Here is a 115,343-nt window from a genome sequence, read left to right as displayed (position 1 = left end):
TGGCGACCCAGTCCGGCGCGTCCTCGGGGTCGCAGGCCCAGGCGACGTACCCGTCGGGGCGTACGAGCATGGCCGCGTACCCGGGGTGGGTGGTGCACCGGCCCGCGTGGACGTCGATCCGGTCGGCCCAGGGGGCGGCCGCCGCGGCGGGCTCGGCGGGGTCGGGGTCCGCGGGGTCGGTCAGGTCGAGCAGGACCGGGCGGCCGCCGTGCATGAGGTCGGCCAGCCGGCGTGTTCCCTGCCCGGTCTCCAGCCGCAGGCTCGGCGCGAACTGCCCGATGAGCGGGTCCGGTTCGGCCCCGCCCATGTCGTAGCGCACATCGGCGGCGGACATCTTCTCCGAGAGATACCGGCTCACCTGCTCGAAGCCGATCAGGTCGGTGAACAGCTCGCGCAGCGGGTCGATCCGGGGATCGGGGGAGAGGAGCGCGACCTGGGCGCGGGTGTGCGTCAGCACCGTGGCGGCCACCGGGTAGCGCTCGGAGTGGTAGGTGTCGAGCAGTTCCCGTGGCGCCCAGCCGTGCAGTTGCCCGGCGAGTTTCCAGCCGAGGTTCACCGCGTCCTGGAGGCCGATGTTGAGGCCCTGCCCGCCGACGGGGTAGTGGATATGGGCGGCGTCACCGGCCAGGAAGATCCGTCCCGAGCGGTACCGGTCGGCGAGCCGGGCCGCGTCGGAGTAGCGCTGCGCGGTCCTCAGGTCGCTCATCGGGACCTTGCGCCCGAGCACGCCGGCCAGCCGTTCCCGCAGTTCGCCGAGCGTCACCGGCGCCGCGCGGTCGGGGTCCGGGCCGCCGAAGTCGATGACGACGACCCGGCTGTGCCCGCCCTCGGGGTGCGGGGAGATCACCGTGCAGCCGTGCCGGGTGCGATGCCAGCCGGTCGGCACGTCCGTCAGGTCGTCGAGACGCACCTCGGCGGCGAGGGTGGACAGCGTGGCGCCGGTGCCCGTGAAGGCGATCGATGCCTGTCGGCGCACCAGGCTCCGCGCTCCGTCGCAGCCGACCAGGTAGCGGGCCCGCAGCAGTGCGGGCGCCGGGCCGCCGTCGGTCCGTACGGTCACCCCGTCGGCGTCCTGGTCCACGCCGGTGATCTCACTGCCCCGGTGCACGGTGACGCCCAGTTCGGCGGCGCGCTCGCCGAGCAGGCGCGTGGTGACGTACTGGGGCACGAAGACGACGGGCGGTATCTCGGGATCCGGGTCGGGGACGGTGGGCCGCAGCCCGGTGATCCCCGCGAAGTGCCCCTTGGGCAGCGGCCGTTTGCGATGGCTGTCGCTTCCCCCGCCGTTGAGTTCCCGCTCGGCCTCCCGGAACCGCGGCAGCAGCCCCCGGCGGTCCAGTACGGGGATCGTGCGGCCGTGCAGCGCCTGGGCCCGGTTGTCGTCCGCCGGTCCGGGCAGCCGCTCGACCACCACGGCGTCGACGCCCTGCAACCGCAGCTCGCAGGCGAGCATCAGCCCGACCGGTCCGGCGCCCGCCACCACCACGTCCGTGTCCACGTCGTCCTCCTCGCCGCTGGGGCCCGTCCTCCGATCCCGGCAGACTCTCGGACTCTGGCCGCCGGGGCCGCCAGCGTGCGGGGACGGGTTCAACGTCGACTGGACTCCGGCTCAAGGGCGGCTGCTCAGGCTGAGCACATGAGACTGGACATAGGTGTGTCGTTGCCGACCGCGGGAGAGGACATCCCGGACGTGGCCGAGGCCGCCCGCGCGGCCGAGCGGGCTGGATTCGACTCGGTGTGGGTGGGCGACCACCTGACCGACGGCAGACCCATCCTGGAGAGCACCGTCGCACTGGCCGCCGCGGCCGCGGTGACCGGCCGGGTACGGCTCGGCTTCGGCGTGCTGCAACTCGCGCTGCGCCCGCAGGCATGGGCCGCCAAACAGATCGGTTCGCTGCAGTACCTGTCCGGGGGCCGGCTGGTCCTCGGCGTCGGCGTGGGCGGTGACGCGCCGTTGGAGTGGGCGGCGGCCGGAGTACCGATGGCGGAACGGGGGACCAGGACCGACCGGGCGCTGGCCGCGCTCCCGGAGCTGCTGGCCGGCCGGGGAGAGCCCCGGCTCGGCCCCGCGGTTCAGATGCCACCCGTCTGGATCGGCGGTGGCTCCGAGGCCGCGTTGCGGCGGGCCGCCCGGCACGGCGACGGCTGGCTGGCCGCGGCGACCCCGCCTCGGGAGGTGGCCGCCGCCGCCGGACGGCTCAAGGAGTACGCGGAGCGGTACGAGCGGCCCGTGCCCCGGACCGGTTGCGTCGTGATCGTGGCCGCCGGGGGCTCCGTCGACGCTCTCGCCGGATTTCTGGGCGCACGACTCGGCCTGGATCCCGAGCGGGCCGCCGAGACGGCGGTGGCGGGCGAGCCGTCCGAACTCGCCGGGCGGCTCGCCCGCTATCTCGACGCCGGGGTCGAGCAGTTGGTGCTGATCCCGTTCGGGGCCGACTGGCGGGCGCAGTGCGAACCGCTCGCCGAGGCCCGCGCGGTGCTCCTCAGCTGACCCTGGGGTCGGCGGCGAGGGACGGTTCCTGCGCGGCCGGAGCCGGTACGGGGGCCGGGGAGGAATCCCCGGCGCTCTTCCGGTAGCGCTGTTCACGGATGACGAGCGCCACCAGACCGGCCGCCAGGGAGACCACACCCGCGACGACGAACACCACGTTGGTGGCGTCGATGAACACGCCGACGGCCGCGCGGTACTGATCCGCGGGCAGCGTCGACAGCGCGCTGGTGTCCAGGTTGCCGTTCACGTTCGCAGCGCCCGCCGCACTGCCGAGGTGGGCGTCGAGGTAGCGCGCCACGATCGTGCTGTAGAGGGCGAAACCGGCCGTGGCACCGAGCTGCTGGCAGAAGCGCAGTGAGCTGGTGGCGACACCCAGGTCCTCCTTGTCCACCGAGCTCTGCATGTACTGCAGCCCCAGGCCGAGGGACTGCCCCATGCCGATGCCGAGGACGAAGCAGCCCGCGCCGATCAGCCAGTAGCTGGTGTCGGGACCGAGCCGGCCGAACAGGACGAGTACGACGGCCTGGAACACACCGGCGGCGACGAGCAGGTACTTGAACTTGCCGAACAGCGTGACGATGCCCTTGGCCACCGGGATCGAGGCCAGGATGCCGACCGCCATGCACACGATCAGCAGACCGGAGCGGCCGGTGCTCAGTCCGCGCCCGACCTGCAGATAGCCGCTGACGTACAGCAGGCCGCCCGCCACGCCGACACCCGCGATGAGCGACATCGGCACCATGGCCCGGAAGACCGAGTTGCGCATCAGTGCCAGCGACACCAGCGGTTCGGGAGCGGTGACCTGACGCCACACGAAGGCCACCACCAGCAGTCCCGCGCCGACGGCCAGCGAGACGATCGTGCCGGACCCCCAGGCGTACCTGGCGCCGCCCCACTCCGCCACGAGCAGCGCGCAGGCTCCGAAGCCGCCGAGCAGGGCGGCGCCCAGGAAGTCGACCTTCCGCCGGACGGGGTTGGTCGGCATCTTCAGCGCGAAGACGATGACGAGGAAGGCCGCGACCAGGATGGGCAGGTTGAGCAGGAAGACCCAGCGCCAGTTCAGGCTGTCGGAGATGAGGCCGCCGAGCGTCGGGCCGAGGGCCAGGCCGAGGCCGAACATCACCGAGGCGCCGATGCCGACCGCGTTGGACGGTTTGATGGGTCCCTCCGCGTCCTCCTCCTGATCACCGAAGAGGATGCCGGTGACCACGAGTGTGATCGCGGTGAGTCCGCCGGCGCCCAGCCCCTGGACGGTACGGAAGATGATCAGCTCGGTCATGTTCTGGGCCAGCCCGCAGAGCAGTGAGCCGAGAGTGAAGACGCCGAGTCCGAAGACCATCAGCGGCTTGGTCCCGTACTCGTCGGCGAGCTTGCCGTACAGCGGTACGACGATGCAGTCCGCCAGGGCGTAGCACGAGGTCAGCCAGGGGAGCTTGCTGATCCCGTGCACCGGGTCGAGGTCGTTCACCATCTTCCACGCGACGGCGGAAACGATGTTGATGTCGAGGATGGCCAGCAGCAGGACGGTGATGCACGAGGCGGCCACCATCTTGACCTTGGCCGTGGACATGAGCAGGACCGGGCCGTCGTACACGGGTGCGTACATGCCCTTCGTGGTGTCAGTCATGAAGCTTACGCTAGGGGTATTTTTACACCGAGACAAGTTTTACCGCCGTCGTAACTGTGCCCTGGATGAAAACACTTGTTAGGATCCGGTCATGACGGATCAGCTGGGACTTCGGGAGCGCAAGAAGCTCAGGACGGCGGAGCACATCGCGAGCACGGCGCTCGCGCTGTTCCTGGAGAGCGGCTTCGACCAGGTTTCGGTCGCCGATGTCGCGGTCGCCGCCGAGGTGTCCAAGAAGACCGTCTTCAACTACTTCCCGGCCAAGGAGGACCTCGTCCTCTTCCCGATCCGCGACCACAAGGGCGAGCCCGCCCGGGTCGTCCGGACCCGGCAGCCGGGGGAGTCGCCCGTGGCCGCCCTGCGCCGGCACTTCCTCGCCGGTCTCGAGACGCGCGATCCCATCACCGGCCTCGCCGACTACGACGAGTTCCTGGCCTACCAGGGCATGGTGATGTCCACACCCAGCCTGAAGCTGCGTCTGTTGGAGCAGTGGACGGACAGCGAGGCGGTCCTCGCCGAGGCGCTCGCCGAGGCCCTCGGCGAGCCCGCGCACACCATCGTGCCGAGCGCCCTGGCCAGCCAGATCATCTCGGTGCAGCGCACCCTGATCGTCCGCAACGTGCAACGCATGCTGGCCGGCGACACCCCCACCGCCGTCCACCCCCAGTGCGCGGCCGAGGCCGAACGCGCCTTCGGCCTGCTGGAGAAGACCCTGCGGTGACACGGGCGGGGCGGGGCCGGAGCGGCCGGGCCACCGGACCGACCACCGTTGCGGGCCGAGCCCGCGGACCCGCGGCCGCGTAGGCGCGTGGACCGGTGAACCGTGACCCGGTGACCCGCGGACCCGCGAGCGTGGGCCCGCGATGGGGCCCGGGCCCGGCGTCGCTCCATCGGAGCTCACGCCGCCCTCGAGCCCGTACCGGTATCAACGGACTGGTCAGTCCCGTGGCGTGACGGAGAGAAGGGCGACCGGCGTCCGCGGTCCCCGCATCGCGGCCGACCCCGGAGCCCGGCTCTCCTCCTCGCTCCGGGTGCTCCGCCCTCCCGGCGTGCGCTCTCCTCCGGCTCGCCGCGGACCGTTCCCGGCCGCGCCGACGGCCGCCCACGCCCGGGCCTCAGGGACCGGAGCCCTTCGCTCTTCGCCACCACCGTCAGGGAGTCAGCCTTGCCCACCGGAATCGTCGGTCTCGGCGCCTTCACCCCGCCGCATGTCATCGACAACGCGCAGATCACCACGTGGACCGGAGCCACCGAAGAGTGGATAGCCGAGCGTACGGGCATCCACAACCGGCGGTACGCCGCGCCCGGAGTGACCACCTCGGAGCTCGCGGCCCAGGCGGTCCAGAACCTGTTCGCGGTCTCGCCCCGCACCCTCGACGAGGTGGGGCTCACCGTTCTGGCCACCTCCACCCCGGACCAGCCGCAGCCCTCCACCGCCGTGCGCATGCACAACCTGCTGCGTGTACGGACCACCACACCGGCCTTCGACGTCAACGCCGTCTGCGCGGGCTTCGTCTACGCGCTCAGCGTCGCCGACGCGATGCTCGCGCGCGACGCGGGCAGCGGTACGGCGCTCGTCGTCGGCGTGGACATGTACTCGACGATCATGGACCGGTCCGACCGCAGGACCGTCGCCCTCTTCGGCGACGGGGCCGGAGCCGTCCTGCTCGGCCAGGTGCCGGACGGCTACGGCATCCATGCGACCAGCCTGATCGCCGACGGCGACAGCCAGGAACTCGTCGAGGTCGTGGCGGGCGGCACGCGGGAGCCCGCCGACGACGCCGCGCGGGCGGCGGGCCGCCACTACTTCCGGATGCAGGGCCGGCCGGTGCGTGACTACGCCCTGCACAGCATCCCGAAGGCCATCGACGACGTGCTCGGCGAGCGCGGGTACACCGCCGACGACATCGACCGCTTCATCGTCCACCAGGGCAACAGCCGACTGGTCGAGGCGGTTGCCGGGCAGTTGGGCGTCGACATGGACCGTGTACCGCTCAGCGCGCCGTACTTCGGCAACACCGGCGCGGCGGCCCTCCCGCTGACCCTGTGCCACGCCCATCGCGAGCGCCCGCTGGAGCGCGGTGAACGGATCGTCTTCGCCGCGGTGGGCGGAGGCATGACCGCGGGGGCCGTCCTCCTCACCTGGTACTGACCCCGCTACCGACACCCCTGGTACCGCACCTGGTACCGGCCCCCGGCAACCGCCCACGGCACGGCTGCGGGGCACGGTCCCGGAAGACCACCGGACCTCGAGTCCTTGTGAGTCTCCGGGAACCGTGCCCCGCAGCCGTGCCGTGGACGACCCGGTCCGTCCGGTCCCTCTAGTCCTTGTGCGCGATCGCGATCGTGTCGTTGCCGCGCGCCAGGCGCTCCGCGCGGTCGAAGCGGAAGCCGGCCTTCTCCGCCCACGCGCGGAACTCGGCCACCGTGTACTCCGAGCCGCCCTCGCTCAGCAGCGCCACGTTCAGACTGCCGATCAGGCTGCGCAGGTCCGGGGCCTCCTCGTCGAGCATCTGGTCGTAGACGACGAGGGCGCCGCCGGAGGGGAGCGCGCGGAACGCCCGGTTCACCAACTCCTGGCACTGCTCGGCCGACCAGTCGTGCAGCACGTGCCCGAAGAGGATGACGTCCGCCGAGGGCAGCTCGTCGGTGAAGAAGTCCCCGGGGTGGAACGTCACCCCGTCCGTCGTGCCTCGCTCGGCCATCAACTCGTCGAACAGCGGCTCCGCCTGGGCCAGGTCCATGACGTGACCGCCCAAGTGGGGGTGGGCCAGGACCAGTTCCGCCGCCACATTGCCGCGCGCCCCACCCGCGTCGACGAACGAGCGGTACGGCGACCAGTCGACCCGCGCGGCCAACTGCGGTGCCACGACGGCGTTGTTGGCGTCCATGTGGCTGAAGAACGCGCGCGCCGCCACCGGGTCGGAGTAGAGCCGCTCCATGGCGTCGAGCCCCAGCTTCGCCTTGGGCCGGCCGTCGCGCAGCGCCTCCGTGAGCCGGCCCCAGGTGTGGTAGTGCCGCTGGGCCGCGGCCTTCACCCGCCCGCCGAGGAACAGCGGGCCCCCGGGCACGAGCACCTCCTGGGCCACGGCGCTGTTGGCGTACCCGGGGCCCTCTCGGACGAGCAGCCCGAGCGCGACGAGCGCACCCAGGAAGTCCTCCACCAGCCGGGGGTGGAGCTCGCGCCGCGCACAGATCTCCGCGGTGCTCAGCGGCCCCCCGGCGAGCAACTGGAAGACCCCGACCTCCACCGCACTGTGCAGAACCCTCGACTCCGCGTAGCCGGTGTTCAACCGGGTGATCGCCGTGACGTCGGTCACCATGGCCGTTCCTTTCATCGCCGGACACCTGTCGTCGCGCAGCCTGGCCCACTCCGGTTGAGCTGTTTTGGAGCGCCGCTGAAGGGAGCCGGAGGCGCGACGGCGGAGGGTGGATGGGGAGTCGAAGCGGCTTCGAGTCCGCCGCGCGAGGCTCGCTCCACCGATCCGGTACGAGACGGCTGACACGGACGAGACGGGAGTCGACGGTGGAGATCAAGAGCGAGGTGTACGTGCGCTCTGTCGGCAGCTATCTGCCGCCGCGAGCGAGCACCCAACAGGCCGTCGACGAGGGCCTGTACGAGGCGGACGACCTGAAACTCATGGGGCTGACCGGCACGTTGGTCGCAGGGGACACCTCCCCGGCGCACATGGCGACGGCAGCCGCGGCGACCGCGCTGGAACGGGCCGGACTCGGTTCGGCGGAACTGGACTCCCTGATCCACTCCAGCGTCTTCCAGCCGGGCCCCGACGGCTGGTCACTGCCCGGCTACACGCTGCGTGAGCTCGGCGGCGGCAAGGCAGGTGTGATCGAACTGCGCACCGGCTGCTCGGGCATGCTCAGCGCGATGGAACTGGCCGTCGGCCAACTGACGGGTGCCCAGGGCCATACCTCGGTCCTGCTGACCGCGGCCGATCACATGGGGCCCTGGCTGGAGCGCTGGCCGTCCGACGTGTACCTGCCCGGCGACGCGGGCAGCGCGATGGTCCTCGGCACGGCGGGTGGTTTCGCCAGGATCCGTGCCGTCAACTCGGGGACCGTGCCGCGGTTGGAGCAGATGAACCGCGGTGACGAGCCCCTGCATCCGCCGGCCCCGCGCGGCCTCGTCGACCTGCGCGCCCGGCATGCCTCGGTCACCCGGCACATGGAGGAGCGGGAGGCGGCCCATCTGATGGCCGCGCTCAACACCGAACTCGCCGAGCGGTCGATCGCCGAGGCCGGTATCAAGACCGCGGACATCTCGCGGGTCGTCTACCACAACATGGCCGGATTCATCGTCGAGTTCTTCCTCTCCCAGGTCGGTCTGCCGATGGAGCGGTCGTCCTGGGAGTTCGGCCGGACGGTGGGGCACCTCGGCTGCAGCGACCAGGCCGTGGCACTGGAACACCTGCTCCTCAACGGGGACCTGACCCCCGGCGACCATGTGATGCTGTGCGGCGCGTCGGCCGGGTTCGCGACGGTCTGCGTGGTGCTGGAGATCCTGGACGTGCCGTCCTGGCCCGCCCCGGCGCCCGTCCCCGCCGCAGTCGTCGGATGACCGTCGCGAGGGGTTTCGCCGTCCCGGCCCGGGCCCGCACCTGGGCCCCGGACACGGACACGGACACGGACACGGACCGGGACCTGGCGGCCTGGCTCCGCGCACAGCGGAACGCCCATGACTTCCGGGTCCGCCGGATCGAGTTCGGCGACCTGACCGGCTGGCACTTCGAGGAGGACGGAGGGGACCTGGCCCACGAGAGCGGCCGGTTCTTCCGGGTGGAGGGCCTGCGGGTGACGACCGACCATCCGGTGCACGGCTCCTGGGCACAGCCCATCATCAACCAGCCCGAGATCGGCCTGCTCGGCATCGTCGTGAAGACCTTCGACGGGGTGCCGCACTGTCTCCTCCAGGCGAAGATGGAACCGGGCAACGTCAACACCGTCCAGCTCTCGCCGACCGTGCAGGCCACCCGCAGCAACTACACACGGGTGCACGGCGGGCGGCACACCCCGTACCTGGAGTACTTCACCGGCCCGCGGCGCGGCCGGGTACTGGCCGACTCCATCCAGTCCGAGCAGGGCTCGTGGTTCCTGTGCAAGGGGAACCGAAACGTGGTGGTCGAGGTGACCGAGGACGTCCCGGTCCTGGAGAACTTCCGCTGGGTGACCGTCGGCCAACTGCACGGCCTCCTCCGGCAGGACAACACGGTGAACATGGACACCCGTACCGTCCTGTCCTGCATCCCCTTCGAGCCCTCCGCCGACGGCCGTCCCACGGAGGCCGAGGACGATTCCGGGTACCGCCGGGCACTGGTGCGTTCGCTGACACGCGCACAACGGTCGCTCCACGGGCTGGACGAGATCCTCGGCTGGCTCACCGAAACCAGGGCCAGACAGCTGTTCGTACGTCGTCACACTCCCCTGGGCTCGGTCGGCCGCTGGCACCGGTCCGCGGACCGGATCGCCCATGACGAGGGCAGGTACTTCGAGGTCGTCGCCGTGGACGTGACCGCGGCCAACCGCGAGGTGTCCCACTGGACCCAGCCGATGTTCGCCCCGGTGGGCCGGGGCCGGTCCGCCTTCGTGGTGCGTCCCGTCAAAGGTGTCCTCCATGTGCTCATGCACGCCAGGCTGTCGGCCGGATACCGCGAGGCGGTGGAACTCGCCCCGACCGTGCAGTGCGCGCCCGGCAACCTCGCGGGCCTGCCGGACACGGCGCGGCCGCGCTTCCTGGACCTCGTGTGCGACGCCGACCCACGGCGGGTCGCCTACGACGTCGTGCAGTCGGAGGAGGGCGGCCGCTTCCACCACGCCGAGACCCGCCACCAGATCATCGACGCCGGCGAGGACTTCCCGCTCGACGTACCGGAGGAGTACCGGTGGATGACCGTACGGCAGCTGACGGAACTGCTGCGGCACAGCAACTACCTGAACATCGAGGCCCGCAGCCTGCTCGCGGCCCTGCACACCACCTGGTGACCGGACCGTCGGCCCGGCCCCTGCGGATCGGGGTCCTCGGCTGCGCCGACATCGCCAGACGTCGCATGCTTCCCTCGCTGGCGCACCAGCCGCTCGTGCGACTGACCGCCGTCGCCGGCCGCGACGCCGGCCGGGCGGAGCGGCTCGCCGCGGAGTTCGGCTGTGCGGCCGTCACCGGCTACGAGGCGCTGCTGGCCCGGGACGACATCGACGCGGTCTATCTGCCCTTGCCGCCCCACCTGCACGTCGAGTGGTCCGTACGGGCACTGGAGGCGGGCAAACACGTGCTGTGCGAGAAGCCGTTCGCCCCCGACGCGGCGCGGGCCCTGGCCGCCGTGCGGGTCGCGCGGGAGCGCCGGCTGCTGCTGATGGAGAGCTTCATGTTCCTCCATCACGGGCAGCACGCGGCGGTCCGGCGACTGGTCGCCTCCGGAGCCATCGGCGAACCACGGGTGTTCACCGCCGAGTTCGGTGTGCCTCGGCTCCCGTCCGGCGGATCGGTCGGCACACTTCCCGAGGTGAGCACCTACCCCGTACGGGCCGCGCGGCTGTTCCTGGGAGACGAACTCGCCGTCCTGGGCGCCCAGGAGAGCCGGACGCACGGGACGGCGCTCTTGAGCTCCCCGAGCGGCGTCACGGCCCAGCTCGGCTACGGGACGGATCACGCCTACCGCAACCACTACGCGCTCTGGGGGAGCGAGGGCCGCGTCTCCCTGCACCGGGCCTACAGCACACCCGACGACCACGTGCCCGTGGTCCGCCTCGAACGGCGCGGCGACGACGAACGGCTGACTCTCCCGACGGACCGTCAGTTCACCAACGTGGCAGGGGCGTTCGCGCGGGCGGTCATCGACGGGGAGGACTTCGAGCCGTACGCCGCCGCGATCCTGCGGCAGGCCGAACTCCTCGACCGGATCAGCGCCCGCGCGGCCGCGTCATCCCCGCTCGATCAGCCGGACGACGTCGGCCGGGCTGGCTAGCGCGGCCATCTCGTCCTTCAGACCGCGAGCGGTCCTGGCGTACGAGGAGTCGTCGCGGATGGTCGAGCAGGCCGCGGTCACCGTCTCCACCGAGGCCTCCGTCCAGGGCACCTGGATCCCGGCGCCGACCGCGTGCACCAGCCTGGCCGAGTCCCACACCTCGGCGATGACCGGCACGCTCACCTGCGGTACGCCCTCGGCGAGGCAGGTCAGGGTGGTGCCGTGCCCGCCGTGGTGGACCACGACGTCACAGGCGGGCAGGATCGCCGACAGCGGGAACTGGCCGGCGGCTAGCACCCCTTCCGGCAGCGGGTCCAGGGTGGCGGCCAGTCGGTCGGAGACCGCGACCACGACCTCGAAGCCGAGCTTCGGCAGTTCATGGCTCAGTGCCTGCAGCAGGGTGAGACCGCCGGGGATCGTGTTCTTGTTGGGCAGCGGCACCCGGGTACCGAACGTCAGACACAGCCGCGGCCGCTTGCGCTCCTCGAAGACCCAGGACGGCACCTGATCGGTACGGCCGTTGTAGGGCACGTACCGCATCTTCGTCGTACCCGGCCGCTGCCGGGGCCGCATGCTCGGCGGGCAGACGTCGAGCGACAGCAGGGGAGCGGGGAATTCGGTGAGACCGAGCGCGTCGAGCTCCGGGGCCAGCTCCTCGACACCGGCGCTTCTGATCAGCTCGGGCGAGGCGAGCCTGATGCCCTGCTCGATCCATGGAATGCCGCGCTCGGCGGCCACCATCGGCCCGGTGAGGCTGTACGTCTCGGTGAGGACCAGGTCCGGCTTCCACCGGTCGGCGAGCGCCAGCGCGTTCTCCCGCATCCGCAGCACCAGACGGCCGTAGCCCCGGCCGATGTGCCGCAGCAGCGGCTCCTCCTCGCGCGGCATCGTCGTCCGGTTGCCGTCCCGGTCGAAGGAGAGCACCTCCGGCATCTCCACGGCCGGGCAGGTGGGCGCAAAGGGAAGTCCCGCGCCGGTCACGGTCGGTCCCATGTTCTCGGAGGCGGCCACCAGCACGTCGTGGCCGGCGGCGCGCAGCGCCCATGACAGAGGTACGAGGGGCATGACGAAGCCCTCGGAGCAACCCGCTATGACCAGGATCTTCATGCCGGTCATCCAAGTCCGACCGGCTCGACGGAGGGTCGAGCCACGGTCCATGGTCCCCCGCACACAGCCAGGAGCTCGCCGGCCGGCATGTCGGACCACGCGCTCACCCGGACACCGAGCGGTACTGGACCTTGCGTCGAGCAGACACGCGGACGCTCGGTGCCATCAGTCGGATCCGGATGGAGCATGCGATGGACTACCGAAAACTCGGCACCGGCGGACTCGAGGTCTCGGCGGTCGGCCTCGGCTGCCTGGCCATGACGGGCGCCTACGGACCGGCCGACGACGCCGAGTGCGCCGCGCTCATCCAGCAGGGGCTGCGGCTGGGACTGACCTTCATCGACACCGCCGACTTCTACGGCGACGGCAGGAACGAGGAACTGGTCGGCCGGGCGATCGCGGGCCACCGGGACCGGGTCGCCCTCGCGACGCGCGGCGGACTGCGCGCGGAGAGCCCCGGCGGACCGCCGAAGGTCCTCGACGGCCGCCCGGAGTACCTCCGCACGGCGTGCGAGGCCTCGCTGCGCCGGCTCGGCGTCGATCACATCGACCTCTACTACCTGGGCCGTGTCGACCCGAAGGTGCCGGTGGAGGACAGCGTGGGCGCCCTCGCCGGGCTGGTGGCAGAGGGCAAGATCCGGCACATAGGCCTGTCCGAGGCGTCCGCGGACGAGATCCGCAGAGGACACGCCACCCATCCCGTGACCGCGTTGCAGAGCGAGTTCTCGCTGTGGGAGCGGCACGTGGAGGAGGAGATCCTGCCGACCACCCGTGAACTGGGCATCGGCTTCGTCGCGCACACCCCGCTCGGCAAGGGTTTCCTCACCCGCACGCTGGCCGAGCCCGGTCAGCTCCGGCCGGGCGACATCCGGCTCAACCATCCGCGCTTCCAGGGCGAGAGCTTCCGGTGCAACGCGGAGCTGGCCGCGGAACTGGACGTGGCGGTCGCCGACACCGGACTCAGCGCATCCAGGCTCGCCCTGGCCTGGCTGCTCGCCCAGGGCGACGACGTCGTCCCCATCCCCGGGACCCGCAGCGGTGACCACCTGGCGGCCAACCTGAGCGCGGCGGGCATCCGTCCGTCCGCGGAACTCGTCGAGCGGCTCAGCGGGCTGGTGCCGCCGGAGCGGGTGACGGGTCCTCGTGTCGCGCTGCGCCGCTGATCCCCGGTGTGTGGCGGTACGGCCCGTTTGTCCCGGCGACGAGGAGCACTTGACCATGGCGGACGAGACCCGTGGACGGGCGGCCGAGCTCCATGCGATCCGCGCGGAAGCGCTTCGCGGACCCAGCGAGACGGCGACCGCGGCGCAGCACGCCAAGGGCAAGCTGACCGCTCGCGAACGCATCGAACTCCTCCTGGACGAGGGCAGTTTCCAGGAGGTGGAGCAGCTGCGCCGCCACCGGGCGACCGGGTTCGGCCTGGAGGCGAGGAAGCCGTACACGGACGGTGTGATCACCGGCTGGGGCACGGTGGAGGGCCGTACGGTCTTCGTGTACGCGCACGACTTCCGGATCTTCGGCGGCGCGCTGGGCGAGGCCCACGCCACGAAGATCCACAAGATCATGGACATGGCCATCGCGGCCGGTGCGCCGCTGGTGTCCCTCAACGACGGCGCGGGCGCCCGAATCCAGGAGGGTGTCTCGGCCCTCGCCGGCTATGGCGGCATCTTCCAGCGCAACACCCGCGCCTCGGGTGTCATCCCGCAGATCTCCGTGATGCTCGGCCCGTGCGCGGGCGGTGCGGCCTACAGCCCGGCCCTGACGGACTTCGTGTTCATGGTCCGCGAGACCTCGCAGATGTTCATCACGGGCCCGGACGTCGTCAAGGCGGTCACCGGCGAGGAGATCACCCAGAACGGCCTGGGCGGCGCCGACGTGCACGCCGAGACCTCCGGGGTGGCGCACTTCGCGTACGACGACGAGGAGACGTGCATCGCGGAGGTCCGCTACCTCCTGTCGATGCTCCCGCAGAACAACCGCGAGACCCCGATGCGGGTGGAGCCCACCGATCTGGCCGACCGGCGCAACGAGACGCTCCTCGACCTGGTCCCGGCGGACGGCAACCGTCCGTACGACATGGCCAAGGTCATCGAGGAGCTCGTCGACGACGGCCACTGCCTGGAGATCCACGAGCGCTGGGCCCGCAACATCATCTGCGCCCTGGCCCGGCTCGACGGCCAGGTGGTGGGCATCGTCGCCAACCAGCCGCAGAGCCTGGCCGGGGTGCTGGACATCGAAGCCAGTGAGAAGGCCGCTCGTTTCGTCCAGTTGTGCGATGCGTTCAGTATTCCGATCGTGACGCTGTTGGATGTGCCCGGATTCCTCCCGGGCGTGGACCAGGAGCACGGCGGCATCATCCGGCACGGCGCGAAGCTGCTCTACGCCTACTGCAACGCGACCGTGCCGCGGATCTCACTGATCCTGCGCAAGGCCTACGGCGGCGCGTACATCGTCATGGACAGCCGGTCCATCGGCGCGGACCTCACCTACGCGTGGCCCACCAACGAGATCGCCGTGATGGGCGCCGAGGGCGCCGCCAACGTCATCTTCCGACGCCGGATCGCCGAGGCGGCCGATCCGGAGGCGATGCGTGCCCGGATGGTCAAGGAGTACAAGGCGGAGCTGATGCACCCCTACTACGCGGCCGAGCGCGGCCTGGTCGACGACGTCATCGACCCCGCCGAGACCCGCGAGGTCCTCATCCGCTCCCTCGCCATGCTGCACACCAAACACGCCGACCTGCCGTCCCGCAAACACGGCAACCCCCCTCAGTGACGGAGACTCCCATGAGCACCCTCGGCCTACGGATCGAGAAGGGCGTGGCCACCCCCGAGGACCTGGCCGCTCTCACGGTCCTGTTCCTGACCCGCGCACGGGCCACCGCCGGAGCACCCCGTGCTCCGGGCACCACCGTCTGGCGCCCGCACGGCTTCCGCGCTCCCCACTCCTGGCAGGGCTGACGCATGGCCACGATGAAGGCACTCGTACTGTCCGGCGGAGCCGGTACCCGGCTGCGGCCGATCACGCACACCTCGGCCAAGCAACTGGTGCCGGTGGCGAACAAACCGGTCCTCTTCTACGGGCTGGAGGCGATCGCCGAGGCCGGCATCATCGACGTGGGGATCGTGGTGGGGGAGACCGGCGAGGAGATCCGTGAGGCGGTCGGCGACGGCTCCCGGTTCGGCCTCAAGGTCACCTACATCCGGCAGCACGCCCCACTGGGCCTGGCGCACGCGGTGATCGTCGCCCGGGAGTTCCTGGGAGACGACGACTTCGTGATGTACCTGGGCGACAACTTCATCGTCGGTGGCATCGCGTCCCTCGTCGAGGAGTTCCGTGCCGAGCGCCCCGAGGCGCGGATCCTGCTCACCAAGGTCCCCAACCCGTCGTCGTTCGGTGTCGCGGAACTCGACACCGAGGGTCGGGTGGTGGCCCTGGAGGAGAAGCCGCCGCGGCCCAAGAGCGATCTGGCCCTGGTCGGAGTGTTCCTGTTCACCCCGGCCATCCACGAGGCGGTGCGCGCCGTCACGCCCTCCCGACGCGGCGAACTCGAGATCACCGACGCCCTGCAGCGGATGATCGACCGGCGGGGCGACGTGCGCTCCACCATCATCTCCGGCTACTGGAAGGACACCGGAAACGTCACCGACATGCTGGAGGTCAACCGCTCCGTGCTGGAGTACGTGGAGACGGCGATGGACGGCACGGTGGACGAGGAGAGCGAGATCATCGGCAGGGTACGGATCGAGGCCGGGGCCCGCGTACGCCGCTCACGGATCGTCGGTCCCGCGATCGTCGGTGCCGACACGGTGATCACGGACGCGTACGTGGGACCGTTCACGGCGGTGGGCGAGGGCTGTCGGATCGAGGACAGCGAGATCGAGTACTCGATCGTCCTGGCCGACGCCTCGCTCACCGGGGTGCGCCGAGTGGAGGCATCCCTCATCGGCCGCCACGTCACGGTCACCCCCGCCCCCCGCAAGCCCGCCGCGCACCGCCTGGTGCTCGGCGATCACAGCAAGGTGCAGATCTCCGCATGACCACCAAGATCCTGGTGACGGGCGGAGCCGGCTTCATCGGCTCCCACTACGTACGCACACTGCTGGGCCCCCGAGGCCCCGGTGACGTGGCGATCACGGTACTGGACGGGCTCACCTACGCCGCCAGTCCGGCCAACCTCGACCAGGTCCGCGGGCATCCCGGTTTCTCCTTCGTGCACGGGGACATAGGTGACGCCGGCCTGGTGGGTGCCCTGACGGCCGAGCACCATCAGGTCGTGCACTTCGCCGCCGAGACACATGTGGACCGTTCCATCGACGGCGGCGCCCGTTTCGTACGGACCAATGTGACCGGCACCCACACGCTGGTCGACGCCGCGCACCGCGCCGGCATCGAGACCTTCGTGCACATCTCCACCGACGAGGTCTACGGCTCGATCGACAGCGGTTCCTGGCCGGAGACCCATCCGCTGGCGCCCAGCTCACCGTATTCGGCGTCCAAGGCGGCCGCCGACCTGATCGCGCTCTCCTACCACCGCACCCACGGCCTGGACGTACGCGTGACGCGTTGCTCCAACAACTACGGTCGCCACCACTTCCCCGAGAAGCTGATCCCGCTGTTCATCACCCACCTGCTGGACGGCCGGAAGGTACCGCTCTACGGCGACGGGCACCACGTGCGCGACTGGCTGCACACGGACGACCACGTCAGCGCCATCGAGCTGGTCCGCTCCAAGGGACGTGCGGGCGAGGTCTACAACATCGGCGGCGGCACCGAACTGTCGAACAAGGAGCTCACCGGTCTGTTGCTGGCGGCCTGTGGGGCCGACTGGGACAGCGTCGTCCATGTCACCGACCGCAAGGGCCATGACGACCGCTACTCCGTGGACTGCACCAAGATCGGTGCGGAACTCGGCTACGTCCCCGAGGTGGACTTCGCCACCGGACTCGCCGACACCGTCCGCTGGTACAGCGACAACCGTGCGTGGTGGGAGCCCCTCAAGGCCAGGGCGGCCCTGTGACCGTTGCCCGACCGGCTCGGCGCGGGGCGAGCCCCGCGCCGAGCCGGGAGTGTGTCTGCCCGGATCCGAGGGGATCCCAGCAGGTCACGGAAGCCGCTCCGGGGCGGTCACCGGGTCAGGGAGACCGGCTCCGGGGCGAACGGTGAGAAGAGGCTCCTCGCCCCGTCGCCGGTGAGTAACTGCCGTTGCAGGCTCTGGTACGGGGCGGACGGCTCCAGACCGAGTTCGTCGAGCAGGATCCGGCGGAGGTCCTGGTACGCCTCCAGCGCCTCTCCGCGCCGGTCGGCCCGTGCCAGGGCCTTGATCAGCTCGCCGTGGAACCACTCGTTGAGCGGATGCATGGACACCAGCTCACGCAGTTCCGGGATGAAGCTGGAATCGCGGCCGAGTTTGCTCTCGGCGAGGATGCGCAGCTTCACGGCCTCGATCCGCAGCTCCTCCAGATACACGATGTGCGCCTCGATGAGCCGCCCGGCCCTGCTGATGTCGGCCAGCGGGGCACCACGCCACAGCTTGAGCGCCCCGGCCAGCACCTGGGAGGCCTCCTCGTACCGTTCCAGGTTCACCAAGTGGTGTCCCCGCCTGGTGTCCCGCTCGAAGACATGGAGGTCGAGGTGGTCGTCCTGGAGGAGCCGGATCCCGTATCCGGGGGGCTGAGTCAGGATCATCCGGTCGCCGCCCGCGGCGTCACCGAGTAACTGGCTGAAGTTCTTGCGGAGTTGGTAGATGTACGTCTGCAGGGTGGTGACGGCGCTGCGCGGCGGTTCGTCGCCCCAGAGCTCGTCGATCAGGGAGGCACGGTCGACGACCCGGTCCGCTCTGAACAGCAGCAGAGCCAGCGTCCAGCGCACCTTCTGTGCCGTGGGTGTACAGGTTCGGCCCTCGTGTATGACTTCCAGTGGCCCAAGGATGTTGAACATCATGGCGAAGCCCCCATGTCCTCTTTGGCGTGGCTCGGTGCTGCCGCGCGCGCCTGGGTTCGGTTGTGTGAGGCCGTGCGACGTTGCGGTGGTACGAGGCCGTGCGTGCTGCGGGTCGGCCCAGGACCGGGCGATCTCGGCATGGGCCGGCTCTCACCGCATCACTGCGACGGGGCGCGGCGCCTGAGCGGTCGCGCGCCCGGCCCGCTCCGGAGGAGGATCCCGAGTCCCGTCGGCTGTGATGGGGACGGCCGGCGGCGTGCGTCGGACGGGCCGTCAGGTCCGACCGTGCGCACCGGATCACCCGGAACGGGGCTGACCGGTTCGAGCGTTGTCCATGTGGGGGGATTGCCGTGCGACGGCGATGAGCGAGCCGGAGGCGGCGGCATGCGCCGCATTGGCCTCCGGACCTTTGCGGGCAGCGCTCCTAGGTACCGGAGCGGGCCGTTCGAGGACAGGGACGGGCTGGTCCGTGGGGCGACGGCGGAACGTGCTCGGCGGAGGCGGCGCGGCCGGACCGCAGGGCCTCCCACCTCGGCGTCAGGCCCTGCGGCGCGACGTTCACGGTCGGCGATACACGCAATCTTGAGTAGCCCACTCTGAGTTCGACCCCCGAATTTGGTGAATGTGGCTGGATGTAACTCTCTCGGCGAAACCTTGAATTCAGAATCAAGTCCGTCTCAAGAGTTGGTCAAGTACCCGCCCGGGTTGGTCAAGCGCCGGCCCGTTCCGGCGGCCCGAAAATTCTGGAACATAAGATTCACCTTGGCGTTCGGTAAGGCGCTGAGATTGGCACTGCTTCGGTGGCGATTTCGGGCGAGGTGGATTATTCCGGTGCGCAGGCGAACGCGCCTGATGTTAAGTCGGCGCGTGCCTGCCGTGTTCGCCGGACATTGGCCTCCCTGAGGGGTCCGTGCGGAGCCGGCGTACGGGCCGGTGGGCCACCTGGTGTCCGGCGCCGTCGTGCTCTGCCGCACCCGGGACGTCCCACCCGCGGGCCCCGCCGCGACGGCCGGTGGACGGCGGCTCGAACTGCTCTCGAACGACGCGCCCCATTGTCGTCCCGACCCGGCCTTCAGGTCACTGCAAGCCATGAGCCGGGAAGCGTCAGCAGAGGGAGATACGGTGGCGGGGTTACACGAGGGGCGCCGGGTCGTCATTACCGGAATTGGCGTGGTGGCACCGGGCGGAATCGGAAAGAAGCAGTACTGGGAGCTGCTGACGGCAGGCCGGACGGCCACACGTACCATCTCGATGTTCGATGCGACCCCTTTCCGGTCACGGGTGGCCGCGGAATGCGACTTCGATCCGATTTCGGCAGGTCTCAGCCGCCGACAGATTCGGCAATGGGATCGCACGACGCAATTCGCCGTGGTGGCCGCTGATGAGGCACTCGAAGACAGCGGAATCATCGGCCAGTCCGATCCCTGTCGGACGGGAGTCATGGTCGGAACGGCCTGCGGCAGCACCATGAGCCTCGACAGCGAATACGCACTCGTCAGCGACGAGGGAAAAAAATGGCTCGTCGAAGAATTCCATGGCTCCCCCTATCTCTACGACTATTTCGTGCCCTCCTCCATGGCGACCGAACTCGCATGGGCCGCCGAGGCGGAGGGGCCCGTGGGCGTGGTGTCCACCGGCTGCACCTCCGGCATCGACGTCGTGGGACACGCCGTCGACCTGATCCGCGACGGCTCGGCCGACGTCATGATCGCGGGTGCCTCCGACGCGGCGATCTCCCCGATCACCGTGGCCTGCTTCGACGCCATCAAGGCCACCACCGCACGCAACGACAGCCCGGAGACCGCCTCCCGCCCCTTCGACCGCACCCGTAACGGCTTCGTGCTCGGCGAGGGCTCCGCGATCTTCGTACTGGAGGAGCTCGGCCATGCCCGCCGCCGCGACGCGCACATCTACGCCGAGGTCTCCGGCCACGCCTCGCGCTGCAACGCGTACTCCATGACCGGACTGCGCGACGACGGACTGGAGATGGCGGACGCCATCACCGCCGCGCTGGACGAGGCCCGCTTCGACCCGGCCGGCATCGACTACGTCAACGCCCATGGTTCGTCGACCAAGCAGAACGACCGGCACGAGACCGCCGCCTTCAAGCGCAGCCTGGGCGAGCACGCCTACCGCACCCCGGTCAGCTCGATCAAGTCGATGATCGGACACTCACTCGGGGCCATCTGCGCCCTGGAGGTGGCGGCCTGCGCCCTCACCATCGAGCACTCGGTGATCCCGCCCACGGCGAACCTCCACGAGCCGGACCCCGAGTGCGACCTGGACTACGTGCCGCTGATCGCCCGCGAGAGCAGGGTCGACACGGTGCTCAGCGTCGCGAGCGGCTTCGGCGGCTTCCAGAGCGCCGTCGTGCTGAACAAGCCGGAGCGGAGGGCGGTATGAGCCGCGCGGCCGATACGCGGGTCCGCACCGTGATCACAGGGATCGGCGTCGTGGCACCCAACGGCTTCGGCACCGAGGACTACTGGGCCGCCGTGCTGCGCGGCGAGAGCGGCATCCGCCGGATCTCCCGCTTCGACCCCTCCGGCTACTCCGCCAGGATCGCCGGCGAGATACCGGAGTACGACCCGGCCACACGCCTACCCGGACGGCTGCTGCCGCAGACGGACCGGATGACCCGCCTCGCGCTGGTCGCCGCGGAGGAGGCATTCGCGGACGCGGGCGTGAACCCCAGGGACCTGCCGCCGCTCACCTGCGGCGTGGTGACCGCGGCCTCCGCCGGCGGCTTCGAGTTCGGGCAGAAGGAACTGGAGGCACTGTGGAGCAAGGGCGGCCAGTACGTCAGCGCCTACCAGTCGTTCGCCTGGTTCTACCCGGTGAACACCGGACAGATCTCGATCCGGCACGGGCTGCGCGGACCGGGCAGTGCGATCGTCGCCGAGCAGGCGGGCGGTCTCGACGCGGTGGCCAAGGCCCGGCGTCATCTGCGGTCCGGCACCTCGCTGATGATCACCGGAGGCGTCGACGGCTCTCTGTCGCCCTGGAGCTGGCTGTGCATCCTGCGTTCCGGACGGATCAGCACCTGCGACGACCCACGCGAGGCGTTCCTCCCCTTCGACCGCCGCGCCGCGGGTTCCGTCGTGGGAGAGGGCGGCGCCCTGCTGGTCATGGAGAGGGCCGCCGACGCACACAGGCGCGGCGCCGAGCGCGGCTACGGAGAGGTGATCGGATACGCCGCCACCTTCGATCCCCGGCCGGGATCCGGCCGTCCGCCCGGGCTGCGCCGGGCCGTCGAACTGGCCCTCGCCGACGCACGGCTGGCACCGGCCGACATCGGAGTGGTCTTCGCCGACGCGGGCGGTGTTCCGGAGCTCGACAGGCTGGAGGCCGAGACGATCGCCGCGGTCTTCGGGCCCTGTGCCGTCCCGGTCAGCGTGCCCAAGGCGACCACGGGCCGACTGCTCGCCGGGGGAGCTCCGCTGGACCTGGCGACGGCTCTGCTGTCGTTGCGCGACGGCGTGCTGCCGCCCGCCGTCCATGTGGAATCCCCCGCCTACGAGGATCTGATCGACCTCGTCCGCGACACCCCCCGGGAACGGGAGGTGACCACCGCGCTGATCCTCGCGCGCGGACAGGGCGGATTCAACTCCGCCCTGGTCGTACGCAAGACCGTGTGACCGGGCTCTCCGACGAGAGCCGATTCCCCACCTCGAGAGGAACTGATGGAGATGGCCGCGTTCACCGTCCAGGACCTGGTCCGGCTGCTGCGGGAGTGCGCCGGGGAGGACGAGTCCGTCGATCTGGAGGGCGACATCCTCGACCTGACCTTTGAAGACCTCGGCTACGACTCGCTCGCCCTGTTCAACACGGTGAGCCGTGTCGAGCGCGACTACTCGGTCCAGCTGCCGGACGAGATCGTCGCAGAGACCAGGACGCCACGGCAGTTGACGGACCGGATCAACGCCGGACTCGCTGAGCGGGTGTGACGGCGGGGCGGCCCTCGCACCACCCGAGGCGCCGCACGCCGGACGCACCTCTCCGGCACGACCGGCACCCCCGCATCCCCGGAACTCCCCGGTGCCCGGCCGGGCACCGGGGAGTTCCGGGCCGGGCTCGGTATCCCTGAGGAAGTCGGCAACCGACAGGAGAATCAACCGCGATGTGTGGCATAGCAGGATGGGTCGACTTCGAGCGGGACCTCACCCGGGAATCGGCCACGGCATGGGCGATGACCCGGACCATGTCGTGCCGCGGCCCCGACGCGGAGGGACTGTGGAGCGACCGGCACGCGGCCCTCGGCCATCGCAGGCTGGCCGTGATCGACCTGGCCGGCAGCGCCCAACCGATGACGGCGCAGGACGGTGAAGGGGAAACCCTCGTGTGCCTCACCTTCTGCGGCGAGATCTACAACTACCGTGAACTTCGCGAGGAGTTGAGCGCTCTCGGCCACCACTTCCGCACCGCCGGCGACACCGAAGTGGTCCTGCGGGCTTACCTCCAGTGGAACGAAGGCATCGCCGAGCGGCTCAACGGGATGTTCGCCTTCGCCGTCTGGGACACCAGGAGCGAGGAACTGCTGCTCGTCCGCGACCGCATGGGCGTCAAGCCGCTCTTCTACATGCCCACGGAACACGGCGTGCTCTTCGGATCGGAGCCCAAGGCGATCCTGGCCAACCCCCTGGCACCCCGCACGGTGGGAGCGGACGGTCTCTGCGAGATCCTGGACATGGTGAAGACCCCCGAGGCCGCCGTCTTCTCGGGGATGTACGAGGTCCGTCCGGGGCAGGTGGTGCGGGTCGGCCGGCGTGGGCTCGCCAAGCGGACGTACTGGAAGCTGGAGGCCCGGGAGCACACGGACGACCTGGACACCACCATTGCCACGGTCCGGGAGCTGCTGGAGGACATCGTCACCCGGCAGATGATTTCCGACGTACCGCTGTGCGTCCTGCTCTCCGGCGGCCTCGACTCCTCCACCGTGACCGCGCTCGCCGCACGCTCCCGGGCGGCCAGGGGCGCGGACGCCGTCCGGTCCTTCTCCGTGGACTTCGCCCAGGCCGACGAGCGGTTCCTGCCCGATGCCGTACGAGGCATGCGGGACGCGCCGTTCGTCCGGGACGTGGTCGCGCATGTCGGCTCCGAACACACCGAGGTGGTCCTCGACAGCGACCAGCTGACGGACCCCGTGCTGCGGGCCGCCGTGCTGCGCGCCGTCGACCAGCCGCCCGCGTTCTGGGGCGACATGTGGCCCTCCCTCTATCTCCTCTTCCAGGCCGTCAAGAGGCACTCCACCGTCGCGCTCTCGGGCGAGGCGGCCGACGAACTCTTCGGCGGATACCGCTGGTTCCGCAACCCGGGAGCGGTGCACGCGGACACCTTCCCCTGGCTGACCTCGGGCTCCGCACGCTACTTCGGCGGCCTCGCGCTCCTGGACAAGGGCTTCCTGGAGAAGCTCGACATCCCCGGCTACCGCCAGGACCGCTACCACGAGGCCCTCGGGGAGCTGCCGGTACTGCCCGGCGAGTCCCCGGACGACCGGCTGATGCGCAAGGTCGGCTATCTCAACCTCACCCGCTTCGTCGGAACCCTGCTCGACCGCAAGGACCGCATGAGCATGGCGGTCGGCCTGGAGGTCAGGGTGCCGTTCTGCGACCACCGTCTGGTCGAGTACGTCTTCAACACCCCTTGGGCCATGAAGTCGTTCGACGGCAGGGAGAAGAGCCTGCTCCGGGCCGCGTCCGCCGATCTGCTCCCGGCGTCCGTGACCGAGCGGGTGAAGAGCCCGTACCCCGCCACCCAGGACCCCGCCTATGAACGGGCGTTGCGGACGCGGCTCGCGGAGGTCGTCTCGAACACCGACTCACCCGTGCTGCCCCTCCTCGATCCGGCCCGCGTACGCAGGATCATGGACCGGCCGATGGGAGACGTGAGCCGGCCGTACGACCGAGGCAGCCTGGAGATGGCGCTGTGGCTGGACGCCTGGCTGACCGAGTACGACGTCAGCCTCGACCTCTGACCCCTAGGCCGGCCCCGCGTTCGTCGGCGGATACGGCGGCCGCACCGGAACCGCCGCCGACCGGGCCGGCAACGGCGGCAGCGCCGTCTCATGCAGCCAGGCCCGGAACAGGTCGTCCAAGGGCTCGGCCGCATACCGGGCCACGTGCGTGATGAAGGCCGCCGTGGTGACCGTGCCGCCCCGGTGCACCGAGGCCCACCCGCGCAGCATCCGGAAGAACGCGTCGTCCCCCAGCGCACACCGCACCGCGTGCAGCAGCAGCCCGCCGCGCTCGTAGAGCCGGTCGTCGAACATCAGCTTGCGGCCCGGGTCGGACAGCCTCAGGTCCTGTGGCAGCGCGGACAGCTTGCGGTGCGCGAGCCCCGCGAGCGCCTGGGCGTCGCGCCCGCCGGACCGCTCCGACCACAGCCACTCCGCGTACTTCGCGAACCCCTCGTTCAGCCAGATGTGCCGCCAGTCGGCGATGCTCACACTGTTGCCGAACCACTGGTGGGCCAGCTCGTGGGCCACCAGCCGCTCCGAACTCCGCGCCCCGTCCACGTGGTTGGCGCCGAACAGGGACAACCCCTGCGCCTCCACCGGGACATCCAGCTCCTCCTCGGTGACGACCACCGCGTACTCGCCGAACGGGTACGGGCCGAAGAGCTCCTCGAACAGCTGCATCATCGAAGGCTGCCGCGCGAAGTCCCGGGAGAACTCGGTGAGCAGATGCGCCGGAATGTGCCCGGCCTGCGGGACACCGCCGAGACCCGGATCGCCGAGCAGCACGGTCTGGTACTTCCCGACGGACAGCCCGACCAGATAACTGGACGTGGGCGCCGACTGCTCGTACACCCACGTCGTCGTGGACGCCTTGGTCGTACGGGTCAGCAGCCGGCCGCCCGCCACCACCGAGTACGCCGACGGCGTGGTGATCGAGATCTGGTACGAGGCCTTGTCGGCCGGGCGGTCGTTGCACGGGTACCAGGACGGCGCCCCGACCGGCTGGCTGGCCACCAGCGCCCCGTCCTCCAGCTCCTCCCAGCCGAGCCCGCCCCACGGGCTGCGCACCGGCTTGGGGTTGCCCGACCAGTGGACCTCCACGGTGAACGCGGCACCGGCCCGGATCGGCTTCGCCGGGCGGATCCGCAGCCTGCCGCCGCGGTGCGTGTAGTGGCTCGTCCGCCCGTCGACCCTGACCCGGCCGATCCTGAAGTCGGCCAGGTTCAGCTGGAATTCGGCGACCGGCGACCGGCCCGCTATGGCGTTCAGGCGGGCGGTGCCGGACAGCCGGTTGGGTCCCGGACGGTAGTCCAGGGCGAGTTCGTACCGATGCACCCGGTAACGGGGATCACCGTTCGCCGGGAAGTACGGATCCGCTCCCACTGTCTGCTGAACCACTGAAGTGTCTGCTCCCTGCGCTGTGCTCGTACGGCGTGCCGGTGTTCCCTCCCCGGGCGCCGTACGGGCCGCGCCTAGGGACGCCATGCCTCGATCGGGTTGCCCAGCCAACGGGTGTCGTCGGGAACGGATTCCGCCGCCATGACGAGGGACGCGGGTCCCAGTGTGCTGCGCGCCCCGACGGTGCTGCCGGGCAGAACGATTCCGCCCGGGCCCAGGGTGGCGCCCTCACGGAGGACCACAGTATCCGTCCGCAAGATCCGGTCGTGGAAGAGGTGGGTCTGCAGCACACAGCCACGGTTCACCGTCGCCGCGTCCTCCAGGGTCACCAGATCCGTCTCGGGCAGCCAGTAGCTCTCCACCCAGACGCCCTTGCCGATGTGGGCGCCGAGGCCGCGGAGCCACAGGTTCATGACGGGTGTACCCGGCACCGACCCGGCCAACCACGGCACGGCGACGACCTCGACGAAGGTGTCGGCCAGCTCGTTGCGCCACACGAAACCGCTCCACAGCGGGTGCTCACCGGTCTTGTGCCGCCCGACGAGCAGCCACTTGGCGATCACGGACAGCAGCCCGGCGGCGGCCCCGGCGCCCAGCAGCACGATCCCGGCGAGCGCCCAGGCCCAGGCCCCGAGCGCGCTCAGCGCGGCGATCGTCAGCACGGCCAGCGCGGCCGAGCAGAACACGGGCACGATCCGGCACAGCTCGACCAGACCGCGCGCCCACAGCAGCCGCGCGGGCGGGTCGTACGTACGGCTCTGGTCGCCGCCCTGCGTCGAGCGGGGCAGCTTGACCGGCGGCAGCCCCAGGTAGGAGCTGCCCTTCTTGGCCTTCTTCGGCGTCGCGGACAGCACCCCGACCAGACCGCCGTCCGGCACGGAACGGCCCGGCGCGGTCATCCCGGAGTTCCCGAGGAAGGCGCGGCGCCCGATCTCCGCCCGCCCGATCCGCATCCAGCCGCCCCCGAGCTCGTACGGCGCTGTCAGGGTGTCGTCGGCCAGGAACGCGCCCTCGCCGACCGTCGTCAGGCTCGGCAGCGCGAGCACCGTCGACACCTCCGCGCCCCGCCCGATCCGCATGCCGAGCAGCCGCAGCCACACCGGCGTGGCCAGCCCGGCGTACAGCGGGAACAGCGTGTCGCGGGAGCGGTCCATCAGCTGCGTGACCGTCCAGGCCTGCCAGCCGATCCTGCTGTGCGTCGGATGCGTACCGGGCCGCAGCCCGAGACTGAGCAGCCGCACGTTGACCAGCAGAATCAGCGCGTACGTGAGACCGAAGGCGAGCGTCGCCGGCACCAGCGCGACCGCGGCACCCCGCAGCGCCTCGCCGAGCCCGGCGCCGGGAGAGACGAAGACGCTCGCGACGAGCAGCGCGGCCAGGCCCGCGACCAGCGGCAACGCCGACAGCGCGAACCCCGTCGCGCCGTACATCACGCGCCAGTACGTGCCCTTCTGCGGGCGCTCCTTGGGCCAGTCCCGCTTGGCCTTGCCGAGCTTGGCCGCGGGAGCTCCGGCCCACCGCTGACTGGTGGGGATGTGTCCGGACACGGCCGAACCGGGGGCCACCTCGGAACGCTTGCCCACCCGGGCGCCCGGGAAGAGGATGCTGCGGGTGCCGACCACGGCGTGCGCGCCGACCTTGACCGGGCCGATCTCCAGCCGGTCGCCGTCCAGCCAGTGCCCCGACAGGTCCACCTCGGACTCCACGGCGGCACCCCGGCCGAGCTTGAGCATGCCGGTCACCGGCGGCAGCGAGTGCAGATCCACGTCGGACCCGACCTTGGCGCCCAGCGCACGGGCGTACCGCTCAAGCCACGACCCCGTCAGCGCGGTCGCCCCGCTGAACTCGGCCAGCCGCTCGGCCGTCCACAGCCGCAGATGCACGCTCCCGCCCCGCGGATACCGTCCGGGCTTCAGACCGCGCAGCAGCAGCCGCGCACCACCGGCCGCGATCGCGAGCCGCCCCGGCGGACTGAAGAGCAGCCCGGCCCCCGCCGCGACGACCCACCACGAGGCGGTCGGCACCCACGGATACGGACCGAACCAGTGCAGTACGTTGCCCAGCGCGGCCAGCGCCACGGTCCAGCGCAGCCCGAGCAGGGTGAACAGCGGGACGAGCACCAGCAGTTGAACGACCTTGGCCCGCAGGGGCACCGGCGCGATCTCGCGGGCGGACCCGTCGCCCTGCGCGGACTTCTCCAGATGCCGGGCCAGCTTGCGCAGCACGGGCTGCTGGTAGATGTCGACCACGGCCGCGCTCGGGTAGCGCGTACGCAGCCGGGTGGTGAGCTGGGCGGCGGCGAGACTGCTGCCGCCGATCGCAAAGAAGTCGTCCCGCGCCGAACCGACGGGGATGCCGAGCACCTCGCTCCACTGCTCGGCGAGCCACGCCTCGGTGCCGTACAGCTGCTCGGTGGGACCGCCGGTCTCCAGGCCCTCCAGGGGCCAGGGGAGGGCGTTGCGGTCGACCTTGCCCGAGGTCCGGGTCGGCAGGTCGGCGACCGGCGCGATCAGTGGGACGAGGGCGGCGGGCAGCTCGGCGCGCAGCTTCTCGACGGCCGTCGCGTGGTCCCAGCCGTCCTGGGTGACCACATAACCGACGAGCAGCTGGTTGCCGCTGCGGGCGGTCCGCACGGCCGCCGCGGCGCCCGCGACACCGGGCAGGCCCTGGAGCGCGGTGTCCACCTCGCCCAGCTCGATCCGACGGCCGCCGAGCTTGATCTGCTCGTCGGCCCGCCCGAGGAAGATCAGCCCCTCGGGCTCTGCCTTGACCAGGTCACCGCTGCGATAGGCGCGCTCCCAGCCGAGCGACTCCAGCGGGGCGTACTTCTCGGCGTCCTTCTCGGGGTCGAGATAGCGGGCCAGGCCCACTCCGCCGATCACGAGCTGACCGCTGGCGCCCATGGGCACCGGCTCGCCGGACTCGTCGACGACGGCCAGCTCCCAGCCGTTGAGCGGCAGCCCGATACGGATGGGCTCCTCGCCGGTCATCAGGGAGGCGCAGGCGACGACGGTGGCCTCGGTCGGCCCGTAGGTGTTCCAGACCTCGCGGCCCTCGGTGACCAGCCGCTGCACCAGCTCGGGCGGGCAGGCCTCGCCGCCGAAGATCAGCAGCCGGACCTCGTCGAGAGCCTCCGGCTCCCAGAGGGAGGCCAGCGTCGGCACGGTGGAGACGACGGTGATCTCCTGCTCGACCAGCCAGGACCCCAGATCGGCGCCGCTGCGCACCTGGGAGCGCGGCACGGGCACCAGACAGGCCCCGTACCGCCAGGCAAGCCACATCTCCTCGCAGGACGCGTCGAACGCGACGGAGAGGCCCGCCATGACCCTGTCACCCGGGCCGATCGGGTCGTCGGTCAGGAACAGCTCGGCCTCGGCGTCCACGAAGGCGGCGGCGCTGCGGTGACTGACGGCCACGCCCTTGGGCTTCCCGGTCGAACCGGAGGTGAAGATGATCCAGGCGTCGTGCTCGACACCGGGCCGCGCGGCCGGCGCCTCGCCGCGCCCGTTGACGGTCAGCTCGTGCCCGGCGCCGACGACGGCCCGCACCCCGGCCTCGCCGAAGACCAGCTCGGCCCGCTCGTCCGGGTCCTCGGCGTCCACCGGCACATAGGCGGCGCCCGCCGCGAGGACGGCCAGGATCGCCACGTACAGCTCGTTGGTCCCCGACGGGACCCGGACACCCACGCGGTCCCCGAGACCCACCCCGGCGGCGCTCAGCCGCCGCCTCAGGGCCTCGACCTCTATCGCCAGGGCGCGGTAGCTGAGGCAGCGGTGACCGTCGTCCAGCGCGGGCTCGTCGGGGTGGGCCCGTACGGACGCGTCGAGGATGTCGACGAGGGTGCGGGGCGAGGCGGCGGAAGCGGCGGTGAAGCGGGCCGGGTCGCCGAACTCCGCGCGCACCTCTTCGTCGAACAGCGCGAGTGCGGGTCCTTGCTCGAGGGCTGCCATCGGGTCCTCACGTGTGGTCCCCGGGACGTCCGGGGGAGCCGGCGGGCCCGCAGGTATGCCTGGGGATATTCCGGTCAGCTCCAAACAAGCGTGTAATTTTAGTACGACGCTAGCCCCGGACCTGCGGCTCAGCCATGTGAAGAGGCCCCAGGAGGGGTTGGAGAGCGCTTGCCCCAACGCTCTGACGTGGGGGTATGTCATCCTGACGAGATCTGCCCCACACATGGCCGTAACACCGTCCAGCCAGGGGACGTAGACGACGAGTGAGGGCCGCGACCAGTTGGTCGCGGCCCTCACTCATCTGATGTGTCCGAGGGGGGACTTGAACCCCCACGCCCGATAAAGGGCACTAGCACCTCAAGCTAGCGCGTCTGCCATTCCGCCACCCGGACAAGGTGTCTGTCACGCGGGTTTCCCTCGCGGCGACGGAGGAAACATTACCAGGCTTTCGAGGGCCCCCGATCACGGGCCGGCGGGCGTGAACGACGTGTGACGGGCCTGGTCCGCCCTTGGGGTGGGCAGGGTCGGAGAGGGAGGATGGAGAGACCGCCGACGGGAACACCGCCGGCAGGCAGCGTGGGAGGAAGCAGCGTGAGTGAGCCGGACACGACCAGGAACGTCACGGGTGAGGACGAGGTCGTCGACCTCTGCCGCGAGCTGATCCAGATCGACACCAGCAACTACGGCGACCACTCGGGCCCGGGTGAGCGCAAGGCCGCCGAGTACGTCGCGGAGAAGCTCGCCGAGGTGGGACTCGAACCGCAGATCTTCGAGTCGCACCAGGGCCGCGCCTCCACGGTGGTCAGGATCGAGGGCGAGGACCGTTCGCGGCCCGGCCTGCTCATCCACGGCCACACCGACGTCGTACCGGCCAACGCGGTGGACTGGACGCACCACCCGTTCTCCGGCGAGATCGCCGACGGCTGTGTCTGGGGCCGCGGCGCGGTCGACATGAAGGACATGGACGCGATGACCCTCGCGGTCGTACGCGACCGGGTGCGCAGCGGCCGCAAGCCGCCCCGGGATCTCGTGCTGGCCTTCCTGGCGGACGAGGAGGCGGGCGGCAAGTTCGGCGCCAAGCACCTCGTCACCAAGCACCCCGACCTCTTCGAGGGTGTGACCGAGGCGATCGGCGAGGTGGGTGGGTTCTCCTTCACGGTCAACGAGAAGCTGCGGCTGTATCTCGTCGAGACCGCCCAGAAGGGCATGCACTGGATGAAGCTGACCGTGGACGGCACCGCCGGACACGGTTCGATGATCCACAAGGACAACGCGATCACCGAGCTGTCGGAGGCCGTCGGACGGCTCGGCCGGCACAAGTTCCCGGTGCGGGTGACGAAGACACTGCGCCACTTCCTCGACGAACTCGGCGACGCGCTGGGCACCGAGCTCGACCCGGAGAACATGGACGCGACGCTCGCCAAGCTCGGCGGCATCGCCAAGCTCATCGGCGCCTCGCTCCAGAACACCGCCAACCCGACCCAGCTGGGCGCCGGTTACAAGGTGAACGTGATCCCGGGCCAGGCGACCGCGCACGTCGACGCCCGCTATCTGCCGGGCTACGAGGAGGAGTTCCTCGCCGACCTGGACCGGATCCTCGGACCGAACGTGAAGCGCGAGGACGTGCACGCCGACAAGGCGCTGGAGACCACCTTCGACGGGGCGCTCGTGGACGCCATGCAGACCGCGCTGTCAGCCGAGGACCCGATCGCCCGGGCCGTCCCGTACATGCTCTCCGCGGGCACCGACGCCAAGTCCTTCGACGACCTCGGCATCCGCTGCTTCGGCTTCGCCCCGCTGAAGCTGCCGCCGGAGCTGGACTTCGCCGGCATGTTCCACGGTGTCGACGAGCGGGTCCCGGTCGACGCCCTCAAGTTCGGGGTGCGGGTGCTCGACCGCTTCATCGAGGCGTCCTGAACCACCGCTTTCGCGAAGCGTCCTGAATTAACCCGCTGAAACGACACTCCAATAATCGCCAGCGCGTACGGAGTCGACTGAGAAGGGTGAATGCGCTCATAGGCTCGTAGCCCTATTACTCCTTCCTCGTTACTGGTGATGTGATCCGCGGCTGGGATCACATTTGCCTACAAGGAGGAATAATGATCAAGAAGATCGTCGCCGCTGCGGCTGCCACGGGTGGCCTGGTTCTCGCTGGTGCGGGTATGGCGGCTGCGGACGCCGGTGCTCAGGGTGCTGCCGTGCACTCTCCCGGTGTGCTCTCGGGCAACGTCATCCAGGCGCCCATCCACGTGCCGGTGAACGTCTGCGGCAACACGGTCTCCGTGATCGGGCTGCTGAACCCTGCCTTCGGCAACACCTGCACCAACGTCTGACGTTGTGCCCACCTCATGAGGGCCTGCACCCCATGAAGGCCTGAAAACCCATGAGGGTCTGAGTCCGCGGCCCCGGAGCGCACGCCATGCGCTCCGGGGCCGCCGACATTCCGTGTTCAGCATTCCGAATTCCGCGCCCGCGCATCCCGGCGCGTGCGCGTTCCTGAAGCCGCACGGCTCACAAGGATCACAAGGCAGGGAAAAGCTATGCGACAGGTCACCCGCAAAGGCCTGATGACGGTGGCGGCCGCGACCGGCGTCCTCGCCGCCACCGGCGGTTACGCGCAGGCGGACTCGGGGGCGCACGGCAGCGCCTCGGACTCCGCGGGCGTACTCTCGGGCAACTCGGTGCAGGCGCCGGTGCACGCGCCGGTCAACGTCTGCGGCAACACCGTGAACGTGGTCGGGGTGCTCAACCCGGCGGTGGGCAACAAGTGCGCCAACAAGGGCGGCGGCTCCGGTCGCCACCACTCCGGCGGCGGATCGCACGCGGGGGGCGGATCACACGCCGGGGGGCACACGAACAACTCGCCCGGCGTGGGCTCGGGCAACCACGTCCAGGTTCCGGTGGACGTGCCGGTCAACGTCTGCGGCAACAGCGTCTCGGTCGGCGGTGTCGGCAACGCGGCCACGGGCAACGACTGCTCGAACACCGGCGGCGGGCACGGATCGACGCCTCCCGGGCACGGCGAGCCCAACCCTCCGGGCAAGCCTGGTCAGCCGGGTGACCCCGGGGACCCGGGCCAGCCGGGCAAGCCGGGGGAGCCCGGCAATCCGGGACAGCCAGGGGACCCGGGCAACCCTGGTGACCCGGGTCAGCCCGGTGGACCCGGCGGCCACGGTGGACCGGGCCGCTCCGGTGGCGTGGATCTCGGCGCCTCGAACCCGAACCACCCGGGCGCCCAGGCCGTCTCGCAGCCCAAGGGTTCCGAGCAGTTGGCGCAGACCGGCAGCGAGCTGCCGCTCGGCCTCGCGCTGCCGCTCGGCGCGGGCGCGCTGCTCACGGGCGCCGTGCTCTACCGCAAGGCACGCGCCTCCGCGTGAAACGACGCCATGACGCGACAAGCGGTGTCATGGCACCGGACAAACAGTGCCATGGCGTCAGAAAAACAGTGTCATGGCACCACAAAGCCCCCAGGGGCAGGCGGACACGCCCCCGCGGGGTCGACGGAGCGGGCCCCGCACGTGCGGGGCCCGCACGTGCGGGGCCCGCTCCGTTTCAGCCGTCCCTCGTCACCACGTGGCACGCACCTGGCGAATGATCCGCCGGCGCAACCGCACTCTGCGGCTGCCGTCCGGGTGGAGGCTGAGGCGGTCCAACTCCCAGTGTCCGTACTCGGCATGGTCCGTCAGCAGTCGTGTCGTTTCCTTGCGGGAGACCCCGCGCGGCACGTACACGTCGACAAATTCGTATTCCGGCATCGCATCTATTGTGCGTGCGGAGGCCGTGTACGGATAGCGTCTGCACTATGTCTGATGCTGCGCAGCCCACCGCTGCCGAGGTACGCGCCGCCGCCGAGGCGGTCAAGGCCGCGCTCGACCGTCACCTGGCGGCGGTCGAGCGCAGGACGGGTGAGGACGACCCGGCCGTCTACGAGGCGTTCAACGAGCTGGCCGCGGCCGCCGAGGAGTACGACGAGCTCCTCTACGACCGCTATGACGAGGTCACTCCCTTCGAGATCCCCGGCACGGAGGACGCGCTGCCGTACACCGGGCCGGAGGAGCCCAACGCGCTGAGCGTGCTGATCCGCCGGGACTACACGGTGGTGGAGCCGCAGCGGCTGCTGGCGCAGGCGCAGCGGGTGGAGGCCGTCGAGGAGTCCGGGGCCGCGGCGGCGGGCTTCGACGCCGCTTCGGGGACCGTGCACGGTGCTCTGGGCGTCCTCTTCGGCGAGTTCGAGCCCGACGAGATCGCCTCCCGGCACAAGGAGTTCGGTCTGGAGGAGGGCGACTCCACGCTGTGGGTCACCGCCGCGGACGAACCCGCCGAGGCCGGCGAGTGGCTGGAGGCGCCGTTCGACCACGCCGATCCGCATCAGGTGTTGTGCCGCTTCGACGTCAGCGCAGTCTTCGACGAGGAGGCCGGGGACCTCGACGACGACATCGAGGACGCCGTCGAGCCGGAGCTCGACGAGGACGAGGAACTGGAGCCGCTGGACGCGGATCGCTGAGGCTCCCGCCGGTTCATACCGGTACGAACGGGTTTGTACGGTGGCGGTCGTCGGGCGTGGAGCCCGGTGACCGCCACCGGTGTGTCAGGGGCCCGAAGGCCCGGATCAGGGCCTTCGGGTCTTCGGGGCGGTCGTTCGTCAGCCGGTCGCCGGAACCTGGGCCCTGAGCAGGGCCGGCAGCCGGGTCGTACGCGGCTTCGCGGTGACCTCGGCCACCGCGCGCGGCAGTGCCTGATCCACCCCGTGGACCACGGAGAGGTGCTGTTCGGCGCGGCCGAAGGCGGTGTAGATCCAGGGCCGGGTGAGCGCCTGGGCGGCGTCCCCGGGCAGGACCACGACCGCGGCGGGCCAGCGGGCGCCGACCGCCTGGTGCGCGGTGAGCGCCCAGCCGTGCCGCACGGTCTGCTCCACCCGCTCCTTCGGCACGACGACGGGGGCGCCCGCGCACTCCAGGTGCAGCCCGTCGGCGTCGGCCTTCACCACGTGACCCGGGACCGTGCGGCCCGGCGCGGGGGAGTACGCGATCCGGTCACCCGGGTCGAAGCCGCCGAAGCGGCCCGGGCCGGGGTTGAGCCGCTCCTTCAGCGCGGTGTTGAGCGCGCGGGTGCCCGCCGCGCCGCCGTGGCCCGGGGTGATCACCTGGGTCTGCTCGGCCGGGATCCCGATGGCCCGCGGCACCGAGTCCGCGAGCAGCTGCACGGTCCGGTGGACCGCCTCTCCGGCGTCGCGCACCGGGACGATCACGACCTCCTTGCCGGGGGCCGCCACCTGGTTCAGCTCGCCGATGCCGATGCCCGAGACCAGCTCGCCGACGGGGCCGGGGTCGGGGGTCCGCGAGGCGACCTGCGGGCACGCGCGCGCGGCGAGCAGATCCGCGAAGACCCGGCCGGGGCCCGCCGACCACAGCACCCCGGGATCCCCGCTCAGCACGAGCCGGGCCCCGTCGGGCAGTGACTCCGCGAGCATCGCCGCGCTCTCCACGTCGAGCTGTGGCGCGTCGAGCACGATCAGGAGGTCGGTCCGCAGCAGGCCGTCCGTGTCCCGTCCCGGGCCCTCGGCCCCTGAGAGCAGTCCGGCGACGGTGGTCACGGCCTCGTGCGGTTCGCCGCCGGGCGTCCCGGCCCTGCCGTCGTGCGGCTCGTCCGGTGCGGTCGCGCCCCGCGCTCCCTCCGCGGTGGCGAGCAGCGCGGCGAAGCGGCGGCGGCCGTCCGGGGTGTGGGCGGCCGTGCACACCCGCAGGCCGAGGGACCGGGCGGCCGCGGCCAGCGCCGCCGGTTCCGCGCGGGACGCCTCGCCGCCGGTGTGCAGGACGAGGCCGTGGCCCGCGACGGCGCGGATCAGCTCGGCGGCGGAGCCGGTCGCGGCCGACTCCCAGTCCCCGGCCGAACCATCCTCCTTCGGCGGTGAGTTGACCACCCGGGCGAGACCGTCGGCGAGGCTCTCCTCGGCGAGCGCGTACCTCTCCAGACCGATGAGGACGCGGACCGGACGCTCCGCCTCGCCCTCTTCGCCCTCGCCCTCGTCCGCCGAGGGCACGGGAGCCGGGGGTGCGCCGGGTTCGTCCAGCGCGTCCTGGAAGACCAGGGCGTCGCCCTCGGCGAGGGCGCTCTGCACGGCGGCGTCGGGATCCGGCACCGAGCGCTGGGCGAGCGCCGCGTGGAGCGCCTGCGCCTCCAGGGCGGTGTGCCCGGCGAGGGCCGCCTGCTCCAGGAGCCATACCGTGACCGCCCGGCCCCGCCGCTCGTCGTCGGGGCCGCACTCCGCGCCGAGCAGTGCCCGGGCGAACCCGTCGGCCTGCTCGGGCCTGACCCCGGCCACGCGCAGCAACTGCCAGGGGTCCTCGCGCAGTTGCGTGTCCGCCCCTTCGCCGAGGACGGCGGCGACCTGCGCCGCCAACGCGTCCGGGGCGCCGCCCTCGACGAGCACGGCCCGAACGGTGTCGACGGCCTCGGAGGCCACCGGCGCGGGTGCGGCGGAGGGCATGGCCTGCGGCTGCCGCACCGGCTCCGGCGCGGACCTGCGCGGCGCGGGCTCCGCCTCGGTGAAGACGCTCGCCGGGGGCTTCCCCCCGCTCTCCACCGCCCGGACGGCGGCGAGCAGATCGGCGGCCTTGCCGCTCAGGCGTGCCCCGGCCTGGACCGGCCCCTCCTTCTCGGCCTTCCGCCGCTCGATCCGCTCCCGCAACTCCCGCTGCGCGGCCAACTCGGCCTCGGCCTCGGACAACTGGGCCGTGGTGTCGGCGGTGGCGGTGCCGTCGGCGGAACCGTCGTCCGCCTCCTTGCCGTCGCCGGCGTCCCCGCCGGCCGGGTCGCCCGCGTCCTCGCCGGTCGTCGCATCGCCGCCGGTGGCGGGATCTGCCGGCTCCGGCGGCACGTCTGCACCGCTGCCCGCGTCCGTCGCGCCTGAGGCGGATTCGTCGCCGGGGTCGGCGGGAGCGCGGCTCCCGTCCGCGGAACCCTCGTCGTCGGCCCCCGGCCGGGCCCCGGGCCCCCCGGGCTCCGGGCCGACCACCGGCTCGGTCTCCTCCGCGGCAGCGGGATCCGTGGTCACAGGGTGCTCCAGTCGTGATCGGGATAGTGGTGCACGGGCGCTGACACATCGTCGAGCGCTCGGCAGATCTCGTCAGGAAGACTAAGGGTCTCCACTGACAACGCGGCCGCGAGCTGCAGCGCGTTGCGCGCGCCTATGATCGGGGCGGCCACGCCGGGCCGGTCGCGGATCCACGCGAGGGCCACCTGGAGCGGGGTCACCGCGAGGCCGTCCGCGGCCGTCGCCACCGCGTCCACGATGCGGCTCGCGGCGTCGTCCAGGTACGGCGCGACGAACGCCGCCAGCTGTTCCGACGCGCCCCGCGAGTCCGTCGGCGTCGCGTGCCGGTACTTGCCCGTCAGGACACCCCGGCCCAAGGGGGAGGACGGCAGCAGACCGATGCCCAGGTCCAGCGCCGCGGGCAGCACCTCGCGCTCGACACCGCGCTGCAGCAGCGAGTACTCCATCTGTGTGCTGGCCAGCCGCGTGCGTGTCCCGGGCGCCGCGAGCTGCCAGGTGGCCGCCTTGGCGAGCTGCCAGCCGCAGAAGTTGGAGACCCCGGCATAGCGCGCGCGACCACTGCTGACAGCGATGTCGAGAGCCTGGAGGGTCTCCTCCAGCGGAGCCTCGGGGTCGAAGGCGTGGATCTGCCACAGGTCCACGTAGTCCGTGCCGAGCCGCGCCAGCGAGGCGTCGAGCGCGGACAGCAGATGCCCCCGCGAACCGTCGAAGCGCCGGTCCGGATCCGGCACGCTCCCCGCCTTCGTCGAGATCACCAGGTCCCGGCGCGGCACCAGCCCGTCCATGAGCTGCCCGAGGAGGTACTCGGCCTCCCCGTCCCCGTACACATCGGCCGTGTCGACGAGCGTCCCGCCCGCTTCCCAGAACCCCTTCAACAGGTCCGCGGCGTCGTGCTCGTCGGTGTCCCTGCCCCAGGTGAGGGTGCCGAGTCCGATGCGGGACACGCGAAGGCCGGTACGGCCGAGATGCCTCTGCTCCATGTGGGCTGAGATTACTGGCCAGAAGTCGGTGTGTGGGGCCCTGTGGACAACCAGGATCACATGATCCCCAACCCGATCCCTGCCACGAGGGCCTGCCAGGTGCCGTGATATTCCTCCGGTCCGATCCGCCGTACAGACCCCGGGCCCACCGGCGCGCTAGGGTGCCGCACAAGGGACGTTACTGATCAGTAAGGGGAATCGGCCATGCAGCTCGGGATCAACCTCGGCTACTGGGGTGCCGGAATGGACGCGGACAACCTCGCCGTGGCCAAGGAGGCCGACCGGCTGGGCTACGCGGTCTGCTGGGCCGCCGAGGCCTACGGATCGGACGCGGCCACCGTGCTCACCTGGGTCGCCGCCCAGACCGAGCGCATCGACGTCGGCTCGGCCATCTTCCAGATCCCGGCCCGCCAGCCCGCGATGACGGCGATGACCGCCGCCACCCTCGACTCGCTCTCCGGCGGCCGGTTCCGCCTGGGCCTCGGCGTCTCCGGACCGCAGGTCTCCGAGGGCTGGTACGGCGTCAAGTTCGACAAGCCGCTGGCCCGCACCCGCGAGTACGTCGAGATCGTCCGCAAGGCGATGACCCGCGAGCGCCTGTCGTACGAGGGTACGCACTGGACCCTCCCGCTGCCGGGCGGCCCCGGCAAGCCGCTCAAGCTGACCGTGCACCCGGAGCGCGAGCACATCCCGCTCTACATCGCCGCGATCGGCCCGAAGAACCTGGAGCAGACCGGCGAGATCGCCGACGGCGCCCTGCTGATCTTCCCGTCCGCCGGCCACCTGGAGGACACCGCGATCAAGTACCTGCGCGCGGGCCGCGAGAAGGCCGGCCTGACCATGGACGGCTTCGACGTCTGCCCGACGCTGCCGCTGGCACTCGGTGAGGACAAGGACGTACCGGCCCTGGCCGACATGTTCCGTCCGTACACCGCGCTCTACGTGGGCGGCATGGGCAGTCGCAAGCAGAACTTCTACAACCAGCTCGCGCAGCGTATGGGTTACGAGAAGGAGGCCGCCGAGATCCAGGACAAGTACCTGGCCGGCGACAAGGAGGGCGCTGCCGCCGCGATTCCGCAGCAGCTCATCGACCAGACCACGCTGCTCGGCTCCGTGGACCGCATCGCGGACCGGATGAAGGCCTACGCGGCCGCCGGGGTCACCACGCTGACGCTGGCCCCCGCGGGCTTCACGCTGGACGAGCGGATCGCCGCGCTGCGGGCCGGGACCGACGCCCTGGAGCGCGCCGGACTCGCGTAGCCGACGGGACGGCGGGCCTGGAGAGGTTCTGCGGCCGTGGTGGGGGCTCGGGGGGTCTTCCCCGCCACGGCCGTCACGGAGAACAACGCGCCACGGCCCGCTCGGTTACGCGCCTCTCAATACCCCTCGCGTCCACCGTTCGGCGGAATTGTCCGACACAGGTGTTGCCGCGCCCCTGGCTGCCCATTTGACTCTTTCTTTGCGGACTCCCGCACGGAGGTGGGAGCCCGCATGGAGGTGGCACACATGCTTTCGGCCAAGAGTCTTTTCCAGGAGATCGTCGACAACGACGAGTCGTTCCGGCTCTTCTGTTCCATCGCCGCCAGCGGGGAGACCCAGGGAGGCTGGGAGAACGCGCGGATCGCGGCCCTCGTCCCGGAGAGCGAACGCGCCCTCGCGCCCAAGATCACCCGGCACGGCGCCGACGAGGACAAGCACGGGCGGATCTTCAACGCGCTGATGAGGAAGCGGGGCGTCACACCCGTCGAGATCCCGCCCGAGACCGACTACACGATGCTCCTGGAGAAGAACGGCATCGGCCTCGCGCACGACAAGCTCAAGCGCGACGAGCCGCTCACCGTGCAGGACATCGTCACCTACCTCTCCCACAGCAGGGTCACCGAGCAGCGCGCCGCGGACCAGATGGTGATGCTGCGCAAGGACTTCGGGGACCACCCGGAGATCGGCAAGGCCGTGCGGATGATCTCCAACGACGAGGACAACCACCTCGCGTACTGCCACGAGGAACTGCTGCGCTTCGCCGCCGCCGGCCACGGCCGGGCCATCCAGCGGACCCTGCGCGAGTGCGCGCTCGCCGAGGTCCGCGTCTACCGGGACGTCAGCCTCGCCGTGATGGGCCACATGGGGCGCGTCCTCGGCTGGCCGAAACCCAAGGCGTCGGCGCTCGCCGCGGGCATCCACGCCATGTACCTGTACGAGCGGGTCTTCGGCTGGCGGCGCATGGTCTCGCTCGCCGTGCCCGAGCGGCGAGACGCCCTGGGCGGCCCGGCTTCGGCGGCACCCGAGTTCGCCTGAGCGCGGCCCACGCGCGCGTGCTGCCTCGTACGCGGCACGCGCGCGTGGAGCCCGGCGAGCGCGACTACAGCCAGCCGCGCCGCTTGAACAGCCGGAACAGCAGCACCTCCAGCACCGCCATCAGCAGGATGACCGCCGGATAGGCCCACACCCAGTGCAGCTCCGGCATGTGGTCGAAGTTCATGCCGTAGATCCCCGCGATCATCGTGGGGACCGCGGCCATGGCCGCCCACGCGGAGATCTTCCGCATGTCGTCGTTCTGCCGCACGCTCATCTGCGCGAGATGCGCCGACAGGACGTCCGACACCAGCCGGTCCAGTCCCTCCACGGAATCGTTCACCCGGGCCAGGTGGTCGCCGACGTCACGGAAGAAGGGCTGTGCCTTGTCGTGGACGAACGGCACACCCGGGCCGGAGACGCCCGAGCCCGCGAGGCGGGACAGCGGCACGGCCAGCGGTCCGGTGGCCCTGCGGAACTCCAGGACCTGCCGCTTGAAGGTGTAGATCCGCGACGCGGTGTACCGGGAGCCGCCGTCGTTCGGCGAGAACACCTCCGCCTCGACCTCCTCCAGGTCGGTCTGCAACTCGGTCGCCACCTCCAGATAGTGGTCGACGGTGTCGTCGGCGATCGAGTAGAGCACCGCCGTCGGGCCGAGCCGCATCATGTCCGGGGCCTGCTCCAGCCGGCGCCGTACGGCCTTGAGCGGCGAGCCCTCGCCGTGCCGCACGGTCACCACGAAGGAGTCGCCCAGGAAGATCATGAGCTCCCCGGAGGAGACGGCGTCGCTGTCCGGCTCGTACGTCACCGGCTTGAGCACCACGAACAGGGAGTCGTCGTACACCTCCAGCTTGGGCCGCTGGTGCGCCTTCAGGGCGTCCTCGACCGCCAGCGGATGCAGCCCGAACTCCTCGGTGACGAGATCGAACTCCCGCTCGGTCGGCTCGTACAGCCCGATCCAGACGAACGCGTCTCCCGAGGCACGCGCGGCGGCCAGGGCGTCCGAGAGGTCCTCCGGGCCCTCCGTCCGGTGCCCGTCGCGGTAGATGGCACAGTCGACGATCACGGAGCGTATTCTCCCGTCGCCGGGGACCCGGCGCACTCGGGCCGCAGCCTAGGCTGGGCCGCATGCCCACCTTGATCCTCGTCCGGCACGGACGTTCCACCGCCAACACCGCGGGACTTCTCGCCGGGTGGACGCCCGGCGTGGCCCTCGACGAGCGTGGGGCCGCGCAGGCCGCCGCGCTGCCCGGGCGCCTCGCGGAACTGCCGATCGCCGAGGTCGTCAGCAGCCCCCTGCAACGCTGCCAGGAAACGATTCGGCCGCTCCTCGACGCCCGCCCCGAACTGCGAGCCCACTCCGACGACCGGATCGGGGAGGCCCACTACGGCGACTGGTCCGGGCGCAAGCTCGCCGAGCTGTCGGGCGAGCCGCTGATGGAGGTCGTGCAGGCGCACCCCTCCGCCGCCGCGTTCCCGGGCGGCGAGTCGATGCGCGCCATGCAGACCCGGGCCGCCGAGGCGGTACGGGAGTGGAACGCGCGCGTGGAGCGCGATCACGGCGGTGACGCGGTATACCTCATGTGCTCGCACGGCGACATCATCAAGTCTCTTGTCGCGGACGCCCTCGGTCTTCATCTCGACCTCTTCCAACGGATCTCCGTAGAACCGTGTTCCATCACCGCGATCCGTTACACACGACTGCGGCCATTTCTCGTTCGTCTCGGCGACACCGGCGATTTCACGTCGCTCGCGCCGCGCGAGGAACCCCCGGCCGGTGACGCCACGGTCGGGGGCGGTGCGGGCGCACCGTGATCGTTCGCCACAGTAGGGTGAAGCGGTCGAAGCAGCGCAGCAGTTGTCAGCAGCAGTCGCCGTCGACGGCAGAAGCAGTCGATCGATCCAATGGAGACAGGACGTGTCCCGTCAGGTGTTCCTCTACGACCCACCGGACCGTTTCGTGGCCGGCACGGTCGGGCTGCCAGGGCGCCGTACCTTCTTCCTGCAAGCCTCCTCAGGACCCCGGGTGACCAGTGTGGCCCTGGAGAAGACGCAGGTCGCGGCGCTCGCCGAACGGATGGAAGAGCTTCTCGACGAGGTCGTACGGCGTACCGGGGGCAGCGCCCCCGTCCCGGCGATGGCCCCGGCGGAGGTCTCCGACACCGCCCCGCTCGAAGCTCCCGTCGAGGAGGAGTTCCGGGTCGGCACCATGGCGCTGGCCTGGGACGGTGACGAGCAGCGCATGATCGTCGAGGCCCAGGCGCTCGTGGAGCTGGACGCCGATTCGGAGGAGGATCTCGCGGAGGCGGAGGAAAGGCTCCTTCAGGACGAGGAGAACGGTCCGCCGATGCTGCGGGTCCGCCTCACCGGAGCCCAGGCCCGTGCCTTCGCCAAGCGTGCCCTCGACGTCGTCAACGCCGGCCGGCCGCCCTGCCCGCTGTGCAGTCTCCCGCTAGACCCGGAAGGACACGTATGTCCGCGCCAGAACGGATACCGCCGCGAAGCGTGACCACGGCCGAGCTGCTCGCCGAGGGTGAGCTGACCGTGCGCGGACGCATCCGTGAGGCCTCCAACGCGGTGCTGCTGTGCGATGTGACGTACGAGGGACAGAAAGCTTCCTGCGTCTACAAGCCGGTCGCCGGCGAGCGCCCGCTGTGGGACTTCCCCGACGGAAACCTCGCCCAGCGGGAGGTCGCGGCCCACGAGGTGTCCGAGGTGACCGGCTGGGGGCTCGTCCCGACCACGATCCTGCGCGACGGGCCGTACGGCGAGGGCATGTGCCAGCTGTGGATCGACCCGGTGTCCGAGGGCTCGGAGCTGCTGGCACTGGTCGACGGCGAGGAGCCCGGCGAGGGCTGGAAGGCCGTCGGATTCGCGGAGGTCGGCGAGGGGCGCACCGCGCTGCTCGTGCACGCCGACGACGAGCGGCTGCGCAGGCTGGCCGTCCTCGACGTGGTGATCAACAACGGTGACCGCAAGGGCGGGCATCTGTTGCCCGCGCCCGAGGGCCGGCTGTTCGGGATCGACCACGGGGTCACCTTCAACGCCGAGAACAAGCTGCGGACGCTGCTGTGGGGCTGGGCGGGGGAGAAGCTCACCCCCGAGGCCATCGAGGTCCTGGAGCGGCTCAGGGACGCCCTGGGCGGGACGCTGGGCGTGCGCCTGGGGGAGCTGATCACCGTGGCCGAACTGGACGCCACGCGCGCGCGTGTGGCCGGCCTGCTCGCCTCCGGGCGGCACCCGGAGCCCTCGGGGGAGTGGCCCGCGATCCCGTGGCCGCCCGTCTAGTCGAGGCCGCACACCCCGGATCCGTACGCAAGAAGGCCTCCCCGGCCATCCGGCCTGGTCCGGTTCGTATACGGAACATCCGTCCGGTTAGGCTCAATGCATGCATGCCTGGCCCGCTTCCGACGTCCCTGCCCTGCCCGGCAAGGGCCGCGACCTCCGGATCCACGACACCGCGACCGGTGGTCCCGTGACCCTCGACCCCGGTCCCGTCGCCCGTATCTACGTCTGCGGCATCACTCCGTACGACGCGACCCATCTGGGTCACGCGGCGACCTACAACGCGTTCGACCTCGTTCAGCGCGTGTGGCTCGACACCAAGCGGCAGGTTCACTACGTCCAGAACGTGACGGACGTCGACGATCCGCTGCTGGAGCGCGCCGCGCGGGACAACGTCGACTGGGTCTTCCTCGCCGAGAAGGAGACCGCCCTCTTCCGCGAGGACATGACCGCCCTGCGGATGCTGCCCCCGAAGCACTACATCGGCGCCGTCGAGGCCATACCCGGGATCGTCCCGCTGGTCGAACGGCTGCGGGACGCGGGCGCGGCGTACGAGCTCGAAGGGGACGTCTACTTCTCCGTCGAGTCCGACCCGCACTTCGGCCAGGTGTCCAACCTGGACGCGGCGGCGATGCGGCTGCTGTCCGCCGAGCGCGGCGGCGACCCGGACCGTCCGGGCAAGAAGAACCCCCTCGACCCGATGCTGTGGACGGCCGCCCGCGAGGGCGAGCCGAGCTGGGACGGTGCCTCGCTCGGTCAGGGGCGGCCGGGCTGGCACATCGAGTGCGTCGCGATCGCCCTCGACCACCTGGGAATGGGCTTCGACGTACAGGGCGGTGGCTCCGACCTCGCCTTCCCGCACCACGAGATGGGCGCCTCCCACGCGCAGGCGCTGACCGGCGAGTTCCCGATGGCCAAGGCGTACGTGCACGCCGGCATGGTCGCGCTCGACGGCGAGAAGATGTCCAAGTCCAAGGGCAACCTCGTCTTCGTGTCCACGCTTCGGCGTGACGGCGTAGATCCGGCGGCCATCCGGCTCGCCCTGCTCTCGCACCACTACCGGGCCGACTGGGAGTGGACCGACCAGGTGCTCCAGGACGCCCTCGCGCGCCTCGACCGCTGGCGGGCCGCCGTTTCGCGGCCCGACGGCCCGTCCGCCGAGGCGCTCGTCGAGGAGATCCGCGAGGCCCTCGCGAACGACCTGGACGCACCGGCCGCGCTCGCGGCCGTCGACCGCTGGGCCGAGCTCCAGGCCGAGCGGGGCGGCACGGACGAGGGCGCCCCCGGCGTCGTGTCCCGTGCCGTGGACGCCCTGTTGGGCGTGGCCCTCTAGCAACGCCGGGCGCCGGACGGGTCGTTGCCCGTCCGGCGCCCTCTGTGCGGCGGACCGCGCGTCTTGCTGCCCGGTCCTACTTGTTCACGATGACCGCCTACTTGTTCACGATCACGGCCTGGAGCGTGTTGCTCGTGGAGTCGTAGACCCCGATGACCTGCTGGCCGAAGGCGAAGTCCGCCTGGACCTCGTGGTGAACGCCTTCGCCGACGGCGGCACGCTGACGCGGGTCGACCGGCGCACCGGAGCCGCCACCGCGGTCGACCTCGGGCGGGGCCAGGATCCCCAACGGCGACGGGCTGTTGCTCCTGGGCCGGACCCTCTACGTCGTGCGGCAGCAGCAGAACGCGATCGACGTGTGCCGGCTGAACTCCGCCGGCACCAAAGGCACGGCTATCACCCGGATCACCGACCCGCGCTTCCGGATCCCGACGACGGACGCGGCGTGGGGCGGCACGCCCGACGCGCGCCGCCCCTTCGCCCGATTGATCTCGCCGGTCAGCCCCGCTCGGTCAGTCCTCCGAGGAATCCGAAGAACCGGAGTCCGAGGACCCGGACCCGGACCCGGACCCGGAGGAGCCTGAACCTGACGACTCGGAGCCCGAGGATTCGGCGTCCGAAGGATCCGAAGCGCCCGAAGCCTCCGAGGTCCCGGACCTCCCCGTCGCGCCGGAGGACCCCGTCGTGCCGGACGCCCCCGACGCGTCACCGTCCGAGGTGTCGGAGGTGTCGGAGGTGTCAGAGGCGTCATCGTTGTCGGTGGCGCCGTCCGTGGCCTCCGGCCGCTGCGGCTTCGGCGGCCGGACGCGGCCGCCCGGGCCGTCCCTGAGGTACGTGGCGGGATCGCCGCTCTCCGTGGCGTGGCCGCCGGGTGGTGAACCCGGACCGCCCCCGTCCCGTCTGCGCAGATACCGCTCGAACTCGCGGGCGATCGCCTCGCCCGACGCCTCCGGCAGCTCGGCGGTGTCCCGGGCCTCCTCCAGCGTCTGTACGTACTCCGCGACCTCGCTGTCCTCGGCGGCCAGCTGGTCCACGCCCAGTTGCCAGGCCCGCGCGTCCTCGGGCAGTTCGCCCAGCGGGATCCGCATGTCGATGAGGTCCTCCAGGCGGTTGAGGAGGGCCAGTGTCGCCTTCGGGTTCGGCGGCTGCGAGACGTAGTGCGGCACGGCGGCCCACAGCGAGACCGCCGGTACGCCCGCGTGCGTGCACGCCTCCTGGAGGATGCCGACGATGCCCGTGGGGCCCTCGTACTTGGTCTCCTCCAGATCCATCGTGCGGGCCAGGTCCAGGTCGGACGTGACGCTGCTGACCGGGACCGGCCGGGTGTGCGGGGTGTCGCCCAGCAGGGCACCCATGATGACAACCAGCTCGACGCCCAGCTCATGGGCGAAGCCGAGCAGTTCGTTGCAGAACGAGCGCCAGCGCATCGACGGCTCGATGCCCCTCACCAGCACCAGGTCACGCGGCTTGTCACCGCCGATCCGGACCACCGACAACCTTGTCGTCGGCCAGGTGATCTTGCGGACTCCGCCGTCCAGCCACACGGTCGGGCGGTTCACCTGGAAGTCGTAGTAGTCCTCGGCGTCGAGCGCCGCGAACACCTCGCCCTTCCACTCCCTGTCCAGATGCGCGACCGCGGTGGAGGCGGCGTCGCCGGCGTCGTTCCAGCCCTCGAACGCGGCCACCATGACCGGGTCGACCAGCTCGGGAACCCCCTCGAGCTCGATCACCCAGCGCCTCCTTCCGACGTGCCCTCGCGTACGCCCCAACCTTACGGCTTGCGTGGGGAGCGCCCGCAGCCCCCTTGCATGGGGGAGTGACCGCATCACTGCCCCGTTCGTCACTTCCGAACACCCCGCAGTCGTCGGAGCTGTCCCGGGTCAACTTCCATCGCGGGCGTGGACGTTGTTTCGAAGCGGTGCAATATGTCGGGCGACCGCCAGAGGTCCGATGTCCCGGACCGCCCGAGGGGACAGGAGGCGAGGGCGCGGTCGCGGGCGACAGCCACCGGCTGCGAGGTCCACGTGACGCCGACGACCTCACGGTTCGTGAGCGAGGAGAAGCGGGACCGACCAGGAAATTTCACCCACTCGTGTGGGGCGGGCGCAGATTCCCTGCCAGGCCCGGCGCCCGTACGGAACGCTTCGTCGGGTGATTCGTACGGAACTCTCCGCCGGGTGAGCGGAGTCGCCCCCAGGTCGGGTGTCCGGCGAGCCGGGGCGGAGGGGCCGGGCACCGTCGGCGACCGGCTAGTCACCGCCGTAAGGCCGGTGCGACGTCTTCACCGAACGTGTCCCGACCCGGCGACTGCTGGTGCTCGGTGCCCCCGGTGCGGCGAGGACACACTGCTGCTCGTACGTCTCCTGCTCTCCCTCATCGAGCGGCGGCAGCCGGGTGAACCGGTGCCCGTCCTCAAGGCGGCCTGGAGCCACTACGCCGGGGAGTTCACAGAGCCCGTCACGACGCCCGTCACAACGTCGAGCGCAGCCACTGTTCCACGCTCGCGATGTGCACGGTCGCCCAGGAGCGGGCGGCCTCCGCGTCGCGGTCGCGGAGCGCGCTGAGGATCGCGCGGTGCTCGTGGAGGGTCCGGCTGACCGCGTCCTCCTGGGTCAGACCGCGCCAGATACGGGCGCGGGTCGTGGGCCCGGACAGGCCGTCGAGGAGGGAGCAGAGCACCGAGTTGCCGGAGGACTGGACGATGCCCCGGTGGAACTCCAGGTCGCAGGCGACGAGTTCCTCCACCGAGGGCGCACCGCCGAGCGCGTTCAACTGGGCGCTGAGCGCGTCCACTTGCTGTTCGCTGATCCGCAGCGCCGCCATCGCCGTCGCGGCCGGCTCCAGGATGCGGCGTACCGCGAGGAACTCCAGGACCGTGTCGTCGCGGTGGAAGTCCACGACGAAACTCAGCGCTTCGAGGAGGAGTTGGGGGTCCAGGCTCGTGACGTACGTGCCGTCGCCCTGCCGCACGTCCAGGATGCGGATCAGGGAGAGCGCCCGCACAGCCTCCCGCAGGGAGTTGCGGGACAGGCCCAGATCGGCGGCGAGCTCGCTCTCCTTGGGAAGGCGGTCGCCGGGGCGCAGCGCGCCGGAGACGATCATTCCCTTGATCTTCTCGATCGCCTCATCGGTGACTGCCATGGCGGGGGCCTCCCTGTCGATCAGGTATGTCGCTCAGACATCCGATGTCTCATTATGCGGCTTCCGTCGCCCCGGAGAGCCCGTCAGTGACGATCACGATCACACAAGGTCGGACGGTGACACGAGGGCCGCCGGATCCGCAAGCGCGGCGGGCCTCGTCGAACCTCGTGAGCGTACGGCCTCACATCAGGCCCCCGCCCGTCGACGACCGCGTCCCGCACGTCCGAGGCCCGCGCCGAGCACGCAGGCGTCGGCCACGGATCGTGGCGGGGCGCCGGACGAGGACCGCCCAGGTCCAGGACGCTCAGATCGGCCCCCGGCACAGCCGCCGGCCCGTCTCGCGCGCGGCCCGTTGAGGCGGGAACGCTCACTGCGCCTCCCCTTCGGCGAGCAGTCGCAGCGCTTCGAGGGAGACCACGCTGCCGCGCTCCACGCCGGCGGCGACGACCTCGCGGTGCGGGTTGTAGCCACCTGTCGAAAAGGGGGCGTCCTCGTCGACGAGCTCGTCCGCGTTCACGCCGTCGATCACGAGCACACCGCCCGCGGTCAGCCCGCGCAGCGAGGCCGTGATGAACAGCGCCGACAGCTCCATCTCGATGGCGGCGAGCCCCGCCCCGTCGTACGAGGCCAGGGGTATCAGCCCCGGCCGGAAGGCGGCCCGCGTCCATACGAAGCCCCGGTGGTGCCGGGCGCCCTGTTCGCGCGCCGCCCGCTGGAGCGCCAGCACCGCCTCGGGCGCGGCCACCGCCGGATACTCGGGCGGCAGCAGTTGCTGGGTCACCCCGTCGTCGCGTACGGCAGCCTCCGCTATCACCAGGTCGCCGTCACGGATCCCTGGCCGCATCGCCCCCGCCGTGCCGAACCGCAGGATCGTGCGCACCCCCGCGTCGGCCAGTTCCTGGAAGAGCAGAATCGCCCCGGGCCCGCCGACACCGTGCGAGGCGACGACGACCGGCAGCCCCTTCCAACTCCCGCTGAACACACGGTATTCGCGGTGGTACGAGACCTCCTGCGCGCCGTCGAGCAGCGCGGCGACGGCCGCCGCACGCGCCGGGTCGCCGACCACGACGGCGTGCGGGGGCAGCCCGGTGCGAGGTATCCGGGTGATGGGCAGCGGGTCCTGCGTCATGAGGCGACTCCAGTCGAACGGCCGGTGCGGTGGCGCTGCGCCGCACCGAGGAAGAGGGCGCCGAGCGTGACGACGTACGACGCGGCGTCGGTCACCCGCCGGGGCGGACCGGGGCCCCGCGGACGGAAGCCCGCGGCCTCGGCGACGTTCCCCAGGGCGAGTTGAGCCCCGACGCGCCCGCACGGCACTCCGGACACGAGCCCGGTCGGTGACGGATCGTCAAAAGTGCCCTGCACACCGAAGATCGTACGCAGCGGGGAGCTGGTCGGACCCACCGAGAGGTGGTTCACCGCGAAGCCGAGCACCACCGCGTCGCCGCGCGGCGTGACCGCGCCCACGGCCAGGGCCGGCGACTGCCGAGACGTACATGCCGAAGGGCGGCTCCCTCCGTGGGAGCCGCCCTTCGGACGTGGTGTGGCCGGTGGGCTACTTCTCGTCGAGCAGGTCCTGCACCTTGCCCCGTACCTCGTCCGTCGCGAGGCCGCGGATCGTCAGCGTCGTACGGCGGCGCAGCACGTCGTCCGCCGTCTCGGCCCACTCGTTGTCACGGGCGTACACGACCTGTGCCCAGATCTCGGGGGCGTCCGGGTGGACGCGCTCGGCCAGCTCCGGGTTGTCGTTGGCCAGGCGCGCGATGTCGAAGGCCAGCGAGCCGTAGTGCGTGGAGAGGTGCCTGGCCGTGTCGGCGGCCATGCGCGGGCCTGGCGCCGGACCGTCGACCAGGAGCCGGTGCGCGACCGCGCGCGGGTTTGCGACACCCGGCAGCGGCAGCTTCTTCGGCAGCTCGGAGATCGGCTCGAAGTCCTCGCCGAGCGGACGGCCCGGCAGCGACTCCAGCTTCTTCATCACCGTACGGCCGATGTGCCGGAAGGTCGTCCACTTGCCGCCCGCGACGGACAGCATGCCGCCCCGGCCCTCGGTGACGACCGTCTCCCGCTTGGCCTTCGACGTGCTGCCGGGACCGCCCGGCAGCACCCGCAGACCCGCGAAGGAGTACGTGATCAGGTCACGGGACAACTGCTGGTCGCGGATGGAGAACGCGGCCTCGTCCAGGATCTGGGATATGTCCTTCTCGGTGACCGCGACGTCCGCCGGGTCGCCCTCGTACTCCTCGTCGGTCGTGCCGAGCAGGAGCATGTCCTCCCAGGGGAGGGCGAAGGTGATGCGGTACTTGTCGATCGGGGTCGCGAGCGCGGCCTTCCAGGGGGAGGTGCGCTTGAGGACCAGGTGCGCGCCCTTCGACAGGCGGATGGACGGCGCCGCGTGCTCGTCCTCCATCTTCCGCAGGTGGTCGACCCACGGCCCGGTGGCGTTCAGCACGAGGCGGGCCGACACGCCGAACTCGTCGCCGGAGAGCCGGTCCCTGAGCTCCGCGCCGGTCACCCGGCCCCGGGTGAAGCGCAGGCCCGTGACCTCGGCGTGGTTGAGCACGGTGGCACCGGACTCGACGGCCCCGCGGACCGTCATCAGCGCCATCCGGGAGTCGTTCATCTGGTCGTCGCCGTACACGGCCACGGCCTTGAGGTTCTCCGTACGCAGCTCGGGCACGTCCTGCGCGGCCTTCGACGGCGAGAGCAGATGCCCCACGCCGTCACCGAAGGCCGACAGCGCCGAGTACGCGAAGACACCCGCGCCCAGCTTCGCCGCGCCGTGCGGCCCGCCCTTGTACACGGGGAGGTAGAACGTGAGCGGATTCGCCAGGTGGGGAGCCACCTGACGGGAGACCGCACGGCGCTCGAAGTGGTTCTCCGCCACCAGCTTCACCGCGCCGGTCTGCAGATAGCGCAGACCGCCGTGGAGCAGCTTGGAGGAGGCGGAGGAGGTCGCGCCGGCGAAGTCGCCGGCGTCGACCAGGGCCACCCGCAGGCCCGACTGTGCGGCATGCCAGGCGGTGGAGATGCCCAGAATCCCGCCACCGATCACCAGGAGGTCGTATGTCGCCTTGGACAGCTGCTCCCGGGTCTCGGCACGGCTCACTGCCTTGAAACCGTAGGCGGCGGAGCCGTTGGCCGGGTGCGTCCCAAGAGCCGGGACACTCTGCAGGGTGGTCATTGCGAATTACTCCTCGTCAGCGTCGTCTTCGAGCCAGCCCATGGTCCGCTCGACGGCCTTGAGCCAGCTCTTGTACTCACGGTCGCGGGTCTCCGCGGCCATGTTCGGGGTCCACTCGGCGGCCCTGCGCCAGTTGGCACGCAGGTCCTCGGTGTTGGTCCAGAAGCCGACGGCGAGACCGGCGGCGTAGGCGGCGCCGAGGCAGGTGGTCTCGGCGACCATCGGGCGCACCACGGGGGCGTCCAGGACGTCGGCCAGGGTCTGCATCAGCAGGTTGTTGGAGGTCATGCCGCCGTCGACCTTGAGGGCCGTGAGCTCGACGCCGGAGTCCTTCGTCATGGCGTCGCTGATCTCACGTGTCTGCCAGGCCGTGGCCTCCAGGACGGCGCGCGCGATGTGCGCCTTGGTGACGTACCGGGTCAGGCCGGTGATCACACCGCGGGCGTCGGGGCGCCAGTACGGGGCGAACAGACCGGAGAAGGCCGGCACGAAGTACGCGCCGCCGTTGTCCTCGACCGACAGCGCGAGCGTCTCGATCTCGGCGGCGGACTTGATGAGGCCCATCTGGTCGCGCATCCACTGGACGAGCGAGCCGGTGACGGCGATGGAACCCTCAAGGGCGTAGACCGGCTTCTGGTCGCCGATCTGGTAGCCGACGGTGGTTAGCAGCCCGCTGTAGGAGTTGATGAGCTTGTCACCGGTGTTCATCAGCATGAACGTGCCGGTGCCGTACGTGGACTTGGCCTCGCCCTCGGCGAAACAGGTCTGGCCGAACAGGGCCGCCTGCTGGTCGCCGAGCGCGGAGGCGACCGGGATGCCGCCGAGCAGGTCGCCCAGCTTGCCGCCGGTGATCTCGCCGTAGACCTCGGCGGAGGAGCGGATCTCGGGCAGCATCGCCATCGGGACACCGATGGACTCGGCGATCTTCGGGTCCCACTGCATGGTGTGCAGGTTCATCAGCATGGTGCGGGAGGCGTTGGTGACGTCGGTGACGTGCCGGCCGCCGTTCACACCGCCCGTCAGGTTCCAGATGACCCAGCTGTCCATGGTGCCGAAGAGGATGTCGCCGGCCTCGGCGCGCTCGCGCAGGCCCTCGACGTTGTCGAGCAGCCAGCGGGCCTTCGGACCGGCGAAGTACGAGGCCAGCGGCAGGCCGGTCTCGCGGCGGAAGCGGTCCTGGCCGACGTTGCGGCCGAGCTCCTTGCAGAGCGCGTCGGTGCGGGTGTCCTGCCAGACGAGCGCGTTGTGGACGGGCTCACCGGTGTTCTTGTCCCACAGCAGCGTCGTCTCGCGCTGGTTGGTGATGCCGATGGCCTTGATGTCGTCGCGGGTGATGCCGGCCTTCGCGATGGCGGAGGCGACGACCTCCTCGACGTTGGTCCAGATCTCCGTGGCGTTGTGCTCGACCCAGCCCGGCTTCGGGAAGATCTGCTCGTGCTCCTTCTGGTCGACGGAGACGATGCGTCCGTCGCGGTCGAAGACGATGCAGCGGCTGGAGGTGGTGCCCTGGTCGATGGCGGCGATGAACGGGCCGGTGCCGTGGGAATGCGTGGCGGCGGTGTGCGCGTCGGTCACGGTGTGCTCCTGAAAGTCCGTGGATAAGGGGCTGGCTTACGGCGTATTGCTCCCGGCTCCGAGCCGACGTACGTCCCGTACCGGACGTACGTCGGCTCCGAGCGGACGTACGGCTCTAAGCAAAAGCGACGTTGTAGAGGCCTGCGGCGATCGCTCCGCCGATCAGCGGACCCGCGACGGGGATCCAGGCATAGCTCCAGTCGGACCCGCCCTTGTTGGGCAGGGGAAGCAGGGCGTGCACGATACGCGGACCGAGGTCACGGGCCGGGTTGATGGCGTACCCCGTCGGACCACCGAGGGAGAGGCCGATGCTGACGACCACGAGGGCGGTGATCAGCGCGCCCAGGGTGCCGAGACCCTTGCCGCTGTCGTTGAGCCCCTGCGTGAGGATCGCGAGCACCAGCACGACCGTGCCGATGATCTCCGTGGCGAGGTTCTGCCAAGCGACCCGGACCTCCGGGCCGGTGGAGAAGATGCCGAGCACCGGGCCGGCCTTGGACTCCCGGGCCTCCACGGACTTGATGTCCTGAGTGCCCGGACCGCCGACGATCTCTCGGTCGGTGAGGTGCGCGTGGAACTGCCCGTAATAGGCGATCCACACGAGCGCCGCGCCGATCATGGCACCGAGCATCTGGCCCGACCAATAGGTCAGGACATTGCTCCAGTCGTCGTCCTTGATCGCGAGCGCGAGGGTCACGGCCGGGTTCAGGTGAGCACCGGAGAGAGGCGCCGAGACATACACGGCGGTCATTACCGCGAAGCCCCACCCGAAGGTGATGGCGAGCCACCCGGCGTTGCGTGCCTTGGAGGCCTTCAGCGTGACGGCGGCACAGACACCGCCGCCGAGCAGGATGAGTATGGCGGTACCGATGGTCTCGCCGATGAAGATGTCGGAGCTGGACACCCGCGACTCCTTTGTCCTTCGTCCAGGGGAAGCCGAACCCCGGGTCCCTCCGGTGGTTCGCGACCTCAGGTGAGGTCGTTGCCGGCCCTTGGCGTTGTCACACTCTAACGCGTATTGCCGGTAGGTGTTCGACAATGCCGACCGATGGACGCGAGTCTCGCTCTCCCGTTACCACCCCGTCAAGGCTTCCGTTGTCGAAAACGCGATCGTTATTGATTGCTGTGAGCCATCGATCTTGGAACGGCCGCGCACCGCGTGCGAGCTGGCACGTTCCGTGGCCGCGGGGGCATGCCAAAAGGCCGGTACGTCATCACGTACCGGCCTTGTTTCCGTGCGGAGTGCCCGTGAACCTCAGAACCGCCCGGCGCCCAGATCACGGGACACCGCGCGGGCGCAGTCGCGGACCGCCGCGATCAGCTCGGGGCGCAGCTCGCCGTCCTTGCAGACGCGCTCCACCGCCCCCGTGACGCCCACCGCGCCGACCGGCATCCGCCGCTGGTTGTGGATGGGCGCGGCCACCGAGGCCACACCCGTCCAGGTCTCCTCGACGTCGGCCGCGTACCCGCGCGCGCGGGTGAGGTCCAGGACGGTCTCGAACGCGTCCGCCGCGCTTATCGTGCTGACCGTGAACTCCTTGCGCTCGGCCTCCAGGGCCTCGCTGTGCGCCACCGGGTCGTAGGCCGACAGGACCTTGCCCAGCGCCGTGGAGTGCAGTGGCTGCATGGCCCCGACCTCCAGCACCTGCCGGCTGTCGTCGGGCCGGAACACGTGGTGCACGATCAGGACGCCCTGCTGGTGCAGGACCCCCAGATAGACGCTCTCGCCGCTGGACCGGGCCAGGTCGTCCGTCCACACCAGGGCGCGCGCCCGCAGCTCGTGGACGTCGAGATAGGTGGTGCCCAGGCGCAGCAGCTCGGCGCCCAGCTGGTAGCGCCCCGACGCCGGGTCCTGCTCTACGAAGCCCTCCTGCTGCAGCGTGCGCAGAATGCCGTGGGCCGTACCCTTGGCCAGGCCGAGCGACGAGGCGATGTCCGACAGGCCGAGCCGTCGCTCGCCGCCCGCGAGCAGCCGCAGCATCGCGGCCGCCCGTTCGAGCGACTGGATGTTCCGTGCCATCGCCGTCCTGCCCTCCGTCCCCTTGGACCGTCGGTCGGCGCTTCGCTGCCACCGTTCGGCAATGTCGAACACTACCGGTCGTCATCGACGTCCCGCTAATGGGTGGGCGGGATGTGTTGCGGTGACGTGACGCGGCCCGACACCGCCGGTGCCGCCGCGCCGCATCCCCACCACAGGTCACACGATCCCCGCCGCAGGTCGCGTACGTGTCGCCCGTCCGCCTCGTGGACTCCCCTGACCCGGCACGCCGTCGCGGGCTACCCTGGCCGGGTGCGCCTTCCATGAGAAGCGCAAAGCCGACAGCCGTCGCACTCCAGGGAGCATTTTCCATGGCCTCGTTGCCGAACCCGTCCCTCTCGTCCTCCCCCACCGGTTACAGCCGGCCCCGAGCCGACGCCCTCCGCGAGGCCCTCGCCACCCGCGTGGTGGTGGCCGACGGCGCGATGGGCACGATGCTGCAGGCGCAGGACCCGACGCTGGAGGACTTCCAGGATCTCGAAGGCTGCAACGAGATCCTGAATGTCACGCGCCCCGACATCGTGCGCTCCGTCCACGAGGAGTATTTCGCCGTCGGCGTGGACTGCGTCGAGACGAACACCTTCGGCTCGAACCACTCAGCGGCGAACGAGTACGAGATCGCCGACCGGATCGTTGAGCTGTCCGAGGCGGGTGCCCGGATCGCCCGCGAGGTCGCCGACGAGTTCGGCGCCAAGGACGGTCGCCAGCGCTGGGTCCTCGGCTCGATCGGTCCGGGCACCAAGCTGCCGTCGCTCGGCCACATCGCGTACGACGTACTGCGTGACGGCTACCAGCAGAACGCCGAGGGCCTGCTCGCCGGTGGTGCGGACGCCCTGATCGTGGAGACCACGCAGGACCTGCTGCAGACCAAGTCCAGTCTGATCGGCGCGCGCCGTGCGATGGACGCCCTGGGCGTCGACGTGCCGCTGATCTGCTCGCTCGCCTTCGAGACCACGGGCGTCATGCTGCTCGGCTCGGAGATCGGTGCGGCACTGACCGCCCTGGAGCCCCTCGGCATCGACCTGATCGGCCTGAACTGCTCGACCGGCCCGGCCGAGATGAGCGAGCACCTGCGCTATCTGGCCCGCCACTCGCGTACGCCGCTGATGTGCATGCCGAACGCGGGCCTGCCCGTGCTGACCAAGGACGGCGCGTACTTCCCGCTGACGGCGCCCGAGATGGCCGACGCCCAAGAGAACTTCGTACGCGACTACGGTCTCTCCCTGGTCGGCGGCTGCTGCGGCTCGACGCCCGAGCACCTGCGTCAGGTCGTCGAGCGCGTACGGGACATGACCCCGGCCGTGCGCGACCCGCGCCCCGAGCCCGGCGCCGCCTCGCTCTACCAGACCGTGCCGTTCCGCCAGGACACCGCGTACATGGCGATCGGCGAGCGGACGAACGCCAACGGCTCGAAGAAGTTCCGCGAGGCCATGCTGGACGGCCGCTGGGACGACTGTGTGGAGATGGCCCGCGACCAGATCCGCGAGGGCGCGCACATGCTCGACCTGTGTGTCGACTACGTGGGCCGCGACGGCGTCGCCGACATGGAGGAGCTGGCAGGCCGCTTCGCCACCGCCTCCACCCTGCCGATCGTGCTCGACTCCACCGAAGTCCCGGTGATCCGGGCCGGGTTGGAGAAGCTGGGTGGCCGCGCGGTCATCAACTCCGTCAACTACGAGGACGGCGACGGCCCCGAGTCGCGCTTCGCCAAGGTCACCACGCTGGCGCAGGAGCACGGCGCCGCGCTGATCGCGCTGACCATCGACGAGGAGGGCCAGGCCCGCACCGTCGAGCACAAGGTGGCCATCGCCGAGCGGCTGATCGAGGACCTCACGGAGAACTGGGGCATCAACGAGTCGGACATCCTCATCGACACCCTGACCTTCACCATCTGCACGGGCCAGGAGGAGTCCCGGGGAGACGGCATCGCCACGATCGGAGCGATCCGCGAACTGAAGCGGCGTCACCCGGACGTGCAGACCACCCTCGGCCTGTCCAACATCTCCTTCGGCCTCAACCCGGCCGCCCGTGTCCTGCTCAACTCCGTCTTCCTCGACGAGTGCGTCAAGGCGGGCCTCGACTCGGCGATCGTCCACGCCTCGAAGATCCTGCCGATCGCCCGCTTCGACGACGAGCAGGTCAACACGGCCCTCGACCTGATCTACGACCGGCGCGCGGAGGGCTACGACCCGCTGCAGAAGCTGATGGCGCTGTTCGAGGGTGCCACCACCAAGTCCCTCAAGGCCGGCCGGGCCGAGGAACTCGCCGCGCTGCCCCTGGACGAGCGGCTCAAGCGGCGCATCATCGACGGCGAGAAGAACGGCCTGGAGGCCGACCTCGACGAGGCGCTCCAGACCCGCCCGGCCCTCGACATCGTCAACGAGACGCTCCTCGACGGTATGAAGGTCGTCGGTGAGCTGTTCGGTTCCGGCCAGATGCAGCTGCCGTTCGTGCTCCAGTCCGCCGAGGTCATGAAGACCGCGGTGGCCCATCTCGAACCGCACATGGAGAAGACCGACGACGAGGGCAAGGGCACCATCGTGCTGGCCACCGTCCGCGGCGACGTCCACGACATCGGCAAGAACCTCGTCGACATCATCCTGTCCAACAACGGCTACACCGTCGTCAACCTCGGCATCAAGCAGCCCGTCTCCGCGATCCTGGAGGCCGCCGAGGAGCACCGCGCCGACGTCATCGGCATGTCGGGCCTGCTGGTCAAGTCCACGGTGATCATGAAGGAGAACCTGGAGGAGCTCAACCAGCGCAAGATGGCCGCCGACTACCCCGTGATCCTCGGCGGCGCGGCCCTCACCAGGGCGTACGTCGAGCAGGACCTGCACGAGATCTACGAGGGCGAAGTGCGTTACGCCCGCGACGCGTTCGAGGGCCTGCGCCTGATGGACGCGCTGATCGCGGTCAAGCGCGGTGTGCCCGGCGCGAGCCTGCCCGAGCTGAAGCAGCGCCGGGTCAGGGCCACCGCCCAGACGGTCGTCGAGGAGCGCCCCGAGGAGGGCTCGGTCCGCTCCGACGTGTCCATCGACAACCCGGTGCCCGAGCCGCCGTTCTGGGGCACCCGCGTCATCAAGGGCATCCAGCTCAAGGAGTACGCCTCCTGGCTCGACGAGGGCGCGCTGTTCAAGGGCCAGTGGGGCCTCAAGCAGGCGCGCACGGGCGACGGGCCCACGTACGAGGAGCTGGTGGAGACCGAGGGCCGGCCGCGGCTGCGCGGGCTGCTCGACCAGCTGCAGACCGGGAACCTGCTGGAGGCGGCCGTCGTCTACGGCTACTTCCCGTGCGTGTCCAAGGACGACGACCTGATCCTCCTGGACGACCAGGGCAACGAGCGCACCCGCTTCACCTTCCCGCGCCAGCGCCGCGGCCGCCGGTTGTGTCTGGCCGACTTCTTCCGGCCGGAGGAGTCCGGTGAGACGGACGTCGTCGGCCTCCAGGTCGTCACCGTCGGCTCCCGGATCGGCGAGGAGACGGCCAAGCTCTTCGAGGCGAACTCCTACCGCGACTACCTCGAACTGCACGGCCTGTCCGTCCAGTTGGCCGAGGCCCTCGCCGAGTACTGGCACGCGCGCGTGCGTTCCGAACTCGGCTTCGCGGGGGAGGACCCGGCCGACGTCGAGGACATGTTCGCGCTCAAGTACCGCGGCGCCCGCTTCTCGCTGGGCTACGGCGCCTGCCCGGACCTGGAGGACCGCGCCAAGATCGCCCGGCTCCTGGAGCCCGAGCGGATCGGCGTCCACCTCTCCGAGGAGTTCCAGCTCCACCCGGAACAGTCCACGGACGCGATCGTGATCCACCACCCGGAGGCGAAGTACTTCAACGCCCGCTGAGGGCGGGTTCCCCGCGCGTGGCAGGGGGCGCCCCATTCCAGGAGGCGCTTCCTCCGACGGCGACGTACACTGGTCGGTCCAGTGCAGGCCGGTTCCCCGGGAGGGAACCGGCCTTCTCGTCCCTACACGGAGGTGCGCCTATGACCAGTACGGTCCCCGCACTAGGTACCCAAACGGCCGAGGGCTCCGCCCTGCAAGCCGTACTCCTGGACATGGACGGCACTCTGGTGGACACCGAGGGCTTCTGGTGGGACGCCGAGGTGGAGGTGTTCGCCGGCCTGGGCCACACCCTCGACGACTCCTGGCGCCACGTGGTGGTCGGCGGCCCCATGACCCGCAGCGCGGGCTTCCTCATCGAGGCCACCGGAGCGGACGTCACCCTCGCCGAGCTCACGGTGCTGCTGAACGACGGGTTCGAGGACCGCATCGGCCGCGCCCTGCCGCTGATGCCGGGCGCCGCGAGGCTCCTCGCCGAACTGGCCGCGCACAGGATCCCCACGGCCCTGGTCTCAGCCTCGCACCGGCGCATCATCGACCGCGTCGTGACCTCGCTGGGCCCCCAGAACTTCGCCCTGACGATCGCGGGCGACGAGGTCGAGCGGACCAAGCCGTTCCCCGACCCGTATCTGCTGGCGGCCGCAGGCCTGGGTGCGGATCCGGCCAGATGTGCGGTCATCGAGGACACGGCGACAGGCGTTGCCGCGGCCGAGGCAGCGGGCTGCCACGTCGTCGCCGTACCGTCCGTGGCACCCATCTCCCCAGCGGCCCGGCGCACCGTCGTTCCGTCCCTCGAACAGGTTGACCTGTCTTTTCTTCGAGGCCTGATGACGGAAAAGCGCTAATCCTTCACCCAGGGTGAATGATTGAATGCCGGAAAAACTACGTGGTCATGACACCGGAGTAATTCGATCCTCTACCGCGTCTCCCGGGTGGCTGAATTCAGGTACCTACCCGCGTAGTTGAGGATGTGACGTTCGACACTCCCCGGGGCGTCGACAAGCCGCGCCGGCTGTGTCTCGGAAGCCCTTGCGGTGTGGTTCGACACGTCCTTGTGTCCCGATTCATGGAACGCTGCACCAATCCTTCCGCTGTCGGGTTTTCGGTGCGTCCACACCCGGTTTCGCAGCGTGATGAGAGCTCAACTCCGGTACCTGTGAACGGTCCTGCTGGTGCGGACTAATCTCATCGAGACATCGCCGTAACCCCCGTGACCCCACCGCCACACCCCGGCCTGCCGGGTTAGCGGGACGACAGCTCTGGAGAACTTCGAGCATGAACCGTAAGACTTTGGTGCTGCCGGCCGTCATCGGTCTGCTCGCCCCGGTCCTCGCCGCGTGCGGCGGTTCCGACAGCGGGGACAACAGCGGCGACGCCATTGTCGTCGGCACCACCGACCGGTTCACCGCCTCGAAGGAGGACCCGGCGCCGCTCGACCCTGCCTCCGCGTACGACATCGGCACCTGGAACGTCCTCCGTCAGACCGTCCAGACACTGATGGTCGCGCCCAACGGCGGTGGCGACCCGACGCCGGAGGCCGCCGAGGAGTGCGGCTTCACCGACTCGGGCAACGAGCGGTACGCCTGCACCCTGCGCAAGGACCTCAAGTTCTCCAACGGCGACCCGGTCACCGCCGAGGACGTGAAGTTCTCCATCGACCGCGCCATGCGGATCAAGGCGGACAGCGGTGTCTTCGCCCTGCTGTCCACCATCGATACCGTCGAGACCAAGGGCGACCGAGAGGTGATCTTCCACCTCAACAGCGCGGACGCCACCTTCCCGTTCAAGCTGTCCACGCCCGTCGCGGGCATCGTCAACCCCGACGACTACGACAAGAACAAGCTGCGGGACGGCTTCGACGTGAACGGCTCCGGGCCGTACACCCTCAAGGCCGAGGTCAAGGACGACGCGGTCGTCAAGGTCGTCTTCACCAAGAACCCCAGCTACCAGGGGACTTCGGAGCTGAAGAACGACAAGGTCGAGCTGCGCTCCTTCGAGGACGCCGACGCCATGGGCACCGCGCTCGACAAGGGCGACATCGACATGATGACCCGCACCATGTCGCCCGCGCAGATCAAGAAGCTCCAGAACGACAAGGGCACCGACGTCGACCTGATCGAGCAGCCCGGTCTGGAGATCCGCTACCTCGGCTTCAACACCAACGACCCGACGGTGAAGACGAAGGCGGTCCGCCAGGCGATGGCCCAGGTCATCAACCGCGGCGAGCTCGCCGCGCAGGTGTACGGCTCCGGCGCCGACCCGCTGTACTCCATGGTTCCGGCCACCGTCACCGGCCACGCCAACTCGTTCTTCAACAAGTACGGCGACCCGAGCATCCCCAAGGCCAAGGACCTGCTGGCCGCGGCGAACATCACCACGCCGGTGAAGCTGACGCTGCACTACACGGACGACCACTACGGACCGGCCACCAAGGAGGAGTTCGAGCTGCTGCAGAAGCAGCTGAACGACAGCGGCCTGTTCAAGGTGAGCATCAAGGGCGAGAACTGGTCGACCTTCCGCCCGAACGAGCAGAAGGGCGACTATGAGGTCTACGGCATGGGCTGGTTCCCGGACTTCCCTGACGCCGACAACTACCTCGCGCCGTTCCTCGACAAGGACAACACCATCGGCTCGCCCTACGCGAACCCGGAGATCCGCAGCAAGCTGATCCCCGAGTCCCGCCGCGAGGCCGACCGGCTCACCGCCTCGAAGAGCATCGAGGAGATCCAGCGTATCGTCGCCGACGACGTCCCGGTTCTGCCGCTGTGGCAGGGCAAGCAGTACATCGCCACCCGGGACGACATCACCGGCGCCGAGTACGCGCTCAACTCCTCCGCGACGCTTCAGCTGTGGGAGCTCGGCCGCGGAGTCGGCAGCTGAGCCCGAAGCGACGGCGCCCGATCGGACCGGGCGGCTGAGCCGGAAGCGACGGCACCCGACCGGACCAGAGACAGAACAACGACAAGGCACACGCTCGTGAACATGCGCACCAAGTGGCCGGTCCTGCCCGTCGTGGCCGGGCTGTCCGCCGGCCTGCTGACGGGATGCGGCTCGGAGTCGGGCGGCTCCGGGGACAACGGCACCGACATCGTCATGGGGATGACCGACGACGTCCTGGCCACGGACCCCGCCTCCGGCTACGACCCAGGCTCCTGGCTCCTCTTCAACAACGTCTTCCAGTCCCTGCTCAGCTTCCCCAAGGGCGGCACCGAGCCGGAGCCGGAGGCCGCCAAGGAGTGCGGGTTCGCGGACACCGAGGCCAAGCTCTACCGGTGCACCCTGCGCGACGGACTGAAGTTCAGCAACGGTGACGAACTCACCTCGCAGGACGTCAAGTTCTCCTTCGACCGCATGATGAAGATCGACGACGACGCCGGTCCCGCGATCATGTTCCCCATGCTGGACAAGGTGGAGACCCCGAACGCCAAGACGGTCGTCTTCAGGCTCAAGGTCTCCGACGCCACCTTCCCGAGCAAGATCGCCTCCGGCGCCGGTTCCATCGTCAACCGCCGGGAGTACGCGGCGGACGGGCTGCGCGAGGACGGCAAGGCCGTCGGCTCGGGCCCGTACAAGCTGGAGTCGTTCAGCAAGGACGAGGCCGTCTTCACGGTCAACGAGAACTACAAGGGCAACGCCGAGACACAGAACAGCGGCGTGACCCTCAAGCTGTTCCACGGCGACCAGGCCGGCCTGAAGAAGGCCGTCGTCGACGGCAAGGTCGACGTCGCCTACCGAGGCCTCGCAGCCGAGGACATCGCGGAGATCGAGGCGGACACCACCAACAGCCAGGAGTTCGACGTCGTCGAGGGCTCCAGCGCCGAGGTGCAGCACCTGGTCTTCAACATGAGGGACCCGGTGACGGGCAAGCAGGGCGTCCGCAAGGCCATCGCCCAGCTGCTCGACCGCGACGCCCTCATCAAAGAGGTCTACGACAACACGGCGACCCCGCTGTACTCGATCATCCCGGCCGGTATCACGGGCCACAACACGGCCTTCTTCGACACCTACGGCGCCCGCCCCTCGCGCGCCAAGGCCAAGGCCGCGCTGCTCCAGGAGGGCATCACCGACAAGGTGAAGCTGACCCTCTGGTCGACGCCGACCCGCTACGGTCCCGCCACCGACCAGGAGTTCAAGGCCATCGCCAAGCAGCTCAACGCGAGCGGCCTGTTCGACGCGACCGTGAAGTCCGTCGCGTACGACAAGTACGAGAAGGACATCGAAGCCGGCAAGTACGGCGTGTACGTGAAGGGCTGGGTGCCGGACTACCCGGACCCGGACAACTTCACGGCCCCGTTCTTCGGCGAGGGCAACGTGCTGGGCAACCACTACACGAACAGCACGGTCACCGGGCGGCTCATCCCCGAGACCGCCGCCCAGAGCGACCGCGCCTCGACCGAGCCGCAGTACGGCGAACTCCAGGACATCGTCGCCGACCAGGTCCCGATCGTCCCGGTCTGGCAGGCCAAGCAGTACGCGGTCGTCCGCGACAACGTGTACGGCCTGGAGAACTGCCTCGACGCGTCGACGGTGTTCCGCTTCTGGGAGATCAGCAAGGACTGAGCCCGCCCCTCCGCGCACCGCCGAGTACACGCAGAACGGCCGCCCCCCTTATTCGAGTTGTTCGAGGGGGGCGGCCGTTCTGCGTGTCAGAGGTCAGAGGTCAGAGGTCAGAGGCGGGGGCGCTCACTGCGCGCCGGGGCGCACCAGACCGCTCTCGTACGCGTACACCGCGGCCTGTACGCGGTCGCGCAGCCCCAGTTTGGTGAGGACGTGGCCCACGTGCGTCTTGACCGTCGTCTCGCTGACGAACAGATCGGCGGCGATCTCCGCGTTCGACAGACCCCGGGCCACCAACTTCAGCACCTCGACCTCGCGGTCGGTGAGCGTGTGCAGGGTGTCCGGCACCGGCTCGTCGCCCGAGGGCAGATGGCTCGCGTACTTGTCGAGGAGCCGACGGGTGATGCTGGGCGCGAGCATGGCCTCGCCCGAGGCCACCACCCGGATCGCCTGCACCAGCTCGTTGGCGGGGGCGTCCTTCAGGAGGAAGCCGCTGGCACCCGCGCGCAGTGCCTCCACCACGTACTCGTCGAGGTCGAAGGTCGTCAGGACCAGCACCTTCGCCGGACCGTCCCGGCCGGGGCCGGTGATCTGACGGGTCGCCTCCACCCCGTCCATCCGCGGCATACGGATGTCCATCAGAACCACATCGGGCTGCAGGGCCCGTACCTGATCCAGTGCCTGGAGACCGTCACCGGCCTCGCCGACGACCGCGATGTCCTGCTCGGCCTCCAGGATCATCCGGAAGCCGGTGCGCAGCAGCGGCTGGTCGTCGACCAATAGGACGCGGATGGCCACGTAAGTCTCCTTCGTTAGTCCGGCCCCATTCTGCCCTGCTCGGCACCGCCGGACTCGGGCGCCCTCACAGGGAGCCGAGGCGTCGGCCCGGAGGCGGCCCCCCGGTCTTCGGCCGCAGCCTCTGCGGCCGCGGCCGATTCCGCCCGGCGCACCGGCAGCGGATACGGCGGGGGAGTGCCGCCGAACTCCGGACACACGGACTGGTGGTCGCACCAGCCGCAGAGCTTGGTGGGGCGCGGCCGCCAGTCACCGGTCTCCGTGGCCAGCCGGATCGCCTCCCACAGCGAGTGCAGCTTCCGCTCGACGCGCTCCAGATCGGCGGGGACCGGGTCGTACGTCAGGACGTCGCCGCTGCCCAGATAGACGAGCTGGAGGCGGCGCGGGACGACCTGCTTCAGCCGCCAGACCACGAGGGCGTAGAACTTCATCTGGAACAGGGCACCCTCCGCGTACTGGGGGCGCGGGGCCTTGCCCGTCTTGTAGTCGACGATCCGCACGTCGCCGGACGGGGCCACGTCGACGCGGTCGATGATGCCGCGCAGCTTCAGGCCCGACTCCAGCTGGGCCTCCACGAACAGCTCGCGCTCGGCCGGTTCGAGACGGGTCGGGTCCTCCAGGGTGAACCAGCGCTCCACCAGCTGCTCCGCCTCGGTCAGCCAGCGGGCCAGCCGCTCGCCCGCCGCCTTCTCGTCGGCGTCCGCGAACAGCTCGGCGAGCTCCGGCCGCGCCTCGCGCAGCCGGTCCCACTGGCCCGGGATCAGCGACTTCGCGCGCGGCGCGGTCCGCTCGGTGGCCGGTGCGTCGAAGAGCCGCTCCAGCACCGCGTGCACCAGCGTGCCCCGCGTGGCCGCCTCACTCGGCTTCTCGGGCAGCTTGTCGATCACCCGGAAGCGGTACAGCAACGGACACTGCATGAAGTCCCCGGCCCGCGAGGGCGACAACGAGGCCGGCGGCACGGCGACGCGAGCGGGCTCCGCGACCACGGCCGGGTCGGCCGCGGGGGCGGACGGGGCCTGGGCCGGCACGTCCGCGGGCCCGGCCGCGGTGCCCGTCGGCTCGGGTTGCGGGCCCGCCTGAGTCACGTCGTCGGCGCTGGTTTCCATGAGATCAGACCTTACGGCCCGCCACTGACAGCGCGACACACGGTGACCTGCGCGCGCACGCCACGCAGTGGGAAACAGAGGGGGTGCCGGGGCCGAACGCGACACGACGGCCGCATACCATCGACCACAGGACCTCTCGCCATGCATGATCGCGAGCGGGAGACGCGTCGAACGAGGGGACATCGTGGACGAGAGCGGCGGGAGCGGGCAGCCGCGATCCGGCACGGACGAGGCGGACGAGCTCCGTACGGGTCGGCCGCGCCCCGGAGATCCGGCCACCTCGACGGCCCGGCCGCACTCCGACGAGGAGCCGCACGACACCGACACCGACGCCCGAGCGAAACCCGAACCGGAGGCGGACACGGCAGCGACAGCGGGTCACCCGGACCGGAACCAGGAAACCCCGGAGACCCCGACGGCCGACCACGCCGCTGGAGCCGCTGGAGCCGCTGGAGACGGAGGAGCCGCTGGAGACGGAGGAGCCGCTGGAGACGGAGGAGACGGAGGAGACGGAGAGGGTGACGAAGCGCGGGCGGACGCGCCGACGGCCGACCTGCGGAAGAAGGAGCCCACCACACCGCCCGCCCCGGACCCCCGCTCCGACGGCCCCGCGCTCGGGCAGCCCCACGACGCCCACCGCTCCGAGGCACACACCCCGCCCACCAAACGCAAGTCCGGGCGGAAGAGGGGCTCGTCCTCCCGGCGCGGCAAGGACCCGGGCGGCGGCCTGCTCATGGGACGCCCCTTCGGCGTCCCCGTGTACGTGGCGCCCAGCTGGTTCCTCGTCGCCGCGCTCATCACCTGGGTCTTCGGCGGCCAGCTCGACCGCGTCCTGCCCGAACTCGGCATGGCCCGCTACCTCGTCTCGCTCTTCTTCGCGATCGCCTTCTACGCCTCCGTACTCGTCCACGAACTGGCCCACACGGTCGCCGCCCTGCGCTTCAAACTGCCGGTGCGCCGGATCCAGCTGCAGTTCTTCGGCGGTGTCTCGGAGATCGAGAAGGAGTCCGAGACCCCCGGCCGCGAGTTCGTCCTCGCCTTCGTCGGCCCCCTGCTCTCACTGATCCTCGGCGGCCTCTTCTACCTCGCCCTGCAGGCCGTCGAACCGGGCACCGTCCCGGGCGTCCTGCTGGCCGGTCTGATGATCTCGAACCTGATCGTCGCCGCGTTCAACCTGCTCCCCGGCCTGCCCCTCGACGGCGGCCGAATGCTCAGGGCCGTCGTCTGGAAGATCACCGGCAAGCCGATGAGCGGCACGATCGCCGCCGCCTGGGTCGGCCGCGCCCTCGCCGTCTCCGTACTCATCGGACTGCCCCTGCTCACCCAGTCCGGGGCACTCGGCGCCGACGCCGAGGACATCGGCGGCATGGACACCGTCATGGACGCCCTGCTCGCCGCGATCCTGGCCGCGATCATCTGGACCGGCGCCGGGAACAGCCTGCGCATGGCCCGCCTGCGCGAACACCTGCCCGAACTGAGGGCCCGGGCCCTCACCCGCCGCGCGGTGCCCGTGGAGACCAACACCCCGCTCTCGGAGGCGCTGCGCCGGGCCAACGACGCCGGTGCCCGCGCCCTGGTCGTGGTCGACCCCGACGGCGAACCCCTCTCCCTGGTCCGCGAGGCCGCCATCGTCGGCGTACCGGAACACCGCCGTCCCTGGGTCGCCGTCAGCGGCCTCGCCCAGGACCTCACGGACGGCATGCGGGTCTCCGCCGAACTGGCCGGCGAGGACCTCCTCGACGCCCTGCGCGCGGCCCCCGCGACCGAGTACCTGGTGGTGGAGGACTCCGGCGAGATCTACGGAGTCCTCTCGGCGGCGGACGTGGAACGCGCCTTCGTGAAGGCGATGGCCAGGCCCTCCTAGTGGTCGGAGGCCTCGGGCGGGACCGGTAAGCTGTTCACATGTCCGAACCGACCGGTGCCGCCCGCCGACGTGGGCCCTTCAAGGTCGGGGACCAGGTTCAGCTGACCGACCCCAAGGGCCGCCACTACACGTTCACGCTCGAAGCGGGGAAGAACTTCCACACCCACAAGGGTTCCTTCCCGCACGACGAGCTGATCGGCGCTCCCGAGGGCAGCGTTGTCCGCACCACGGGGAACGTCGCCTATCTGGCACTGCGCCCCCTGCTCCCCGACTACGTCCTGTCCATGCCCCGCGGCGCCGCCGTGGTCTACCCCAAGGACGCGGGGCAGATCCTGGCCTTCGCCGACATCTTCCCCGGCGCACGCGTCGTGGAAGCGGGCGTGGGCTCCGGCTCGCTCAGCAGTTTCCTGCTGCGCGCCATCGGCGACCAGGGCATGCTGCACTCCTACGAGCGCCGCGAGGACTTCGCCGAGATCGCCCAGCAGAACGTGGAGCGCTACTTCGGCGGCCCGCACCCCGCCTGGCAGCTCACCGTCGGCGACCTCCAGGACAACCTCAGCGACACCGAGGTCGACCGCGTCGTCCTCGACATGCTCGCCCCGTGGGAGTGCCTGGAAGCCGTCTCCAAGGCACTCGTCCCCGGCGGCATCGTCTGCTGCTACGTGGCCACCACGACCCAGCTCGCCCGGACCGTCGAGTCCATCCGCGAGATCGGCTGCTTCAACGAGCCGAGCGCCTGGGAGTCGATGATCCGCAACTGGCACGTCGAGGGCCTGGCCGTCCGCCCCGACCACCGGATGATCGGGCACACCGGCTTCCTGCTCACCGCCCGCCGCCTCGCGGACGGCGTCGAGCCGCCCATGCGTCGCCGCCGTCCCTCCAAGGGCGCGTACGGCGAGGACTACACCGGTCCGAACGCCGACGGAGGCGCCGGCCGCTGACCCACGAAGGCCCGGCCGCCGAGGCGGCCCTGTGCCGCGTACAACGCTCAAGCGTCGTGGCCGAGTTCCCGAGAGCACCTCGGGAACTCGGCCACGACGCTTTTCCCTTGACACCTCGCCAGTAACCCAGGACCCCGCCGTTCCCTCACGGTGTGACGTGTGGCACCATGCTGGCCACCCCCACCGGCACAGCCCTCACAGGAGACACTTCCTAGTGCAGCAATCCGCCGTTCCGGAACTGGCACACACGCACACCCGTCCGATCCACTGGCTGGCCACGGCGACCGCCCTCGCCGCGGTTGTCGCGGCCTCCGGCTTCCTGCAGCCCGACCGGGCCACCGCCGCCCAGCACGGCCCCGAGGCGAAGACGGCCCCTGCCGCCGTCGCGCCCCCCGACCCGGCCGGCGTCGAATTCCCGATCGAGTGCGGCCGCACCGAGGCCGCCGTCCAGAAACAGGCCTCCGGCGACCTCGACGGCGACGGCCGCCCCGAAACGGTCGCCGTGGTCCGCTGCGAGACCGGCTTCGGCACACCGCCCAGCGGTGTCTACGTCGTCACGCGGTCCGCGGACGACCCGAAGCCCCGAGTCGTCGCCACGCTGGTCGACCCGAAAGACCGTCTGAGCGTCAAGGAACTCGCCGTCCGCGACGCCACGATCACCGCGACCCTCTTCGGCTACTCGTCGCGCGACGTACCGAGTTGCTGTCCGGACGTCACCGAGCGCGCCAAGTGGCAGTGGAAGAACGGCGCGTTCGTCCGCTCGACACCGTCCGAGGCCCACAGCGTGTGAGAGGGAAGCCCGGCGTGAGAAACCAGACAAGCCATTACACGGAGTGGCTAGTCGGCTACTCCGCGTCGGGACCGTAGACCTCGACCCTGTCCGAAACCCGACGTACATGGATGCAGTCGCCCGGGCACTCCTTCGCGGAGTCGGCGACATCACGCAGAAGCGTCAGCGGTACGGGCGTTGTGGCGCCCGGGGCCTGCAGGAGTTCGTCCTGGGAACTCTTCACGTAGGCCAGGCCGTCGATGTCCAGCTCGAAGACCTCGGGGGCGTACTGGGCGCAGATTCCGTCGCCGGTACAGAGGTCCTGGTCGATCCAGACCTCAAGCCCCTCGCCGTCGACTCCGGCCTCCTGCTGCACGGTCGCTTCTCCTGCCGTTTCCTGCGCCGAGCGATCCGAAGACTTGGGAATCGGGCCAGCTCTGACGGGTGTTGAACACTTCGACCCTACCTCCGTCGGCTTCCCGGCCGCGTTGTGTGGGTATTCCACTGGCGTGAGGGAGAGCGCAAGGGTGAAGATCGGACACACCTCGACCGTCTTTGTGATCTAGGGGTTTCAATCGACACCCACCCAGGTAGGGTCTGGAAGCGTCCAGCTCCCCTTGGAGGAGGTGAGGACCGTGGCAGCCCACGACGACGACATGAACCGCGGCATCCGCCCGGGACGAGGGTCCGACGACCCGTCCGGGCAGATTGCCTACCTTGAGCAGGAGATCGCCGTCCTGCGACGCAAGCTCGCCGACTCTCCGCGACACACGAGGATTCTCGAAGAGCGGATCGTCGAGCTGCAGACCAACCTGGCCGGCGTGTCCGCTCAGAACGAGCGGCTCGCGGGCACCCTCCGAGAGGCCCGCGACCAGATCGTGGCACTCAAGGAGGAGGTCGACCGGCTCGCACAGCCGCCGGCCGGCTTCGGTGTCTTCCTCGTGGCGAACGAGGACGGCACGGCCGACATCTTCACCGGGGGCCGCAAGCTCCGGGTGAACGTCAGCCCAAGCGTCGAGCTCGAAGAGCTCAGGCGCGGCCAGGAAGTGATGCTCAACGAAGCCCTCAACGTGGTCGAGGCCATGGAGTACGAGAGCGTCGGCGACATCGTCACCCTCAAGGAGATCCTCGAGGACGGCGAGCGCGCCCTCGTGGTGGGGCACACCGACGAGGAAAGGGTGGTGCGGCTCGCCGAGCCGCTCATGGACGTCACCATCCGCCCCGGCGACGCCCTGCTCCTCGAACCCCGCTCCGGCTACGTCTACGAGGTCGTTCCCAAGAGCGAGGTCGAGGAACTCGTCCTCGAAGAGGTCCCCGACATCGGCTACGAGCAGATCGGCGGTCTGGGCGGCCAGATCGAGATGATCCGCGACGCGGTCGAGCTCCCGTACCTCTACCCCGACCTGTTCAAGGAGCACGAACTGCGGCCGCCCAAGGGCGTCCTGCTGTACGGGCCCCCCGGATGCGGCAAGACGCTCATCGCCAAGGCCGTCGCCAACTCGCTGGCCAAGAAGGTCGCCGAGGTGACCGGACAGGCCACCGGCAAGAGCTTCTTCCTCAACATCAAGGGTCCCGAGCTCCTCAACAAGTACGTCGGTGAGACCGAGCGGCAGATCCGCCTCGTCTTCCAGCGCGCTCGCGAGAAGGCCAGCGAGGGCACCCCCGTCATCGTCTTCTTCGACGAGATGGAGTCCCTCTTCCGCACCCGTGGATCGGGCGTCAGCTCGGACGTGGAGAACACCATCGTCCCGCAGCTGCTCGCCGAGATCGACGGCGTGGAGGGCCTGCAGAACGTGGTGGTGATCGGCGCCTCGAACCGCGAGGACATGATCGACCCCGCGATCCTGCGCCCCGGCCGTCTCGACGTGAAGATCAAGATCGAGCGTCCGGACGCCGAGGCGGCCAAGGACATCTTCGCCAAGTACCTCACCGAGCGCCTCCCACTGCACTCCGACGACGTCGGCGAGCACGGCGGCAGCAAGACCACCACGGTCCAGAGCATGATCCAGACCGCCGTCGAGCACATGTACACCGAGTCCGAGGAGAACCGCTTCCTCGAGGTCACGTACGCCAACGGCGACAAGGAAGTCCTGTACTTCAAGGACTTCAACTCCGGCGCCATGATCGAGAACATCGTCGGCCGCGCCAAGAAGATGGCGATCAAGGACTTCCTCGAGCACAACCAGAAGGGCCTGCGGGTCTCCCACCTGCTCCAGGCCTGCGTGGACGAGTTCAAGGAGAACGAGGACCTGCCGAACACCACCAACCCGGACGACTGGGCCCGTATCTCCGGAAAGAAGGGCGAACGGATCGTTTACATCCGTACGCTCATCACCGGAAAGCAGGGCGCGGACACCGGACGCTCCATCGACACGGTGGCGAACACCGGTCAGTACCTGTAAAAGACAGGGTGGCTGCGGGTGCCCTCACCGGGTACCCGCAGCCAACTGTTTTCCAGGCACACCTGGAGCTGAGCAATGACGCAAATGATCTCCCCACCAGCGCAAAGGCGCTCTAGGCTCTTCGGTACCGCCGAGTCGCGCAGTGCGGGGACGGGCACCGCACACGCACCGGAGCGCCAGCGGTACTTGAGCGGCGTCCCCGACCGAGGACGCCGCCGGGCAAGGAGGGCCGCATGACCGTACGGCGAGTAATGGGCATCGAGACGGAGTACGGGATCTCCGTCCCCGGCCACCCCAACGCCAATGCCATGCTCACCTCGTCCCAGATCGTCAACGCCTACGCGGCGGCGATGCACCGGGCCCGGCGGGCCCGCTGGGACTTCGAGGAGGAGAACCCGCTGCGGGACGCGCGGGGCTTCGACCTCGCCCGCGAATCCGCCGACTCCAGTCAGCTCACCGACGAGGACATCGGCCTCGCCAATGTCATCCTCACCAACGGGGCACGGCTGTACGTGGACCACGCGCACCCGGAATACAGCTCCCCCGAGGTGACCAACCCGATGGACGCCGTCCTGTGGGACAAGGCCGGCGAGCGCATCATGGCGGAGGCCGCGGAACGCGCGGCCCAGCTGCCCGGCGCCCAGCCGATCCACCTCTACAAGAACAACACCGACAACAAAGGCGCCTCGTACGGCACGCACGAGAACTACCTGATGAAGCGGGAGACCCCCTTCTCGGACATCGTGCGGCACCTCACGCCGTTCTTCGTCTCACGGCAGGTCGTCACCGGAGCGGGCCGCGTCGGTATCGGCCAGGACGGGCACGAGCACGGCTTCCAGCTCAGCCAGCGCGCCGACTACTTCGAGGTCGAGGTGGGCCTCGAAACCACTCTCAAGCGTCCGATCATCAACACGCGTGACGAGCCGCACGCGGACGCCGAGAAGTACCGCCGCTTGCACGTGATCATCGGCGACGCGAACCTCTCGGAGATCTCGACCTATCTCAAGCTCGGCACGACCGCACTCGTCCTGTCGATGATCGAGGACGGCTTCATCGCCGTGGACCTCGCCGTGGACCAGCCGGTGCGCACACTGCACCAGGTCTCGCACGACCCGACCCTCAAACGCCTGATCACGCTCCGCAGCGGCCGGACACTCACCGCGGTCCAGCTGCAGATGGAGTACTTCGAACTGGCGCGCAAGTACGTCGAGGAGCGGTTCGGCGCGGACGCGGACGAGCAGACCAAGGACGTGCTCACTCGTTGGGAGGACACCCTGGGGCGCCTGGAGAGCGATCCCATGAGCCTGGCGGGCGAGCTGGACTGGGTGGCCAAGCGGGAGCTCATGGAGGGCTACCGGCGCCGTGACAGCCTCGAATGGGACGCCGCACGGCTGCACCTGGTCGACCTTCAGTACGCCGACGTGCGCTCGGAGAAGGGCCTCTACAACCGTCTCGTCGCCCGGGGCAGGATGAAGCGCCTGCTGGACGAGACGGACGTGCAGCGTGCCGAGACGAAGCCGCCCGAGGACACCCGCGCGTACTTCCGCGGGCGCTGCCTCGAACAGTACGCGGACGACGTCGCGGCGGCCTCCTGGGACTCGGTGATCTTCGATCTGCCGGGCCGGGACTCGCTCCAGCGGGTCCCAACCCTCGAGCCGCTTCGCGGAACGCGTAATCACGTCAAGGAGCTCCTCGACCGCTGCCGCACGGCAGAAGACCTGGTCAGGGTCTTGTCGGGCAACTGAAACAGCCCCTGGGCCGATCCGGCCCGGCAGGGTGGAAAAGGCGCCGTCCGGGAATCATGGAGGTGGTTCCCGGACGTTGTAGCAACTGCGGGGCCGATGTCGGACCCTGCTTGTAGGGTCTGATCAAGAACGTCGAACCGAGCGGGGTGAGGGTTATGGCGACCAAGGACACCGGCGGCGGACAGCAGAAGGCGACGCGCAGCACCGAGGAGGTCGAGGAGGCGCCCGAGGCGCAGGCATCCGAAGACCTCAAGGAGCGCCAGGAGAAGCTGAGCGACGACGTGGACTCCGTCCTGGACGAGATTGACGATGTCCTCGAGGAGAATGCGGAGGACTTCGTTCGAAGTTTCGTTCAGAAGGGCGGCGAGTAGCCTTCGAATCGAAGGTTATGGGGGGCGTCGGGTTGGAGAGTGAAGGGCATGTGAAGCGCTGCTCGCGGTGCAAGGTATCCAAGCCGCGCGCAGCCTTCGCAGGCAATAGGGCAGCCCGTGACGGGCTGCAGGCCTACTGCCGAGAGTGCTGGGCTGCCTACCACCAAGCTCGGCAGTTGGCCAAGGGTAAGAATGTGCGGCCGAAGGTGAGCGTGCCTCCAGGGCACAAGTTCTGCCGAAGCTGCGGAGAGAGCAAGCCGCATGGAGAGTGGCATCGCAACGCCACTGCCTCCGACGGCCTCTCGACCAGCTGCAAGTCGTGCAGAGCGGTCAAAGGGCGTGCAGGTCACCTCAAGCGCCACTACGGCCTCACCGAAGCCGAGCGTGACGGGATGGTCGCCTCGCAGATGGGGCTCTGTGTGATCTGCCTGAAAGCTCCGGCTGTTCATGTGGATCACTGCCATGAGACGGGTAGGGTCCGTGGCGTACTGTGCTTCAACTGCAATTCGGCCATCGGCAAGTTGGGAGATGATCCCGACGCAGTTCGTCGGGCTGCCGCCTACTTGGAAGGATCCTCGTGGAAGCCAACACTCGTAGCACCGGGCGTCTACCAGCTGCCTTCCTGACGCCTGGGTCGTCGTCCTTCATGGACTTCCTGTCGGACCACCAGCCGGACATTCTGCCGGGCAACCGGCAGTTGCCGCCCATGAAGGGCGTCATCGAGGCACCGCACGGGACCACGATCGTGGCCGCCACGTTCCCCGGCGGTGTCGTGCTCGCTGGTGACCGTCGGGCAACCATGGGCAACATGATCGCCCAGCGCGACATCGAGAAGGTCTTCCCGGCCGACGAGTACTCGGCGGTGGGCATCGCCGGTACGGCCGGTCTGGCCGTGGAGATGGTGAAGCTGTTCCAGCTGGAGCTGGAGCACTTCGAGAAGGTGGAGGGCACCACGCTCTCCCTGGAGGGCAAGGCGAACCGCCTCTCCACGATGATCCGGTCCAACCTCGGCATGGCCATGCAGGGCCTGGCCGTGGTCCCGCTCTTCGCGGGGTACGACGTGGACCGCGACAAGGGCCGCATCTTCTCGTACGACGTGACGGGCGGCCGCTCCGAGGAACACGGCTTCGCGGCCACGGGCTCCGGCTCGATCTTCGCCCGCGGCGCCATGAAGAAGCTCTACAGGAAGGACCTGGCCGAAAGCGAGGCCACGACGCTCGTCGTACAGGCGCTGTACGACGCGGCCGACGACGACTCGGCGACCGGTGGTCCCGATGTCGCCCGCCGGATCTACCCGATCGTCACCGTGATCACCGCAGACGGATTCCGCCGTCTCACCGACGACGAGTCCTCCGAGATCGCCCGCTCGATCCTGGAGCGGCGCCTTGAGCAGCCCGACGGCCCGCGGGCCGCGCTGCTCTGACAGCGGACCTCTTGTCAAGGTGATCGAGTGACTTCCACAGAAAGGGACGGATAGCCGGTGTCGACGCCGTTCTATGTATCACCCCAGCAGGCCATGGCCGACCGGGCGGAATACGCCCGCAAGGGCATCGCTCGTGGCCGCAGCCTCGTCGTGCTGCAGTTCGCCGACGGCATCGTGTTCGTCGGCGAGAACCCGTCCCGTGCGCTGCACAAGTTCAGCGAGATCTATGACCGGATCGGTTTCGCTGCCGCAGGCAAATACAACGAATACGAGAACCTCCGGATCGGCGGCGTCCGTTACGCCGACCTCCGGGGCTACACCTACGACCGTGACGACGTGACCGCCCGCGGTCTCGCCAACGTCTACGCCCAGACACTCGGCACGATCTTCTCCTCCGCGGCGGAGAAGCCGTACGAGGTGGAGCTGGTCGTCGCCGAGGTGGGGGAGACCCCCGAGGGCGACCAGATCTACCGCCTTCCGCACGACGGATCGATCGTGGACGAGCACGGCTCGGTCGCGGTCGGCGGCAACGCCGAGCAGATCAGCACCTACCTGGACCAGCAGCACCAGGACGGGATGTCGCTCGCCGAGGCGCTCAAGCTGGCCGTTCAGGCGCTGTCGCGCGACACGAACGGCACCGAGCGGGAGATTCCCGCGGAGCGGCTGGAGGTCGCGGTGCTGGACCGTACGCGGCCGCAGCAGCGCAAGTTCAAGCGGATCACCGGCCGGCAGCTCGGTCGGTTGCTGGAGGAGGGCGGGGCTTCGACCGCCGCGGAGGCCGAGGACCCGGAGGACGAGGAGTGACCTCCTCGACCTAGTTGATCCTCGTGCGCGTGGACCCTTGTGTGCCCCGGCCTTTCGCAGGCCGGGGCACACGGCGTTTCGGGGGATGCGGGCCGGTTCTCTGCCTGCGGGTCGGTGGGGGCTCGTCGCGCAGTTCCCCGCGCTACTTGCGGGGCTCTATGGGGCGCCTGGTGGGGCTGTGGAGCCTCGGACCACCAGGTGTACCGGGATGTCCTCGCCGGTGGGCTCGCGGGCGTTCAGGACGGCAAGGAGGGCCTCCATGCCGCGTTCGCCGAAGAGGTCGGCGTCGAGGCGGACCGTCGTGAGTTCCGGGTCCAGGGCCGTGGCGAGGGCCAGGTCGTCGAGGCCGGTGACGGAGAGGTCGTCGGGGATGCGCAGGCCCAGGCGGCGGGCGGCCTTGTAGGCGCCGGCGGCCAGTTTGTCGTCGTCGCAGACCACGGCGGTGGGGCGGGGGCCGGGGGCGGCGAGGGCGGTCTCGGCGGCGGCCAGGGCGCCGTCGATGGAGATCGGGGCGGGGGCGGTGCGGAGGTCCGTGCCGGGGACCGCGGCCAGGCGCTCGGCGAGTTCACGGGCGCGAATCTCGAAGGTCCAGGACGGGATGTCCGCCGCCAGGTGCAGGAAGCGGCGGTGTCCCTGGCCCAGCAGGTGTTCCGCGACCTGTCGTACGCCGTCGCGGATGTCGAGGTTGACCGTTGCCGCGCCCGTGCTGCCCGCCGGATCGCTGTCGAGCATCACCAGGGGGAGCTGGTCGCCGCGGATCGCGGTGAGGGCGTCGGCGGCCATGGAGGAGGCGATGACGCCGTCCAGGGCGGCCTGTGCGGATGCGAAGGGGTCCCGGGCCGGGCCGATGCCCTCGGGGGAGGGGTAGAGCACCACTCCGAAGCCGTGCTCGGCCGCCACGCGGGCCGCGCCCGTGTAGACGCCGGCGAAGAACTCGGTCGTCAGGGCGGGGACGACCAGCAGGACCGTACGTGTGCTGCCCAGGCGCAGATTGCGGGCCGCGAGGTTGGGCCGGTAGCCGAGTTCCCGCGCGGCCTCCCGTACGCGCTCCGCCGTGGGCTGGGAGACCCGCCCGCGCCACTTGTCGCCGAGCACCAGGGAGACGGCCGCCTGGGACACTCCCGCGGCCTGGGCGACGTCACGGCTCGTGGGGCGGGGGCTGCCTGCTGCCACCGGTGACCTGTCTTTCTGCTGGACTCGCGGACAGCGCACATGGTACGTATGACGAGCGAAGTTATACGTAACACTTCCGAGGCCTCCGACGGCGCGGACGGGAAAACTCGGGCATTCTGGAGCCGAAAGGGGCGGGGCATGGCCACCGGTTATCTGGAGATCCTTCGGGCGAAACACGCCATGCGGCTGCTCGTCGGCACCCTGGTGGGCAGGTTGCCGAACGCGACCTCCGCGATCGCCATCGTGCTGTTCATCCGCGCGGAGGGCGGCAGCTACAGCCTCGCCGGAGCGCTCGCCGCGGTCTACGGGGTGGCCAACGCCGTGGGTCAGCCGCTGCTCGGCCGTCTGGTGGACCTCTATGGGCAGCCGCGGATCCAGCTGCCCGCCGTGCTCGTCTCCGCCCTCGCCACCACCGTGTTCGCCCTCACCGGCACCGGAGCGCTCCCACTCGCGTACGCCCTCATAGCCGTCGCCGGACTCTTCACGCCGCCCCTGGAGGGCGGTCTGCGGGCGCTGTGGCCCTCCGTCCTGCGTAAGGAGGACCAGGTGCACACGGCGTACGCGATGGACGCGGTGGCGCAGGAGGTCATGTTCACCGTCGGGCCGTTGCTCGTGACGCTGTGCGTGTCCCTGTGGTCCGCGCAGGCCGCGCTGATCATCCTCAACGTCATAGGGGTGCTGGGCGCGCTCTCCGTGGTCGTCTCGCGGCCCTCGCGCGCGTGGCGTTCGGCGCCGCGCGAGGCGCACTGGCTCGGCGCGCTGCGCTCGACCGGACTCATCGCCCTGCTCGGCGCGTTCCTTTTTGTCGGAATGGCGCTCGGTTCCATCACCGTCGCGAGTGTGTCGTACGCGGACGACCACGGCGGCGACGCGACGTACGGCTGGCTGATGTCGGCCATCGGGCTCGGCGCGCTCGTCGGTGGCACGGTCTACGGGGCGCGGCAGTGGGGCGGCGCGCCGGAGCGGCGACTGCGGGTGCTCGTCGCCCTTCTGGCGGTCTGTTATCTGCCGCTGACGCTCATGCCGGGTGTGGTCGCCATGACGGCGCTGATGGCGCTTGCCGGGGTCTTCCTCGCACCGTGTATCGCCTGCGCGTTCATCCTGGTCGACCGGCACGCGCCGAGGGGCACGGTGACCGAGGCGTTCTCCTGGCTCGTGACGACGTTCACGGTGGGAGCGTCCGTCGGGACGGGCCTTGCGGGACCGGTCATCGAGTGGGGCGGAGCGGTCCGGGGCTTCGCCGTGTCGGCTGTCGCCGGAGGTGCCGCGCTGCTCGTTCTGCTGGCCACGGGGCGGGTCCTCGCAGCTACGGGCGGGGGCACGGTGATCGAGGGCGGTTCGGAAAATGATCGAAACGGTGCCCCCGAACCCCGTTTCAGCACAGGCCATCAGGCGTAATGTTCAGTCATGGACCGCCGCATTTTCGGGCTGGAGAACGAGTACGGCGTCACGTGTACGTTCAGGGGACAGCGACGCCTGTCTCCCGACGAGGTGGCGCGGTACCTCTTCCGCCGTGTCGTGTCATGGGGCCGCAGCAGCAATGTCTTTCTGCGAAACGGCGCCCGCCTCTATCTCGACGTGGGATCACATCCGGAATACGCGACACCCGAATGTGACAACGTGACGGAACTGGTCACCCACGACAAGGCCGGCGAGCGCATTCTGGAAGGACTCCTGGTAGACGCCGAACGACGCCTGCACGAGGAAGGAATCGCGGGCGACGTCTACCTCTTCAAGAACAACACCGACTCGGCGGGCAACTCCTACGGCTGCCACGAGAACTATCTGGTGGCCCGTCACGGGGAGTTCTCCCGGCTCGCGGACATCCTCATTCCGTTCCTCGTCACGAGGCAGCTTCTCTGCGGTGCCGGCAAGGTGCTGCAGACCCCGCGTGGTGCCGTGTACTGCGTCAGCCAGCGGGCCGAGCACATCTGGGAGGGCGTCTCCTCGGCGACGACCCGCTCCCGGCCGATCATCAACACCCGCGACGAACCGCACGCGGACGCCGAGCGCTACCGACGGCTGCACGTCATCGTCGGTGACTCGAACATGTCCGAGACGACCATGCTCCTCAAGGTCGGCGCCACCGACCTGGTGCTGCGCATGATCGAGGCGGGCACGGTGATGCGTGACCTGACCCTGGAGAACCCGATCCGGGCCATCCGCGAGGTCAGCCACGACATCACGGGCCGCCGCAAGGTGCGCCTGGCCAGCGGCCGCGAGGCCTCGGCTCTCGACGTGCAGCGCGAGTACTACGAGAAGGCGGTGGACTTCGTCGAGCGCCGCGGTATCCGTACCGGCGTCGTCGACCAGGTCCTGGAGCTGTGGGGCCGCACGCTCGACTCGATCGAGTCCGAGGACCTCGACCGGATCGGTACCGAAATCGACTGGGTGATGAAGTACAAGCTCATCGAGCGGTATCGCGCCAAGCACAACATGACGATGTCGCATCCGCGTGTCGCTCAGATAGACCTCGCCTACCACGACATCCACCGTCGCCGGGGTCTCTACTACCTGCTGGAGAAGCGGGGCCAAGCCGCCAGGATCTGCAACGACTTGAAGATCTTCGAGGGCAAGTCCGTACCGCCGCAGACCACTCGGGCCCGGCTGCGCGGCGACTTCATCCGGCGTGCCCAGGAACAGCGTCGTGATTTCACCGTCGACTGGGTCCATCTGAAGCTCAACGACCAGGCACAGCGCACCGTGTTGTGCAAGGACCCGTTCCGTTCCGTCGATGACCGGGTGGAGAAGTTGATCGCCGGGATGTAGGCGGTGGTCCGCACGGCAGAGGTCCTGTACACCGCGGGTGTACAGGACCTCTTTCATGTCCTCGGCCGTATGTCCTCGACCGGCACGGTCGGTTCCGCCTGCCCCGGCCCAGTGCCGTGAGGGCCTAGAGTGGCCGGACCCTGTTCGAGCGACCTGAGGACCGATGTGCGACGCCGACTTGCTGCTCTCCTGATCGTGCCTGCCCTGGCGCTGACCGCGTCCGCCTGCGGAAGTGACGACGACAAGGGCGACAAGGACAAGGCCGACCCGTCGGCGTCGTCCTCCGCCGCCTCCTCCGCGGGCGCACCGAAGCCGGTGGACTCGGCGTCGCCGATGCCCGAGGTCAAGGGCGCCTTCGGCAAGAAGGCGACGATCGAGGTGCCCAAGGGTGACCCGAGCGACAAGTTCGTCGTGCACGCGGTCTCCGAGGGCGACGGCGCGGTGGTGAAGAAGGACGATCTGGTGTCGATGAACTTCACCGGCAAGGTCTGGAAGAGCGGCAAGGACCTCGGCTCCACCTACCAGGAGGGCGGCGCCCCGCAGTTGGTCACGGCCGGTTCCGACACGGTCATCCCGGCGTTCTCCAAGGCGCTCGTGGGGCAGAAGGAGGGCAGCCGCGTCCTGGTTGTCGCTCCGCCGGCCGCCGGCTTCGGCAGCCAGGGCAACCAACAGGCCGGAGTGTCGGGCACCGACACCCTGGTCTTCGCGCTCGACGTGGGCGACGTCGTCCCGAAGAAGGTCGAGGGCAAGCAGGCCGCCATCCCGTCCGACCTGCCGCAGATCAAGGCCGACGACGAGGCGCCCGCCACGATCTCCGTCCCGAAGAACGACCCGCCGGCCAAGCTGGTCGACAAGGTCCTCATCCAGGGCAAGGGCGCCGAGGTGAAGAGCGGCAAGTCGGTCACCATGCAGTACAGCGGCGCCGCCTGGGAGATCAACAAGGGCAAGGAGAAGGCCACGCTCTTCGACTCGTCCTGGAAGAGCGGCCAGCCCTTCAGCACCGTCATCGGTCAGGGCCAGGTCATCCCCGGCTGGGACAAGGGGATCGTCGGCAAGCACGTCGGGGACCGGGTCCTGCTGGTGATTCCGGCCGCCCAGGCGTACGGCGACGAGGCCAAGGGCAAGGAGCTGCCCGCCAAGTCCACCCTCGTGTTCGTGGTCGACATTCTGGCCACGAGCTGAGAGTGACAGACTGTCCGGGTTGCCCCACCGAGAACAAGCAGGAGCCAGAAACGTGAGCATCGAGAAGCCCGAGATCGACTTCCCGGGCGGCGAGCCCCCGGCGGACCTCGACATCAAGGACATCTGGGAGGGCGACGGCCCGGTGGCCAAGGCGGGCGACACCGTCTCCGTCCACTACGTCGGTGTGGCCTTCTCCTCGGGCGAGGAGTTCGACGCCTCCTGGAACCGCGGTACGCCGCTCCAGTTCAAGCTGGGTGTCGGCCAGGTCATCGCGGGCTGGGACCAGGGCGTACAGGGTATGAAGGTCGGCGGACGCCGTCAGCTGATCATCCCCTCGCACCTCGCCTACGGCGAGCGTGGCGCCGGTGGCGGCCGTATCGCGCCCGGCGAGGCGCTGATCTTCGTCTGCGACCTGGTCGGCGTCTGAGCCTTCGCGGAGACCGGCCGGGGGAGACCCGCGGTCCGGTCACCGGGAGGGCCCGAGTGCGACCCGATCACCACGGTCGTGACACGGCCGTGGTGATCACGAAGGTCTGATCATGGTCCGATCTTCGTGCGCCGTGTGATCACGGTCCGACCGGACCCGATCATTTGGGGCCCATGCCAGTCCGGGCATGGGCCCTCGGCTTTTGCCACGACACGCCGGGGCGGTACGGTCATCGGTCGGAAGCATCATAGGGAAGGGCATCGATGGCCATTGCCAAGGCGGAGCGGCTGATGAACCTGGCGCTGTGTCTGCTCGGGACCCGGCGGCCGCTCAGCAAGCGCGAACTCCGCGAGTCCATCGAGGCCTATCTGGAAGCGAGCTCGGACGACTCCTTCAACCGGATGTTCGAGCGCGACAAGGACGATCTGCGCGAACTCGGCCTGGTCATCGAGACGGTGGAGAACCTCGACGGCGAAGTCGGCTATCTGGCCCGCCGCGACAGCAACCGGCTGCCTCCCATCACCCTCGACGCCGAAGAGGCCGCCGCCCTCGGTCTGGCCGCCAAGGTCTGGCAGCAGGCCCGCCTCGCGGGCGCGGCGAGCGGCGCCCTGCAGAAACTGCGTGCCGCGGGCCTCCCCGAGGACGTCGATCCGTACGAGGCCCACGGTGCCCTGGAACCCCGTATCCCCGTGCACGAGGCCGCCTTCGAGCCCCTGATGCTCGCCTGCCGCGACCGGCGGCCCGTCGCCTTCGACTACCGCAAGGCGACCGCGGCCCGGCCCGAGCCCCGCATCGTCGAGCCGTGGGCCCTGGAGTGCTGGCGCGGCCACTGGTACCTGGCCGGCTGGGACCGCGACCGGGGCGCGGAGCGGGTCTTCCGGCTCTCCCGGATCACCGGCAAGGTCCGTACGCGCGGCGGAAAGTACACGGCCCAGGTGCCCGACGTCGTGACCGTGCGTGAGAGCGTCGCGAGCTGGGCGGGGGACATCGCCGACCGCTCCGCGCTGATCCGGCTGCGGTCGGGCTCGGGTTACCCGCTGCGCGCGAAAGCCGCCTCCGTACGGGAACTCGGTGACGGGTGGGACGAGTTGGAGATTCCGTACGGGCACGGTCTGGATGCCTGGCTCGTCGAGTTCGGGCCCGACGTGGTCGTCCTGGAACCCGCCGAGCTGCGGGCCGACGTCGTCGACCGGCTGCGCGCCGTGGCCAAGGGCTGAGGGGAACGTAAGAAAGTGGCAGGAAAACCGGCCAAGCCCACGAACGCGCTCGACCAGACCCGGCGGATGCTCTCCCTGGTGACGTATCTGCGGGAGCGGCCCGGCGCCCGGGTCGAGGACGTCGCGCGGGCCTTCGGGATCACCGAGGACGAGCTGATCTCCGACCTCGACGTGCTGCCGCTGTGCGGGACCAGCTTCCGCGGGGGCGATCTGCTCGACATCGACACCGACGGCGACCGGATCTGGTGGCACAACCCTGACGATGTCGCCGAGCCGCTGCGGATCGCCGCCGACGAGGCGACCGCGCTGCTGGTGGCCGCCCGGGCCGTGTCGACCCTGCCCGGGCTGCGTGAGGGCGACCGGCAGGCGCTGCTGCGGGCCACCGCGAAGGTGGAGGCCGCCTCGGGCGAGGCGGCGGGGGCCAGCGCCCGGCTGTCGGTCACCTTTGAGTCCGAGGGCGGGGTCTTCGCCGACGTCGACCGGGCGATCTCCGAGCGGCGCAGGCTGTGGATCCGCTACTACTCACCCTCGCGGGACGAGCTCACCGAGCGGGAGATCGACCCGATCCGCCTGGTCAGCGTCGGACACACGTACGTGGAGGCGTGGTGCCGCCGCTCCGAGGCGCGGCGCACCTTCCGGCTCGACCGCGTCGCCGAGATCAAGATCCTCGACGAGGCGTCCGCGCCGCCCGAGGTCGAGCTGCGGGACCTCTCCGAGGGGCTGGTGCAGCCGGCCGCCGAGGATCCCGAGGTGGTCGTGGAGGTCGGCCCCGGCGGGCGCTGGGTCGCCGAGTACTACCCGCACGACAGCGCCGAGGAGCTCACCGACGGCGGCCTGCGCATCACCCTGCGCGCCCCCGACCCGGCCTCGCTGCGCCGTCTCGCGCTGAGGCTCGGCAGGGAAGGCCGGATCGTGTCGCCGGTGGAGGTCGCGGACAGCGCCCGGCAGGCGGCCCGTGAGGCCCTCGCGGCGTACGACGGACCGCAGGGGGCCGGTGACACCGGGGACCGGCCGCAGGGAGTTCCCGGTACGCCTCGCGACGGTGGACCTGGTGCCCCGTTTGCCGGCGGCGGGGGAGCGCAGCGCCCGGGCGACGGGCCGCACGGAGTTCATGACGGGCTGTACGGCAGGCAGGAGCAAGGGCTTTGAGCGGGTCGGTAATGTCTGGTATCAGTGAAATGTCCGTGGCGTCCGCGTTCTCGGGGATGACAAGGGTGGATCCCGTGGTGTTCAAGGCCGCGTGCCCCGACTGCCGGGCCGGTTTCGAACTCTCCGCGAACGCCCTGCGCCTGGTCATCGGCGCCACACATCGGACCACTTTCTACTCCTTCACCTGCCCGGAGTGCGCCGCCGCGGTACGCAAGCCGGCCGGGGAGCGCATCGTCGAACTCCTCACCGGCGGAGGGGTCCGGGCCCTGCGGCTGCACGCGACGGTTCACGGGGCTTAGGGTCGAGCCATGTTCTGGCCGATGTTCGCGATCGCTGTGGGTTTCCTGGGAATCTCCGTCCTCGGCGTGCTCGCCGTCCGTGTCTTTCTGGAGGCGGAGCGTCTGGGCAGGCAGGTCACCGAGTCCGCACGCAGGATCAATCGCGCGGCCGAGGATCTGGAGCACGCGTCCGCCGGCGCCGCCCGCGCCGCGGACGCCGTCTGAGCCTTCCTGTCCGTGCGCTTTGAGTCACTCCGACCTGTCTGGTTCCCAGGATCGGCAGGTACGCTGCTGGTCGCGGCCCGGAGAGCGAGGCGCCGTCCGCGAACTGGGAGTACGCACAGGGATTGCCTCGCGTTTACCCCTGAGCGTTACGATCGCTGCCAGCACGACTGATCGGACAGACGTCCGACCGGTCGGGCAGCAACCCAACCACGCCGCCTCGGTGAGAAGGTAAAAGCTTATGTTCGGAAGGCTCGGCGCTCCCGAGATCATTCTCATCCTCGTCGTCATCATCCTGCTGTTCGGCGCGAAGAAGCTTCCGGACATGGCTCGCTCGCTGGGCAAGTCCGCCCGCATCCTCAAGAGCGAGGCCAAGGCGATGAAGACCGAGGGCAAGGACGACAGCGCCACCCCGGCAGCCCCGCCGCAGGACGACCAGCAGTCCCAGGTCCAGCGCACCATCCAGGCCGCGCCCGGTGACGTGACCAGCTCGCGCCCGGTCACCGAGCCGACGGACACGACCAAGCGCTGACGCAGGGCCGGTGACCGCCGGCCCCCTGCACGAGATGGGAACGTGGGTTGCTCAAGTCTGCCCGCAAGACCGAGGAGAAGGATCCGGAGGGGCGGATGCCCCTCGCGGAGCACCTTCGTGAGCTCCGCAACCGGCTCGCGAAGGCGATGCTGGCCATCGTCGTCGTCACGGTCGTCGCTGCCTTCTTCTACAACGACATCATCAACTTCTTCACCGAACCGATCCTCGACTCGGTCGGTTGTGCGAAGTCGTTCGAGCAGTTGGCGAAGGCGCCCGACGACACCACCTGCGCGCAGATCACCATCAACGGTCTGCTCACCCCCTTCACGCTGGCGCTGAAGGTCTCGCTCATGGCCGGCGTCGTCTTCGCCTCGCCGGTCTGGCTCTACCAGCTCTGGGCGTTCGTCGCGCCCGGCCTGCACAAGAGCGAGAAGAAGTACGCCTACGCGTTCGTCGCGACGGGCGTCCCGCTCTTCCTCGGCGGCGGATTCTTCGCGTACAAGGTGCTGCCCACCACCGCGAAGGTGCTGATCGAGTTCACACCGTTCGGCGTGGACAACCTGTTGCCCCTGGACGACCTGCTCGACCTCGTCACGCGCATGGTGATCGTCTTCGGCCTCTCCTTCGAGCTGCCGCTGCTCCTGGTGATGCTCAACTTGACCGGGATCATCTCCGGCAAGCGCATGGCAGGCTGGTGGCGCGGCATGATCATGGGCATCACCGTGTTCGCCGCGGTCGCCACGCCCAGCACCGACCCGCTGACGATGATGGCGCTCGCCGGGCCGATCTGGATCCTCTACTTCGCGGCCACCGGCTTCTCGCTGCTGAACGACCGCCGCAGGGCCCGTCGCGAGGCCGAGGGACCGGACGACGACGAGGCCTCCGAGCTCGATCTCACACCCGAGGACATCGGCGAGATCGAGTCCGTGTCGGCGAACCGCGCGCTCCCGGCGCAGGCGGACTCCGAGCACGACCGGATCAACGGCTACGACGACGTGACCTGACGTCGCCGGACGGCCTTCCCGGACGACGTTGTAAGGTCCGTGGCCGTGACCAGCGAGATCACCCTCTTCGTCAATCCCACCGCGGGACGCGGCCGGGGCGCCCACGCGGCGCAGCCGGCCGCTTCCGCGTTGCGGGCCGCCGGCTTCTCCGTACGCACGGTCCTCGGGGAGAACGCCGAGGACGCCCTCACGCGCGCGCGTGCCGCCGTCGAGGCCGGCACGGGCGCCCTGGTGGCCGTCGGCGGCGACGGCATGGCCAACCTCGCGCTCCAGGCCGTCGCCGGGACCCGTACACCGCTGGGCCTGGTCGCCGTCGGTACCGGGAACGACTTCGCGCGGGCCCTCGGACTGCCGGTGCGCGACCCCGCCGCCGCGGGACGGGTGGTCGCCGAGGCCCTCAAGGGGGCACGGCTGCGCGACATCGACCTGGGGCGCGTCGGCGGCACCTGGTTCGGCACCGTCCTCGCCTCCGGCTTCGACTCACGGGTCAACGACCGCGGCAACCGCATGAGATGGCCCACCGGCCGCTTCAAGTACGACCTTGCGATGCTCGCCGAGCTCGCCGCCTTCAGGCCCTTCCCGTTCCAAATCACCCTGGACGACGGGGAGGTCCGCGAGATCGAGGCGACGCTGGTGGCCGTCGGCAACGGGTCCTCGTACGGGGGCGGGATGAAGATCTGCGCGGGCGCCGATCTCACGGACGGGCTCTTCGACGTCACCGTGGTCGGGGACTGCAGCCGCAGGTCGCTGCTCCGGGTCTTTCCGCAGGTCTACAAGGGCACGCATCTCGGCCACCCCAAGATCACCGTGCACCGCGCGGCGAAGATCGAACTGGCTGCCGAAGGGATCACCGGATACGCCGACGGGGAGCCGCTCGGGCCGCTGCCGTTGACCGCGGAATGCATACGCGGCGCGGTGCGGGTCGCGGGGCCCTGAACAGCGAGTGCGGTCCCGGCAGGGGGCGCGCGCGGTCCTGGCAAGGGACTTCCCGAGCTGGTCGGACGCCGGATCCACAGGCTCCGATCGGATAATGATCGTCCTGTTGTCAGTGGTGGCCGGTAGTCTCGAATGCACGATGACAGAGGATCTCTCACCGGCCGAGCGGTACGCGGCAGCCCGTAAGCGTGCTGTCGAGCAGGCCACCGCGCTCGCGGACTTCCGCGAGATGTACGACTTCGGCCTCGATCCCTTCCAGATCGAGGCCTGTCGGGCCCTCGAATCGGGCAAGGGTGTTCTCGTGGCCGCGCCCACCGGCTCGGGCAAGACGATCGTCGGCGAGTTCGCCGTCCATCTCGCCCTCCAGCAGGGCAAGAAATGCTTCTACACCACACCCATCAAGGCACTGTCGAACCAGAAGTACGCCGACCTGAGCCGTCGTTACGGCGCGGACAAGGTGGGTCTGCTCACCGGCGACAACAGCGTCAACTCCGAGGCGCCGGTGGTCGTGATGACCACCGAGGTCCTCCGGAACATGCTGTACGCGGGCTCGCAGACCCTCCTCGGCCTCGGCTACGTCGTCATGGACGAGGTGCACTACCTCTCGGACCGCTTCCGCGGCGCCGTCTGGGAGGAAGTGATCATCCACCTCCCCGAGTCGGTGACCCTGGTGTCACTGTCGGCGACGGTGTCGAACGCGGAGGAGTTCGGCGACTGGCTCGACACCGTCCGCGGTGACACCGAGGTGATCGTCTCCGAGCACCGGCCCGTGCCGCTCTTCCAGCACGTGCTCGCCGGGCGCCGGATGTACGACCTCTTCGAGGAGGGCGAGGGCCACAAGAAGGCCGTCAACCCCGACCTCACGCGCCTGGCGCGCATGGAGGCCAGCCGTCCGTCGTACCAGGACCGCAAGCGGGGCCGCGCCATGCGCGACGCCGACCGGGAGCGCGAGCGGCGGCAGCGGTCCAGGGTGTGGACACCGGGGCGGCCCGAGGTCATCGAACGGCTCGACTCCGAAGGGCTGCTGCCCGCCATCACCTTCATCTTCAGCCGCGCCGCCTGCGAGGCAGCCGTCCAGCAGTGCATGTACGCGGGGCTGCGGCTGAACGACGAGGAGGCCCGGGACCGAGTCCGCGCCCTCGTCGAGGAGCGCACCGCCTCCATCCCGAACGAGGACCTCCATGTCCTCGGCTACTACGAGTGGCTGGAAGGCCTGGAGCGCGGCATCGCGGCCCACCACGCGGGCATGCTGCCGACGTTCAAGGAGGTCGTCGAGGAACTCTTCGTACGCGGCCTGGTGAAGGCCGTGTTCGCCACCGAGACCCTCGCGCTCGGCATCAACATGCCCGCCCGCTCGGTGGTGTTGGAGAAGCTCGTCAAGTGGAACGGCGAGCAGCACGCCGACATCACCCCCGGCGAGTACACCCAGCTCACCGGCCGGGCCGGCCGCCGCGGCATCGATGTGGAGGGCCACGCCGTCGTGTTGTGGCAGCGCGGGATCAACCCCGACCACCTCGCGGGACTCGCCGGCACGCGCACGTACCCGCTGCGCTCCAGCTTCAAGCCGTCGTACAACATGGCGGTGAACCTCGTCGAGCAGTTCGGGCGGCACCGCTCGCGCGAACTGCTCGAGACGTCCTTCGCGCAGTTCCAGGCCGACAAGTCGGTCGTCGGGATCTCCCGCCAGGTGCAGCGCAACGAAGAGGGTCTCGAGGGCTACAAGGAGTCCATGACCTGCCACCTCGGGGACTTCGACGAGTACGCGCGACTGCGCCGCGACCTCAAGGACCGCGAGACCGAGCTGGCCAAGCAGGGCGTGTCGCAGCGGCGTGCCGAGGCGGCTGTCTCCCTTGAGAAGCTCAAGCCGGGTGACGTCATCCACGTCCCCACCGGCAAGTTCGCGGGACTCGCGCTCGTCCTCGACCCGGGGCTGCCCGCCGGGCGGTCCAACGGACACCGGGGCTTCGAGCAGCACGACGGGCCGCGCCCCCTCGTCCTCACCGCCGAGCGGCAGGTCAAGCGGCTCAACACGACCGACTTCCCGGTGCCTGTCGAGGCGCTGGAGCGGATGCGCATCCCGAAGTCGTTCAACGCGCGCTCGCCGCAGTCGCGCCGCGACCTCGCCTCGGCGCTGCGCACGAAGGCCGGGCACATCGTGCCCGAGCGGCACCGCAAGCGTCGCGCCGAGGCCGCCGACGACCGCGAGATCGCCCAGCTGCGCACGGCGATCCGGGCCCACCCCTGCCACGGATGCACCGACCGCGAGGACCACGCCCGCTGGGCCGAGCGCTACCACCGGCTGCGGCGCGACACCGCCCAGCTGGAGAACCGCATCGAGGGCCGGACGAACACCATCGCCCGCACCTTCGACCGCATCGTCGCGCTCCTGACCGAGCTGGACTATCTGCGCGCCGACGAGGTCACCGAGCACGGCAAGCGACTGGCCCGGCTCTACGGCGAGATGGACCTGCTCTCCAGCGAATGCCTGCGCGAAGGAGTCTGGGAGGGCCTCGGACCGGCCGAACTGGCCGCGTGCGTCTCGGCGTTGGTGTACGAGTCCAGGGTCGGCGACGACGCGATGGCACCGAAGCTGCCGTCCGGCAAGGCGAAGGCCGCGCTCGGCGAGATGGTCCGCATCTGGGGCCGGCTCGACGCCCTGGAGGAGGACTTCCGCATCACCCAGACCGAGGGCGTCGGCCAGCGCGAGCCGGATCTGGGCTTCGCCTGGGCCGCCTACGAGTGGGCGTCCGGCAAGGGCCTCGACGAGGTGCTGCGCGAGGCGGAGATGCCCGCCGGCGACTTCGTCCGCTGGTGCAAGCAGGTCATCGACGTGCTGGGACAGATCTCCGCGGCGGCACCGGTCTCGTCCGGGGCGAGCTCGACGGTGGCGAAGAACGCGCGCAAGGCGGTTGATCAGTTGCTGCGGGGAGTGGTGGCTTACTCGTCGGTGGGGTGAGCCGGCCCTGCCCTCGGTGGACGGTCGCTCTCGCGAAAGACGATCGTCCGGTGAGGGGCTAAAGGGTCGGCTGGGTCGGGTGGCGGCCGGTTCAGCGGAGGGGCCGCGTCGCGCCGTGGCCGGTCCGGTGTCGGGGGCGTGTCACTCGTCGGGGGAGTTCAGATACGCGCGCCATCCGCCGTACGCCGTGATGTCCCGCGCGCCGTCGAGTGCGCCCGGCTCGCACAGGAAGCCGGGTGCCTCGTCGCCGTCGGCCAGTTCGACCCGGCCCAGGGCCATCGGCCGGGGCAGCGCGGCGAGCAGACGGCCGAGCCCCCCGGCGGGCAGCCGCCACACCTCGGCCTCGATCGCCGTGCCGCCCTCGCCCACGTGGACGAGGCCGGGCTTGGGCGGTTCGGTCGGCAGGGCGTGCAGTCGGTAGACGGGCGCGGTCCTGGTCGTACGTTCCAACCGGGCGCCCAGGGAGAGGAGTTGGCCGTTGAGCGGCTGGCCCGACAGGTGAGCGCCGACCACGGCGATCCGGGCCGTCGGCGCTTCCAGGGTCCGGGCGATCCGGGCGAGGCGTTCGTCGGTGAAGGCCGGGCCGATCAGCATCACGCCGAACGGGAGGCCCGCCACATCACCCGCCGGGACGGCCACGGCCGCCAGGTCGAAGAGGTTCGTGGAGTTGGTGAAGCGGCCGAGCCGGGCGTTGGAGCCGAGCGGGTCGGCGGCGACCTCGGCGAGCGTGGGGTGACCCGGGGCCGTAGGGAGGAGCAGGGCGTCCGCGTCGCCGAGCTCCGCCAGGGCGCGGGTGCGCAGGGCCGCCAGCCGGTCCTGGTCGGCGAAGAGCTGGTGCGCCGGGATGTTACGGGCGCGGGTGATGATGCCGGCGACCGTCGGGTCGAGGCCCGCGCCGCCCTCGGAGAGCAACTTGTCGACAAAGCTCCCCACCGCGGTGTAGCGCTCGGCCACGAAGGCGCCCTCGTAGAGCATCGCGGCGGCCTCGGTGAAGGGTGCGAGGTCGAGGGGGCGCAACTCGGCTCCAGCCACGCGGAGTTGGGCGACGGCCTCCTCGTACGCCTCCGCCCAGCCCTCGTCCAGCTCGCCGAGTTGCTCTCGGGGCGGGACGGCGACGCGCCATGGGCCCGGGGTGCGCTGGGGGAGCGCGGGGAGGTCGCGGGCGGGTGGCGAGGTCATGTGCGCCAGGGCCTGTTCCGCCTCCTGGAGGGTGCGGGCGAAGACCGTCACGCAGTCGAGGGTGGCGCAGGCCGGGACCACGCCGTCCGTGGGGACGAGGCCTCGGGTCGGCTTGAGGCCGACGATGCCGTTGAAGGCCGCGGGGATGCGGCCGCTGCCCGCGGTGTCCGTGCCCAGGGCGAGGTCCACGATGCCCAGGGCCACCGCGACCGCGCTGCCTGAACTGGAACCGCCGCTGATTCTCTCGGGGGCGATGGCGTTGCGGACCGGGCCGTGCGGGGAGCGGGTGCCGACCAGGCCCGTCGCGAACTGGTCCAGGTTCGTGGTGCCGAGGGCGATCGCGCCGGCCGCGCGGAGGCGGGCGACCACCGGGGCGTCCGCCTCCGGGCGGTACGCGTAGGCCGGGCAGCCGGCTGTGGTGGGGAGGCCCGCCACGTCGATGTTGCCCTTCGCCGCGAAGAGCTTGCCCGCGAGGGGGAGGTGTTCGCCTGCGGCGAGGCGGGTGTCGACGGCTCGGGCCTCCTCCTCGACCTCTGCCTGGGGGCGCAGGTCGATCCAGACCTCGGGGCGGGCGGTGGCCTCGATACGGGCGTAGGCCATGCGGACGCGGGCCACTGCGGAGCCCACTGCGTGGGGCTGGGTCTGGGGCGACATCTTTGCTCCTTGCTGGGGGTTTCGTTGTCGGCTGCGGGCCGGTGGTGGTCTGTGCCCACCCGTTCCGCCCTGCGGAACGCCTGCCCACAGACGGACGGGCGGGAGCGCCTGCCCACGGACGGGTGGGCGGGGTGCCTGCGCAGGCGGGTGGGTGCGCCGCCTGCCCGCAGACGCACGGCGTGGCGCAGGGGCTCAGGTCGGTGGCGGGCCCACCACCGCCAGCGCCGTTCCTGCCTCCACCTGGTCGCCCGGTTTGGCCAGGAGGTCCAGGATCACGCCGTCCATCGGGGAGGGGACCCGGGACTCCATCTTCATCGCCTCCAGGGCCAGCAGGGGCTGGCCCTGGGTGACCGTGTCGCCCGGTTGGACGTTGAGTTGCCATACCGAGGCGGCGAATTCGGCTTCGACCAGGCGGGCGCCCGGGGGCACTGTCACCTGCACGGGGGTGGCCGCCGGAGCCGACACCGCCTCCGCGCGGGTGAACTCGCCCGCCGCCTCCCAGGCGTCGCGCTCCGCGGAGAAGGCCGCGCCCTGCCGGGTGCGGAACTCCTCGATCGCGTCGGCGTTCTCGGCGAGGAAGGCCTCGTACGAGGCGAGGGAGAACGTGCCCTCCTCGATCCTCGGGACGAAGCGGCCCGAGGTGATGTCGGAGCGCAGGTCCAGCAGTTCGTCCGCGTCCACCGGATACCACTTGATCCGGTCGAAGAAGCGCAGCAGCCAGGGCGAGCGCGGCTCGAACGCGCCCCGCTGCTGCCACCCGGACCACACCTGCGTCGTACGGCCGACGAACTGGTAGCCGCCGGGCCCCTCCATCCCGTAGACGCACAGATACGCCCCGCCGATGCCCACCGAGTTCTCGGCCGTCCAGGTGCGCGCCGGGTTGTACTTCGTGGTGACGAGCCGGTGCCGGGGGTCGAGCGGCGTCGCCACCGGAGCCCCCAGATAGACGTCGCCCAGGCCCAGGACGAGGTACTCGGCGTCGAAGACCGTCCGGTACACGTCCTCGACCGAGTCGAGACCGTTGACGCGGCGGATGAACTCGATGTTCCACGGGCACCAGGGCGCGTCGTCGCGCACGCCCGCCATATAACGGGCGATGGCCTCGCGGGTCGCCGGATCGTCCCAGGAGAGCGGGAGGTGCACGGTGCGGGACGGCACGACGAGCTGGTCGGCGGGCGGCAGAGAGGTGACGATCTCCCTTGCCAGGGACAGGAGTTCGGGCTGCGGGAGCTCGTCCGGGTCCGTCTGGATCTGGAGCGAACGGATGCCGGGCGTGATGTCCGTGATGCCGGGCAGCTCGGCCGCCGACACCGCCTCCATCAGCGCGTGCACCCGCATCCGAAGCGCCAGGTCGAGCTGCATGGGCCCGAACTCCACGAGCAGGTTGTCGTCACCGCTGCGCCGGTACGTCACGTCGGCGTCCCGGGCCAGTACGCCGCCGTCGGCGATCTCCGCACGGCCCGCGACCGGCGCGGCGGCCGGGGTACGCCGCAGCCGCGCGGCCTCGGGCACGGTCACCGGGACGAAGCGCACCGTGTCCCCGGGCCGCAGCTGCCCCAGTTTCCAGCGCTGCCCCATCGCGATGGTCGCCGGGCAGACGAACCCGCCCAGCGAGGGGCCGTCCGGGCCGAGCAGCACAGGCATGTCACCCGTGTAGTCGACCGCGCCGACCGAGTAGGGCGTGTCATGGATGTTGGAGGGGTGCAGGCCCGCCTCGCCGCCGTCGGTGCGCGCCCAGCGGGGCTTGGGCCCGACCAGCCGTACGCCCGTACGCGCCGAGTTGAAGTGCACCTTCCACTCGGCCGCGTAGAAGTCGCGGATGTCCTCCTCGGTGAAGAACTCGGGTGCGGCGTGCGGCCCTTCGAGCACACCGACCCGCCACTCGGAGCCGAACACCGGCCGCTCGCCGACCGGAACGGGAACAGCAAGGGGAACAGGCTCACCGGACGAAGCCGCCGCGGCGCCCCCGTGCAGCACATCCCCCGTCCGCAGCGCCCGTCCGCCGTGCCCGCCGAAGCGGCCCAGCGTGAACGTCGAGGCGCTGCCCAGGAAGGCCGGCACGTCCAGACCGCCGTCGGCGAGGAGTACGTACGTCCGCAGCCCGTGCTCCGAGGGGGTGCCCACCTCCAGCAGGCCGCCCGCGGGCACCGTCACCGGCTCCCACTGGGGGACCGCCGTCCCGTCGACCGTCACCGGCGCCGGAGCGCCCGTGACGCACACGGTCGTCGGATGCGTGAACCTCAACGCCGGTCCCTGCAAGGTGCATTCGAGGCCGGGAGCGCCCTCGTCGTTGCCGAGCGCCCGGTTGCCGAGCCGGAACGACAGGTCGTCCATCGGCCCGCAGGGCGGCACGCCCACCTGCCAGTAGCCGGTCCGCCCCGGCCAGTCCTGGACCGTCGTCAGCGTCCCGCCGGAGACGACCTCGATGCGCGGTGTCGGATCGCTCACCGCGGCGAGGCTGGCCGTGGAGTGCGCGGCAGCCCGGAAGGACGGGTCCGACAGCGCGGCCCGCACCAGGCCGAGGTTCGTCTCGATGCCGTCCACCCGCGTCCTGGCCAGCGCCTCGTCCAGCCGCGCCAGCGCGTGCGCCCGGTCGGAGCCGTACGCGACGACCTTCGCGAGCATCGGGTCGTACGCCGTCGTGACCTCGGTACCTGTCTCGATCCAGCCGTCCACGCGCACGCCCCGCGGAAACTCGACCCGCGTCAACAGGCCCGCGCTGGGCCGGTGTTCACGCGAGGGGTCCTCGGCGTACACCCGGGCCTCGACGGCGTGACCGCGCGGCGACCCGGGATCCCGTACGACATCGGAGTCGCCGCGGGCAAGGCGCAGCATCCACGCGACGAGGTCGACGCCGTAGATCTCCTCGGTGACCGGATGTTCCACCTGCAGCCGGGTGTTGACCTCCAGGAAGTACGCCTCCTCGCGGGCCGCGTCGTAGACGAACTCGACCGTGCCGGCGGAGCGGTAGCCGACGCTTGCGCACAAGTCCCGGGCGGAGGAAGCGAGTTGTTCCCGTACGCGGGAAGGCAGGCCGGGAGCAGGAGCCTCCTCCACGACCTTCTGGTTGCGGCGCTGGAGCGAGCAGTCGCGGTCACCGAAGGTGACGACGCGGCCCTCGCCGTCGCCGAACACCTGCACCTCGACATGGCGGGCGTGCTCGACGAGCCGCTCCAGGAAGACACCGGCCGAGGAGAAGGAGGCGGCGGCGACGCGCTGCACCCGCTCCCAGGCGTCACGCAGGTCCGCCGCCGAGCGGCACGCGGACATGCCGATGCCGCCTCCGCCGCCGGTCGCCTTGAGCATCACCGGGTAGCCGATGGCGTCGGCCCGGCGCAGGGACTCGTCGACGTCCGCGAGCAGGCCCGTCCCCGGTGCCAGCGGCACCCCGGCGGCCTCGGCCGCCGCCCGGGCCGTGTGCTTCGCCCCGAACAGCTCCAGCTGCTCCGGCGTGGGCCCCACGAACACGATGCCCGCGTCCTGGCAGCGCCGTGCGAACGCCGCGTCCTCGGACAGGAAGCCGTAGCCCGGGTGGATCGCCCCGGCCCCGGTGTCCTTCGCCGCCCTCAGCACGAGATCCGCGTCGAGATACGACTCCTTGGCGGGCGCGGGCCCCAGCCGTACGGCCTCGTCGGCGAGCCGCACATGGGGTGCCGAGCGGTCCGGGTCGGAGTACACCGCGACCGTGCGCAGGCCCAACTCCCGTGCGGTACGGATGATCCGGACCGCGATCTCTCCCCGGTTGGCGACGAGCAGCGTGTCGAAGTGAGTCCCTCCGCCGGCGCTCATTCGGGAGCCCCGATCGTCATCTCCACCGCGGTCGGCTCGAAGCCGTTGCAAGGGTTGTTGATCTGGGGGCAGTTGGAGACCAGCACGAGCACGTCGCGTTCGGCCCGCAAGGACAGGGAGAGGCCTGGCGCCGAGATGCCGTCGACGATGCCGAGCGTGCCGTCCTTCTCGACCGGCACGTTCATGTACCAGTTGATGTTGGAGACCAGATCGCGCTTGCCGAGGCCGTAACGGGCGCCCTCCGCGAGGAAGTTGTCCACACAGGCGTGCTGGGACCAGGTGTGGTGCCCGTACCGTAGTGTGTTCGACTCCTTGGAGCAGGCGCCGCCGACCGTGTCGTGCCGGCCGACGTCGTCCGCGACGACCGTCATCAGCGGGGTGTGTTCGTTCGACATGAGCACACTGCCCGTGGTCAGGAAGATGTTCCCCTCCGCCTGGATCGTGTCGGGCGCGCTGTAGCGCACGCTCGTGTCCCCGGCGTCGTACACGAGGAAGTCGACGGCCTGGTTGCCGTGCAGGTCGGTGATGGTGAGTGTGGCGCCCGCGCGGACGACGGCCGACCAGGCGGCCCGGGCCGCGACGGTGGTCTTCTCGACGGTCTGCTCGCTCATGCGATCCCCCTCGCGGCAAGGAACTCGGCGGTGTTGAGGAAGGCGCGGTGGCCCTCGGGCGTGGCGTCCCACAGCGGATCGCCCGACCGGGTGGCCTCGGCACGCCAGGCCAGTACCTCCAGCGGCGTGCTCGTGTAGGCGTCCCGCGGGTCGGCCGGGTGGGGCACGTTGGCCAGCAGTACCGTGACGTCCTGCTCGGTGCGCAGCGTCACGCTCACCCCGGGACCGGCCGAACCGGTGAAGTCCAGGGAGCCGTCTTCACGTACTTCCACGCCCTGGAAGAAGGACAGGGACGGCGGCAGATCGCGCGGCTCCAGCCCGTTCTTGGCCGCCGCCAGCTTGAACAGCTCACGCCCGGCGGGCGATTGGGACTGCGGCGTCCCGTCCCCGTACCGCTCCGTGTTCCGTACGAGACCGGAGGTGCCGCACAGCGCGTCGTGCCGCCCTGAGGTGTCGGCGATCACCGTGGCGAGGACGCGGCCCTGGTCGGAGAGGAGCAACTGGCCCTCGCCGAGGTAGGCGTTCCACTGCACCTTCACCGTGTCGGCCACGTTCAGGCGCTCCCACGGCCGGTCGGCGGCGAAGAGGAGCAGATGGGCGCAGGCGTCGCCCGACAGGTCGGTCAGCCGCAGCTCCGTGCCGCGTGCCAGCACCTTGTGCGTGTAGTTGCCGCCCGCCACCGTCTCCGCCCACACGAGGTGGCCCGCCTCGCAAGGGGGCGCGGGCCAGGCACTCGCCGGGACGACGGGCATGGCCTCGGCGCGGGTGCCCTCCTGGGCGCGGGCGTGCGCGCGGGCTCCGTAAGTGGTCGCTGTCGCCATCGCGGGACCTCCGGCTCGGCAGTGGTCGGTCATGGGTGCGGTCGAGCGGGTGCTCGTATTTCTGTCGCCCGACAGAAATTAGGAGCCGGGCGGGTCACCGCCGTTGCCCGCGCGTTGCGGCCCCGTTACCGATCCCTCACCGGGGTCGCCTGCCGGTCCCGCACGGGCATCGCCCGGTGATCCTCGCCGAGATCGCCTGGTGGGACGGTGTGCGAGGATCGAACGCATGGGTTCCAGCGGACGACGAGTGGGCAGGCCGCGCGCCGAGCAGCGGCCGGACAGCGGCCTCTCGCCGCGCGACGAACTGCTCGCCGCCGCCGCGGAGCTGTTCACGACACGGGGGTACGCGGCCACGACCACGCGGGCCGTCGCCGAGCGGGCGGGCATGCGCCAGGCGTCCATGTACCACTACGTGTCCGGCAAGGAGGAGCTCCTCGCCGCGCTCCTGGAGTCCACCGTCACGCCGTCGCTGGCCTTCGCCCGGCAGCTCCTCGCCGGGGACGACACCCCCGCCGCGGACCGCCTCTGGGACCTGTGCCGCACGGACGTCGAGCTGCTCTGTGGCGGCTCGCACAACCTCGGCGGGCTCTATCTGCTGCCCGAGGTCCACTCGGAGCGCTTCGCCGGCTTCCACGCCGTACGGGCCGAACTCAAGGACGCCTACCGGCAGTTGCTCGCTGCGACCGAGGCGGGCGGTGCGCTCGCCAAGAGTGAGCTCGACCTCCGCACCGATCTGCTCTTCGGTCTCATCGAAGGGGTGATCCTCGTGCACCGCTCCGATCCCGAGCGGCCCGTCTCGGCCTTCGCCGAAGCCACCGCGGACGCGGCCCTGCGCATCGCCGGAATCTGACCCGGAAGCCGGCCCGCAGACGCTGCATCACCCCTTCTGATGAGGGGTTCTCGTATGCCCGTACCCCGTCACGCGCCGTGTTCGAATGGCAGCGCTGCGTATAAATGGGGCCGAGCGTACTCCTGTCGCGAGGGCGATTTCAGGCGCTTGCTGAATATGACACAGCGATGATCCGGTCGGACTAAGCTCGCCCGCAGCGCACCGAGTTGAGGTGTATTCGTGCGCTTGTTCCCCAAAGTTCTGTAGATCCAGTTACCTCCCCCGACCTCCAGTCGATTTGTCTCAGAGGGCATACATGGTGAGTGTTCAATCGCCTCCCGGTGGCCGAGAAGTTCCCTACGCGCGCGCGTTGTTGCTGCCTGCCATAGCGATGGCCGCGGCGACCGGGGCCGCCGTCGCCTTGCTGACGGGCCCCGCCCGGACCGCTGTCGGCTGGTGCGGTGCCATCGCGACAGTGCTCGTGACCGCGACAGCCGCCCAGGTGGTCCGCCGCGGCCGTGCCGTCCGGGCGGCGCGAGCCGAGCTCGCCCACCGGACCCAAGTCATGGAACGGCGCGTCTCCCTGCACGACGCCGAGATCGACCACCTCCGCGAGGAACTGCTGCCCGCGGCGCTGGACGTGATGCGCAAGGGCTCGTCGCCCCAGGACACCGTCCGGGTGATCATCGACGAGGACCCCGCCCAGCTGACCATCCCCAAGTCCCAGCGGGCGCTGCTGTTCGAACTGCTGCGGATCATCGACCACGAGGAACTGCAGCGCGAGGCCGCGCAGCGCTCCTTCGTCAGCATCGCCCGCCGTGTCCAGGCGATCGTCCACCAGCAGAACGTGGAACTGCGCGAGATGGAGGAGGACCACGGGCGCAACCCCGAGGTCTTCGACGACCTCCTGCGCATCGACCACGGCACCGCGCTGATCGGCCGTCTCGCGGACTCGATCGCCGTCCTCGGCGGCGGACGTCCGGGCCGCCAGTGGCCCAAGCCCGTACCGCTGTACAGCGTGCTGCGCGGCGCCATGTCCCGGATCCTGGAGTACCGGCGCATCGAGCTGCACTCCATCGCCAAGATCGCCGTCAACGGCATCCACGTCGAGCCGGTCATCCACGCGGCCGCCGAACTCCTCGACAACGCCACCCGCTACTCGCCGCCGCACACCAAGGTGCACGTCACCGCCGTCGAGGTGCAGACCGGCGTCGCCATCGAGATCGAGGACGCCGGCGTCAGCCTCAGCGAGGAGGCCCGCACACGGGCCGAGGCGATGCTCGCGCGGGCGGCGCTCGGCCCGGACCTCAACAACCTCGGTGAGGACCCCCGGCTCGGCCTGGCCGTCGTCGGCCGCCTCATGGACATGTACAAGATGCAGGTCTCCCTGCGGCAGTCCGCGTACGGCGGCGTGCGCGCCGTGCTCGTCGTGCCGCGCAAACTGCTCACCGAGGAGCCCGAGGGCGCCCTCGCCCATGGCATCGGCGCCGCCGCCGTGCCCAAGGTCGACTTCGGTGGCGTCAAGGGTCCCGAGCGCACGATCAAGAAGCGCCGGCCCACCACCGGGCCCCGTGTTTCCGAACGGGACGGTATGGACGACGACGTCCCCGAGGTCACCGAGTGGACGGCCAACGGCCTGCCGCAGCGCCGCAGCCGGATCAGCGTCCCGTACAGCCAGCGGATCCTTGAGGCCCGCGCCGCCGCCGCGGAGGCCGAGGCCGCGCGCAAGGAGGGCCGTCCCGTCATCGACTGGACCCGGTCGTCCACCCAGGTGCCCAAGAAGAAGAAGGAAGAGAAGGAACCCGGGCTGTGGGTCGAGGCCTTCATGGCGGGCCTCAAGGGCGGAGACGGCGACCAGCAGCAGACACCCGGCGAGACGAACAGTCCGGCCCCCACCGAGGCCGATGACGAGGGGGACCTCAAGTGACCCAACTGCGAGCCAACTTCGACTGGATGCTCAAGGAGCTGTCCGACGGGGTGTACGGCACTCGGCAGGTCGTCGTGCTCTCCGCCGACGGACTGCGCATCGCCCGGTACGGCGGTGACCCCGACGCCGCCGACCGCATCGCCGCGGCCTGCGCCGGACTGCAGAGCCTCGCGGGCGCCGTCGCGACCGAGATCCCCGACACCGACGGCAAGATGCGCATGGTCATCATCGAGATGGAGGGCGGCTACTTCTACATGATGGCCGCCGGCCCCAACGCCTACCTCGCCGTGCTGGCCGAGGCGCATGTGGACGCCGGGCTCATGAGCGCCCGCATGCGCGACCTCGTCGTACGGATCGGTGCTCACCTCACGAGTCCGCCCCGGCGGAACGGGCAGACCGTATGACTCCTCCGCAACGACGACGGCGCTTCCCCAAGGAGGCACCGAAGGAGAAACCCGCACTCCCGGCCCAGGAGCCGGGAGGACCTGGCGGACAGGGCGGCGAGGGCGGCGACGGCGAGACCCGCGAACCGGAACGGCTGTACGTCGTCACCGGCCAGGCCGAGGGCGGCGACCGCGCCGAACTCGACCTGGTGACCTTAATCGTGGCGTGCGCCGACGCCCCGCCCACCGCCCAGCCGGAGCAGTCGGCGCTGCTCCGGCTCTGCCTGGCCCCCATGTCAGTGGCCGAACTCTCGGCCTATCTCAACCTGCCGTTCAGCGTGGTGACCGTACTGCTGACCGAGCTGCTGGCGGCTGAACTGGTACAGGCGCGTGCTCCGATCGTCCGCGCGGAGCTGCCCGACCGTTCCCTCCTCGAAGCGGTGATGCATGGACTTCAAAAGCTCTGACACCATTCCCGGACCTCGCGCCGAGGACCATCTCCCGCACACGGCCGCGGCCGCGGTGAAGATCGTGATCGTGGGCGGTTTCGGGGTCGGCAAGACGACGATGGTGGGCTCCGTCAGCGAGATCAGGCCGCTGACCACCGAAGAGACCATGACGCAGGCCGGCATCGGTGTCGACGACAACTACGGCTCGGAGACGAAGACGGCCACCACCGTGGCCATGGACTTCGGCCGTATCAGCATCACCGAGCAACTCGTGCTGTACCTGTTCGGCACCCCCGGCCAGGAGCGCTTCTGGTTCCTGTGGAACGGCCTGTTCGAGGGCGCCCTGGGCGCGGTCGTCCTCGTCGACACCCGCCGGCTGGAAGTCAGCTTCGACGTCATCGGACGCCTGGAGGAGCGCGGCGTACCGTTCGTCGTCGCCGTCAACGACTTCCCGGACGCGCCCCGTTACCCCATGGAGGACCTGCGGGTGGCGCTCGACCTCTCCGAGGAGATCCCCATGGTGAAGTGCGACGCGCGCCGCCGGGCCTCCAGCCGGGACGTCCTGATGACGCTGATGCGCTTCCTGCACTCGATCGCCATGGCGGCGTCGAGCACCTGACCCACCTCGATCCCAGCCGCGTACGCACGGCCCGGACTCCCCAGCACCGCGGCCACCCGGAACAGCGGGCCCTGCAGCCGAGCCTCTAGGCCCAACACCCCAGAGACCAGAACGACTTCACCTTCGAAAGCGACCACCGTGACGCCTGAACCCCACTCCCTGACCGACACGGACGACCCCATGTCCGGCCCGCCGCCGGGCTGCCCCGCCCACGTCACCGGACCCGGCACCGGCCCCGGCGGACTGCGCCGCCTGTACGGACCCGAGGCGCAGGACCTGGCGGGCCTCTACGAGAAACTCCGCGCCGAGCACGGCGCCGTCGCGCCCGTGCTGCTCCACAACGACGTGCGCTTCTGGATGGTGCTCGGCCACGGCGAGAACCTCCACATGGTCAGCAACCCGGCCGTCTACACGCGCGACAGCCGGGTCTGGACCGCCCTCCTGGACGGCACCGCGGGGGCCGACCACCCGCTCATGCCGCTCATCGCGTGGCAGCCCATCTGCTCCCACGCGGAGGGGGACGAGCACCTGCGACTGCGCGGGGCGGTCATGGGCGCGATGTCGACCATCAACCCCCGCGACCTGCGCCGGCACATCAACCACTGGACCGAGCAGCTGGTCAACAAGATCTGCGAGCGGGGCACCGCCGACCTGGTCTCCCAGTTCGCCGAGCATCTGCCGATGGCCGCCCTGTGCGAGATCCTCGGCATGCCCGAGGAGTACGACGACCGTCTGGTGCAGGCCACCCGCGACCTGCTCAAGGGCACCGAGACCGCGATCGCCAGCAACGAGTACGTCATGAGCGTCCTGATGCGGCTCACGGTCCGCCGCCGTGCCGAGCCCGCCGAGGACTTCACCAGCTACCTCATCAACCACCCGGCCGGGCTCAACGACGACGAGGTCGGCCAGCACCTGCGTCTCGTCCTGCTCGCCGCGTACGAGGCCACGGCGAACCTCCTCGCCAACGTGCTGCGGGTGGTCCTCACCGACCCGGGCTTCCGCGCCCAGCTCAACGGCGGTCAGATGACGGTGCCCCAGGCGGTGGAGCAGTCCCTGTGGGACGAGCCGCCGTTCAGTGCCGTGCTCGGCTACTTCGCCAAGCAGGACACGGAGTTGGGCGGCCAGCGCATCCGCAAGGGCGACGGGCTGTTCCTCGGGATCGCGCCGGGCAACATCGACCCGCAGGTCCGCCCGGACCTGAAGGCGAACATGCGGGGCAACCGCTCGCACCTCGCCTTCGGCGGCGGCCCGCACGAGTGCCCCGGCCAGGACATCGGCCGTGCCATCGCCGACACCGGCGTCGACGCACTCCTCAAGCGCCTGCCGGACGTCCAACTCGCCGTTGAGGAAGACGAGTTGAAGTGGACCGCGTCGATCTCCTCGCGACACCTGGTGGAACTCCCGGTGGTGTTCGAACCGGCGTCGCCGCAGGACGTCATGCGGCGGCCAGGGGTGAACACCGTGACCCGGCCGCGTCCGGACTCGGACAGCCCCGTGCCGGTACCGAGGCCCACGCTCGAACCCCGACCCTCGGTACCCGAGTCGGAAACCGCGACGACCGAACCGGTGCGCCCGCCCGGTGCCTGGCAGCGTTTCCTGCGCTGGTGGCGCGGCTACTGAGCCCGCTCGTCACCGGCCCATTCGTCGTACGCGGACCACGCCAGGAGCGTCCGTCCGCTGCGGTACGCGTGTCTGTGCCCCGTGACCGGATCGGTGAACTCCAGCACCCGCGCCAGCAGTTGGAGCGGGCGCCGGAAATCACCGGCCGGCACGGGGCCGGTCACCACCGGGTACAGCGGGTCGCCGAGGATCGGCACGCCCAACGCGTCCATGTGCACCCGCAGTTGGTGTGTCTGCCCGGTGCTGGGCAGCAGCCGGTAGCGCGCCAGCGAGCCCCGCTGCCCGGCCAACTCGACGCGGCTCACCGCGTTCGGCTCGCCCGGCACCTCCCGGGCGGCCATCACACCCCGCTCCTTCTCGATCCGGCTGCGGACCGTGCGCGGCAGCTCCAGCTCGGCCCGGTACGGGGCCACCGCCTCGTACTCCTTGCGTACGACCCGGTCACGGAACAGCGACTGGTAGGCGCCGCGTTCCTCGGGCCGCACCGTGAACAGCACGAGACCGGCGGTGAGCCGGTCGAGCCGGTGCGCGGCCCCGAGCGCCGGGATCCCCAGCTCCCGCCGCAGCCGCGCGAGTGCCGTCTGGGCGACATGACCGCCGCGGGGCGTGGTGGCGAGGAAGTGCGGCTTGTCGGCCACCACGATGTGCTCGTCCCGGTACACGACCTCCAGCGGGAACGGCACCGGCACCTCGTCGGGCAGCTCCCGGTGGAACCACACATACATCCCCGGCACGTACGCCGCGTCGGCCGCGACCGGGCGCCCGTCCGCCCCGACGACCAACCCCGCGGCCAGCATCCCGTCGATCACCCCGGCCCCGGCCGCGAGCCGTTCCACCAGATGATCCCGCACGGTCTCCCAGGCCCCGTCGAACGGCAGCCGCACCCGCACCGGATCCACCCCGTCGCGCTGCGGCAGGGGCGAGGGCGGCACCGGGGATCTACGTCTCACCTGGTCAAGCGTACGCAGCGGCCGGCCGCCCGGCCGACCGGTGCGGGTCCCGGCCAGGCCCATGGCGGCGGGAGGCGGTTCTGGACCCGGGTGTTCTGGAAGGAGACGAGCTCCCGGCCACGCTCCCGGTGAACGGCCACACAGGTCTGGACGGAGTGGCTGTCCGGAGTGGCTGTCCGGACGGCACTGAGGCTCGCCGGGATCGATGACACAGCCGGTGGTGATCATGACGGCTGTCCCGGGCGTCGGGTGGCGGAGCCAGACCGCCCGGATCGGCCGGGCGAGGGCGCCCGAGGACCTCGGCTGAGGCGGTCCCCGTCATCGCCGTGCCCGTACAGCCCTCCACAGGAAGCCGATTCCCACCGTGACCCCCAGGAACAGCACCGTGAACCACTGGAAGTACCAGTGCCCGCCCGCCGGGTCGTACACCTCGGCCCGGGGCCAGGCCAGGTTGACCGTCATGAACAGGCCGTAGAGCAGGGCGAGCGCGTTGACGGGAACGCCCCAGCGGCCGAGGGAGAAGAGGGGGCGGCCCGTCTCGTCGGTGCCCTCGACCGTGAACTCGCCGCGCACGCGCCGCCACAGCAGGGGGCCGGTGACCATCGCGTACGCGAGGTACAGCATCACGATGCAGGTGGTACCGATGGCCAGGAAGGCCTCCGGCGAGGCGAAGTTGAGGAGCAGCAGGGCCGCGGCGAGGACACCGACGACCAGGGCGGGGGCGCTCGGCATACCGGTGCGCGGGTTGACCTTCGCGAGGCGTCCGGAGAAGGGCATCTGGCCGTCGCGCGCCATGGAGAACAGCATCCGGCAGGCCGACGTCTGGATCGCGAGGGTCGCGACCGCGATGGCGACGACCACGTCCACGAGCAGGGCCCGGCCCACGCCGTCGCCCAGGCTGCTGGTGAGCACGTAGCTCAGCCCCTCGACGCCGAGCCGGCCGTCGGTGAGGCTGGGCGCGGCGAGCAGACCGCCGAGGATGATCAGGCCGCCGAGCAGACCCGCGGCACCGAGCGCGGTGAGGATCGTGCGGGGCGCGGTGCGCCGGGGGTTGCGCGTCTCCTCGCTCATCTCGCCCGCGCTGTCGAAGCCGATCATCACGTACGCCGCCGTGAACGACCCCACGAGGAGCGCCCCGACCAGGCCCGACTCGGCGGCCGTGCCGGTGTGGAAGGTGATGCCCGGGGTGCGCTCGGAGTGCGTGAACAGGAGCACGATGATCAGGACGGCGCCGATGATCTCGGCGGTCACACCGATGCGGTTGATCAGGGACATCACCCGGTTGTCGATGACGTTCACGAACGTCGTCAGGACCAGCAGGAGCACGCCCAGGACCGCCGCGTTGGCCGCGCCGCTCGCCGACGTGGGCGCCGGATCGTCGCCGATCAGCTGGAAGCCGGACCAGATCGCGGGCATGACCACCTGCAGCGCGAGCGCCGCGGCGGAGACCACCACGATCTGACCGATCACCATGATCCAGCCGGCGAACCAGCCGAAGGTGAGGTTGGAGAGCCGGGACGACCACTGGTAGATGGCGCCGGAGATCGGATAGCGCGCGGCCAGCTCGGCGAAGCACGCGGCGACCAGCATCTGGCCGATCAGCACGGCCGGCCAGGCCCAGAAGAAGACGGGACCGCCGAACGCGTACCCGAAGGCGAAGAACTGGAAGACGGTCGTCAGGACGGAGATGAAGGAGAAACCGGCGGCGAACGAGGCGTACCGGCCCAGGCTGCGGTGTAGTTCCTGGCGGTAGCCGAACTCCGCGAGGGAGCGGTCGCCGGACGACTCCGGCGGATCGGGGCGTAGGTCGGAGGGGGCGGTAGTGGTCACGGCGGCGGCACCTGCCTTCGGCGCAGGGGAGCGGGATCCTGGCGGCGACTTGCGGAACTCCGCGGCGGAATTCCTGTCGGGTGACAGAAATTAGGGAGAGCCTGTTTCGCCCGCGTGACGCGGCCATGTCGAGGCCGGGCCTAAGTCCTCACGCCCTTGTGCCGGATCCTGAATCGCGATACATCGTGTGTATTGACGCTTGCCGTCGATACGCGATATGTTCGGCCACGGATATTCGCGTACGAGGATTACGAGGACAGGGGTGGGTGATCCCGGTGGCGACCAGGCGCCGCAAGCTCGGCAACCCGCTGGCGCTGGCCGTCATGGTGCTGCTCACCGAGCGGCCGATGCATCCGTACGAGATCGCCCAGACCCTGCGCAGCCGCGGCAAGGACACGAGCCTGAAGATCAACTACGGCTCGCTCTACACGGTCGTGCAGAACCTGGAGAAGCACGGATTCGTCGAGGTCGCCGAGGTGCAGCGGCAGGGCAACCGCCCCGAGCGCACGCTCTACGGCATCACGGACGCCGGGCGCGAGGAGGCGACGGAGTGGCTGTCGGACCTGCTCTCCGTCCCGGCACGTGAGTTCCCGATCTTCGAGGCCGCCCTCTCGCTGATGGCGGTGATCCATCCCGACGAGGTGGCGCGTCTGCTGACCGAGCGGCTCAAGGTGCTGGACGTGCAGGCGGCCAGCGCCCGCGGCGGCCTGGCGAAGCTGTACGAGACGCTGCCGCGGATCTTCCTCGTCGAGAGCGAGTACCAACTGCACATGGTCGAGGCGCAGGCCGAGTGGGTCCGCGGTTTTCTGCGGGAGCTCGGCTCCGGAGCGCTCGACGGGGTCAAGGAGTGGCGGAACTTCCACGAGACCGGGGAAGTGCCGCCGGAGTTCGAGGAGTTGGAGGCCCGCCACTTCGACAAGGAGTGAGTCACTTCGAGAAGGAGTGAGACAGGAGCAAGCAGAACAGACCCCGGCAGAGCTGTTGGAGCAGCTCCGCCAGGGTCTCGAACCCCGAGCCGACTCCGCGGTGAGGCAGGCCAGGCGATCGAGGTGCGGCACACCCAGGATAGCCCGGCGCTCTTCACGCGGATCAGCTGTCATCCGCTCACCCAGGAGAGCAGTCGTCATGAGCACCCGTGCGCCCGCAGTGCTGGCGCGTCAGCTGATCAAGACCTACCCCGGTGATGTCACCGCCCTCAGCGGCATGGACCTCACCGTCGAGGCGGGCACCGTCTTCGGACTCCTCGGCCCGAACGGCGCCGGCAAGTCCACCACCGTCAAGATCCTCACCACCCTCGCCCGCCCCGACTCGGGCACCGCCACGGTCGCGGGCCACGACGTCCTGCGCCACCCGGACCGGGTGCGCCGCGCGATCGGCGTGGTCGCCCAGAAGTCCGGCGCGGACCCGGTGGCCACCGGCCGCGAGAACCTCCAACTACAGGGCAGGCTCTACGGATTGAAGGGCGCGGACCTCCGCCGGAGGGTGGACGAGCTGCTGGCCCGCTTCCACCTCACGGACGCGGCAGGACGCCAGGTCAAGGGCTACTCCGGGGGCATGCAGCGTCGCCTCGACATCGCTCTCGGCCTCGTCCACCGGCCCGAGGTCCTCTTCCTCGACGAGCCGACCACCGGCCTCGACCCCGAGGCGCGCACCGCGATGTGGGACGAGGTCGCCCGCCTCGCCGGCGACGAGGGCCTGACCATCCTGCTCACCACACACCACCTCGAAGAGGCCGACCGCCTCGCCGGGCACATCGCGATCGTCGACCGCGGCCGGGTCGTCGTCGAGGGCACCCCGGACGCCCTCAAGGGCGAACTCCGCGGCGACGCCGTCCATGTGGAACTGCGCCGCCCGGTCGGCGAGGCCGGCCGTACGCTCCTGACGGGCACCCTCACCGCCCTGCCCGGCGTGTACGAGGCGCTCTTCGACGGCCGCCGCATCAGCGTCCGCGCCGAGGACGGGGCCGCGGCCGTGCCCGCCCTGCTCACCGCCCTGGAACGCGCCGGGGCCGCCGTCAGCGCCGCCACCGTCGCCCGTCCGTCGCTCGACGACGTCTATCTGCGCTACGCGGGCCGCCGTTACTCCGAAGCCGAGGCGGCGGCAGCGGTCGCGGCCGGGGGAACCGACGGCCTCGCCCTCACGGGAGGCACCCGATGAGCACCAACACCCTCACCCAGACTTGGTACATGACGCAGCGTCAACTGACGGCGGTACTGCGCCAGCCCGCGTACGTCGTGATGATGCTGATCCAGCCCGCGATCTGGCTGTTCCTGTTCGGCAACCTCTTCAAGGAGGTCGTCGAGCTCGGCGGCTTCGGCACGAGCAGCTATCTCGACTACCTCGTGCCGGGCATCGTCGTGATGAGCGCGCTCAGCTCCAACATGTGGGCGGGCATGGGCACGTTGGAGGAGATCGAGCGCGGCACGCTGAACCGGTTCCTGACCACTCCGGTCGGCCGCGGCGCCCTGATGAACGCCAACGTCGTGCAGCAGGCGCTCACCACGGCCGTGCAGTCCCTGCTGATCATCCTGCTCGGCAAACTCGGCGGCGCGGACTATCCCGGCGGGGCCACGGGCCTGCTCGTCCTCGTCGTCGCGGCCTCGCTGCTCGGCACGGTCTTCGGCGCGTTCTCCAACGCGCTCGGCATGCTGGTGCGCCAACGGGAGTCGCTCATCGGCATCAACACCTTCCTGCTGCTGCCGCTGACCTTCCTCTCCTCGGCCTTCATGGCCCCCTCCCGGATGCCCGGCTGGATGCGCGACATCGCCGACTGCAACCCACTGAACTGGGCGATGGTGGCGGGCCGTTCGGCGATGTCGGAGAACCCGGACTGGAGCGGCGTACTGACGAGGGGCGGCGCACTGCTCGCCCTGGCGGTGACGGCGGTATGGCTGTCGATCCGCACGTTCAGGTCGTACCAGCGCTCGGTCTAGAAGGGCCGCGCCCCCGTCAGGGGCGCGGGGCCGCGGGGCTGTGACTAGGCGACCGGGGGAGCCTCCTGCTCCGCCTCGATCCGCGCGTTCCAGTCCCGCTTCGCGGCCTGCCACCCGTCCTCGTTGTGCCCCAGCCGCCAGTACCCGGAGATGGACAGATCCTCACGGGCGACCTCGTGCTCGACGCGGAGCAGCCGGCGAAGCTCCTTCACGAACGCGGCCTCACCGTGCACGAACGCGTGCACCCTGCCCTCGGGGAACGAAAGGCCCCGCACGGCCTCGACCAGCGCGGCGCCGATCGGCCGGTCGCCGCGGTGCAGCCAGACGACCTCCACGTCGGAGTCGATCTTCTGCTCCTCCTCGGGCCCCGCGACCTCCACGAAGGCGTGCACCCGCGCACCGTCGGGCATGGCCTCCAGCGAGGCGGCGATCGCGGGCAGCGCGCTCTCGTCACCGGCCAGCAGATGCCAGTCCGCCCCGGTGTCGGGGGCGTACGCCCCGCCGGGGCCGAGGAACCGGACGACCTCGCCGGCCTGGACGCGTGTCGCCCACGGTCCGGCGAGACCCTCGTCGCCGTGGATCACGAAGTCGAGTGTCAGCTCGCGCAGTTCGGGATCCCAGGCGCGCACCGTGTACGTACGCGTCACGGGCCACTGGTCGCGCGGGAACTCCTCGCGGATCCGGGCCATGTCGAAGGGCTCGGGATAGGTCACGCCCTCGGCCCCGAACAGCAGTTTGACGTAGTGGTCGGTGCTCGTGCCCGCGGTGAACTCGGCCAGGCCGTCGCCGCCGAGGACCACACGCTGCATATGCGGTGTGAGTCGTTCTGTGCGGATCACGCTCGCGGCGTGGGGCTTGGGGGCCTTCCGTGCCGGACGCTCTGCCATGACAGCCTCCCGAAGTTCGCTTAGGCTTGCCTAAGTTAGCACCTCACCGTCCACTGGCGCCCCCCTTCGTGAGAACCTCATTGCCTATTCTTGGGAATCGGGTTGCCGTTTCACCTGTGGAGTGTCGTCAACAGCCGCGCCAGCGAACCACCCAGGCCCCAGCGTGTCGCGAGCTCGTCCAGAGCTGCCGGATCGCGCGGTGCGTGGGGCAGCGCGGTGGTCACGTCCGGCAAGGGTACGTCTCCGGCCACCCGGACGACTTCGGGCGCGACGGCGACGTACGGCCGGGACTCGTCGAGACGCTTGCGCTGGGACGGTGTGAGCTTGGCCTTCGGGTCGTCGACCGCCGCCATGATCCCGGCCAGGTCGCCGAACTCGGCCAGCAGCTTGGCGGCCGTCTTCTCGCCGATGCCCGGCACCCCCGGCAGGCCGTCGCTCGGGTCGCCGCGCAGCAGTGCCAGAGTCGCGTACCCCGCGCCGTCGACGCCGTACTTCTCGCGCAGCCAGGCCTCGTCCGTGACCTGGAGCATGCCGACGCCCTTGAGCGGGTACAGCACGCGCACCTCCCGCTTGTCGTCGACCAGTTGGTACAGGTCGCGGTCGCCGGTGACGATGTCGACCGGGCCCGTGGCGCGGCCGGCGAACGTCCCGATCACGTCGTCCGCCTCGTACCCCTCGACGCCCACGCGCGCGATGCCCAGCGCGTCCAGGACCGCCTCGATGACCGGCACCTGGGGCGAGAGCGTGTCGGGCACCTCCTCCTCGTCCGGGCCGGTCTCGGTCTCCTGGGCGACGCGGTGCGCCTTGTAGGAGGGGATCAGGTCGACCCGCCACTGCGGCCGCCAGTCCGCGTCCATGCAGGCGACCAGATCGTCCGGGTGGTGGTCCTTGACCAGCCGGTCGATGAATTCGAGCAGGCCCCGCACGGCGTTCACCGGTGTGCCGTCCGGGGCCCGCACGGAATCCGGGACCCCGAAATAGGCCCGGAAGTACAGGGAGGCGGTGTCGAGGAGCATGGTTCGCCGGGGCTGCTGCGTCTGCTGCGTCACGCCTCGCATCATGCCGTACGCCACTGACAGTCACCGGTCGGCGCGGAAGGGCGACAAAAGCGCGTGCCCGCGCCTTCCGGATGTAAACGCCTTGTGAAGTGGGACACGGTCGCGTTTGCGCCACCAGGGCCGGGGCAGGCGCCGATCCGGAGCGAACCCGGTCGCATTTTCAACCACATCTGACATATGCGCACCGGAAGAGCGGGCGGAACCCGCTTCGCTCCACGGCCCGCCGGCGGGGGAGGCGGGCCGTCTTCGTTCGACCCGAGAGGTACTTGTGTCATCCAGGCTGCAGGCGGAACAGCTCTACAAAGTGTTCGGCAGACGACCCGGCGAGGCGGTCGAGCGACTGCGCGGGGGAGCCGACCGTGAGGAACTGCGTGCGGACGGCACCACGGCCGCGGTGATCGACGCGTCGTTCACCGTGGAACCGGGCGAGATCTTCGTCGTCATGGGCCTGTCCGGGTCCGGAAAGTCCACGTTGCTGCGCATGCTCAACGGGCTCCTGGAGCCGACCGCGGGACGCGTGGTCTTCGACGGGCAGGAACTGACCGCGCTCAACGACCGTGAGATGCGCGAGGTGCGCTCCAAGAAGGTCAGCATGGTCTTCCAGCACTTCGCGCTCTTCCCGCACCGCAGCGTCCTGGAGAACGCCGCGTACGGCCTGGAGGTGCAGGGTCTGCCGCGCGCCGAGCGCGAGGAGCGCGCCACCAAGGCCCTGGTGCTGGCCGGACTCGCCGGCTGGGAGAAGTCCTGGCCCGACGAACTGTCCGGCGGCATGCAGCAGCGCGTGGGCCTTGCCCGGGCGCTCGCCACCGACGCCGACCTGCTGCTGATGGACGAGTCCTTCAGCGCGCTCGACCCGCTGATCCGCCGCGACATGCAGGACCAGCTGATCGAGCTGCAGAAGAAGCTCAAGAAGACCATCGTCTTCATCACCCACGACCTCAACGAGGCCATGCGCCTGGGCGACCGCATCGCCGTCATGCGCGACGGCCGCATCGTCCAGATCGGCACCGCCGAGGACATCCTCGTCCGCCCCGCGAACGACTACGTGGCCTCCTTCACGAAGGACGTCGACCGCTCTCGGGTCCTCACCGCTTCTTCCGTCATGGACACGGAGCTGCGCGGCGACGAGGCCGACTGCAACTGCGAGACCGCCAGGCCCGACTCCTCGTTCGGCGACCTGTGCGCCATCAGCGCGCGGCTCACGCACCCCGTGGCCGTCGTCGACAAGAAGGGCAAGCTGCTCGGTGTCGTACCCCGGCAGCGGCTCGTCGGCTTCCTCGGCGACGAACAGGGCGAACCAGTGCCCTGCGACACACCGCGCGACAAGACCGTCAAGGCGGTGAAGGCCGGTGCCTAGGATCCCCTTCGGCGACCGGGTCAACGACACGGTCGACTGGCTGCTCAACCACATGTCGTGGCTCTTCGACTTCCTGAAGACCGTCTTCCAGGGCACCTACGACATCATCAACGACGTCCTTCAGGCGCCCGAACCCCTGCTCCTCGCGGGCATCTTCGCGGTCATCGCGTTCTGGCTGCGCGGCACGTCCGCCGGTGTCCTCGCCTTCGTGGGATTCGCCTTCATCGACTCCCTCGAACTGTGGGAGAACGCGATGGTGACCCTGTCGCTGGTCCTCGTGGCGACGATCATCGCGCTGGTGATCTCCGTGCCCGTCGGCATCTGGGCGGCACGCTCGGACCGGGTCAGCGGCCTCGTACGCCCCGTGCTCGACCTCATGCAGACGATGCCGGCGATGATCTACCTCATCCCGGCGATCCTGTTCTTCGGCACCGGCGGACCCGCGGGCATCGTGGCCACCCTGATCTTCGCCCTGGCACCCGGCGTCCGGATGACGGAACTGGGCATCCGCCAGGTCGACAAGGAACTGGTCGAGGCCGCCGACGCGTTCGGCACCACCCCCCGCAACATCCTGCTGCGCGTCCAGCTGCCGCTCGCGCTGCCCACCGTCATGGCCGGCGTCAACCAGGTCATCATGCTGGGCCTGTCCATGGCCGCGATCGCCGGCATGGTCGGCACCGGCGGCCTCGGCGGCGACGTGAACGAGGCGATCGGCCAGCTCAACGTCGGCCTCGGCGCCGAGGCGGGCATAGCCATCGTCATCCTCGCCATCTACCTGGACCGCATGACCAGCGCCCTTGGCACCCAGGTCTCGCCGCTCGGCCGCCGCACCGCCGCCAAGCTGCAGGCCGCACAGGGCCTGAAGATCTGGTCCTACCGCCCCCGGCCCTCCGTGGCCGTCATCGGCGTCGTCGTGCTCGCGCTCGTCGCGGGCGGCATGGGCATGTTCGGCTCCAGCGACAGCGAGACCACCGCGTCCGACGGCGGGAACGTCGGCCAGGGCAAGAAGGTCACCATCGGCTACATCCCCTGGGACGAGGGCGTCGCCTCCACCTTCCTCTGGAAGGAGATCCTGGAGCAGCGCGGCTTCGAGGTCGAGACCAAGCAGTTCGACGCCGGCCCGCTCTACACCTCGCTCGCCCAGGGCGACATCGACTTCCAGACCGACTCCTGGCTGCCGACCACCCACGAGCAGTACTGGAAGAAGTACGGCAAGCAGCTCGACGACCTGGGCTCCTGGTACGGCCCGACGTCCCTGGAACTGAGCGTGCCCGCCTACATGGAGGACATCAAGTCCCTGGAGGACCTCAAGGGCAAGGCGGGCGAGTTCGGCGGCAAGATCACCGGCATCGAGTCCAGCGCCGGAATGATGGGCCTCCTCAAGACCAAGGTGCTCAAGGAGTACGGGCTCGACAAGGAGTACAAGGTCGTCGACAGCTCCACGCCCGCCATGCTGGCCGAGCTGAAGCGCGCGTACGCCAAGAAGGAGCCGTTCGTCGGCACGCTCTGGTCGCCGCACTGGGCGTACAGCGAGTACAAGCTGAGGAAGCTCGAGGACCCGAAGGGCGCCTGGGGCAAGGGCGACGGCGTGCACACGCTCTCCCGCAAGGGCTTCGCCCAGGACAACCCGGTCGTCGCCAAGTGGCTCAAGAGCTTCAAGATGACCGAGAAGCAGCTCACCAGCCTTGAGGCTGACATCAACAAGGCCGGCAAGGGCAAGCAGCAGGACGCCGTACGCACCTGGCTGAAGAGCAACCCGGGCGTCGTCGACAAGCTGGCCCCGGTCGCGAAGTCCTCCTCCGGCACCCCGGCCGAGGCGAAGCGCACGGTCGACGTCGCCTGGTTCCCCTGGGACGAGGACATCGCCGTCACCTACCTCTGGAAGGACGTCCTGGCCCGGCGCGGCTACAAGCTGAACCTGAAGCAGATGGACGTCGGCCCGGTCTACACCGGCCTCGCCACCGGCGACATCGACCTCAACTTCGACGCCTGGCTGCCGTACGCGCAGGCCAACTACTGGGACAAGCACAAGAACAACCTGCGCGACCTCGGCACCTGGTACGAGCCGACCTCCCTGGAGATCGCGGTGCCCTCGTACGTGAAGGACGTCAAGTCCCTCGCGGATCTCAAGGGCAAGGGCGATCTCTTCAACGGGAAGATCATCGGCATCGAACCGGGCACCGGCGAGATGAACCTCGCCAAGACGAAGGTCCTGCCCGGCTACGGCCTGGACGAGGAGTACGAGATCGTCGACGGCTCCACGCCCGCGATGCTGGCCGAGCTGAAGCGCGCGTACGCCAAGAAGGAGCCCGTCGCCGTCACGCTCTGGTCGCCGCACTGGGCCTACAGCGAATACAAGCTGACGAAGCTCGCGGACCCGAAGAAGACGTTCGGTGAGGGCAACACGATCCGGACCATCTCCAGCAAGAAGTTCCCGGAGCAGTACCCGCAGCTCACCAAGTGGATCAAGAACTTCAAGATGAGCGAGGACGAACTCGGCAGCCTGGAGAGCGAGATCAAGGACCGCGGCCAGGGGCAGGAGGAGGAAGCCGTCTCCGCGTGGCTGAAGGAGCACCCGGACATGGTGGAACGGATGACTCCGCAGTAAGCACGTCCCCCGGTAGGGGCCTCCGCGAGGGGTGGGCAGCGCCGTACGGCGCTGCCCACCCCTCGCGCCGTACCCGCGCATACGACCCGGGCAACGGCCGCCCCGGTCCGCCGGCGCCGTGCGGCGATGTTCACAGCGATGTGACGGGCGCATGAAACGGTTTGCCGAACACCCGTAGGGTGCAGACAACACATCAGGAACTCGCGAGAAATTGGCGCGTACGTACAACGAACGTGCCGCCACCGCACCACGGGCACGCACACACAGAGCAGCGCACCGACGACGCACAGGGGGGAGCCGAGGCGATGGACGAGAACAAGGAAACCCTTCGAGTGGGCGCGGCCGTCAGGCGGCGGCGCCGGGCACTGGAGCTCACCCTCGCCGTCGTCGCCGAGCGCAGCGGCCTGTCGGTGCCGTTCCTGAGCCAGGTCGAGAACGAGCGGGCGCGGCCCAGCATGCGTTCCCTCCAACGGGTCGCGGACGCCCTGCACACGACGTGTGTCGAACTCCTCGCCGCCGCCGACCCGGCGCGCAGCGTCGACCTGGTGCGCGCGGACGACTCCGAGTTCACCCACGAGCCCCGAGTGCGCCCCCTGGTGCGCGGTCACCACCAGTTGCACGCCATGGAGTTCTCCGGCGATCACGACGCCGGCCGCGAATTCCAGCACCGCAACGACGAGTTGATGTACGTGGCCGACGGCGCCGTCGAGGTCGAGGCCGAGGGCCGCGCGTACCGACTGGGACGCGGCGACACCCTGCACCTGACGGGCGGCGTGCGGCACCGGTGGCGGGCGACCGACGCGGACACACGCGTGCTCATCGTCGCGGTCGCGGACCACATCGAGGCCGTGGAGGACGATCCGCGCCGATGAGCGACCACCGATCACCGACGACCGCCGTCCGGAGAGCTCGGCCATGAGAGTGGTGTCACTCGTCCCGTCGCTCACCGAGGCCGTCGCCGTGTCCGCGCCGGGTGTCCTGGTCGGGGCGACCGACTGGTGCAGTCATCCGGCCGACCTCGACGTCGTACGCGTCAAGGGCACCAAGAACCCGGACGTCGAGCGGATCGTCGCCCTCGCGCCCGACCTGGTCATCGCCAACGAGGAGGAGAATCGCGAGCCCGACCTGACCGCCCTGCGGCAGGCGGGACTCGACGTGCTCGTCACCGAGGTACGGGATGTGCCGGGGGCCTTTCGGGAACTGGACAGGGTGGTCCGCGCGTGCGGGCTGCGGACCCGGCCGCGGTGGCTGGACGAGGCCGAGGAGGCCTGGCTGGACCGGCCCTGCCCGGAGAGGCGCCTGCGCGCCGCCGTGCCGATCTGGCGGCGGCCCTGGATGGTGGTCGGACGGGACACCTTCGCCGGGGACGTACTGGCCCGCCTGGGCGTCGACAACGTGTACGCGAGCCATGCGGAACGCTATCCGCGGGTCCCGGTCGAGGAACTGCGCGCCGCCGGCCTCGACCTGGTGGTGCTGCCCGACGAGCCGTACCGCTTCACGAGCGACGACGGCCCGGAGGCCTTCGAAGGGGTGCCCTGCGCACTCGTCGGCGGGCGCCATCTCACGTGGTACGGACCGTCGTTGACGGAAGCTCCGCGAGTGCTCGGCGCGGCGCTGCGAGCAGCCGTCCGCTGACGAGGCCGCGAGCCGTGTGGACGGCGGCCACCGCCCAGGCCGCGAGGAGCAGGGCGTACAGGGCGACCGTGAGTCCGTCGTAGACGACGAGCCCGGTGTGCCGGGCGAGCCCCTCGGCGCCCGTCACACACGTACCGACCGGGAAGGTGAACGCCCACCAGGTCATGCCGAAGACCATGCCCCGGCGGCGGGCCCGCAGCACCAGGGCGGCGGCCAGCGCCAGCCAGAGCAGCGCGAAACCCATCACCGGGACGCCGTAGAGCACCGGCAGGATCCCGAACCCCTGGTCGTACGGAGCCGGCACCACACCCGGGGCGGCGACGGCGAACTTGTCGACGGCCGTCGTGGACTGGCCCAGCGGGCCCAGGACCAGGAACAGGGTCGGGGTGAGCGCGAGCGGCAGCGGACCGCCCGT

At 70.3% G+C, this 115,343-nt stretch carries 96 protein-coding genes and 1 tRNA gene (2 of these 97 only partly in view); 63 read left to right on the top strand and 34 right to left on the bottom strand.

The annotated features are described in order from the left end of the window. On the bottom strand, positions 1 to 1,498 hold the 5' portion of the coding sequence (locus tag ACH4YP_RS25145; protein WP_398492587.1) for an FAD-dependent monooxygenase. 62 nt of this gene lie to the left of the window's left edge; 1,498 of the gene's 1,560 nt are visible here — the first part of the coding sequence; the start codon lies at positions 1,496 to 1,498; the stop codon falls past the left edge of the window. A 138-nt stretch (positions 1,499 to 1,636) separates the two neighbouring features. Between ACH4YP_RS25145 and ACH4YP_RS25140 the strand changes: the two genes are divergently transcribed. Continuing rightward, a complete protein-coding gene (locus ACH4YP_RS25140; protein ID WP_361070021.1) occupies positions 1,637 to 2,491 on the top strand; it encodes an LLM class flavin-dependent oxidoreductase in 855 nt (284 codons plus the stop codon). Here the strand turns inward: ACH4YP_RS25140 and ACH4YP_RS25135 are convergent. Continuing rightward, on the bottom strand, positions 2,484 to 4,118 hold the full coding sequence (locus ACH4YP_RS25135) for an MFS transporter (RefSeq protein ID WP_398492585.1): 1,635 nt from the start codon (positions 4,116 to 4,118) through the stop codon (positions 2,484 to 2,486). The two genes, ACH4YP_RS25140 and ACH4YP_RS25135, sit on opposite strands and share 8 nt — an antisense overlap. A gap of 91 nt (positions 4,119 to 4,209) precedes the next feature. Here ACH4YP_RS25135 and ACH4YP_RS25130 point away from each other — a divergent pair, with 91 nt between their 5' ends. After that, on the top strand, positions 4,210 to 4,839 hold the full coding sequence (locus ACH4YP_RS25130) for a TetR family transcriptional regulator (protein ID WP_361070015.1): 630 nt from the start codon (positions 4,210 to 4,212) through the stop codon (positions 4,837 to 4,839). 444 nt (positions 4,840 to 5,283) lie between these two features. Then, positions 5,284 to 6,270: a ketoacyl-ACP synthase III gene (locus ACH4YP_RS25125; protein WP_361070012.1), complete on the top strand. Its 987-nt coding sequence runs from the start codon at positions 5,284 to 5,286 to the stop codon at positions 6,268 to 6,270. 169 nt (positions 6,271 to 6,439) lie between these two features. Here ACH4YP_RS25125 and ACH4YP_RS25120 read toward each other — a convergent pair whose 3' ends face one another. Continuing rightward, positions 6,440 to 7,441: a methyltransferase gene (locus ACH4YP_RS25120; RefSeq protein ID WP_361070009.1), complete on the bottom strand. Its 1,002-nt coding sequence runs from the start codon at positions 7,439 to 7,441 to the stop codon at positions 6,440 to 6,442. A gap of 203 nt (positions 7,442 to 7,644) precedes the next feature. On the opposite strand from ACH4YP_RS25120, the gene ACH4YP_RS25115 reads away from it, so the two are divergent. The 3 genes from ACH4YP_RS25115 to ACH4YP_RS25105 are packed head-to-tail and all read left to right on the top strand — an operon-like array spanning position 7,645 to position 11,095. Next, positions 7,645 to 8,694, top strand: coding sequence for a ketoacyl-ACP synthase III family protein (locus ACH4YP_RS25115; RefSeq protein ID WP_398492582.1), 1,050 nt, complete (start codon positions 7,645 to 7,647; stop codon positions 8,692 to 8,694). Beyond that, on the top strand, positions 8,691 to 10,115 hold the full coding sequence (locus ACH4YP_RS25110) for an NDP-hexose 2,3-dehydratase family protein (RefSeq protein WP_398492581.1): 1,425 nt from the start codon (positions 8,691 to 8,693) through the stop codon (positions 10,113 to 10,115). The genes ACH4YP_RS25115 and ACH4YP_RS25110 overlap by 4 nt, the downstream gene beginning before the upstream one ends. Next, a complete protein-coding gene (locus ACH4YP_RS25105) occupies positions 10,112 to 11,095 on the top strand; it encodes a Gfo/Idh/MocA family protein (protein WP_398492579.1) in 984 nt (327 codons plus the stop codon). The genes ACH4YP_RS25110 and ACH4YP_RS25105 overlap by 4 nt, the downstream gene beginning before the upstream one ends. Here the strand turns inward: ACH4YP_RS25105 and ACH4YP_RS25100 are convergent. After that, positions 11,051 to 12,202: a nucleotide disphospho-sugar-binding domain-containing protein gene (locus tag ACH4YP_RS25100; protein WP_361069997.1), complete on the bottom strand. Its 1,152-nt coding sequence runs from the start codon at positions 12,200 to 12,202 to the stop codon at positions 11,051 to 11,053. The two genes, ACH4YP_RS25105 and ACH4YP_RS25100, sit on opposite strands and share 45 nt — an antisense overlap. 191 nt (positions 12,203 to 12,393) lie before the next feature. Between ACH4YP_RS25100 and ACH4YP_RS25095 the strand changes: the two genes are divergently transcribed. Genes ACH4YP_RS25095 through rfbB form a run of 5 tightly spaced genes read left to right on the top strand, consistent with a single transcriptional unit; the run spans position 12,394 to position 17,222 of the window. Further along, complete coding sequence (locus ACH4YP_RS25095; protein WP_398492578.1) at positions 12,394 to 13,365, top strand: aldo/keto reductase; 972 nt, start codon at positions 12,394 to 12,396, stop codon at positions 13,363 to 13,365. 55 nt (positions 13,366 to 13,420) lie between these two features. Continuing rightward, a complete protein-coding gene (locus tag ACH4YP_RS25090) occupies positions 13,421 to 14,977 on the top strand; it encodes an acyl-CoA carboxylase subunit beta (RefSeq protein WP_398492576.1) in 1,557 nt (518 codons plus the stop codon). A gap of 11 nt (positions 14,978 to 14,988) precedes the next feature. Further along, positions 14,989 to 15,162 carry an acyl-CoA carboxylase subunit epsilon gene (locus tag ACH4YP_RS25085; protein WP_398492574.1) on the top strand — a complete coding sequence of 58 codons (174 nt, stop codon included), beginning with the start codon at positions 14,989 to 14,991 and terminating at the stop codon, positions 15,160 to 15,162. Between the two features lie 12 nt (positions 15,163 to 15,174). Next, the gene (locus ACH4YP_RS25080) at positions 15,175 to 16,242 is read left to right on the top strand and encodes a glucose-1-phosphate thymidylyltransferase (RefSeq protein ID WP_361070028.1); all 1,068 of its coding nucleotides are present in this window, start codon (positions 15,175 to 15,177) and stop codon (positions 16,240 to 16,242) included. Beyond that, the gene (gene rfbB / locus ACH4YP_RS25075; RefSeq protein ID WP_361069986.1) at positions 16,239 to 17,222 is read left to right on the top strand and encodes a dTDP-glucose 4,6-dehydratase; all 984 of its coding nucleotides are present in this window, start codon (positions 16,239 to 16,241) and stop codon (positions 17,220 to 17,222) included. The genes ACH4YP_RS25080 and rfbB overlap by 4 nt, the downstream gene beginning before the upstream one ends. A 107-nt stretch (positions 17,223 to 17,329) precedes the next feature. Here the strand turns inward: rfbB and ACH4YP_RS25070 are convergent, their stop codons facing one another. Continuing rightward, the gene (locus tag ACH4YP_RS25070; protein ID WP_361071733.1) at positions 17,330 to 18,073 is read right to left on the bottom strand and encodes an AfsR/SARP family transcriptional regulator; all 744 of its coding nucleotides are present in this window, start codon (positions 18,071 to 18,073) and stop codon (positions 17,330 to 17,332) included. A 1,161-nt stretch (positions 18,074 to 19,234) separates the two neighbouring features. Between ACH4YP_RS25070 and ACH4YP_RS25065 the strand changes: the two genes are divergently transcribed. From ACH4YP_RS25065 to asnB, 4 genes are all read left to right on the top strand, one after another. Continuing rightward, a complete protein-coding gene (locus ACH4YP_RS25065) occupies positions 19,235 to 20,548 on the top strand; it encodes a beta-ketoacyl-[acyl-carrier-protein] synthase family protein (protein WP_361071736.1) in 1,314 nt (437 codons plus the stop codon). Continuing rightward, a complete protein-coding gene (locus ACH4YP_RS25060; protein WP_398492571.1) occupies positions 20,545 to 21,783 on the top strand; it encodes a ketosynthase chain-length factor in 1,239 nt (412 codons plus the stop codon). The genes ACH4YP_RS25065 and ACH4YP_RS25060 overlap by 4 nt, the downstream gene beginning before the upstream one ends. Positions 21,784 to 21,834: 51 nt before the next feature. Continuing rightward, positions 21,835 to 22,092 (top strand): acyl carrier protein, encoded by a 258-nt coding sequence (locus ACH4YP_RS25055; protein ID WP_361071742.1) that lies wholly within the window; start codon positions 21,835 to 21,837, stop codon positions 22,090 to 22,092. A gap of 173 nt (positions 22,093 to 22,265) precedes the next feature. After that, positions 22,266 to 24,119: an asparagine synthase (glutamine-hydrolyzing) gene (gene asnB / locus ACH4YP_RS25050; protein WP_398492569.1), complete on the top strand. Its 1,854-nt coding sequence runs from the start codon at positions 22,266 to 22,268 to the stop codon at positions 24,117 to 24,119. 3 nt (positions 24,120 to 24,122) lie between these two features. On the opposite strand, the gene ACH4YP_RS25045 is transcribed toward asnB, so the two are convergent. The 3 genes from ACH4YP_RS25045 to ACH4YP_RS25035 form a co-directional block, all read right to left on the bottom strand. Beyond that, positions 24,123 to 25,586 carry a M1 family metallopeptidase gene (locus ACH4YP_RS25045; protein ID WP_398492567.1) on the bottom strand — a complete coding sequence of 488 codons (1,464 nt, stop codon included), beginning with the start codon at positions 25,584 to 25,586 and terminating at the stop codon, positions 24,123 to 24,125. After that, entirely contained in the window at positions 25,574 to 29,449 is a 3,876-nt protein-coding gene (locus ACH4YP_RS25040) for a Pls/PosA family non-ribosomal peptide synthetase (RefSeq protein ID WP_398492565.1), read from the bottom strand. The genes ACH4YP_RS25045 and ACH4YP_RS25040 overlap by 13 nt, the downstream gene beginning before the upstream one ends. Positions 29,450 to 29,756: 307 nt before the next feature. Then, positions 29,757 to 29,841, bottom strand: a tRNA-Leu gene (locus tag ACH4YP_RS25035). Positions 29,842 to 30,040: 199 nt separating this feature from the next. Between ACH4YP_RS25035 and ACH4YP_RS25030 the strand changes: the two genes are divergently transcribed. From ACH4YP_RS25030 to ACH4YP_RS25020, 3 genes are all read left to right on the top strand, one after another. Further along, positions 30,041 to 31,366 carry a M20/M25/M40 family metallo-hydrolase gene (locus tag ACH4YP_RS25030; protein WP_398492563.1) on the top strand — a complete coding sequence of 442 codons (1,326 nt, stop codon included), beginning with the start codon at positions 30,041 to 30,043 and terminating at the stop codon, positions 31,364 to 31,366. A gap of 182 nt (positions 31,367 to 31,548) precedes the next feature. Beyond that, complete coding sequence (chpH, locus tag ACH4YP_RS25025; RefSeq protein ID WP_359941490.1) at positions 31,549 to 31,782, top strand: chaplin ChpH; 234 nt, start codon at positions 31,549 to 31,551, stop codon at positions 31,780 to 31,782. A gap of 207 nt (positions 31,783 to 31,989) precedes the next feature. Beyond that, a complete protein-coding gene (locus ACH4YP_RS25020; RefSeq protein WP_398492561.1) occupies positions 31,990 to 32,826 on the top strand; it encodes a chaplin family protein in 837 nt (278 codons plus the stop codon). Between the two features lie 189 nt (positions 32,827 to 33,015). On the opposite strand, the gene ACH4YP_RS25015 is transcribed toward ACH4YP_RS25020, so the two are convergent. Then, positions 33,016 to 33,204: a DUF5703 family protein gene (locus ACH4YP_RS25015; protein WP_033323315.1), complete on the bottom strand. Its 189-nt coding sequence runs from the start codon at positions 33,202 to 33,204 to the stop codon at positions 33,016 to 33,018. A 47-nt stretch (positions 33,205 to 33,251) separates the two neighbouring features. Here ACH4YP_RS25015 and ACH4YP_RS25010 point away from each other — a divergent pair, with 47 nt between their 5' ends. Continuing rightward, positions 33,252 to 33,953, top strand: coding sequence for a hypothetical protein (locus ACH4YP_RS25010; RefSeq protein ID WP_361071937.1), 702 nt, complete (start codon positions 33,252 to 33,254; stop codon positions 33,951 to 33,953). A 138-nt stretch (positions 33,954 to 34,091) separates the two neighbouring features. Here ACH4YP_RS25010 and ACH4YP_RS25005 read toward each other — a convergent pair whose 3' ends face one another. After that, positions 34,092 to 36,503, bottom strand: coding sequence for a helix-hairpin-helix domain-containing protein (locus ACH4YP_RS25005; RefSeq protein WP_398492560.1), 2,412 nt, complete (start codon positions 36,501 to 36,503; stop codon positions 34,092 to 34,094). Beyond that, a complete protein-coding gene (locus ACH4YP_RS25000; RefSeq protein WP_361071939.1) occupies positions 36,500 to 37,483 on the bottom strand; it encodes an aldo/keto reductase in 984 nt (327 codons plus the stop codon). The genes ACH4YP_RS25005 and ACH4YP_RS25000 overlap by 4 nt, the downstream gene beginning before the upstream one ends. 204 nt (positions 37,484 to 37,687) lie before the next feature. Between ACH4YP_RS25000 and ACH4YP_RS24995 the strand changes: the two genes are divergently transcribed. Together ACH4YP_RS24995 and ACH4YP_RS24990 are read left to right on the top strand one after the other, a co-directional pair. Continuing rightward, positions 37,688 to 38,743 (top strand): LLM class F420-dependent oxidoreductase, encoded by a 1,056-nt coding sequence (locus tag ACH4YP_RS24995; protein ID WP_361071942.1) that lies wholly within the window; start codon positions 37,688 to 37,690, stop codon positions 38,741 to 38,743. A gap of 246 nt (positions 38,744 to 38,989) precedes the next feature. Further along, positions 38,990 to 39,778 carry a ferritin-like domain-containing protein gene (locus ACH4YP_RS24990; protein WP_398492557.1) on the top strand — a complete coding sequence of 263 codons (789 nt, stop codon included), beginning with the start codon at positions 38,990 to 38,992 and terminating at the stop codon, positions 39,776 to 39,778. Positions 39,779 to 39,842: 64 nt separating this feature from the next. Here the strand turns inward: ACH4YP_RS24990 and corA are convergent, their stop codons facing one another. Beyond that, positions 39,843 to 40,841, bottom strand: a complete 999-nt coding sequence (corA, locus tag ACH4YP_RS24985; protein WP_398492555.1) for a magnesium/cobalt transporter CorA — start codon at positions 40,839 to 40,841, stop codon at positions 39,843 to 39,845. Between the two features lie 62 nt (positions 40,842 to 40,903). Here corA and ACH4YP_RS24980 point away from each other — a divergent pair, with 62 nt between their 5' ends. From ACH4YP_RS24980 to mshC, 4 genes are all read left to right on the top strand, one after another. After that, a complete protein-coding gene (locus tag ACH4YP_RS24980) occupies positions 40,904 to 41,590 on the top strand; it encodes a histidine phosphatase family protein (protein ID WP_189840048.1) in 687 nt (228 codons plus the stop codon). Positions 41,591 to 41,693: 103 nt separating this feature from the next. After that, a complete protein-coding gene (locus ACH4YP_RS24975; RefSeq protein WP_361071952.1) occupies positions 41,694 to 42,284 on the top strand; it encodes a DUF3090 domain-containing protein in 591 nt (196 codons plus the stop codon). Beyond that, positions 42,248 to 43,063 carry an SCO1664 family protein gene (locus tag ACH4YP_RS24970; protein WP_398492553.1) on the top strand — a complete coding sequence of 272 codons (816 nt, stop codon included), beginning with the start codon at positions 42,248 to 42,250 and terminating at the stop codon, positions 43,061 to 43,063. Before ACH4YP_RS24975 ends, ACH4YP_RS24970 begins: the two co-directional genes overlap by 37 nt. Before the next feature lie 100 nt (positions 43,064 to 43,163). Beyond that, a complete protein-coding gene (gene mshC / locus ACH4YP_RS24965; RefSeq protein ID WP_398492551.1) occupies positions 43,164 to 44,393 on the top strand; it encodes a cysteine--1-D-myo-inosityl 2-amino-2-deoxy-alpha-D-glucopyranoside ligase in 1,230 nt (409 codons plus the stop codon). 97 nt (positions 44,394 to 44,490) lie between these two features. Here mshC and ACH4YP_RS24960 read toward each other — a convergent pair whose 3' ends face one another. From ACH4YP_RS24960 to ACH4YP_RS24920, 9 genes are all read right to left on the bottom strand, one after another. Further along, on the bottom strand, positions 44,491 to 44,682 hold the full coding sequence (locus ACH4YP_RS24960) for a hypothetical protein (protein ID WP_361069886.1): 192 nt from the start codon (positions 44,680 to 44,682) through the stop codon (positions 44,491 to 44,493). 223 nt (positions 44,683 to 44,905) lie between these two features. Further along, positions 44,906 to 46,123 carry a PAC2 family protein gene (locus ACH4YP_RS24955; RefSeq protein ID WP_398492549.1) on the bottom strand — a complete coding sequence of 406 codons (1,218 nt, stop codon included), beginning with the start codon at positions 46,121 to 46,123 and terminating at the stop codon, positions 44,906 to 44,908. A 739-nt stretch (positions 46,124 to 46,862) separates the two neighbouring features. After that, the gene (locus ACH4YP_RS24950; protein ID WP_361069880.1) at positions 46,863 to 47,534 is read right to left on the bottom strand and encodes a FadR/GntR family transcriptional regulator; all 672 of its coding nucleotides are present in this window, start codon (positions 47,532 to 47,534) and stop codon (positions 46,863 to 46,865) included. A 367-nt stretch (positions 47,535 to 47,901) separates the two neighbouring features. Then, positions 47,902 to 48,663, bottom strand: a complete 762-nt coding sequence (locus tag ACH4YP_RS24945; protein WP_398492546.1) for a nucleoside phosphorylase — start codon at positions 48,661 to 48,663, stop codon at positions 47,902 to 47,904. Beyond that, entirely contained in the window at positions 48,660 to 49,001 is a 342-nt protein-coding gene (locus ACH4YP_RS24940; RefSeq protein WP_398492544.1) for a hypothetical protein, read from the bottom strand. Before ACH4YP_RS24940 ends, ACH4YP_RS24945 begins: the two co-directional genes overlap by 4 nt. 88 nt (positions 49,002 to 49,089) lie before the next feature. After that, positions 49,090 to 50,715, bottom strand: coding sequence for a glycerol-3-phosphate dehydrogenase/oxidase (locus tag ACH4YP_RS24935; protein ID WP_361069875.1), 1,626 nt, complete (start codon positions 50,713 to 50,715; stop codon positions 49,090 to 49,092). 6 nt (positions 50,716 to 50,721) lie between these two features. Then, positions 50,722 to 52,290: a glycerol kinase GlpK gene (glpK, locus tag ACH4YP_RS24930; RefSeq protein WP_398492542.1), complete on the bottom strand. Its 1,569-nt coding sequence runs from the start codon at positions 52,288 to 52,290 to the stop codon at positions 50,722 to 50,724. A gap of 115 nt (positions 52,291 to 52,405) precedes the next feature. Then, on the bottom strand, positions 52,406 to 53,194 hold the full coding sequence (locus tag ACH4YP_RS24925; protein WP_361069869.1) for an MIP/aquaporin family protein: 789 nt from the start codon (positions 53,192 to 53,194) through the stop codon (positions 52,406 to 52,408). A gap of 351 nt (positions 53,195 to 53,545) precedes the next feature. Further along, a complete protein-coding gene (locus ACH4YP_RS24920; protein ID WP_361069866.1) occupies positions 53,546 to 54,310 on the bottom strand; it encodes an IclR family transcriptional regulator in 765 nt (254 codons plus the stop codon). A 329-nt stretch (positions 54,311 to 54,639) separates the two neighbouring features. Here ACH4YP_RS24920 and metH point away from each other — a divergent pair, with 329 nt between their 5' ends. From metH to ACH4YP_RS24900, 4 genes are all read left to right on the top strand, one after another. Beyond that, complete coding sequence (gene metH, locus ACH4YP_RS24915; protein ID WP_398492539.1) at positions 54,640 to 58,170, top strand: methionine synthase; 3,531 nt, start codon at positions 54,640 to 54,642, stop codon at positions 58,168 to 58,170. Positions 58,171 to 58,310: 140 nt separating this feature from the next. Next, positions 58,311 to 59,012: an HAD family phosphatase gene (locus ACH4YP_RS24910; RefSeq protein ID WP_361069861.1), complete on the top strand. Its 702-nt coding sequence runs from the start codon at positions 58,311 to 58,313 to the stop codon at positions 59,010 to 59,012. Between the two features lie 430 nt (positions 59,013 to 59,442). Next, positions 59,443 to 61,047, top strand: coding sequence for an ABC transporter substrate-binding protein (locus ACH4YP_RS24905; RefSeq protein ID WP_361069858.1), 1,605 nt, complete (start codon positions 59,443 to 59,445; stop codon positions 61,045 to 61,047). 96 nt (positions 61,048 to 61,143) lie between these two features. Beyond that, a complete protein-coding gene (locus ACH4YP_RS24900) occupies positions 61,144 to 62,727 on the top strand; it encodes an ABC transporter substrate-binding protein (RefSeq protein ID WP_361069856.1) in 1,584 nt (527 codons plus the stop codon). A 123-nt stretch (positions 62,728 to 62,850) separates the two neighbouring features. On the opposite strand, the gene ACH4YP_RS24895 is transcribed toward ACH4YP_RS24900, so the two are convergent. Both ACH4YP_RS24895 and ACH4YP_RS24890 read right to left on the bottom strand, forming a co-directional pair. Next, positions 62,851 to 63,522, bottom strand: a complete 672-nt coding sequence (locus ACH4YP_RS24895) for a response regulator transcription factor (protein ID WP_361069853.1) — start codon at positions 63,520 to 63,522, stop codon at positions 62,851 to 62,853. A 14-nt stretch (positions 63,523 to 63,536) separates the two neighbouring features. Then, the gene (locus ACH4YP_RS24890) at positions 63,537 to 64,625 is read right to left on the bottom strand and encodes a RecB family exonuclease (RefSeq protein WP_398492536.1); all 1,089 of its coding nucleotides are present in this window, start codon (positions 64,623 to 64,625) and stop codon (positions 63,537 to 63,539) included. Positions 64,626 to 64,809: 184 nt separating this feature from the next. Here ACH4YP_RS24890 and ACH4YP_RS24885 point away from each other — a divergent pair, with 184 nt between their 5' ends. The 3 genes from ACH4YP_RS24885 (at position 64,810) to ACH4YP_RS24875 (ending at position 68,220) form a co-directional block, all read left to right on the top strand. Continuing rightward, complete coding sequence (locus ACH4YP_RS24885) at positions 64,810 to 66,489, top strand: site-2 protease family protein (protein ID WP_398492534.1); 1,680 nt, start codon at positions 64,810 to 64,812, stop codon at positions 66,487 to 66,489. A 38-nt stretch (positions 66,490 to 66,527) separates the two neighbouring features. Further along, the gene (locus ACH4YP_RS24880; RefSeq protein ID WP_361062964.1) at positions 66,528 to 67,430 is read left to right on the top strand and encodes a tRNA (adenine-N1)-methyltransferase; all 903 of its coding nucleotides are present in this window, start codon (positions 66,528 to 66,530) and stop codon (positions 67,428 to 67,430) included. 214 nt (positions 67,431 to 67,644) lie between these two features. Next, positions 67,645 to 68,220, top strand: coding sequence for a hypothetical protein (locus tag ACH4YP_RS24875; protein WP_398492532.1), 576 nt, complete (start codon positions 67,645 to 67,647; stop codon positions 68,218 to 68,220). A gap of 55 nt (positions 68,221 to 68,275) precedes the next feature. Here the strand turns inward: ACH4YP_RS24875 and ACH4YP_RS24870 are convergent, their stop codons facing one another. After that, positions 68,276 to 68,575, bottom strand: coding sequence for a ferredoxin (locus ACH4YP_RS24870; protein ID WP_055618382.1), 300 nt, complete (start codon positions 68,573 to 68,575; stop codon positions 68,276 to 68,278). A 259-nt stretch (positions 68,576 to 68,834) separates the two neighbouring features. Here ACH4YP_RS24870 and arc point away from each other — a divergent pair, with 259 nt between their 5' ends. The 6 genes from arc to prcA all read left to right on the top strand — a co-directional run bounded on the left by arc (position 68,835) and on the right by prcA (position 74,944). Next, complete coding sequence (arc, locus tag ACH4YP_RS24865; protein WP_143635644.1) at positions 68,835 to 70,601, top strand: proteasome ATPase; 1,767 nt, start codon at positions 68,835 to 68,837, stop codon at positions 70,599 to 70,601. A gap of 233 nt (positions 70,602 to 70,834) precedes the next feature. Next, entirely contained in the window at positions 70,835 to 72,346 is a 1,512-nt protein-coding gene (gene dop, locus ACH4YP_RS24860) for a depupylase/deamidase Dop (RefSeq protein WP_361062973.1), read from the top strand. 155 nt (positions 72,347 to 72,501) lie between these two features. Then, entirely contained in the window at positions 72,502 to 72,717 is a 216-nt protein-coding gene (locus ACH4YP_RS24855) for a ubiquitin-like protein Pup (RefSeq protein ID WP_123544333.1), read from the top strand. A gap of 17 nt (positions 72,718 to 72,734) precedes the next feature. Continuing rightward, the gene (locus tag ACH4YP_RS24850) at positions 72,735 to 73,343 is read left to right on the top strand and encodes an endonuclease VII domain-containing protein (protein WP_361062977.1); all 609 of its coding nucleotides are present in this window, start codon (positions 72,735 to 72,737) and stop codon (positions 73,341 to 73,343) included. Next, entirely contained in the window at positions 73,295 to 74,140 is an 846-nt protein-coding gene (gene prcB, locus ACH4YP_RS24845) for a proteasome subunit beta (RefSeq protein WP_398492528.1), read from the top strand. Before ACH4YP_RS24850 ends, prcB begins: the two co-directional genes overlap by 49 nt. A gap of 57 nt (positions 74,141 to 74,197) precedes the next feature. Further along, the gene (gene prcA, locus ACH4YP_RS24840; protein WP_200399349.1) at positions 74,198 to 74,944 is read left to right on the top strand and encodes a proteasome subunit alpha; all 747 of its coding nucleotides are present in this window, start codon (positions 74,198 to 74,200) and stop codon (positions 74,942 to 74,944) included. Positions 74,945 to 75,100: 156 nt separating this feature from the next. Here prcA and ACH4YP_RS24835 read toward each other — a convergent pair whose 3' ends face one another. Beyond that, the gene (locus ACH4YP_RS24835; protein ID WP_398492525.1) at positions 75,101 to 76,117 is read right to left on the bottom strand and encodes a LacI family DNA-binding transcriptional regulator; all 1,017 of its coding nucleotides are present in this window, start codon (positions 76,115 to 76,117) and stop codon (positions 75,101 to 75,103) included. Between the two features lie 138 nt (positions 76,118 to 76,255). Between ACH4YP_RS24835 and ACH4YP_RS24830 the strand changes: the two genes are divergently transcribed. The 12 genes from ACH4YP_RS24830 (at position 76,256) to ACH4YP_RS24775 (ending at position 88,789) form a co-directional block, all read left to right on the top strand. Then, positions 76,256 to 77,515, top strand: a complete 1,260-nt coding sequence (locus ACH4YP_RS24830) for an MFS transporter (protein WP_361062986.1) — start codon at positions 76,256 to 76,258, stop codon at positions 77,513 to 77,515. Between the two features lie 9 nt (positions 77,516 to 77,524). Beyond that, a complete protein-coding gene (gene pafA, locus ACH4YP_RS24825) occupies positions 77,525 to 78,886 on the top strand; it encodes a Pup--protein ligase (protein WP_361062988.1) in 1,362 nt (453 codons plus the stop codon). Positions 78,887 to 79,051: 165 nt separating this feature from the next. Further along, a complete protein-coding gene (locus ACH4YP_RS24820) occupies positions 79,052 to 80,068 on the top strand; it encodes an FKBP-type peptidyl-prolyl cis-trans isomerase (protein ID WP_361062991.1) in 1,017 nt (338 codons plus the stop codon). A gap of 52 nt (positions 80,069 to 80,120) precedes the next feature. Then, entirely contained in the window at positions 80,121 to 80,495 is a 375-nt protein-coding gene (locus tag ACH4YP_RS24815) for an FKBP-type peptidyl-prolyl cis-trans isomerase (protein WP_361062994.1), read from the top strand. Positions 80,496 to 80,758: 263 nt separating this feature from the next. Continuing rightward, positions 80,759 to 81,712 carry a WYL domain-containing protein gene (locus tag ACH4YP_RS24810; protein WP_361062997.1) on the top strand — a complete coding sequence of 318 codons (954 nt, stop codon included), beginning with the start codon at positions 80,759 to 80,761 and terminating at the stop codon, positions 81,710 to 81,712. A 15-nt stretch (positions 81,713 to 81,727) separates the two neighbouring features. Further along, the gene (locus ACH4YP_RS24805) at positions 81,728 to 82,861 is read left to right on the top strand and encodes a helix-turn-helix transcriptional regulator (RefSeq protein WP_398492522.1); all 1,134 of its coding nucleotides are present in this window, start codon (positions 81,728 to 81,730) and stop codon (positions 82,859 to 82,861) included. 29 nt (positions 82,862 to 82,890) lie between these two features. After that, positions 82,891 to 83,160, top strand: a complete 270-nt coding sequence (locus ACH4YP_RS24800) for a hypothetical protein (protein WP_361063004.1) — start codon at positions 82,891 to 82,893, stop codon at positions 83,158 to 83,160. 9 nt (positions 83,161 to 83,169) lie between these two features. Beyond that, positions 83,170 to 83,364: a hypothetical protein gene (locus tag ACH4YP_RS24795; RefSeq protein ID WP_398492520.1), complete on the top strand. Its 195-nt coding sequence runs from the start codon at positions 83,170 to 83,172 to the stop codon at positions 83,362 to 83,364. A gap of 238 nt (positions 83,365 to 83,602) precedes the next feature. Then, positions 83,603 to 83,893: a Sec-independent protein translocase subunit TatA gene (gene tatA, locus ACH4YP_RS24790; RefSeq protein WP_361063007.1), complete on the top strand. Its 291-nt coding sequence runs from the start codon at positions 83,603 to 83,605 to the stop codon at positions 83,891 to 83,893. 47 nt (positions 83,894 to 83,940) lie between these two features. Then, a complete protein-coding gene (tatC, locus tag ACH4YP_RS24785) occupies positions 83,941 to 84,897 on the top strand; it encodes a twin-arginine translocase subunit TatC (protein WP_361063010.1) in 957 nt (318 codons plus the stop codon). 45 nt (positions 84,898 to 84,942) lie between these two features. After that, positions 84,943 to 85,833, top strand: a complete 891-nt coding sequence (locus ACH4YP_RS24780; RefSeq protein WP_398492518.1) for a diacylglycerol kinase — start codon at positions 84,943 to 84,945, stop codon at positions 85,831 to 85,833. A gap of 94 nt (positions 85,834 to 85,927) precedes the next feature. Beyond that, positions 85,928 to 88,789 carry a DEAD/DEAH box helicase gene (locus ACH4YP_RS24775; protein ID WP_361063015.1) on the top strand — a complete coding sequence of 954 codons (2,862 nt, stop codon included), beginning with the start codon at positions 85,928 to 85,930 and terminating at the stop codon, positions 88,787 to 88,789. 141 nt (positions 88,790 to 88,930) lie between these two features. Here the strand turns inward: ACH4YP_RS24775 and atzF are convergent, their stop codons facing one another. From atzF to ACH4YP_RS24755, 4 genes are all read right to left on the bottom strand, one after another. Further along, a complete protein-coding gene (atzF, locus tag ACH4YP_RS24770) occupies positions 88,931 to 90,622 on the bottom strand; it encodes an allophanate hydrolase (protein ID WP_398492515.1) in 1,692 nt (563 codons plus the stop codon). Positions 90,623 to 90,814: 192 nt separating this feature from the next. Continuing rightward, a complete protein-coding gene (gene uca, locus ACH4YP_RS24765; RefSeq protein ID WP_398492513.1) occupies positions 90,815 to 94,411 on the bottom strand; it encodes an urea carboxylase in 3,597 nt (1,198 codons plus the stop codon). Beyond that, on the bottom strand, positions 94,408 to 95,022 hold the full coding sequence (locus ACH4YP_RS24760) for an urea amidolyase associated protein UAAP2 (RefSeq protein WP_398492511.1): 615 nt from the start codon (positions 95,020 to 95,022) through the stop codon (positions 94,408 to 94,410). Before ACH4YP_RS24760 ends, uca begins: the two co-directional genes overlap by 4 nt. After that, the gene (locus ACH4YP_RS24755) at positions 95,019 to 95,843 is read right to left on the bottom strand and encodes an urea amidolyase associated protein UAAP1 (protein WP_398492509.1); all 825 of its coding nucleotides are present in this window, start codon (positions 95,841 to 95,843) and stop codon (positions 95,019 to 95,021) included. Before ACH4YP_RS24755 ends, ACH4YP_RS24760 begins: the two co-directional genes overlap by 4 nt. Positions 95,844 to 96,069: 226 nt before the next feature. On the opposite strand from ACH4YP_RS24755, the gene ACH4YP_RS24750 reads away from it, so the two are divergent. From ACH4YP_RS24750 to ACH4YP_RS24725, 6 genes are all read left to right on the top strand, one after another. Continuing rightward, positions 96,070 to 96,693, top strand: coding sequence for a TetR/AcrR family transcriptional regulator (locus ACH4YP_RS24750; protein WP_361063030.1), 624 nt, complete (start codon positions 96,070 to 96,072; stop codon positions 96,691 to 96,693). A gap of 295 nt (positions 96,694 to 96,988) precedes the next feature. Beyond that, positions 96,989 to 98,599 carry an ATP-binding protein gene (locus ACH4YP_RS24745; RefSeq protein ID WP_361063034.1) on the top strand — a complete coding sequence of 537 codons (1,611 nt, stop codon included), beginning with the start codon at positions 96,989 to 96,991 and terminating at the stop codon, positions 98,597 to 98,599. Beyond that, on the top strand, positions 98,596 to 99,003 hold the full coding sequence (locus tag ACH4YP_RS24740; protein ID WP_143635607.1) for a roadblock/LC7 domain-containing protein: 408 nt from the start codon (positions 98,596 to 98,598) through the stop codon (positions 99,001 to 99,003). The genes ACH4YP_RS24745 and ACH4YP_RS24740 overlap by 4 nt, the downstream gene beginning before the upstream one ends. Beyond that, positions 99,000 to 99,449 (top strand): DUF742 domain-containing protein, encoded by a 450-nt coding sequence (locus ACH4YP_RS24735; protein WP_361063037.1) that lies wholly within the window; start codon positions 99,000 to 99,002, stop codon positions 99,447 to 99,449. The genes ACH4YP_RS24740 and ACH4YP_RS24735 overlap by 4 nt, the downstream gene beginning before the upstream one ends. Next, positions 99,430 to 100,050 carry a GTP-binding protein gene (locus tag ACH4YP_RS24730; RefSeq protein WP_398492506.1) on the top strand — a complete coding sequence of 207 codons (621 nt, stop codon included), beginning with the start codon at positions 99,430 to 99,432 and terminating at the stop codon, positions 100,048 to 100,050. Before ACH4YP_RS24735 ends, ACH4YP_RS24730 begins: the two co-directional genes overlap by 20 nt. A 138-nt stretch (positions 100,051 to 100,188) precedes the next feature. Continuing rightward, a complete protein-coding gene (locus tag ACH4YP_RS24725; protein WP_398492504.1) occupies positions 100,189 to 101,670 on the top strand; it encodes a cytochrome P450 in 1,482 nt (493 codons plus the stop codon). Here ACH4YP_RS24725 and ACH4YP_RS24720 read toward each other — a convergent pair. Together ACH4YP_RS24720 and ACH4YP_RS24715 are read right to left on the bottom strand one after the other, a co-directional pair. Continuing rightward, positions 101,664 to 102,620 carry an RluA family pseudouridine synthase gene (locus ACH4YP_RS24720; protein WP_398492502.1) on the bottom strand — a complete coding sequence of 319 codons (957 nt, stop codon included), beginning with the start codon at positions 102,618 to 102,620 and terminating at the stop codon, positions 101,664 to 101,666. The genes ACH4YP_RS24725 and ACH4YP_RS24720 overlap by 7 nt on opposite strands. Positions 102,621 to 102,938: 318 nt before the next feature. Next, positions 102,939 to 104,450, bottom strand: coding sequence for an amino acid permease (locus ACH4YP_RS24715; protein WP_398492500.1), 1,512 nt, complete (start codon positions 104,448 to 104,450; stop codon positions 102,939 to 102,941). Between the two features lie 275 nt (positions 104,451 to 104,725). On the opposite strand from ACH4YP_RS24715, the gene ACH4YP_RS24710 reads away from it, so the two are divergent. From ACH4YP_RS24710 to ACH4YP_RS24700, 3 genes are all read left to right on the top strand, one after another. Continuing rightward, entirely contained in the window at positions 104,726 to 105,376 is a 651-nt protein-coding gene (locus ACH4YP_RS24710; RefSeq protein WP_398492498.1) for a PadR family transcriptional regulator, read from the top strand. Positions 105,377 to 105,575: 199 nt separating this feature from the next. Then, a complete protein-coding gene (locus ACH4YP_RS24705; protein WP_361063055.1) occupies positions 105,576 to 106,607 on the top strand; it encodes an ATP-binding cassette domain-containing protein in 1,032 nt (343 codons plus the stop codon). Next, positions 106,604 to 107,383, top strand: coding sequence for an ABC transporter permease (locus ACH4YP_RS24700; RefSeq protein WP_361063058.1), 780 nt, complete (start codon positions 106,604 to 106,606; stop codon positions 107,381 to 107,383). Before ACH4YP_RS24705 ends, ACH4YP_RS24700 begins: the two co-directional genes overlap by 4 nt. Before the next feature lie 44 nt (positions 107,384 to 107,427). On the opposite strand, the gene ACH4YP_RS24695 is transcribed toward ACH4YP_RS24700, so the two are convergent. Both ACH4YP_RS24695 and ACH4YP_RS24690 read right to left on the bottom strand, forming a co-directional pair. After that, positions 107,428 to 108,270 carry a siderophore-interacting protein gene (locus ACH4YP_RS24695; protein WP_361063061.1) on the bottom strand — a complete coding sequence of 281 codons (843 nt, stop codon included), beginning with the start codon at positions 108,268 to 108,270 and terminating at the stop codon, positions 107,428 to 107,430. 110 nt (positions 108,271 to 108,380) lie between these two features. Beyond that, positions 108,381 to 109,328, bottom strand: coding sequence for a 5'-3' exonuclease (locus ACH4YP_RS24690; RefSeq protein WP_361063073.1), 948 nt, complete (start codon positions 109,326 to 109,328; stop codon positions 108,381 to 108,383). 268 nt (positions 109,329 to 109,596) lie between these two features. On the opposite strand from ACH4YP_RS24690, the gene ACH4YP_RS24685 reads away from it, so the two are divergent. From ACH4YP_RS24685 to ACH4YP_RS24670, 4 genes are all read left to right on the top strand, one after another. Beyond that, the gene (locus tag ACH4YP_RS24685; RefSeq protein ID WP_361063064.1) at positions 109,597 to 110,685 is read left to right on the top strand and encodes a betaine/proline/choline family ABC transporter ATP-binding protein; all 1,089 of its coding nucleotides are present in this window, start codon (positions 109,597 to 109,599) and stop codon (positions 110,683 to 110,685) included. Continuing rightward, the gene (locus ACH4YP_RS24680) at positions 110,678 to 113,293 is read left to right on the top strand and encodes an ABC transporter permease/substrate binding protein (protein WP_398492495.1); all 2,616 of its coding nucleotides are present in this window, start codon (positions 110,678 to 110,680) and stop codon (positions 113,291 to 113,293) included. The genes ACH4YP_RS24685 and ACH4YP_RS24680 overlap by 8 nt, the downstream gene beginning before the upstream one ends. Positions 113,294 to 113,598: 305 nt before the next feature. Beyond that, positions 113,599 to 114,165: an XRE family transcriptional regulator gene (locus ACH4YP_RS24675; RefSeq protein WP_361067090.1), complete on the top strand. Its 567-nt coding sequence runs from the start codon at positions 113,599 to 113,601 to the stop codon at positions 114,163 to 114,165. Positions 114,166 to 114,208: 43 nt separating this feature from the next. After that, complete coding sequence (locus tag ACH4YP_RS24670) at positions 114,209 to 114,928, top strand: helical backbone metal receptor (RefSeq protein WP_361067093.1); 720 nt, start codon at positions 114,209 to 114,211, stop codon at positions 114,926 to 114,928. On the opposite strand, the gene ACH4YP_RS24665 is transcribed toward ACH4YP_RS24670, so the two are convergent. Next, positions 114,855 to 115,343, bottom strand: partial view of a TDT family transporter gene (locus ACH4YP_RS24665; protein WP_398492615.1) — the 3' end only. It continues 573 nt past the right edge of the window; only the last 489 of its 1,062 coding nucleotides appear in the window; the start codon falls outside the window, past its right edge; the stop codon is at positions 114,855 to 114,857. The genes ACH4YP_RS24670 and ACH4YP_RS24665 overlap by 74 nt on opposite strands.

The sequence above is a fragment of the Streptomyces sp. NPDC020747 genome (assembly GCF_044334695.1).
Classification (GTDB): domain Bacteria; phylum Actinomycetota; class Actinomycetes; order Streptomycetales; family Streptomycetaceae; genus Streptomyces.
Note: the sequence above shows the minus strand (reverse complement) of the source record. Positions and strands in the feature narration are given on the sequence as shown.

What these genes read in the sequence shown, in the direction of transcription:
- ACH4YP_RS25130 (WP_361070015.1), top strand. Translation starts at nt 4,210, where the DNA reads ATGACGGATCAGCTGGGACTTCGGGAGCGCAAGAAGCTCAGGACGGCG.
- ACH4YP_RS25090 (WP_398492576.1), top strand. Translation starts at nt 13,421, where the DNA reads ATGGCGGACGAGACCCGTGGACGGGCGGCCGAGCTCCATGCGATCCGC.
- ACH4YP_RS25015 (WP_033323315.1), bottom strand. Translation starts at nt 33,204, where the DNA reads ATGCCGGAATACGAATTTGTCGACGTGTACGTGCCGCGCGGGGTCTCC.
- rfbB (WP_361069986.1), top strand. Translation starts at nt 16,239, where the DNA reads ATGACCACCAAGATCCTGGTGACGGGCGGAGCCGGCTTCATCGGCTCC.
- ACH4YP_RS24910 (WP_361069861.1), top strand. Translation starts at nt 58,311, where the DNA reads ATGACCAGTACGGTCCCCGCACTAGGTACCCAAACGGCCGAGGGCTCC.
- ACH4YP_RS25055 (WP_361071742.1), top strand. Translation starts at nt 21,835, where the DNA reads ATGGCCGCGTTCACCGTCCAGGACCTGGTCCGGCTGCTGCGGGAGTGC.
- ACH4YP_RS25010 (WP_361071937.1), top strand. Translation starts at nt 33,252, where the DNA reads ATGTCTGATGCTGCGCAGCCCACCGCTGCCGAGGTACGCGCCGCCGCC.
- ACH4YP_RS24890 (WP_398492536.1), bottom strand. Translation starts at nt 64,625, where the DNA reads ATGGAAACCAGCGCCGACGACGTGACTCAGGCGGGCCCGCAACCCGAG.
- uca (WP_398492513.1), bottom strand. Translation starts at nt 94,411, where the DNA reads ATGAGCGCCGGCGGAGGGACTCACTTCGACACGCTGCTCGTCGCCAAC.
- ACH4YP_RS24670 (WP_361067093.1), top strand. Translation starts at nt 114,209, where the DNA reads ATGAGAGTGGTGTCACTCGTCCCGTCGCTCACCGAGGCCGTCGCCGTG.
- ACH4YP_RS24690 (WP_361063073.1), bottom strand. Translation starts at nt 109,328, where the DNA reads ATGCGAGGCGTGACGCAGCAGACGCAGCAGCCCCGGCGAACCATGCTC.
- ACH4YP_RS24755 (WP_398492509.1), bottom strand. Translation starts at nt 95,843, where the DNA reads ATGGCGACAGCGACCACTTACGGAGCCCGCGCGCACGCCCGCGCCCAG.
- tatA (WP_361063007.1), top strand. Translation starts at nt 83,603, where the DNA reads ATGTTCGGAAGGCTCGGCGCTCCCGAGATCATTCTCATCCTCGTCGTC.
- asnB (WP_398492569.1), top strand. Translation starts at nt 22,266, where the DNA reads ATGTGTGGCATAGCAGGATGGGTCGACTTCGAGCGGGACCTCACCCGG.
- ACH4YP_RS25080 (WP_361070028.1), top strand. Translation starts at nt 15,175, where the DNA reads ATGAAGGCACTCGTACTGTCCGGCGGAGCCGGTACCCGGCTGCGGCCG.
- ACH4YP_RS25095 (WP_398492578.1), top strand. Translation starts at nt 12,394, where the DNA reads ATGGACTACCGAAAACTCGGCACCGGCGGACTCGAGGTCTCGGCGGTC.
- ACH4YP_RS24935 (WP_361069875.1), bottom strand. Translation starts at nt 50,715, where the DNA reads ATGACCACCCTGCAGAGTGTCCCGGCTCTTGGGACGCACCCGGCCAAC.
- pafA (WP_361062988.1), top strand. Translation starts at nt 77,525, where the DNA reads ATGGACCGCCGCATTTTCGGGCTGGAGAACGAGTACGGCGTCACGTGT.
- ACH4YP_RS24990 (WP_398492557.1), top strand. Translation starts at nt 38,990, where the DNA reads ATGCTTTCGGCCAAGAGTCTTTTCCAGGAGATCGTCGACAACGACGAG.
- ACH4YP_RS25060 (WP_398492571.1), top strand. Translation starts at nt 20,545, where the DNA reads ATGAGCCGCGCGGCCGATACGCGGGTCCGCACCGTGATCACAGGGATC.
- ACH4YP_RS24700 (WP_361063058.1), top strand. Translation starts at nt 106,604, where the DNA reads ATGAGCACCAACACCCTCACCCAGACTTGGTACATGACGCAGCGTCAA.
- ACH4YP_RS25085 (WP_398492574.1), top strand. Translation starts at nt 14,989, where the DNA reads ATGAGCACCCTCGGCCTACGGATCGAGAAGGGCGTGGCCACCCCCGAG.
- ACH4YP_RS24760 (WP_398492511.1), bottom strand. Translation starts at nt 95,022, where the DNA reads ATGAGCGAGCAGACCGTCGAGAAGACCACCGTCGCGGCCCGGGCCGCC.
- chpH (WP_359941490.1), top strand. Translation starts at nt 31,549, where the DNA reads ATGATCAAGAAGATCGTCGCCGCTGCGGCTGCCACGGGTGGCCTGGTT.
- dop (WP_361062973.1), top strand. Translation starts at nt 70,835, where the DNA reads ATGACCGTACGGCGAGTAATGGGCATCGAGACGGAGTACGGGATCTCC.
- ACH4YP_RS24795 (WP_398492520.1), top strand. Translation starts at nt 83,170, where the DNA reads ATGTTCTGGCCGATGTTCGCGATCGCTGTGGGTTTCCTGGGAATCTCC.
- ACH4YP_RS25065 (WP_361071736.1), top strand. Translation starts at nt 19,235, where the DNA reads ATGAGCCGGGAAGCGTCAGCAGAGGGAGATACGGTGGCGGGGTTACAC.
- ACH4YP_RS25120 (WP_361070009.1), bottom strand. Translation starts at nt 7,441, where the DNA reads ATGGTGACCGACGTCACGGCGATCACCCGGTTGAACACCGGCTACGCG.
- ACH4YP_RS24855 (WP_123544333.1), top strand. Translation starts at nt 72,502, where the DNA reads ATGGCGACCAAGGACACCGGCGGCGGACAGCAGAAGGCGACGCGCAGC.
- ACH4YP_RS24980 (WP_189840048.1), top strand. Translation starts at nt 40,904, where the DNA reads ATGCCCACCTTGATCCTCGTCCGGCACGGACGTTCCACCGCCAACACC.
- ACH4YP_RS24775 (WP_361063015.1), top strand. Translation starts at nt 85,928, where the DNA reads ATGATCGTCCTGTTGTCAGTGGTGGCCGGTAGTCTCGAATGCACGATG.
- ACH4YP_RS24945 (WP_398492546.1), bottom strand. Translation starts at nt 48,663, where the DNA reads ATGACGCAGGACCCGCTGCCCATCACCCGGATACCTCGCACCGGGCTG.
- ACH4YP_RS24810 (WP_361062997.1), top strand. Translation starts at nt 80,759, where the DNA reads ATGGCCATTGCCAAGGCGGAGCGGCTGATGAACCTGGCGCTGTGTCTG.
- ACH4YP_RS25100 (WP_361069997.1), bottom strand. Translation starts at nt 12,202, where the DNA reads ATGAAGATCCTGGTCATAGCGGGTTGCTCCGAGGGCTTCGTCATGCCC.
- ACH4YP_RS24800 (WP_361063004.1), top strand. Translation starts at nt 82,891, where the DNA reads ATGTCCGTGGCGTCCGCGTTCTCGGGGATGACAAGGGTGGATCCCGTG.
- ACH4YP_RS24830 (WP_361062986.1), top strand. Translation starts at nt 76,256, where the DNA reads ATGGCCACCGGTTATCTGGAGATCCTTCGGGCGAAACACGCCATGCGG.
- ACH4YP_RS24920 (WP_361069866.1), bottom strand. Translation starts at nt 54,310, where the DNA reads ATGGCACGGAACATCCAGTCGCTCGAACGGGCGGCCGCGATGCTGCGG.
- ACH4YP_RS25110 (WP_398492581.1), top strand. Translation starts at nt 8,691, where the DNA reads ATGACCGTCGCGAGGGGTTTCGCCGTCCCGGCCCGGGCCCGCACCTGG.
- ACH4YP_RS24950 (WP_361069880.1), bottom strand. Translation starts at nt 47,534, where the DNA reads ATGGCAGTCACCGATGAGGCGATCGAGAAGATCAAGGGAATGATCGTC.
- ACH4YP_RS25040 (WP_398492565.1), bottom strand. Translation starts at nt 29,449, where the DNA reads ATGGCAGCCCTCGAGCAAGGACCCGCACTCGCGCTGTTCGACGAAGAG.
- ACH4YP_RS24675 (WP_361067090.1), top strand. Translation starts at nt 113,599, where the DNA reads ATGGACGAGAACAAGGAAACCCTTCGAGTGGGCGCGGCCGTCAGGCGG.
- ACH4YP_RS25045 (WP_398492567.1), bottom strand. Translation starts at nt 25,586, where the DNA reads ATGGCGTCCCTAGGCGCGGCCCGTACGGCGCCCGGGGAGGGAACACCG.
- metH (WP_398492539.1), top strand. Translation starts at nt 54,640, where the DNA reads ATGGCCTCGTTGCCGAACCCGTCCCTCTCGTCCTCCCCCACCGGTTAC.
- ACH4YP_RS25135 (WP_398492585.1), bottom strand. Translation starts at nt 4,118, where the DNA reads ATGACTGACACCACGAAGGGCATGTACGCACCCGTGTACGACGGCCCG.
- ACH4YP_RS24970 (WP_398492553.1), top strand. Translation starts at nt 42,248, where the DNA reads ATGTCCGCGCCAGAACGGATACCGCCGCGAAGCGTGACCACGGCCGAG.
- ACH4YP_RS25000 (WP_361071939.1), bottom strand. Translation starts at nt 37,483, where the DNA reads ATGGAGCAGAGGCATCTCGGCCGTACCGGCCTTCGCGTGTCCCGCATC.
- ACH4YP_RS24735 (WP_361063037.1), top strand. Translation starts at nt 99,000, where the DNA reads ATGACTCCTCCGCAACGACGACGGCGCTTCCCCAAGGAGGCACCGAAG.
- ACH4YP_RS24905 (WP_361069858.1), top strand. Translation starts at nt 59,443, where the DNA reads ATGAACCGTAAGACTTTGGTGCTGCCGGCCGTCATCGGTCTGCTCGCC.
- ACH4YP_RS24705 (WP_361063055.1), top strand. Translation starts at nt 105,576, where the DNA reads ATGAGCACCCGTGCGCCCGCAGTGCTGGCGCGTCAGCTGATCAAGACC.
- ACH4YP_RS24850 (WP_361062977.1), top strand. Translation starts at nt 72,735, where the DNA reads ATGGGGGGCGTCGGGTTGGAGAGTGAAGGGCATGTGAAGCGCTGCTCG.
- ACH4YP_RS24750 (WP_361063030.1), top strand. Translation starts at nt 96,070, where the DNA reads ATGGGTTCCAGCGGACGACGAGTGGGCAGGCCGCGCGCCGAGCAGCGG.
- ACH4YP_RS24995 (WP_361071942.1), top strand. Translation starts at nt 37,688, where the DNA reads ATGCAGCTCGGGATCAACCTCGGCTACTGGGGTGCCGGAATGGACGCG.
- ACH4YP_RS24730 (WP_398492506.1), top strand. Translation starts at nt 99,430, where the DNA reads ATGGACTTCAAAAGCTCTGACACCATTCCCGGACCTCGCGCCGAGGAC.
- ACH4YP_RS25020 (WP_398492561.1), top strand. Translation starts at nt 31,990, where the DNA reads ATGCGACAGGTCACCCGCAAAGGCCTGATGACGGTGGCGGCCGCGACC.
- ACH4YP_RS24745 (WP_361063034.1), top strand. Translation starts at nt 96,989, where the DNA reads ATGGTGAGTGTTCAATCGCCTCCCGGTGGCCGAGAAGTTCCCTACGCG.
- ACH4YP_RS25140 (WP_361070021.1), top strand. Translation starts at nt 1,637, where the DNA reads ATGAGACTGGACATAGGTGTGTCGTTGCCGACCGCGGGAGAGGACATC.
- atzF (WP_398492515.1), bottom strand. Translation starts at nt 90,622, where the DNA reads ATGTCGCCCCAGACCCAGCCCCACGCAGTGGGCTCCGCAGTGGCCCGC.
- ACH4YP_RS24695 (WP_361063061.1), bottom strand. Translation starts at nt 108,270, where the DNA reads ATGGCAGAGCGTCCGGCACGGAAGGCCCCCAAGCCCCACGCCGCGAGC.
- ACH4YP_RS24880 (WP_361062964.1), top strand. Translation starts at nt 66,528, where the DNA reads ATGTCCGAACCGACCGGTGCCGCCCGCCGACGTGGGCCCTTCAAGGTC.
- mshC (WP_398492551.1), top strand. Translation starts at nt 43,164, where the DNA reads ATGCATGCCTGGCCCGCTTCCGACGTCCCTGCCCTGCCCGGCAAGGGC.